We start from the raw sequence: 114,447 nt of genomic DNA on the forward strand, positions 1-114,447 counted from the left end.
GTTGGTTCTTCTTGGTCGTTGAACCCTTTACCGGAGACCTCTCTGCATGTCCGGCTTCGACACGCCGTTGATCAACACTTCGAAACAGGCCCTAGTTGCTTGAGGAAGGTGATGACGGCGGCCCGCATGTCCACCTGGTCCGGGTCGAGCAGCCATTGCGTCCGCAGGCCGTCGACGAGCGCGATGAGCTGCTGGGCGACGGCGTCGGGATCGTGGCCGAGCGGCGGCGTGGCGCGTTCGAACAGGGCGCCGAGCAGCCACGCGGCCTGCCGGCGCAGCCTGCGGTAGCGCTGGACGAAGTAGTCGTGGGCGGGATGGCCGGGGTCGGCCGCCTCGCCGGAGATCTTGACGTACAGACCGACCAGGCCGGGGGCGCTCATGTTCCCGGCCACCTGCGCGACCGCGCGGTCGAGCAGCTCCTGCGGCGAGAGCCCGTCGTCGGGGCCGCCCATCAGCTCGCCGTCGACCTCGTCGCGGCGGCTGAGCACCTGGATGAGCAGGCTCTCCTTGCCGGGAAGTGGTGCAGCAACCCCGCGTGGGTCAGGCCCGCGTGCGCGGCGATGTCGCGCAGCGACACCGCGTGGAAGCCCGAGCGGGAGAACAGCTCTGTGGCGGAGTCGAGGATGCGGGCGCGCGTGCGCTCGCCCTTGCGCCCTCGGCGTCGCGTCGGTTCGGTCACCGGCCGGCCCTTTCTGGGGGGCGGGGGCACGCGGGCCGCGCATGGAACGCCGGGCGGTCGCGGGATCGGCTCGACCAAGAACCTGCCACGTGGTCAGTTCTCGGGCCTGTGCCCGCGGCGGGCCCTACAGCCAGTCGCGGCGCTTGAAGACCATGTAGAGCACCATGCACACCGCCGCCATCAGCAGGATCGCGAACGGATAGCCGAACACCCAGTGGGTCTCGGGCATGAAGTCGAAGTTCATCCCGTAGATGGTGCCGACCAGCGTCGGGGCGAACAGGATGGCCGCCCACGCGGAGATCTTCTTTACCTCCTCGCCCTGCTGGATGCTGGCCTCGGTCATGCGGGCCATCTCCGCGTTCTGGGCCTGGGTCACCAGGGTCGAGTTGACCACCAGGATGTTCTGCAACATCTGGCGGAAGGCCGAGATGCGCTCGGTCACCGTGATCGCGTGGTCGGCGACGTCGCGCAGGTAGCTCTGGAGCTCGTCGTTGACGCCGTACTTGGCGGCGCCGGCGATGAAGCCGTGGATCATGCCCACCAGCGGCGCGATGGCCCGCTGGAACTCGATCACCTCGCCGGACAGCTCGTAGACGCGCCGCGACACCGAGGGGTCGCCGCTGAAGACCTCGACCTCGATCTCCTCGATGTCCTTCTGCAGCCCGGCCACCACCGGCGCGTAGCCGTCGACCACGGCGTCGAGGATCGCGTACAGGACGGCCTGCGGGCCCTGGCGCAGCAGGTCGGGGTCGGACTCCATGCGCTTGCGCACCCCCTGCAGGTCGGGGGCCTCGGCGTGGCGCACGGTGATCACGAAGTTGGGGCCGACGAAGACGTGCAGCTCGCCGAAGGCCACCTCCTCCACGTCGTCGAGGTAGCGGGCGGCGCGCAGCACCACGAACAGCGTGTCGCCGTAGCGGTCGGCCTTGGCCCGCTGGGAGCCGACGATCGCGTCCTCCAGCGCCAGCTCGTGCAGCTCGAACTCCTCGGCGAGCTTGACCAGCTCCCACTCCTTCGGACGGTAGAGACCGATCCAGGCCATGCTGTCCGGCATCTGCTTGAGGCGTTCGAAGGCGTCGGCGAGCGAGCCGGGGTTGTCGACCCGCTCGCCGTTCTGGTAGACGGCGTTGTCGATGACGGTGGGCCGGTAGGGGTGCTCCTCGGCGGCGCGCGGGTCCATCGAGTGCTCCGGCGCCTCCTCGCGGTGGTCACCGCTGCGCCTGAACCCCTTCACCCTGGCCATGCACCCTCCGATCCGGTTGCTCGGGTAAGAACTACTGCGACGACACCAAGCTGTCGAGCTCCTGGGTCGCCCGGTCCCTGATGGTCTTGCGCCACATCGGCGTCCAGCCGAACAGCAGCCCCTGCGGCCTGCCGAGAGCCATTCTGGACCAGCGCCTGAAGTCGAACTCGTCGTGGTGGCGGACGATGAGGTCGTCCTCGAACCTGAACAGCGCGTCGATCTCGTTGACGACCGTGCGGCCGGTGGAGGAGAAGGTGTAACTGGCCGTCCAGTGGGCCGAGCCGCTGAACTCGTCGGCCTGGACGTCGCGGTAGCCGGATCTCAGTCCGTCGCGCACGCCGAGCTGCAACCGCCACATCGCCATCACCCGGTCGCGGCCCTCGACCTCCTGGAAGATGGGGTCGCCGAAACTGATCTCGGGGTGGTAGCAGCGCTCCATGGCCGCGAAGTCCGCGCGGCCCAGAGCGTCGTAGAAGGCGCTGATGAGCGCCACGTGCCGATCGTTCACCTTGCTATCGAATCATGGCCGCACCATTGTCCCAGCACACCGCCCGCAGCCACTGCTCGCCGAGATTCAGGCGGGCGAGTGCGTCGAGCTGGTGCGCGTAGGGGTGCGGGATGGTCGGGAAATCGCTGCCGAGCACCACCTTCCCCGAAAGCCCGAGATCACGCAGAACCGGGCGCAATCGGCTGGGAAACGGCATGCCCCGCTCGGAGAAGTCGGTGAAGGCCATGGTGGTGTCCAGGGCGACCCGCTCATGGCGGACGGCCAGCTCGAAGAACGGCTCGTACTCGGGCATGCCCAGATGCGCGATCACCGCCCGCAGCCGCGGATGGGCGGCCAGCACCGCGCCGATCGGCCCCGGCCCCACGTGGCCGCCGGGCACGGGCACCGAGCTGGCGTGCACGACCATGGGCACGCCCGACTCCGCCAGCAGCCCCCAGACCTCGGTCAGCTCCGGCGCGGTCGGGTCGAAGCCGCCGACCTGGAGGTGCACCTTGAAGATCTGGACGCCGTCCGCCAGCGCCGCGCGCACGTAGTCGGCGACGCCGGGCTCGGGGTAGAACGTCGCCGACGGCAGGCAGTCGGGGTTGCGGCGGGCGAAGTCGAGCGTCCAGGCGTTGAGGTCGCGCGCCATGTCGGGCCGGTGCGCGTACGCCAGGGCGGGGAAGCGCCGTACGCCCATCTCGCGCAGCCTCGCCAGCCGCTCGTCGACCGGGCGTTCGTACTCGATCTTCCAGCCGGCGCCTATCAGCGGGCCGCCGTGGTTGAAGTGATGCCAGACCCGGCGTTCCATTCGTTCGGGCAGGAAGTGCACATGCAGGTCGATCAGGCCCGTCAGCCCGAGGTCGCGCCACCACGCCGGAACGTCCGCGTCAGAATGCAGTTCTGCTGCCACAGCCGGGACTTTACCCGGCTAGTGTTTCTCCTCGATGGACATGCTCTGGGCCCACCTGATCAAGGTTCAGCCTGACCCCGACCCCTGGGTCGTGCTGGTCTCGGCTCTGGCCGCGCTCGCGGTCGTCGCGTTCCGCACCCCCTGGCAGGTGTCCAGGGGCCTGATCACGATCGCCCACGAGGGCGGCCACGCGGTCATGGCGCTGCTCACCCGGCGCAAGCTCGAAGGCATCCGGCTCCACTCCGACACCTCCGGCGTCACGCTGACCCGGGGCCGCCCCAACGGCCCCGGCATGGTGCTGACCGCCCTCGCCGGCTACCTGGCCCCCTCGCTACTGGGGCTGGCCGCCGCCTGGCTCACCGAGCAGGGCCGCATCACGCTGCTGATCTGGAGCGTGCTGCTCTTCCTGGTGTGCATGCTGCTGCTGATCCGCAACCTCTACGGCGCGCTGATCCTGCTGGTCACCGGCGGCGCGGTGTTCGCCCTGTCCATGTACGCCCCCGCCGAGGTCCAGCAGATCGTGGCCATGGTGGCGACCTGGTTCCTGCTGTTCGGCGGCGTCCGGCCGATCGTCGAGCTGCAGCGCAAGCGGCGCAGGCGGCAGGCCAGAGACTCCGACGCCGACCAGCTCGCCCGCCTGACGTTCCTGCCCGGCGGCTTCTACGTCTTCTTCTTCCTGGTCGTGGCCGCCGTGTCGGTGGTGTTCGGCGCGTATCTGATGAACCCGTTGACCCCTTGAAAGCCGAAATTTCACATTAAACTCACCGGCAACAGGGGGGAGTGCCGTGTTGCCAGCCGAGGACGCGCCCGGCTACCGGGTGCTCGATCAGGCGGGCCAGGGCGGTTTCGCCGTCGTCTACCGCGCCTACCAGGAGCGCCTGGACCGGGTCGTGGCGCTGAAGGTCCTGTCGGTCGACCGGGTCGACCAGCGCACCATGCGCCGCTTCCAGCGCGAGCTGCGGCTCACCGGCCGGCTGACCGGCCATCCCAACGTCGTGACCGTCTTCGACACCGGCGTGACGCGTTCGGGCAAGCCGTACATCGCGATGGACTTCTTCGAGAACGGCTCGCTGCGCGACAAGGTCCGCAAGGAGGGGCCGCTCGGGGTGCCCGACGTGCTGCGCGCGGGCGTCAAGCTGGCCGGCGCGCTGGCCGCCGTGCACGAGGCCGGGGTGCTGCACGGCGACATCAAGCCGCAGAACATCCTCGTCTCCCGCTACGGCGAGCCCGCCATCGCCGACTTCGGCGTGGCCCGGGTGGTGGACTCCGCGGAGATCTCGGCCACCTCCCAGGCGTTCACCCCGCTGCACGCCGCGCCGGAGGTGCTCACCGGGCAGCCGCACTCGGCCTCCGGCGACATCTACTCCCTGGGCTCGACGCTCTACCACCTGCTGGCCGGGCAGCCCGCCTTCCACAACCCGGCCGACCCGTCGATCGCGCCGCTGATGTACCGGGTGCTGAGCCTCGACCCGCCGCCGATCAACCGGCCGGACGTGCCGCCGGCGGTCTTCGGGACGATCCTGCACGCGATGTCCAAGCAGCCGGCGTCGCGGCCCGGCTCGGCCAGGGAGCTGGCGCGGCGGTTGCAGGAGGTGCAGGCCGAGCTGGGCCTGTCGGTGACCGACCTGGTGGGCCAGGATCCGGGGCCGGGGCCGGCGACGTCCACCGTCCCGCGCCGCCCGCGCGGCGGCCCGCAGGCCCCGCCGCACCCCGGCGACAGCTCCCTCCCGGCCACCGGCAGCCGGCTCGCCCACCCCCACGCCCCCGCACCCGTCCCGCCACCGCCCGGCCTGCCGGGGAACGCGGGCGGCGCAAGGCGGGAGGCCCCCATGGGAGGGGCCGTCGGCGGCGTTCGGCGGGAGGCCCCCACGGCGGGGGACATGGGCGGGGCTCGGCGGGAGGCCGTCACGACGCCGCCCGCCGGGGCAGGGGGCCTCGGGAGGCGCCTGCTGATCGGCGGCGCGGTCGCGGCCGTGGCGATCGGCGGCACCGGCCTGGCCGTCTACCTGTCGCTGCGGCCGCCCGCCGGTCCGGGCCCCGCCGACCGCCGCCCCGAGGCCGCGACCCCCGCGGCGACCGCAGCGGCGACCAGTGCCGCCACCCCGCCGCCGATCAGCAAGCGGGACGTCGCCGCGCTCGCCCCCCGCCGGCTCAGGGTCACCGCCGACCGCGGCGCCCTGGTGGAGCTGAGCTGGGCGCTCCCGGCCGACGCCCGCCGCTACCCGGTCGTCCTGCAACGTACGCGGGCGGGCGGGGGCGACGTGACCGTCGTCGCCCTCGGCACGGGCGCCACCAGCGGCCGCGTCGCCGGGCTCGACCCCGACACCGGCTACTGCTTCCTGGTGGGCGTGCCGCTGCGCATCTCGGCGGCTACCACCGTCGCCTGGTCGAAGCCCGCCTGCGTCAGAGGGGCGCGCTCAGCCCAGTAGCTTGCGCGCCGCCTGCTCGATCTCCTCCTCCGACAGCAGCACGTGGTTGGCCGCGTCGCCCAGCGGGATGAAGCTGTCGGCCGAGGTCACCCGGGCCACCTGCCCCGTGAACCCGGCGTCGATCAGCTCGGTCGTCACGCCCTCGGACACGCCCCCGGAGTGGCGGGTCTCGTCGGCGATCAGCACCTTGCCGGTCAGCTCGGCCGCCCGCAGCAGGTCGTCGACCGGCAGCGGGGCCAGCCAGCGCAGGTCGAGGACGCGGCAGCCGTAGCCCTCCTGGGTGAGCCGGACCGCGGCGCGCAGGCTCATCCGCAGCCCGTTGCCGAACGTCACGATCGTCAGGTCGCGGCCCTCGCCGTACGAGCGGGCCCGGCCGACGGGCACGTGCGTCTCGCGCCAGCGCCCCGGCGGCGTGTACGGCGCCAGCCAGCCGCCGTCGCCCTCCTCGAACAGGTCACGCGTGTGGTAGAGCGCGATCGGCTCCAGGAACACGCAGACCGACCCGGCCGTACGGGCGGCGGCCAGGCAGGTGCGCAACATGGCGGCGGCGTCGTCGGGACGCGCGGGCGAGGCGAGGACCAGGCCCGGGATGTCACGCAGCGCGGCCACCGCGTTGTCGTTGTGGAAGTGGCCGCCGAAGCCCTTCTGGTAGGCGTAGCCGGCGACCCGGACGACCATGCCGTTGGTGTAGGCGCCGCGCGAGAAGAACGACAGGGTGGCGCCCTCGCCGCGGATCTGGTCGAGCGCGTTGTGCAGGTAGGCCAGGTATTGGATCTCCGGCACCGGGAGCTGGTTGGACACCGCCGAGCCGAGCGCGAGGCCGAGGATGGCCTGCTCGTCGAGGAGCGTGTCGAACACCCGCGAGCCGCCGAACCGCTTCTGCAGCCCCCGGGTGACGCCGTAGACGCCGCCCTTCCTGGCGACGTCCTCGCCGAAGACCGTCATCTCGGGGTAGACCACCAGCGCGTCGGCGAGCGTGCGGTTGATGGTCTGCGACAACGTCAGCGGCTTCTCGGTCTCGGGCAGCGTGCCGGCGAACGCCTTCTCCCTGATCGGGCCCTCGCCCGAGGTCGGGCTGATGTTGGCGATGAGGTCGGGACGGCGCGGCGCGATCGGCTCCATGACCTCCGCGGCCGAGCCGAGCCGCGGGGCGCGGGTGGTCTCCAGGGCGATGCGCAGGATGTGCTCGCGCGCCGACTCGTACGTCTTGAGCAGCTCCTCCGGCGTCTCCAGCCCGGCCTCCACCAGCATCCGCGCGGTGCGGACGAGCGGGTCGCGCTCCATGTCGGCCCGCAGCTCCCGCTGGGTGCGGTAGGCCGACTCGACGTCGGACCCGGCGTGCCCCATCAGCCGCACGGTGGACAGGTGCAGGAACGCGGGGGAGCGGTTGGCGCGGACGTGCTGGACGGCGAGCGTGGCGGCGTCGTAGGCGTCGGCCAGGTCGCAGCCGTCGGCGGCGAAGTAGGCGATGCCCGGCCGCCGCGCCGCCGCCTCCACCCACCCCTTGGGGGTGCGGACGCTGATGCCGATGCCGTTGTCCTCGCACACGAACAGGATGGGCAGCGGCTGCCCCTGGAAGGTGGCGTAGGAGGCGGTGTTGAGCCCGGTCAGGGCGCTGGCGTGGTTGATCGAGGCGTCGCCGAAGCTGCACACGGCGATGGCGTCGGGCGGCCAGGCCGACCGGTCGCCGAGCGCGGCGGCCCGTTCGATGGCGAAGGCCACGCCCACGGCGCGCGGCAGGTGGCTGGCGATCGTCGAGGTCTGCGGGATGACGGCCAGGTGGGGGTGGCCGAAGACCTTGTGCCGGCCGCCGGCGATCGGCTCGTCGGCCGCCGCGGTGAGACCCATCAGCACGTCGCGAAGGCCCTGCTCGGGCAGGCGGCCGGCCTGCTCGGAGCGGGTCAGGTAGAAGGCGCCGGACCGGTAGTGGAGCAGCGCCGGGTCGCTCGCCCTGGCCGCGGCGGCGACGGCCGCGTTGCCCTCGTGGCCGGCCGACCCGATCGTGTAGAAGCCCTCGTTCTGCTCGCGGAGCCAGCGGGCGGCGATGTCGAGCAGGCGGCTGTCGAGCTGGCGCTGGAACAGGGTCCGGCACCGGTCGCCGGTGAGCGACGTGCCCTCGCGCACCGGGCCGCCGGGATCTCGGGCGGGGCCTGACTTCAGCGCCTCAACGGATTGGATGAAATGTGTCTCAACAGTGTCGCGCGCCACACCCTGATTATGTCCGTCAACGCCGCCGCCGTCTGCCGGAGTGCATGACAGATTGTGGTCCGGTCCGTTTAACCCTGATCCATGGCAGTTTGCAGAGGTCTACGGCGTTTCGGGGGTTTTCGTACGGGCTGAAGCGTCGCCGATCAGTTAGTGATTGTTAACGCTGGCCTCGATCGCGGCGCGGGCCATCGTGTGCAGCAGGGGACGCATGTCGTGCGGGGGCAGCTCGCCCGCGCTGTGGGGCGTCGAGTTGAGCAGGCCGAAGACCGCGTGCGTCGCCGCGCGCAGCCGGGCCGGCGGGCACGCCGGGTGCAGCTCGGCCAGCACGGTCACCCACTCCTCGACGTAGAGGCGCTGCAGCCGCCTGATCCTGCGCCGCTCCGGCTCGGGCACGTTGCCCAGCTCGCGGTCGTGCACGGTGATCAGCGCCGGCTGGTCGAGCGCGAACGTGATCTGCACGTTGAGCAGCGCGTCGAGCGTCTCGGCCGGGCCGCCTGCGGAGGTGGCCACCGCCACCGCCGACTCCCGCAGCCGCGAGCTGACGTCGAGCAGCATCTCGGCGAGCAGCGCGTCCTTGCCGCTGAAGTGCCGGTAGAGCGCGGGGCCCGAGACGCCGACCGCGCCCCCGATGTCCTCGATGGAGACCCCGTGGAAACCGCGGGCGGCGAACAGCCGGGCGGCCGCCGCGAGGATCTCCATGCGCCTTCTGCCGCGCTCGCGGGTAGGTGTGGAGGCAGTGGTCACATCTCACATGCTAGACGATTACGTTAATGATGACTAACATCTCGGCCATGACGAGAGGGGACTCATGAGCGACTGGCCGGTGCTGAAGTCGGCCGTGGAGCCCGGGAGCGAGGCGTACAAACGCAACGCCGAGCTCAACGAGCGGCTGGCCGCCGAGCTGCTCGAACGGCTGGCCGCGGCGGCGCTCGGCGGTCCAGAGCGGTCGCGGCAGCGCCACGTCGAGCGGGGCAAGCTGCTGCCGCGCGACCGCGTCGACGGGCTGCTCGACCCGGGTTCCCGCTTCCTGGAGCTGTCGCCGCTGGCGGCCGGCGGCCTCTACGACGACCAGGCGCCCGCCGCCGGGATCATCACCGGCGTCGGCAGGGTGGCCGGGCGCGAGTGCGTGGTCGTGGCCAACGACGCGACCGTCAAGGGCGGCACGTACTACCCGATGACCGTCAAGAAGCACCTGCGCGCGCAGGAGGTGGCCCTGCACAACCACCTGCCCTGCGTCTACCTGGTCGACTCCGGCGGCGCGTTCCTCCCCAGGCAGGACGAGGTCTTCCCCGACCGGGAGCACTTCGGGCGCATCTTCTACAACCAGGCCACGATGTCGGCCCGCGGCATCCCGCAGATCGCCGCCGTGCTCGGCTCGTGCACCGCCGGCGGCGCGTACGTGCCGGCCATGAGCGACGAGGCGGTCATCGTCCGCGGCCAGGGCACGATCTTCCTGGGCGGTCCGCCGCTGGTGAAGGCGGCCACCGGCGAGGAGGTCACGGCCGAGGAGCTGGGCGGCGGCGACCTGCACTCGCGGGTCAGCGGCGTCACCGACCACCTGGCCGAGGACGACGCCCACGCCCTGGCCATCGTCCGCGACATCGTCTCGACGCTGGCCCCCCGGGCACCCCGTCCCTGGGACACGGTCGCCCCCGAGGAGCCGCGGCACGACCCGCGCGACCTCTACGGCCTCGTCCCGGCCGACACCCGCCAGCCCTACGACGTGCGCGAGGTCATCGCCCGCCTGGTGGACGGCTCGCGCTTCCTGGAGTTCAAGGCCGAGTACGGCTCCACCCTCGTCACCGGCTTCGCCCACCTGCACGGCCACCCGGTGGGCATCGTGGCCAACAACGGCATCCTGTTCAGCGAGTCGGCGATGAAGGGCGCGCACTTCATCGAGCTGTGCGACCAGCGCCGCATCCCGCTGGTGTTCCTGCAGAACATCAGCGGGTTCATGGTCGGCAAGGCGTACGAGGCGGGCGGCATCGCCAAGCACGGCGCCAAGATGGTCACGGCCGTGTCGTGCGCGCGGGTGCCCAAGTTCACGGTGGTGATCGGCGGCTCGTTCGGGGCGGGCAACTACGCCATGGCCGGACGGGCGTACTCGCCCCGGTTCCTGTGGATGTGGCCCAACGCCCGCATCTCCGTCATGGGCGGCGAGCAGGCGGCGAACGTGCTGACCACGGTCGGCAACGCCGACCCCGACGCCATCCGCGCCCAGTACGAGCACCAGGGCAACCCCTACTACTCCACCGCCCGGCTCTGGGACGACGGCGTGATCGACCCGCTCGACACCCGCACCGTCCTCGGCCTGGCCCTGTCCGCGGCGGCCAACGCGCCGCTCGAACCCGCCGGTTACGGCGTATTCCGGATGTGATCATGCTCTTCGACCGTGTTCTCATCGCCAACCGGGGCGAGATCGCCGTCCGGGTCGTCCGGACGCTGCGCGCGCTCGGCATCGAGTCGGTGGCGGTGTTCACCCCGCCCGACGCGGGCGCCAGGCACGCCCGCGAAGCAGATATCGCCCTCGAAGTCTCGAAATATCTGGACATCGAGGCGATCGTTGGGGCGGCGCTCGCCTCCGGCGCGCAGGCCGTCCATCCCGGCTACGGCTTCCTGGCCGAGAACGCCGCGTTCGCGCGGCGCTGCGCCGAGGCCGGGCTCGTCTTCGTCGGCCCGTCCCCCGAGGCCATCGACGCCATGGGTGACAAGATCCGCGCCAAGGCCACCGTGTCGGCGGCCGGGGTGCCGGTCGTCCCCGGCGGGGCCGAGCCGGGCGACGACCTGGCCCGGTGGGCCGAGTTCCCGGCGCTGATCAAGCCGTCCGCGGGCGGCGGCGGCAAGGGCATGGTGCTGGTGCGCTCGGCGGCCGAGCTGCCCGACGCGCTGGAGTCGGCCCGCCGTACGGCGCGGGCGGCGTTCGGCGACGGCACCCTGCTCATCGAGCGCTACGTCGAGAACCCCCGGCACATCGAGATCCAGGTCATGGCCGACGCCCACGGCAACGTCGTGCACCTGGGCGAGCGCGAGTGCAGCCTCCAGCGCCGGCACCAGAAGATCATCGAAGAGGCTCCGTCGCCCTTCGTGACCCCCGGCATGCGCGCCGACATGGGCGCCGCGGCCGTCGAGGCCGCCCGCTCGGTCGGGTACGTCGGCGCGGGCACGGTCGAGTTCATCGTCGACGGCAGCACCGGCTCCTACCACTTCATGGAGATGAACACCCGGCTCCAGGTCGAGCACCCGGTCACCGAGCTGGTCACCGGCCTGGACCTGGTGGAGCTGCAACTGCGCGTCGCGGCCGGCGAGCCGCTGCCGTTCGGCCAGGAGCAGGTGCGCCTCGACGGCCACGCCGTCGAGGCGCGCGTCTACGCCGAGGACCCGGCGCGCGGCTTCCTGCCCAGCGGCGGGCGCGTGCTGGCCCGGCGCGAGCCCGGCGACGACGGCCCGGGACGGGTGCGGGTCGACTCCGGCCTGGCCGAGGGCGGCGTCGTCGGCAGCGACTACGACCCCATGCTGTCCAAGGTGATCGCCTGGGCGCCGGACCGCGAGGCGGCGCTCAGGGCGCTGGACCGGGCGCTCGCCCGTACCGCGGTGCTGGGCGTGGTCACCAACGTGCCGTTCCTGCGCGGGCTGGCCCGCCACCCCGCGGTCGTGGCGGGCGAACTGGACACCGGCCTGGTCGAACGCGTGCTGCCCGAGCTGCTGCCGGAGTCCGGCGTGCCGCGCGAGGTGGCCGCGGCGGCGGCGCTGATCTTCCACACGCTGCCGCAGGGCCCCGACCCCTGGCAGGTCACCGACGGCTGGCGGGTCGGCGAGCCCGCCTGGACGACCTGGCGGCTGGAGTCGCGCGACGGCGTGCACGCGGTGCCCGTCCGCGGCCTGCCCGGCCGGTCGGCCGAGGTGCTGCTGGACGGCGAGGCCGTGCCCGCCCGGATCACGACCGGCGGCGGCGCGGCGGCCGTCACGCTCGGCGGCCGGACCGCCCGCTACCTGACCGCCCGCCACGGCGACACGCTCTGGCTCGGCAAGGACGGCGAGTCGTGGGCGTTCACCCGCCACCTCATCGGCGACCCGGGCGACCGGCCCGGCGCCGCGGGGGCGGGCGACGGCGTGGTGCGCAGCCCCATGCCCGGCACCGTCCTGCTGGTCAAGGTGCAGCCCGGCGACCGGGTGAGCGAGGGGCAGCCGCTGGTCGTCGTCGAGGCCATGAAGATGGAGCACACGGTCACCGCCCCCTGTGACGGCGTGGTCGCCGAGCTGCCCGTCCAGCCGGGCAAGCCGGTCGACATGGACGCCGTGCTGGCCGTGGTCACCGACGAGGAGGCGTGATGCCGTACCGCATGCGAGGGCTTCCCGAGCGGGTCACGGTCTACGAGGTGGGCCCGCGCGACGGCCTGCAGAACGAGTCGGCGATCGTGCCGGTCGAGGTCAAGGCCGAGTTCATCGACCGGCTGGCCGACGCCGGCCACCGGGTCGTCGAGGCGACCAGCTTCGTGCACCCCAAGTGGGTGCCGCAGCTCGCCGACGCCGGTGAGCTGCTCGGCCGCCTCGACCGCAGGCCCGGCGTGCGCTACCCGGTGCTGGTGCCCAACGAGCGCGGGCTCGACCGGGCGCTGGAGCTGGGCGTCACCGAGATCGCGATCTTCGCCAGCGCCACCGAGACCTTCGCCGCCAAGAACCTCAACCGCACGCTGGAGAGCCAGTTCGACATGTTCGAGCCGGTCGTGGCCAGGGCGCTGGAGCACGGGCTGCGGGTGCGCGCGTACGTGTCGATGTGCTTCGGCGACCCCTGGGAGGGGCCCACGCCGGTCGGGCAGGTCGTCGCGGTCGGCGAGCGGCTGCTCGGGCTCGGCTGCTACGAGCTGTCGCTCGGCGACACGATCGGCGTCGGCACGCCGGGCCACGTCACCGAGCTGATCGGCGCGTTCGGCGGCCCCGAGCGGCTCGCCGTGCACTTCCACGACACCTACGGGCAGGCGCTCGGCAACACGCTCGCCGCCCTGCAGGCGGGCGTGACCACCGTCGACGCCTCCACCGGCGGCATCGGCGGCTGCCCGTACGCCGAGTCCGCCACCGGCAACCTGGCCACCGAAGACCTCGTGTGGATGTTGTCGGGGCTCGGCATCGAGACCGGGCTCGACCTGGACAAACTCGTGTCCACCAGCACCTGGCTGGCCGAGCGGCTGGGCCGGCCCAGCCCCTCGCGCGTCGTCCAGGCCCTCGCGAAAGGCTGATCATGCTGAACGACGAATACCAAGAGTTGCGCAAGACCGTCGAGGCGTTCGCCCGTGACGTGGTGGCGCCCGTGATCGGCGACTACTACGAGCGCGAGGAGTTCCCCTACGACATCGTGCGCAAGATGGCCGACATGGGGCTGTTCGGCCTGCCGTTCCCGGAGGAGTACGGCGGCATGGGCGGCGACTACTTCGCGCTGTGCCTGGCCCTGGAGGAGCTGGCCCGCGCCGACTCCAGCGTGGCGATCACCCTGGAGGCCGCGGTCTCGCTGGGCGCGATGCCGATCTACCGGTTCGGCACCGACGAGCAGCGCCAGGAGTGGCTGCCCCGGCTGGCCTCCGGCGAGATGCTGGGCGCGTTCGGGCTGACCGAGCCCGGCGGCGGCTCCGACGTGCCGGGCGGCATGCGGACGACCGCCGTGCTCGACGGCGGCGAATGGGTGATCAACGGGACGAAGGCGTTCATCACCAACTCCGGCACCGACATCACCGGCGTGATCGGCGTGGCCGCGCTCACCGGCGAGCGGGAGATCTCCACGATCCTGGTGCCGAGCGGCACGCCGGGGTTCACCGTCTCCAAGAAGTACTCCAAGGTCGGCTGGAACGCCTCCGACACCCGCGAGCTGTCCTTCTCCGACTGCCGGGTGCCCGCCGCCAACCTGCTCGGCGAGCGCGGACGCGGCTACGCGCAGTTCCTGCAGACCCTCGACGAGGGCCGCATCGCCATCGCCGCCCTCAGCGTGGGCCTGGCCCAGGGGTGCGTGGACGAATGCCTCAAGTACGTCAGGGACCGCAAGGCGTTCGGCCACCCGATCGGCCACTACCAGGCCATCCAGTTCAAGATCGCCGACATGGAGGTGCGCGCGCACACCGCCCGTCTGGCCTACTACCACGCGGCCGAGAAGATGCTGGCCGGGGTGCCGTTCAAGAAGGAGGCGGCGATCGCCAAGCTGGTGTCCTCGAACGCGGCCATGGACAACTCCCGCGACGCCACCCAGGTGTTCGGCGGGTACGGCTTCATGAACGAGTTCCCGGTCGGCCGCTTCTACCGCGACGCCAAGATCCTGGAGATCGGCGAGGGCACCAGCGAGGTGCAGCGCATGCTCATCGCCCGCCAGCTCGGCCTCGGCGACCTCTGACCGGACGCCATGTCAGGCGCCGTACCGGACGTCACGGCACACTCCCGTGGCACGATGGACGAAAGGGCACAGAGGTTCTAGTGTCGTACCTCATGACAGCGGACGATCTTCTCATCAGGAGGGCGGAGAAGGCGGACGCGGACGAGGTGTTCGCGTTGGCGCGGGAGTTCGGGCTGACCTTCCGGCCGGAGCGCGCGGCCTTCGACGCCGCGCTCCCGCAGCTCCTGCGCAACGAGGACGCCCTGCTGCTCACGGCCGTGGTGGGCGGGCGCGTCCACGGGTACCTGCTGGGGTTCGTGCACCTGACGCTGTTCGCCAACGGGCCGGTCGCCTGGGTCGAGGAGGCGATGGTCCAGCCGGGCTCGCGCCGGCAGGGGATCGGCCGCCGGCTGCTGGAGGAGTTCGAGGCGTGGGCCCGTACCCGGCAGGCGGGGTACGTGGCGATGGCCACCCGGCGGGCGCCGGAGTTCTACCACGCCCTGGGCTACGAGGCGTCGGCCACCTTCTTCCGCAAGGTTTTGCGCTGACAGACGACGGGCCGGAGTTTCGGTCCGTTTTGTCGGTGTTTGATGGCATCCTTGGGGCGTGAGCATTCACACCGTCAGCCCCCTGTTCGTCGGGCGCTCCCGCGAGCTGCACGCTCTGGGCGACGCCCTGGCCAGAGCACGTGCGGGCGCGTCGTCCACCGTGCTCGTGGGCGGCGAGGCGGGGGTCGGCAAGACCCGCCTGATCAGCGAGTTCATCGACCGGGCGGGCGAGGCGCGGGTGCTCGTCGGCGGCTGCCTGGAGCTGGGCACCGAGGGCCTGCCGTTCGCGCCGTTCACGGCCGTGCTGCGCGGGCTCGTGCGCGAGCTGGGGCGCGACGGCGTGGCGGCGCTGGTGCCCGGGGGCACGACGCGCGGGCTGGCCCGGCTGCTGCCCGAGTTCGGCGAGCCGGACAAGGACGGCGCCGAGGCGCGGGCCCGGCTGTTCGAGCAGGTGCTCGGGCTGCTGGAGCGGCTGGCCGAGGAGCGTCCGGTGCTGCTGGTGGTCGAGGACGCCCACTGGGCCGACCGCTCCACCCGCGACCTGCTGTCGTTCCTGGTCCGCTACCAGCGCACCGCGGCCCGGCTGATGATCGTGGTCACCTACCGCACCGACGAGCTGCACCGCACCCATCCGCTGCGGCCGATGCTGGCCGAGCTGGGCCGCATCGAGTGGGTGAGCCGGGTCGAGCTGCGCAGGCTCACCCGCAGGGAGGCCGTCGCGCAGGCGGCCAGCATCCTGCGGCGCGAGCCGTCGGCCGCCGCGATGGACCTCATCTACGCCCGCAGCGAGGGCAACCCGCTGTTCGTCGAGGCGCTGCTGAGCGAGGCCGACGGCGGCGACATGCTGCCCGAGTCCCTGCGCGACCTGCTGCTGGCCAGCGTCGAGCGGCTGCCCGACGAGACCCAGGAGCTGCTGCGCGTGGCCAGCGCGGGCGGCCAGCGCATCGAGCACGACCTGCTGAGCGCGGTGGCCGGGCTCGACGACACCGCCCTGTCGCGGGCGCTGCGTCCCGCCGTGGCGGGCAACGTGCTGGTGGTCGACGGCGAGGGCTACGGCTTCCGGCACGCGCTCATCCGCGAGGCGCTCCACGACGACCTGCTGCCCGGCGAGCACACCCGCCTGCACACCCGCTATGCCCAGGCACTCGAACGCGACCTGTCGATCCTGCCCGCCCCGCGCGGCGCGATCGAGCTGGCCCACCACTGGCACTCCGCCCACGACTCCACCTGGGCATTGGTCAGCGCCTGGCGCGCGGCCGCCGCGGCCCGCAAGTCCACCGCCTACGACGAGCAGCTCAGGATGCTCTCGCGGGTGCTGGAGCTGTGGGACCAGGTGCCCGACGCCGCCGAGCGCATCGGCTGCGGCCGCCTCGACGTGCTCAGGCAGACCTCCACGGTCGCCCACCTCGCCGGCGAGTACGAACGCAGCCTGGCCATGGCCGGCGCCGCGCTCGCCGAGGTCGACCTCGACGCCGACCCGATCACCGCGGCCACCCTGCTGCGCCAGCGCGGCCTGACCCGCTACGACCTGGGCCGCGCCGGTTACCTCGACGACCTGCGCCAGGCGGCCGAGCTGGTGCCCGCCGAGCCGCCGAGCAAGCTGCGCGGCCAGGTCCTGGAGACGCTGGCGCGCATGCTGCACCGTCCGGAGGACTGGCCCGAGAAGCTGGCGACGGCGCAGCTCGCCATGGAGATCGGCCACCAGGTGGGCGACGCCAACGTCGAGGCCCACGCGCTCATCAGCATCGCCTGGGCGCGCTCGCGCTTCTCCGACATCGAGGCCCAGCTCGGGCAGTTCGCCGAGGCGCGCCGGGTCGCCCGCGCCCACGGCGCCTACAACGCGCTGATGCGCTGCGCGATCTCCGAGTCCGACGCGCTGGAGGGCGCCGGACGGCACGAGCGGGCCGCCCAGGTCGCCCGCGAGGGCGTGCAGGAGGCCGGGCACTACGGCCTGGCACGCACGTCCGGCACCTTCCTGGCGATCAACCTGACCGAGCCGCTGCTCTCGCTGGGCCGCTGGGACGAGGCGCTCCAGGTGGTCGAGCAGGCGCTCGACCTCGCGCCGCCGGCCCCCTACCGGGCCAGCCTCCAGGGCTTCCTGGCGGACATCGCGCTCGCGCGGGGGCAGATCGACCGGGCCGACAAGCTGCTGTCGTCCTCCGCCAGCGTGTTCGCCCGCGGCACCTACCGGGACCAGACCGTGCTGCCGCAGCTGCGCAGGCAGGTCCTGCTGCTGCGGGCGCAGGGGCGGCTCGGCGAGGCGCTGGAGGCCGTGTCCCGGGGGCTGGCGAACCAGGACCTCTTGCCCTCGCCGCGCTACGCCTGGCCGCTGCTGGTGACGTTCGCGCAGGTCGCCCGGCCCGCGCTCGGCGAGGGCGGCGCGTCGTACGCGGGGGTCGCGGCGGCCGTCGTGGCGCGGCTGCGCGAGGTGGCGCGGGAGCTGGCCGTGGACGGTGACCTCCAGGAGGCGCAGCGGCTGACGTTCGCGGCGCTGACCGGGCCGGAGGAGGGGCTCGGCGGGGCGGCCCAGCTCAAGGCGTGGGAGTCGGCGGTGGCGGCCTGGGCGGGGTTGCGGCAGCCGTACGCGGAGGCGCAGTGCCTGGTGGGGGCCGCCCAGGCGGCGCTGGCCGAGGGCGACCGGCGCGCCGCGGCCGGGATGGTGACGCGGGCGCGGGAGCTGGCCGCGCAACTGGGCGCCACGCCGCTGCTCGAACAGCTCGACGTGCTCGGACGGCGGGCCCGCGTCGGCGGCGCCGACGAGCCGGACGGGCCGCCGCTGGGGCTGACCGCGCGCGAGCTGGAGGTGCTGCGCGAGGTGAGCAACGGGCGCAGCAACCGGGAGATCGCCGCGGCGCTGTTCATCTCGGTGAAGACGGTCAGCGTGCACGTCTCCAACATCCTGGCCAAGCTGGGCGTCGGAACCCGCGGCGAGGCGGCGGCCACGGCCCACCGGCTGGGCCTGTTCGGGTGACCGCGGGCGGGCGGGGGCCTGCGGGCGGGTGACCGGGGGCGGGCGTCAGCCGGTGAGCTGGGCTTCCAGGCGGTAGCCGTCCACCGTGACGTAGACCTGGTCGCCGGGGCGGGCGTTCAGGCGCATGAGCACCGGCTGCAGCGAGTCGAAGACCGGCTGGTGGCCCTGCCAGACCAGCACGATCGCGTTGTCGCCGGGGCCGGTCACCGACAGCAGGGTGCCCGGACGCATGCCGAGCTGGGCCGCGTAGCCCTCCGGCACCGGCACCGGGCCGCCCCTGAGGTGCTCCGGGGTGACCTCGATGCGCTGCCAGCGGCGCGGGTCCGACGACGGGCTCGGCAGCGGCGGCGGCGGCGTGGACGGCGTTCCGGCCAGGCTGCCGGGCAGCATGCCCGACCGGCCGCCGGACAGCGCCGACAACGTGGCCAGGGCCGCCGAGGGGTCGATCGAGTTCGCGCCCGCCGTCGGGATGGGCTGACCGCCCCGGTGGTGGTGGCCGTTGGCGCCCGGCGTACGGCGGGGGAGGGGCTGGGCGGGCTGCGGGGAGGCGTCCGCCGGGCCGGGGGCCGACTCCGAGGGCAGGGCGTCGAGCCACGCCTTGGCGGAGTGGGCGCGGATGCCCAGCTCGGAGAGCAGCTCCACGACGTCGGTGTCCGGCGGGGCGGCGGCCAGGAGCTGCCGCGTACGGGCCTGGAGGCCGTGGATGTCGCCGACGACCAGCCAGCCGTCCTGGAGGCGGCGGTCGGGCATGAGCGTCACCAGGACGCGCCACAGGGGCGTGCGCAGCGACGGGACCATCGCCGGGTGGGCCGGGTCGGCGCCGATGAGCTGCTCCTCGGTGGCCGCCGCGCCGAGCCATTCGGTGAGCCGGAACATGTGGCCGGTGACCGGCGCCGACTCCGACGAGCGCAGCCAGTGCAGGACGCGCTCCTCGGCGGTGCGCTGGGCCTGGGAGAGCACGTCGCGGTCCACCAGCAGCTTGTGTGCCAGGGTGCGCAGGCTGACCGGGTCCTCGGCGAACAGCCGGTGCACGGCGACGGCCAGCTCCAGCTTGTCCAGGCTGCGGAACAGGCCGTCCACGACGCGGACCATCGCGTGGTCGGGGTCGGCGGGGACCTGGCCGGGAACGGCCGTCCCGCCGGGGACGGGGGCGGCGTACGGGGGGCCGTCGGCGCCGGCCTGCGGGCCGCCGTCCGGACGCCCGGCGGTGGGCCGCTGCGGCAGCCGCGCACCACCCTGCGCCGGGAAGGACCCGGTCTGAGGCCCGTTGGCGGGCTGGGCAGGGAAAGAGCCGGTCTGAGGCCCGCTGGCGGGCTGGGCCGGGAACGAACCGGTCTGACGGCCGCCTTCGGGCTGGGCCGGGAACGAACCGGTCTGGCGGGTGGCGTCGGGCTGGGCGGTGAAGGAGCCGGTCTGGTGTCCCTGGGCGTTCTCCGGCGGCGGAGGGAACGGGCCGGGCTGCTGGGCGGCGGGCCGGGCCGCGGCCGGGCGCTGCGGCAGGCCGCCCTCACCGGCCGGTGCCGGGCGCGGGGCGCCCTCGGGCTGGGCCGGGAAGGCGTCGCTGTGCGGGGTGAAGGCGGCGGGCGGGCGCTGGGGGCCGCTGCCGGGCTGGGCGGCGTACGCGCCGGGTTCGGCCACCGGGACGGCTGGGAAGGACCCCGTCGCGCCGCGCGCGAGCGGACGGGTGACGTCCGGCGAGCCGGACTGCTGGGCGGGCACCGCCTCCCGCTGCGCCGGGATGCGCCCGAGCACCTCGCGCAGGACCGAGCCGACCACCACCTCGGGCGTCGCCGACGGGGTGCCGAGATCGCCGGGGGACAGGCGGCGCAGCCGCTGCCAGCCGCCGAGCCCCGTGATCGCCGTACGGGTGGCCTCCGGCCAGCCGGGCAGCGCCGGATCGACCTGATGGACGGCGAGCGCGGGAAGCAGGTCCACCAGCGGCAGATGGTCCCAGCGGGAGGAGATCAGCCGGGCGAGCCGTTCGCAGACCCAGTCGAGACCCGCCGTGCCGAGCGCCCTGGACACCGCGAGCGAGGACCACCACCCCGCCGGCAGCCGCGGATCACCCAGCACCTCGGCCACCTGCTGAGGGCGGCTCCAGCGCAGAGCAGGGACGAGGTCGCTCAGGCAGATCGATGACTCGACTTCCATCGGCGGACCTTATCCTCCCCAGTGGGCCGCGTGGGCAACCCGGTACGCATGTGGCTAATGGTGCAGCCTACGCGGCAAGCTATCAATCAGTGTGAATAGGGTAAAGACGGTTCAGATCCAAACCGTACCGTGGACGGCCGCCCACCTGGGCCACACATTGGGCACCGGCACGGCAACCCGCCTCCAGCGCGAGCGCGGCGCCCGCCCCCTGGAGGGTGGCGGCGAGATACCCGGCCGCGAAGGCGTCACCGGCGCCCGTGGAGTCCACGACCTCGGCGGACACGCCCGCGCACGTCGCCGTGATCTTGCCGTCCACGGCCACCAGCGCGCCCTCGGCGCCCAGTTTCACGACCGCTGTGCCGTACGTCTCACTCAGCAGCACGGCGGCCCGCTCCGGCGCCGTGACGCCGGTCAGGACCAGCGCCTCGTCCAGGTTCGGGATGATCAGGTCGGCCGCGGACGTCTCCCGCATGAAACGCTCGACGCCGAAGTCCCGCAGCGGGCCCGTCGAGGCCGGGTCGACGCTGACCGGCACCCCGGCGGCGACGGCGTCCCGGACGGCGGCCCTGACCAGGCGCAGGCCGGGCGCGGCGAACAGCGTGTAGCCCGACAGGTGCAGCCGCCCGACCCCGTCCAGCAGGGACGGGTCCCAGTCGGCGTCGGAGATCAGGCCGCCCGCGCCGCGGTTGGTGAGCATGGACCGTTCGCCGGTCTTGTCCACCATGGCGATGACGACCGCCGTGGGGTGCTCCCGGTCCACCAGCACGTGGGGCCGGACCCCCGTCCTGACCAGCTCGGTCGTGTGCCACTCGCTGCTGTCGTAGCCGAGCTTGGCCAGCAGCCGCGAGTCGGCCCCCAGGTGGGCGGCCCAGGCGGCGGTGTTCGCGCCCGAGCCGCCGGGCCGCAGCACGATCTCCGCGGCGGTGTCGGTGCCCGCCATGACCGGGGAGCCGTGCAGCGCCACCACGTCGGTGACGACGTCACCGATCACCAGGAGGCCGGTGTCGCTCACGCCCGCGACCAGGCCACGGCGATCTCGGCGGCCAGGGCGGTGTTCCCGCGCACGGCGGCCAGGTTGGCCTCCAGCGACGCGCCGCCGGTGCCGTTGACGAGGTAGCTGAGCAGGAACGGCGTGATCGCCTGCCCCTTGACGCCCTCGCGCTCGGCGGCGGCCAGCGCCTCGGCCAGCACGCGGTCGTGCAGCGCCGGGTCGAGCTGCTGGTCGCGCGGCACCGGGTTGGCCACGATGAACGCGGTCTCCGGGCCGGCCAGCGCGTCCTGGCCGCGCATGACGGCGGCGGCGTCCTCGGGCGACTCGATGCGCCAGTCGATCGGCTGGCCGGAGGAGTTGAGGTAGAAGCCGGGGAAGGTGTCGGTGCGGTAGCCGGCCACGGTCACGCCGCGCGTCTCCAGCCGCTGCAGCGTGGCCGGCACGTCGAGGATCGACTTCACGCCCGCGCAGACGACCGTGATGCGGGTGCGGGCCAGGGTGTCGAGGTCGGCGGACTCGTCCTGGTCCTCGGTCCAGCCGCGGTGCACGCCGCCCAGACCGCCGGTCGCGAAGATCCGGACGCCGGCGCGGGCGGCCAGGAACGACGTGGCCGACACGGTGGTCGCCCCGCTCGCCTTCAGCGCGGCGGCCAGCGGCAGGTCGCGCTGGCCCAGCTTGCGCAGCCCGGACTCGGTGGCGATGCGCTCCAGCTCCAGCTCGTTCAGGCCGATCCTGGCCACGCCGTCGAGGACGGCGATCGTCGCCGGGACCGCGCCCGCCGCGCGGACCACGCCCTCCAGCTCGCGGGCCACCTCCAGGTTGCGCGGCTGCGGCAGGCCGTGGGAGATGATCGTGGACTCCAGGGCCACGACGGGCGCGCCGCCCGCCAGGGCCTCGGCGACCTCGTCGGACGGCTGGAGAAGGGGATCGGTGGCGCTGCGCATGACGGGTTTCAAGCTCCTTGAGTGGTCCTGGCCGGTTCAGGGAGAACGGCGTGCCTGACGGAATTTGTTCCGAACAGAGCAGCGTACGGTGGCCTGGCCAGGACGTCCACTCAGGCGGCCTCACAGCAGCACGGCGACCCCGGTGAGCGACACGGCGGCGATGATCCCCGTGGCGATGCCGCCGAGCAGCACGGCTCGCCCGCCCTTGACGAGTTTGCGCACGTCGATCCCGGTGCCCAGGCCGAACAGGGCGGCGGCCATGAGCACGTTGGTGACCTGCGGGACCGCCCGCGTGACCACGTCCGGCACCCAGCCGGTGCTGCGTACCGCCACCATGACGAGGAACGCCGCCACGAACAGCGGCATGACGGGCGTCCTGCGCCCCTCCCGCCGGCCCGCCGCGGGCGCACCGGCCGCCGAGCGGCGGGCACGGAACGACGTCAGGGCGACGAGCGGGGCCAGCAGGACGACGCGGGCCAGCTTGACCGTCACCGCGGCGGCCAGGACGCCCGACGCCGCGCCGATCGCGGCCACCTGCGCCACCTCGTGCACGGCCGCGCCGGTCCAGACGCCGAGCTGGGCCGGCGACAGCCCGAGCAGCGCCGCCAGCGCCGGGACGGCCACGATGGCCGCGCTGCCGTAGAGCACGACCACGCTCAGCGCGGCGGCCGCGTCGTCGTCGTCGGCGTCCTCCGCGCTCTCGCGCATGGCCGCGACCGCCGCCGCCCCGCAGATCGACACCCCGGTCGCCACCAGCAGCGACGTGCCGGACGACAGGCCCAGGCGGCGGCCGATCAGCGGCGTCACCGTGAACGTCACGCCGGTCGCCGTCACCACGATCACCAGCGTCTGCCAGCCGAGCGCGAGCACCTGCGGCAGCGCGATCTGGAGCCCGAGCAGCGCGATCGCCACCCGCAGCACCCGCCGGGCCACGAACGCCAGCCCCGGCCTGAACCGCTCCCAGACGGCCCCCGCCCCGGCCCCCCGCGCGGACGTCGCCGCCCAGGCCGCGAGGTTGGCCAGGACCGCCCCGGACAGCACCGCGATCACCGCCGGGCTGAACGCCGGGACGTACCGGTTCGCCACCATGGCCGCCACCACGGCGACGGCCGCCAGCCCGATGCCGGGCCACACCGACGCCGCCCGGACGCCCTGGCCGCCTTGGGGATCGGGGGCCGGCCGGGGCGCGGTGAGCGGGGGGATCCGCTGGTCGGGGAGAGGCATGATCCCAGTCTTCGGGGCCTTCGTACCGGCCGGTAGACACGCGTTGGGTGGGAGGCCATAGCCTGTGGCTATGAGTGCGCTGCCGGATCTCGACTCGCTGAAGCTGCTGGTCGACGTGGGCGAGCTGGGCAGCCTGGGCCAGGCGGCCAAGGCGGCGGGCATGGCCCAGCCATCGGCCAGCAAGCGGGTGGCCATGCTGGAGCGCCGCCTCGGCGTCCCGCTGCTGGAGCGCACGCCGCGCGGGTCCACGCTCACCGCCGAGGGCCGGATGGTGGCCGGGTGGGCGGCCCAGGTGCTGGCCGCGGCCGAGGAGCTGATGCGGGCCGTGGAGGCCGTGCGGCACAGCGAGGCGGCCCACCTGCGGGTGGCCGCCAGCATGACGGTGGCCGAGTACCTGGTGCCGCGCTGGCTCGGCGAGCTGCAGAACCGCGAGCCCGAGGTCCAGGTGGGGCTGGACGTGGTGAACTCCGCCGACGTCGCGGCCAGGGTGCTGGGCGAGGAGGTGGAGCTCGGGTTCGTCGAGGGGCCGACCGTGCCCGAGGGGCTGGACAGCCGGGTGGTCGGCACCGACCGGCTGGTGGTCGTGGTGGCCCCCGGCCATCCCTGGGCGCGCCGCCGGACGGCCCTGCGCGGGGCCGAGCTGGCCGCCACGCCGCTGGTGGTACGCGAGCCGGGCTCAGGTACCCGCGAGACCCTGGACGTGGCGTTCAAGAGCCTCCACCGGGCCAGCCCGCGCCTGGAGCTGGGGTCGAACTCGGCGGTCAAGGGGGCGGCGCAGGCGGGGGCCGCGCCCGCGGTGCTCAGCGGCTACGCGGTCGAGGCGGACGTCGCGACCGGCCGCCTGGTGGAGGTGCCCCTCGCCGGGCTCACCCTGGTCCGGAACCTGCGCGCGGTGTGGCGGCGCGGGCGTTCGCTCACCGCCCCGGCCGCCACGCTCCTGGCCATCGCCAGCCGTCCGTGAGCGCGTCGCCCGAAGGTGGCCGTTGACGCCGCCTGGAGCACGATCTAGCTTTCCCTTAGGAAAGTTTCCTAAAAGTAAGAGCGCGTTCACCCCCCGAACCTCAGGAGACTCCGCATGAGCCTTCGTCGTCCTCTCGTCGCCCTGGCCGGATCGGCGGTGATGTGCCTCGCCGCGGCGGGCCTGGCGCCGTCGCCCGCGCTGGCCGCGCCCACCGACTGCACCGCCTGGGTCAGCGGCGGCTACGCCTACAGCAGCTGCGCCTCCGGCACCGGCCAGCACGCCGTCGGGGTGGAGCAGTCGCACCCGTACGCCGGTCCCATCGTCCTGACCGGCGGCTGGACGGCCGTCGGCGGGGTCTCCTCGGTACGGCTCACGCCGTGGCCGGTCAAGCGCGTCTGGGTGAACAGGACGGGCTGACGGATCCGGCCCGGCCGGGAGTGGACCCGGCCGGGCCGACCCGCGAGCGGCCCGCACCATATCCGCGCGAACCGTTGACTAAGGGCACAGGTCGGGTCATAAGGTGCGGGGATGGGTGCGTATGACGTCGTCGTGGCAGGTGGCGGGCACAACGGGCTGGTCGCGGCCGCCTACCTCGCCGGAGCCGGCCGCCGGGTGCTGGTGCTGGAGCGCCTCGGGCACGTCGGCGGCCTGGCGATCTCCACGCGGGCCTTCCCCGGCGTGGACGTCCGCCTGTCCCGCTACTCCTACCTGGTGAGCCTGCTGCCCGCCCAGATCGTCCGCGACCTCGGTCTCGACCTCGACCTGCGCCGCCGCCGGTACGCCTCCTACACCCCCGTGGGCGACACCGGCCTGCTCGTCGACAACGAGGACGAGGCCCGCACCGCCGCCTCCTTCCGCGCCGTCACCGGCGGCGAGCGCGACCACCGCGCCTGGCGCGACTTCTACGCCATGACGGCGGACGTGGCCCGCGCCCTGGCCCCCACGCTGCTCGAACCCCTGCGCGCCCCCGCCGAGATCGAGCGCCTGGTCGGCCCGCAGGCCTGGCGCGACCTGTTCGCCCGGCCGATCGGGCAGACCGTGGACGAGCGGTTCGCCGACGACACCGTGCGCGGCGTCGTGCTCACCGACGCGCTGATCGGCACGTTCGCCGACCCGTCCGCCGACCTGCTGGCCAACAGGTGTTTCCTCTACCACGTGATCGGCGACGGCACCGGCGAGTGGAACGTCCCGGTGGGCGGCATGGGCGCGGTCTCCGGCGCGCTGGAGCGGGCGGCCAGGCGGGCCGGGGCCGAGATCAGGACCGGCGCGGAGATCGTCGGCATCTCGCCGTCGGGCGAGGTCACCTACGTCGCCGAGGACGGCGAGCACACCGTGGACGGCCGCCACGTGCTGGTCAACCTGCCCCCAGCGGTGCTGGACCGGGTGCTCGGCCGGCCCGCGACCGTGCCGGAGGGCGCGCAGCTCAAGGTCAACATGGTGCTCGCCCGGCTGCCCCGGCTGAAGGACCGCTCGGCCGACCCCCGGGCCGCCTTCAGCGGCACGTTCCACATCAACGAGGGGCGCGACCAGCTCGCGAAGGCGTACGAGCAGGCGGCGCGCGGGGAGATCCCGGAATCGCCGCCGGCGGAGGTCTACTGCCATTCCCTGACGGACCCGTCCATCCTGGGGCCGGAACTGCGGGGGAAGGCCGAGACGATGACCCTGTTCGGCCTCCACATGCCCGCCCGACTTTTCCGGAAAAATCCAGAAAAAGCGCGGGAAGAGGCGTTGCGGGCCACGTTCGCCTCCATGAACGCGGTGCTCGCCGAGCCCATCGAGGACTGCCTGCTGCGCGCCCCCGACGGCACCCCGTGCGTCGAGGTCAAAACCCCCGTCGACCTGGAGCGGGACGCCGGACTGCCGGGCGGCCACATCTTCCACGCCGACCTGAGCTGGCCGTACGCGGAAGAGGGGGGCTGGGGCGTCGAGACCGGGCACGAACGCATTCTGCTGTGCGGCGCCGCGGCCCGCAGGGGCGGCGGCGTGAGCGGGATCGGCGGCCACAACGCGGCCATGGCGCTGCTGCGCCCGTGAATCAGGCGGGAATCACCGGGAAATCAGTTTCGTGGCCACCGTGAGCGCCACGCCCGTGCGTTCGGCGTCGGGCAGTTGCAGGTCGAAGAGGACGGGGACGCTCCCCAGGATCACCGCGATCACCGCGAGCCTGGCCTCGAATTGCTGAACGGGGTCGTCCTCCGGCGAGCTCAGCACCGACAGCATGGAGACGAGGCCCTCCTGCATCCGCGAGCCGGACGGCAGGTCCCCCATCACCCCCTGGTTCACCTGCGCGAACCTGAACAGCGGCCGCCACCTGTCCTCCAGCAGCCCGGAGATGCGGCGCAGGATCTCCTGCCTGGCCTCCGGCGTGCGCGGCTGCTCTCTCGCCCACGCCACCAGCTCGTCGATCGAGACCACCAGGTGGTCGACGACGCCGGCCAGGATCGCCTCCTTGGTGCGGAAGTGGTAGTAGAGCGCGGGCCTGGTGATCTCCAGGCGCTCGGCGACCTCCTGGAGGGTCGTCTTGTCGTAGCCGCGCTCGGCGAACAACTCCAGCGCCACCCGCTGGATCCGCTCACGAGTGTCCGTCCGCCGCCCTGCCATCGTGCTCCCATCCCTTGACGGCCGGCCCTCGCATTGCTTACTTTCACGTAAGTAAGCAATGCGGTCCGGCTTGTAGGGAGCAGACTATGGCTCAGCACTTCCCTGTCCAGCGCACGTGCCCGTTCGCCCCGCCTGCCGAGTACGCCCGCCTGCGCGAGCAGGGCCCCCTCGTGAGGGCGGCGCTCCCCGGCGGCGAGGCATGGCTCGTCACCCGGCACGCCGAGGCCCAGCGGGTGCTGTCGGGCGAGGGCATCAGCACCAACCCGGCCACGCCCGGCCACCCCAACGCGCTCCTCAGCCCCGAGCCGCCCTCGCCCGATCAGGCGGAGACGCTGCGCCAGTTCGCGATCGGGAACTTCATCGACCTCGACCCGCCCGAGCACACCCGCTTCCGCAGGCTGCTCATCCCCGAGTTCACCGTCCGGCGGGTCAGGGAGCTGCGGCCGTCCATCCAGCGGCTGGTGGACGAGCTCATCGACGACATGCTGGCCAAGGGGACGGAGGCGGAGCTGGTCGAGGCGTTCGGGCTGGCGCTGCCGTCCCTGGTGATCTGCCGGCTGCTGGGCGTCCCGTACGCCGAGCGCGAGTTCTTCCAGTCGCGTACCCGCATGATCGTCTCCGCCGTCGATGACCCCGCGGCGGGCTACACGGCCGTCACGGAGATCAGGGGGTTCCTGGACGACCTGGTCACCGCCGCCGCACGCGCACCCGAGGACGACCTGCTCGGCCGCCTGATCACCGGCGGGCAGCTCACTCACCAGGAGCTCGTCGGCGTGCTCTTCCTGCTGCTCGTCGCCGGCCACGAGACCACGGCCAACATGATCCCGCTCGGCGTGCTCACGCTGCTGCGCCACCCCGCCCAGCTCGCCGCCCTGCGCGCCGACCCCTCGGGCTGGCCGATGGCGGTGGAGGAACTGCTGCGCTACCACTCGATCGTCGACTGGGTGGCCTTCGACCGGGTGTCCACGCGGGATCAGGAGATCGGCGGGCAGCGGGTCGGGAAGGGCGAGGGCATCTTCGTCCTCGGCGCCTCCGCCAACAGGGACGAGCGCGTCTTCGACCGTCCGGACGAGTTCGACGTCGCCCGCGGCGCCCGCCACCACGTGGCCTTCGGCTACGGCGTGCACCAGTGCCTCGGCCAGAACCTGGCCAGGGCCGAGCTGGAGATCGCGCTGCGCACCCTCTTCGAGCGCGTCCCCGGCCTGCGCGTCACGGTCGCCGACGAGGACGTGCCCGCCAAGTACGACGGCGTCATCTTCGGGCTCAAGGCCCTGCCCGTGGCGTGGTGATTCTCAGAGGACGCCGGTGAACCCGTTCATCGTGTTCTCATAGTGGGCTCATATCTTGTGACACATGACTGAGCCCGCACGGTTGCTGGTGGTGGACGACGAGCCCGCGTTGCGCGAGGCGCTGCAGTCGAGCCTGGAGTTCGAGGGCTACCGGGTCGGCACCGCCAACGACGGCCAGGCGGCGCTGGAGGCGCTGGCGGCGGGGTCGTACGAGGCGGTGCTGCTCGACGTGATGATGCCGCGGCTCGACGGGCTCACCACCTGCCGGCGGCTGCGGGCCCAGGGCAACCACATCCCCGTCCTCATGCTCACCGCCCGCGACGCCGTCGGCGACCGGGTGTCCGGGCTCGACGCGGGGGCCGACGACTACCTGGTCAAGCCGTTCGAGCTGGACGAGCTGCTGGCCCGGGTGCGCGCGCTGCTGCGCCGCGGCGCGCTCAACGCCGCCTCCGCAGACGGCGGCACGCTCTCCTACGGCGACCTGCGCATGGACCCGGCCACCAGGGAGGTCACCCGCGGCGCCCGCGCGCTCGACCTGACCAGGACCGAGTACCTGCTGATGGAGCTGTTCCTGGCCCACCCCCGCCAGGTCCTGACCCGCGACCAGATACTCAACGAGGTGTGGGGCTTCGACTTCGAGCCGACCTCCAACTCCCTCGACGTGTACGTCATGTACCTGCGCCGCAAGACCGAGGCCGGGGGAGAGCCCCGGGTGATCCACACGGTCCGCGGGGTGGGGTACGTCCTGCGGGCCGCGCCGTGATCCGCAGCAGCCTGCGCACCCGGCTGACGCTGCTGGTCGCGGCGGCGGTCGCGATCGCGATCGCGGTGTGCGCCGGGCTGTCCTGGTTCATCGTGCAGAACCAGGTCATCAGGCAGCTCGACCAGACCATCCTGGAACCGGAGCTCGAGGGGGACAAGCGGTTCCTGCAGGAGAGGTGCAGGCCGGAGGGCGCCCTCGTCTACCACGACCTGGTGACGCTGCTGTACGCCGACGGCAGGACCTGCTCGCTCGGCTCGCCGATCGTGCCGGTGGAAGAGGACAAGAAGGCGATACCCGGACACGACGAGCCGGTCTACCGCAACGGCGTGACGCGCGACGGCAAGGAGGTGCGCGTCGTGGCCATCAACTTCGCGCCCGGCGTGGCCGTCCTGGAGGCCAGGCCGCTCTACCACATCAAGATCACCCTGCGGAACACCGCGCTCGCGCTCGCCGCCATCGCGGCCGTGGGGGTGATCGGCGCCGCTCTGGCCGGACGGGCCATCTCCCGTACGGCCCTGCGTCCCGTGGGCCGGCTGACCAGGGCGGCCGAGCACATCGCGGAGACCGAGGACCTCAACACCCGCATCCCCGTCCAGGGCAACGACGAGATCGCCCGGCTCAGCTCCTCCTTCAACGCCATGACCGCCGCCCTGGCCGGCTCCCGCGAACGCCAGCAGCAGCTCGTCGCCGACGCCGGTCACGAGCTGCGCACCCCGCTCACCACCCTGCGCACCAACATCGACCTGCTGCTGCGCAGCGAGCAGACCGGCAGGCAGCTCGACCCGGGCGCCAAGAAACGCCTGCTGGTCAACGTCAAGGCGCAGTTCGCCGAGCTGTCCACGCTGGTCGGCGACCTGCTCCAGCTCGCCAGGGGCGACACCGACCACGAGCCGCACGTCGAGCTGGCCCTGCACGACGTCGTCACGGCCGCCGCCGAACGCGCCCGGCTGCGCGGCGCCGACGTGCGCACCGACCTGCACCCCTGGTACGTCGTCGGCAGCCCCGCCTCGCTCGAACGCGCCGTGCTCAACCTCATCGACAACGCCCGCAAGTTCAGCCCCGAGGGCCAGGTCGAGGTCTCGCTCAAGGACGGCCGGCTGACCGTCCGCGACCACGGCCCCGGCATCCCCGAGGAGGAGCTGCCGCACGTCTTCGAGCGCTTCTGGCGCTCGCCCTCGGCCCGCGGCCTGCCCGGCTCCGGGCTGGGCCTGGCGATCGTGGCGCAGGCCGTGTCGGAGACCGGCGGCAAGGTACGGCTGTCCAACGCGCCCGGCGGCGGCGCGATCGCCACGATCGATCTTCCCGGAACTCTCATTCGTCACTCACAATCGGATAAGTCCTCTCAAAGACCCGAATCGTGAGCTGGCTGCATGGAGACAACAGCGGTAAGGACGCGCCTGGTAGAGGTGGTCGTCCCGGTCCACAACGAGCAGCGGGCGCTGCGTGAGAGCGTCGCCCGGCTGCACGCCTACCTGGCCACCACGTTCCCGTACGGCTTCCGCATCACCATCGCCGACAACGCCAGCACCGACGACACCTGGCGGCTGGCCGCCGACCTGGCCCGCGAGCTGCCGCAGGTGCGGGCCGTGCACCTCGACGAGAAGGGCCGCGGCCGGGCCCTGCGCCAGGTCTGGTCCACCAGCGAGGCCGACGTCGTCAGCTACATGGACGTCGACCTGTCCACCGACCTGGACGCCTTCCTCCCGCTGGTCGCACCCCTGCTGTCGGGCCACAGCGACCTGGCCATCGGCACCCGCCTGGCCAGGGCCTCGCGGGTGGAGCGCGGGCCCAAGCGGGAGTTCATCTCCCGCTCCTACAACCTGCTGCTGCGCTCGGTGATGGGCGCCGGGTTCTCCGACGCGCAGTGCGGGTTCAAGGCCGTGCGGACGGAGATCGCGCAGGCGCTGCTGCCCGCCGTCGAGGACGAGCAGTGGTTCTTCGACACCGAGCTGCTGCTGCTGGCCGAGCGGCACGGCCTGCGCATCCACGAGGTCCCCGTCGACTGGGTGGACGACCCGGACAGCCGCGTGGACCTCCTGCGGACCGCCCTGGACGACCTGCGCGGGCTGGCCAGGGTGGCCCGCAGGACACTGTCGGGCGCGGCGCGCCTGCCGATGCCCGCCCGGGTGCGGCGGGCCGAGCTGCCGAAGGGGATGGCCAGGCAGCTCCCCAGGTTCGCGATCGTGGGCGTGGTCAGCACGCTGGCCTACCTGGCGCTGTTCTCGATGTCGCGTCAGGTCGTCCCGGCGCAGCTCGCCAACGCGGTCGCGCTGCTGGTCACGGCCGTGGCCAACACGGCGGCCAACCGCCGCTTCACGTTCGGGGTCAGGGGCTCGGGCGGGGCGCTGCGCGACCAGTTCGAAGGCCTGATCGCGTTCCTGGTGGGGCTGGCGCTGACGTCGGGGAGCCTCGCGCTGCTGCCCGGCGGGGTCTCGCACGGGGTGGAGCTGGTGGCGGTCGTCGCGGCCAACGCGGCGGCCACCCTCGTCCGGTTCCTGCTGCTGCGCGTGTGGGTGTTCAACCCCCGGCGCAGGAGCGGGCGATGACCGCCGTCGCCGCGCCGGCCCGCGTGCGCGCGCTGACCGGGGCCGCGGGCGACCCGCGCTGGTCGCGGCCCGCGATGTGGACGGTGCTGGCCGCCGCCTTCGCCCTGTACGCCTGGGCGCTCAGCGGGAACGCCAACGAGTACTACGCCGCCGCCGTCCTGTCGGGCACGCGGAGCTGGAAGGCGTTCTTCTTCGGCGCGATCGACGCCGGGTCGTTCATCACGGTGGACAAGCCGCCGCTCGCGCTGTGGGTCATGGGGCTGTCGGCGCGGATCTTCGGCCACGGCACGTACAGCATGCTGATGCCGCAGGTCCTGGCCGGCGTGGGGGCCGTCGGGGCGGTGTACTCGGCGGTCCGCCGGTCCTTCGGGCGCACCCGCCAGGGGCACGTCGCGGCGCTGGTCGCGGCCGTGGTCATGACGCTCACCCCGATCACGGTGGCCATCAACCGGGACAACAACCCCGACACCGTGCTCGTGCTGCTGCTGGTGCTGGCGGCCTGGTTCTGCCTGGAGTCGCTGCGCACGGCCCGGCTGCGGCCGCTGCTGCTCGCCGCGCTGTTCGTGGGGCTCGGGTTCAACGCCAAGATGTTGCAGGCGTACCTGGTGGTGCCGGCGTTCGGGGTGGCGTACCTGGCGTGCGCCCGCCACGGCCTGGCCCGGCGGGTGGGGCACCTGCTGGCCGCCGGGGCCGTGATGGTGGTGTCGAGCGCCTGGTGGATGGTGGTCGTCGACCTGTGGCCCGCCGATTCGCGGCCCTACGTCGGCGGCTCGACCGACAACACGGTCCGGGACCTGGTGATCGGCTACAACGGCCTCGGCCGGATCTTCGGCCAGGACCGGGCCGGTGGCGGCGGGTTCGGCGGCGCGAACTTCGGCGGGCAGGCCGGGGCCGGGCGGCTGTTCAACGACGTCATGGCCGGGCAGATCTCCTGGCTGCTGCCGTTCTGCGCGGTGGCGCTGGCCTTCGCCGTGCTGCTGCGGGTGCGCGGCAGGCCCCTCGACGGGGCCGCCTGGCTGCTGTGGGGCGGCTGGCTGGTCGTGCACCACGCCGTGTTCAGCTTCTCCAGTGGCACGTTCCACCCCTACTACACCACCGCGATGGCGCCCGCCGTGGCCGCGCTGACCGGCACGGGGGCGACCGTGATGTGGCGGGAGTACCGCAGGTCGCGGGGGTGGGCGTGGGCGCTGCCCGTGGCGGTCGCGGTGACCGGCGGGTGGGCGTTCGCGGTGCTGCGCCGTACGCCGGAGTGGCTGCCGTGGCTGGCCTGGGTCGTGCTCGGGGCGACCGCAGTGGCCGTGGCAGGGCTCGTGGCGGGCAGCGGATGGGTGGCGGGCCGGATGACGGGCCGGGTGGTGGGCCGGGTGAGCGTCGTGGCGCTGGCGGCCGCTCTGGTCGCGGGGCTCGCCGGTCCGGCGGCCTACGCCGTCTCACCGCTGGGGGCGCGGGTGAACGGGACCAACCCCACGGCGGGCCCGTCCACGGGGCGTACGGGCGGTCCCGGCGGCTTCGGCGGCCCGCCACCGGGCGGCGAGCTCCCCACCGGCCGGCCGGACGCCCTCCAGGACGGCGAGCCGCCACAGGACCGGCCGCCTGCGGGGCAGCCCGGCGCGAGGGACCGCGGTCTCACGGGCGGGGGCGTGGCCGACTCGACGGTGAAGTACCTGGTCGCGAACCAGGGCCGGGCGACGTGGCTGGTGGCCGTGGGCAGCGCCCAGCAGGCGTCCTCGATCATCCTGTCCACCGGCCGCCCGGTGATCGCCATGGGCGGCTTCACCGGCTCCGATCCCGCCATGACCGTCCCCCGCCTGCGGGAGCTCGTCTCGTCGGGACGGCTCAGGTACGTGCTGCCCGGCGGCCGGGGCGGCCCCGGCGGCGACACCGAGGTGACCGCCTGGGTCACCGCCAACTGCGCGGCCGTGGACGGCCACACCGGCCTGTACGACTGCGCCCACTGAGGAAGCGACGGCGGCCGCGGGGCCCGTTCCCGCGGCGCGCTATAGGCTGATCGGGTGGCGAGTACGACCCGGGCCGATCAGGCCGACCAGCGCAGAGCAGAGCTTCTCGAGGCCACCCGCAAAGTGGTGCTCGAACGCGGCCTGGCCAACACGCGCATCGCCGACATCGCCAAGTCCATCAACGTCAGCGGCGGCCTGATCCACTACCACTTCGCGACCAAGGACGAGCTGATCACCGCCATGCTGCGGGCCACGCTCGACATCGAGAGCGCCCGGCTCAAGGAGCTGGCCGACGGCCCCGGCACGGCGGTGGAGCGCCTCGACCGGGTGCTGCGCTACTACATCCCCGAGTCGCGCTCCGACCAGAGCTGGCTGCTCTGGATCGACGCCTGGAACACCGCGCTGCGCGAGCCCGCGGTCAACGCGATCATGCTGGAGCTGGAGACGGCCTGGCTCGACGCGCTGGCCCAGGTGCTGTCGGCCGGCACCGAGGCCGGGGAGTTCGCCTGCGCCGATCCGGCGGGCGCGGCCGAGCGCATCGACGCCATGCTCGACGGCCTGATCATCCGCTACACCCTGCATCCCAACGTGCTTGACCGGGCGCGGCTGCTGGCCCACGCGCGCACCGCCGCGGCCGGGGAGGCCGGCATCGCGGTGGAGCGGTTCGGCTGAGCCCGGCCTGGGCCGGGCTCGGGTCCGGCCGGCGTCAGGCGGGCAGGGCGGCCAGCAGGAAGGCCAGGCGGGCGGCCGCCGACTCGACGTCCTCGGCGGTGCCGAGGCGGTAGCCCCACGACGTGATGTACGCGCCGTCGTCGGAGCAGGTCACCGTCTCGGCCAGGGTGGCGGAGAACCGGTTGCGCACCGACACGTACGCCGGGTCGCTGGCCAGCGCGACATTCTGCACCGAAAGATCGGCGTGACGGCCCGCGTGCCACGCGAACCGCTCAAGGCAGAGCGCGGTATCAAGCATCATGCGTCACCTCCGCAACGTCTCGCGACAGAATTGCACGATCTTGCTGCGGGTGGCAAGCAATTGCTGAGGTTAATGTGGGGTTTGTTGCAGGTATTCGCGAAGAATACGGATGATGACTTCTCGCCCCGGCTCGCCGAACTCCGCCACCTTGGCGTAGTCGTCGAAGGCCCGCACGTAGAAGGCGATGTCGTCGGGGTCGCGCAGCACGAGGTCCTTGGTCATCGTGGCGACGCCCACCATGGCCTCGTTGTAGATCCAGAACCCGTTGATCGGCGCGGACGGCAGCTCGGTGCCGAACGGGATCACCCCGAACTCCACGTTGGGCAGCGTGCTGACGGCCAGCAGCCGGTCGAGCTGGCCGCGCATGACGTCGGCCGGGGCCAGCGCGCTGCGCAGCGCCGACTCCGGCACCACGAACCGGAACGTGCGCGTGCGGTCGTAGAGGATCTCCTGCCGCTGCATGCGCACGCGGACGGCCGCGTCGATCTGGTCGGCCGCGCTGTAGAGGCGCTTGACCTTGCGGAACACGTGCCGGGCGTACTCGGAGGTCTGCAGCAGGCCGACGACGATGCCGGGCTCGAAGACGCGGAACAGCTTCGTGCGCGCCTCCAGGTCGCGGATGTCCTCCTGGATGGCGGCCAGGCCGCTGCGGTGCCGCTGCTTCCAGTCGTCGTGCCGCTCCAGCAGCGCGATGGCCTGCCTGATGAGCTCGTCGGTCGTGTCGGGCGCGGCCCCGACGGCCTGCGCCCACACGACCACGTCGTCCTCGGTCGCCGTCTGCCTGGCGTTCTCCAGGCGGGAGACCTTGGACGGCTGCCAGCGCAGCCGCTCGGCCAGGTCTTTGCCCGACAGGTGGGCGGCCTCGCGCAACTGGCGAAGCTGGCCGCCGAGGTCGATGCGCGCCTGCTGATAGGACGTCACGCGGCAAGAGGCTAGCTCCGCGGGCACCGATCATGCCAGGCCCAGCCGCGCAATCGTGATCAAGCGGTTGCCGACGGTGTCCCGTCGCTGGTGGGCAGGGCGCCGGCCGGCCCGTCGGTCAGGACCCGGCGGGCGATCTCGGTGAGGAGCTCGCGGGGCACCTCGACGGCGGCCTCGCCGTCGAGCACGTCGCGGAGGTCCGCGAGCGCCTCGGGGTCGGTGACGTGAAGCCCCTGGACGACGATGGTGCCGCGATCGGTCTCGTACAGGGTGGGGCAGGCGCCCGCCTCCGAGGTGGAGCCGAGGAACCGCATGCGCATGACGATCCTTTCCCCGAATGCCAGATGCAATTGCGCGCAATTGTACGCATCTGGGCGTCCGGCGTGATCCTTTTCCCGCATCGGGTTCAGCGCAACAAGCCTTCCATGATGTCGTGGGCGCGGGCGAACAGACCGAGGGTGGTCGCGTGCAGCACGTCGCCGATGTCCCGGGGCGCCTTGCCGGCGAACGCCCGCGCGTGCGTGCCCTCCAGCACGATGCCGAGCTTGAAGCAGGCCAGCACCGCGTACCAGTCGATCGCCGACAGGTCGCGCTCCGACAGCGCCGCGTAGTACGCGACCAGCTCCCGCTCCGACGGCAGCCCCGGCACGTGCCCGTTGTTCACCGGCCAGGTGGCCAGCAGCCAGCCCAGGTCGAGCAGCGGGTCGCCGATCGTGCACATCTCCCAGTCGACGATCGCCGCCACCCGGGGCCCGTCGAGGGCGAACATCAGGTTGGCGAAGTGGTAGTCGCCGTGCATGATCCCCGGGACGAACGCGGCCGGCCGGTGGCGGGTCAGCCAGTCGGCGGTGGCGTCGAGGCCCGGGATGTCGGGGCCGGGGTAGCCGTCGAGCTCGCCGTAGGAGTCGAGCTCCTTCAGCCAGCGCGGCACCTGCCGGTCGAGGAAGCCCTCGGGACGGCCGAAACCGGGCAGCACCGCCGGATCCACCCGGCCCAGCTCGGCCAGCGCGGCGGCGGCCTCCAGGCCCATCCGGTGCCGGATCGCGGCGTCGGAGGCGTGCGGCTCGGGCAGCCCGGTCGAGGGGTTGAACCCGGCCACCGGCTCCATCAGGTAGAACACCGGCTCCCGGGCGGTCTGCGCGGCCACCAGCCGGGGCGCCGGCACCGCCGTGCCGCTCAGCGCCGCCAGCAGCCGCGCCTCGCGCCGCAGCACCTCGTTGCTCCTGGCCCTGGCGTGCAGGGGCGGCCTGCGCAGCACGTACGGCCGGCCGCCGCGTTCGAGGCGGACCATGACGTTCTGGGTGCCGCCGGGGATCGGCGCGACCTCCGTGATCGCCCCGCCCGGCAGCCCCTCGGCATCCATCCACGCGCCGAGGTCGTCGAGGTCGATGGCGCTGACGTCGATGTGGGTGGAGGTCATGGCCGCCCTTTGACAGAACGATATTCTGGAGGCTTCAACCTACGAGAGCCCCGACCCCCGGTCAACCCGGCGCCGGCGGGAACGGCAGGACGGCCCGACGGCTCGCCCTGGCCGCCCTCATCCTTCATTGGGACAATATGGGTGGATGACGTGTGTTGTGGCAGTCGATGTGGGCGGAACAACCCTGAAGGGCGGATTGATCGCCCAGGACGGCGGCATCCTCTACCGGGAACGCCGCCCCACCCCCCGCACCGAGGGGCCCGACCGCGTGATCGCGGCGATCTCCGCCTTCGTCGCCGACCTGAGCGCGCCGCGGACCGTCGCCGGCGTCCCGCTGCGCCCGGCGGCCGTGGGCCTGGCCGTGCCCGGCCTGGTCGCGTCCGGGCGGGCGGTCTTCTCGGCCGCGTTCGGCTGGCGGGACGTGCCCGCCGCGGCCTTCACCGACGGAAGGCTCCCGCTCTCACTCGGCCACGACGTGCGCTCGGCCGGCGAGGCGGAGCTGGCGTACGGATCGGCGGCCCCCGACGCGCTCTACCTGCCCATCGGCACCGGCATCGCCGGAGCGGTCGTCCTGACCGGCTCCCTGTACGGCGGCGCCGCCGGCTGGGCCGGGCAGATCGGGCACATCCCGGTGCGTCCCGGCGGGCTCCCGTGCCCGTGCGGGCAGCGCGGCTGCCTGTCGGCCTACGCCTCGGCCGCCTCCGTCGCCGCCCGCGCCGGCGAGACCTCCGCCGAGGACGTCGTCCGCCGGGCCGCCGCCGGGGACGAGCCGGCCGCCCGGGTCTGGGCCGAGGCCGTGGAGGCGCTGGCGCTGGCGCTGGCCACGTACACGCTGGTGCTGGACCCCGCGGCGATCGTCGTCGGCGGCGGCCTGTCGCTGGCCGGGGACGCCCTGCTGACCCCGCTGCGCGCCCGGCTGGCCGCGCGGCTCGCCTTCCGCCCCGCGCCCGAGGTGCGGGTGTCGGCGCTCGGCGTGGACGCGGGCCTGCTAGGCGCCGGGCTGCTCGGCTTGCGGACGCTGGGGGAGCAGGGCGGCGGGCACGTCGACCACCTGGGCGCGTAGCTCCTCGCCCAGGGCCTTGGCCTGCGGATCCAGGCGCGGGCTGGCCGCCACGCCCCTGCCCAGCAGCCCGTGCACGACGAAGTTGAGCGCCCTGATGTTGGGCAGCTCGTACCGCTCGACGCGGTGGGCGGCCAGCTCCGGCAGCAGGGACGTGAGCCGGTCGGCGGTGAGGGTGGCCGCCAGCCAGGCGTACTGCTCGTCGGTCGCGACCCAGACGCCGAGGTTGGCGTCGCCGCCCTTGTCGCCGGAGCGCGCCCCCGCCACCCGGCCCAGGGGCACGCGCACGGCCGGCCCGCCGGGAGGCGCGGGAAGCGGCGGCGCGGGCGGCTCGGGGACCGGCCCGCCCTGCGGAACGGGAGGCTCCTCCTGGACGGGCAGCTCCACCCCGTCCAGGAAGACCCGCGGGCGCACCTGCGAGGCCGGCACCAGGACCGGCCAGTACACCCCGTACGGGGAGGCGTCGCCGGGCGGGGTGAGGCCGTGGAAGCCCGGGTAGCTGGACAGGCCCGTCTCCACGACGGCCGAGGAGAAGACCCGGCCCGCGGTGCGCCGGTCGGCGTCCATGACGGTGATCCGCAGCAGGCCCGCGTCCGTCAGCGTCACGTCCACCTGGTCGAAGGTCTCGCGCGGCACCCGCGCCCAGACGGCCTCCTCGGCGACCCGCGCCTTGGCCTCGACGTCCAGGCCGGTCAGGACGAGCGTCATCGTGTTGCGGTAGCCGGCCGGGTAGTTGACGGCGACCTTGAGCGTGTCCGGGGGCGGCTCGCCCCGCGTGCCGGAGATCAGCACCCGGTCGGGGCCGTCGTCGGAGAGCGTGATCGTGTCGAACCTGGCCACCACGTCGGGGCCCAGGTAACGCGGGCCGCCCAGCTCGTAGACGAGCTGGGCGGTGACCGTGCCGACCGAGACCAGGCCGCCCGTGCCCGGGTGCTTGGTGATCACCGCCGAGCCGTCGGCGCGCAGCTCGGCGATGGGGAAGCCGCAGTGGGCCAGGTCGGGCACGTCCTGGAAGAAGGCGTAGTTGCCGCCCGTGGCCTGGCAGCCGCACTCGATGACGTGGCCCGCGACGACCGAGCCGGCCAGCGGGTCGAGGTCGCCGGGGCCCCACCCGTACCGCCAGATGCCGGGGCCGGTGACCAGGGCGGCGTCCGTCACGCGGCCGGTCACCACGACGTCCGCGCCCGCCGCCAGCGCGGCGGCGATGGGACGGCCGCCGAGGTAGGCGTTCGCGGTCAGCGGCGCGGCCGGCGCGCGCTCGCCGGTGCCGGCGTGGACCAGGTCGAGCGGACGGCCCATGAGGTCGTCGCCGGTCACGTGGGCGACCTTGGGGGACAGGCCCAGCCGGGCGGCCAGCTCGTGCACGGCCTCGGCGCACCCAGCCGGGTCGAGGCCGCCCGCGTTCGTCACGATCCTGATGCCGCGGTCGAGGCACGGGCCGAGCACGTCCTCAAGCTGGCGCAGGAACGTCGGGGCGTAGCCGGGACGGCCCTTGAGCCGGTTGCCGGCCAGGATGAGCATGGTCAGCTCGGCCAGCCAGTCGCCGGTGAGCACGTCGATCGGGCCGCCCTCGACCATCTCCCTGGCCGCGGAGAGCCGGTCGCCGTAGAAGCCGCTGCAGTTCGCGACGCGCAGCGCCATCACGGCACCCACTTGGGCGGGCGCTTGTCCATGAACGCCGCGATGCCCTCCTGCCCCTCCGCCGAGGTGAACCGCTCGGCCGACAGCTCGCTCATCCGCCGCAGCCCCTCCTCGAACGAGACCGCCGGGACCTCCCGCACCAGCCGCTTGGTGATGGCCAGCGCCTCGGGGCCGCCCCTGGCCAGCATCCCCGCGTAGTGACCGACGGTCGCGTCGAGCTCGTCCTGCGGGACGGCCCTGGTCAGCAGGCCGATGCGGGCCGCCGTGGCGGCGTCGAACACCTCGCCGGTCAGGAAGTACTCGGCCGCCGCGCGCGGGTCGAGCCTGCGCAGCACGGGCACCGAGATCATGGCGGGCACCACCCCGAGCCGCACCTCGGTGAACGCGAACGACGCCGTGTCCGGCGCGATCGCGAAGTCGCACGCGGCGACCAGGCCGAGGCCGCCCGCGCGGGCCGTGCCGTTCAGGCGGCAGATCACCGGCTTCGGGCTCTCCCACAGCAGCGTCATGATCTCCGGGAAGGACGCCGTCACCGGCGCGTCCGCGTCGCCGCGCTGCTCCTTCAGGTCGGCGCCCGAGCAGAACACCGGGCCCGTGCCGGTCAGCACGATCACCCGGGCGTCCGGCTCGGCCAGCGCCCAGCGCAGGTGCTCGGCCAGCTCGGCCAGCAGCCGCCTGGACAACGCGTTGCGGTTGGCCGGCGAGTCGAGCGTGACGGTGGCCACGCCCTCCGCCAGCTCCCTGTGCACCAGGCTCGTCATGTGGTCTCCTCCTGGATGATCGCCAGCACGGCCCCGGCTTCGACCTGCTGGCCCTTCTCGACGCGTACGTCCGACACCACGCCGCCCGCCGGGGCGGCGATGCGATGCTCCATCTTCATCGCCTCCAGCACCAGGACCGGCTGGCCCCGGGCCACCGTGTCGCCCGCGGCCACCTCGACCCGCAGCACGCTGCCCGGCATGGGCGCGAGCAGGGAGCCGGGGGCGACGTGCTCGACCGGCTCGGGCAGGCGCGGCACCGGCGTCAGCACGGCCGCGCCCATGGGGGAGTCGACGTAGACGCGCTCGTCGCCGTCGTACCGGGCGACCTGGAACGTGCGCCGCAGGCCGTCGCGTTCCAGGACCACCTCCTCCGGCCACGCGGAGATCACCGTGACGCCCGCGGGCAGCGGGTCGTAGACGACGTCGGCCTCCTCGAACCGGGCGCGGGCGGGCTGCGAGCGCACGTTGCGCCAGCCGCTGGGCAGCCCGGCCAGGACGGGGGCGTCGCGTCGGTGCGCGGCGGCCATGGCGAGCGCGGCGGCCAGCGCCGGCAGCCCGCCCTCCGGATCGCCGTCGGCGGAGGCGGAGGCGGAGGCCGGGCCGCCGCGTCGCGCGGCGAGCGGGCCGTCCGGGGCGAGGAAGGCGGTGTCGGTCTCGCCGGCCAGGAAGGCCGGACTGGTCACGACGTCCAGCAGCAGGTCGCGGTTGGTGGTCAGGCCGTGCAGCCGGGCCCCGCGCAGGGACGCGGCCAGCTTCCGCGCCGCCTCCGCCCGCGTCCCGCCGTACGCGACGATCTTGGCCAGCATCGCGTCGTAGTGCGGCGACACCTGCGACCCGGACTCGACGCCCGAGTCGACCCGGACGTCACCCGGCACCTCGAACCGGCGCAGCACGCCCGTCTGGGGCACGTAGGAGGCGTCCTCGGCGTACAGCCGCGCCTCGATCGCGTGGCCGCGCGGCGCGGGCGGCCCGGACGGCAGCGCCGCGCCCTCGGCCACCTCCAGCTGCAACCGGACGAGGTCGACGCCGAACACCAGCTCGGTCACCGGATGCTCGACCTGGAGCCGGGTGTTCATCTCCAGGAACGCCACCCGCTCGCCCTTGACCAGGAACTCCACCGTGCCGGCCCCGACGTAGCCGATCCGGCGGGCCGCGCGCACGGCCGCCGCGCACAGCAGCTCGCGGGTGCGCTCAGAGATCCCCGGCGACGGGCACTCCTCGACGACCTTCTGATGCCGGCGCTGGACGCTGCACTCCCGCTCGCCCAGCGCCCACACCGTGCCGTGCGCGTCGGCCAGCACCTGCACCTCGACGTGCCGGGCGGCCTCCAGCAGCGGCTCGGCGAACACGGCGCCGTCGCCGAAGGCCGCCTCGGCCTCCCGCCGCGCCGACTCCACCTCGGCGGCCAGCTCGCCGGCGTGCCGGACGATCCGCATCCCCCGCCCGCCCCCGCCGGCGGACGCCTTCACCAGCAGCGGGAACTCGCCCGGCGCGGCCAGGTCGAGCGAGGGCAGCACCGGCACCCCGGCCTCGGCCATCAGCCGCTTCGCCGCGATCTTCGACCCCATCGCCTCGATCGCCTCGGGCGGCGGCCCCACCCACGTGAGCCCGGCCGCCAGCACGGCCCGCGCGAAGGCGGCGTTCTCCGACAGGAACCCGTAGCCCGGGTGCACCGCGTCGGCGCCGCAGGCCCGGCACGCCTCGATGATCCGGTCCACCGCCAGGTAGGTCTCGGCCGGATGGACCCCAGGCAGGCGGACGGCGAGGTCGGCCTCGCGGGCGTGCGGCGCGCCGGAGTCGGCGTCGGAGAAGACGGCGACCGTGGAGACGCCGAGCGAGCGGCAGGTGCGGAAGACCCGGCGGGCGATCTCGCCCCGGTTGGCCACGAGCAGACGGGTGATCACGGGCGGAACACCCCGAACCCCGCCGCGGGCGGCACCGGCGCGCTGTTGATCGCCGACAGGCACATCCCCAGCACCGTACGGGTGTCGCGGGGGTCGATCACCCCGTCGTCGTAGAGCCGCCCCGACAGGAAGAACGGCAACGACTCCGCCTCGATCTGGGACTCCACCATGGCACGCATCGCCGCGTCGGCCTCCTCGTCGTAGACCTGCCCCCTGGCCTGCGCCGCGGCCCGGCCGACGATCGACAGCACCCCGGCGAGCTGGGCCGGGCCCATCACCGCAGACTTGGCGCTCGGCCAGCTGAACAGGAAGCGGGGGTCGTAGGCGCGCCCGCACATGCCGTAGTTGCCGGCGCCGTAGGAGGCGCCCATGACGACGGTCAGGTGGGGCACGGTCGAGTTCGACACGGCGTTGATCATCATGGCGCCGTGCTTGATGATGCCGCCCTGCTCGTAGTCCTTGCCCACCATGTAGCCGGTGGTGTTCTGCAGGAACAGCAGCGGCGTGCGCGACTGGTTCGCGAGCTGGATGAACTGGGTCGCCTTCTGCGACTCCTGGCTGAACAGCACCCCGCGCGCGTTGGCCAGCACGCCCACCGGGTAACCGTGGACGCGCGCCCAGCCGGTGACCAGCGAGGGGCCGTACAGGGGCTTGAACTCCTCGAACTCGCTGCCGTCCACCACGCGGGCGAGCACCTCGCGCGGGTCGAAGGGGATCTTCAGGTCTTCCGGGACGATCCCCAGCAACTCGTCGGCCGGGTAGGCGGGCTCGCGGGCGGGCAGCGGCGCCACGCCCTGCTTGCGCCAGTTGAGCGAGCGCACGACGGCGCGGCCGATGCGCAGCGCGTCGTGCTCGTCCTCGGCCAGGTAGTCGGCCAGGCCGCTGGTCCTGGCGTGCATCTCGGCGCCGCCCAGCGACTCGTCGTCGGACTCCTCGCCGGTGGCCATCTTCACCAGCGGCGGCCCGCCCAGGAACACCTTGGCGCGGTCGCGGACCATCACCACGTAGTCGCTCATGCCGGGCACGTACGCGCCGCCGGCCGTGGAGTTGCCGAAGACCAGCGCCACCGTCGGGACGCCCGCCGCCGACAGCCGCGTCAGGTCGCGGAAGATCCGGCCGCCCGGGATGAAGATCTCCTTCTGCGTCGGCAGATCGGCGCCGCCGCTCTCCACCAGGTTGACGTACGGCAGCCGGTTGGCCAGCGCGATGTCGGCCGCGCGCAGCGACTTGCGCAGCGTCCACGGGTTGGACGCGCCGCCCCTGACCGTGGGGTCGTTCGCGGTGATCAGGCACTCGACGCCCTCGATCACCCCGATGCCGGTCACCATGCCCGCGCCCACCTGGAACTCGCTGCCCCACGCGGCCAGCGGCGACAGCTCCAGGAACGGCGAATCGGGGTCGATCAGCAGCTCGACGCGCTCCCTGGCCAGCAGCTTGCCGCGCCGGCGGTGGCGCTCGACGTACTTCTCGCCGCCGCCGGCCACCGCCTTGGCGTGCTCGGCGTCGAGCTCGGCCAGCTTGGCGAGCATCGCCGCGCGCCGGGCCAGATGTTCGGCGTCGCGCGGATCGAGCCGGCTCCTGATCACGGGGCCTCCTGTCGGGAAGTCGACGCGGGCGTCAGCCCGATGGCCCGCGCCCACAGCCGGGTCAGGTGGTCGACGGCGTCCTGCTCGCCGGCCCGCTCCCCGAGATCCAGCCACACGTGCGCGAAGTGCTCGACCATGCCGCCCAGCATGACGGCCGTCAGCCGGGGGTCGAGCGAGGGGTCGGCCAGGCCCTGCTCCTGCAGCCGGCGCAGCCCATCGGCGCCGCGCCGGACGAACGCCTCGCGCAGCTCCAGCACCAGCCGCCCGAACCGGGCGTCGGCGTCGGCGGCGTGCTCTACCATGCGGACCAGGCGCGAGTTGGCCGCCCAGGCCCGCAGGTAGAGGCGGTTGGCGGCCTCGATGCGGGCGTACGGGTCGCCGGAGGCGGCGTCGCCGACCGCGCTCGCCGCGAACATCTCGCCGACCACCGTCTGCGCCACCTCGCCGAACAGCGACTCCTTGGAGTCGAAGTAGGTGTAGAAGGTGCCGTGGGAGACCCCGGCCCGCGCGCACACGTCGTCGATCCGCACGGCGTCGTACCCGTGCTCCTCGAACGCCTCGCGCCCGGCGGCGAGCAACGTGGCCCGCGTGCGCTTGCCGCGCAGGGTCAGGGACCTGACGATCACGTCAGTCACCGTAGCGAGCGGGACGCGCGGAAGGAAGGGGTCCCGCCGCGCGCCGTCACGTCAGGTGCAGTGGCTCCAGCCGGACTTCCAGCTCAGCGACTTCCACGAACCGCCCCAGATCACGCACTTCTTCACGGCCGCCAGCCGGACCGGGCCCGCGTACGCGGTGAACGTGCCCGGGTTGCCGCCGCTCGCGCCGCCCTGGACCTGGAGGGTGGCGTTCATGGAGACCTTGCCGGGATAGACCAGCTTCGACATCGTGACGACGCAGTTCTTGCCCGCGGCGGTGTTGTAGAGCAGGTAGATCGTGGCCGAGGTGCCCAGCGCGTGCTTGTCGATCACCTTGTAGCCGGAGCCGCAGACGGTCACCACGTTGTAGGTGTTCGGCTTGGGCGTGGCGGTCGGCTTGACGGTCGGCTTGACGGTCGGCTTGCTCGTCGTCGGCTTCTTGGCCGGGCCCGGGACCGTGGTCGTGGGGCCGGGGGTCGGGGTCGTGGTCGGCTGGTCCTCGCCGTCGATCAGGCCCGTGGGCTTCTTCGTCTTCTTGGGGGTGGGCTTGGGCGTGGGGCTCTTGGCGGCCGGATGGGCCGTCGCCGTCACGGTCGTCACCGGGTTCGGGACGGCGATGACGGGTTCCTTGGTGTGCTTGACCTTCTTGGGCGGCTCGGCCTGGCCGACGTCCAGCGTGGGGACGGGCTCGCCGGTCTCCGCCGTGAGGATCGGGTCCGGGGTCACCTCGGCGACCGGCGGCTCGGGCTGCCCGGCGCCCTGTCCGTCGCCCGAGGGGTTCTGGGAGGCGTTTCCGGTGGCGGTCACGGCGACCTTGTCGCTGTTGGCCTGCACGACGACGGCGCCCGCCACCACCAGCAGCGCGGCGGCGGCCGCGCCGGAGAGCGCGAGCGTCAGCGTCCGCCGCTGGCGGTCCGGCGCCTTGCCGGACGTCTCACCGGACGCCCCGCCCTGCGGCCCGCCGACCCTGGTCGCCCCCGCGTTCCCTGCCTGCGGCCCACCGGGGTGTCCCGCCTGGAGACCGCCGGGGTGTCCCGCCTGGGCGCCGCCGGGGTGTCCCGGCTGAGGGGCGCCCGGCATGCCGCCGTGCGGGTGCCCGTGCGGCACCGCGCCCTGCGCGGCCGGCCCGCCCATGCCACTGGCCTGAGGTCCGCCGGGAACGCCGCTCTGGGGGCCGCCGGGGACGCCGTTCTGAGGTCCGCCGGGAACGCCGTTCTGGGGGCCGCCGGGCGTGCCTCCGTGAGGCGCGCCGGGTGAGCCGGTGGGGGAGCCGCCGTGGGGAGCGCCCGTCTGAGGCCCGCCCGGCGTGTGCGGACCGCCGGGAACACCGGCCTGCGGGACGCCCGGGGCTCCGGCCTGCGGGCCGCCCGGGTGGGGGACGCCCTGGGCGGCGGCGGGCATGGCGCCCGCGTGAGGACCGCCCGGCGCGCCGGGACCGGCCGGGACGCCCTGGGGGCCCGTCGCACCCTGGGGGCCCGGGACGCCCTGAGGACCGCCCGCCGCACCCTGAGGACCTGCCACGCCCTGCGGACCCGCCGCACCCTGGGGGCCCGGCTGCCGGGGCACGGCGTTGGCGCCGGTGGGTTGGGTCCAGGGGCCGGGGTAGGCGTCCTGCGCCGCACCGGAGGGACCGGCGGACCCGTGCGAAGGCCCGGCCTGGTGGGGCACGGCCGGGGTGACGGTCGCCCCGGTGACCGGCTCGACGGCGGCCTTGGGAGCGGGCTGCCCCGTGAGCCGGACGATCAGCTCGTCGGCGCTCGGCCGCTGCGCCGGGTCCTTCGACAGGCACAGGCCCACCAGCGCGGCGAGCTCGCCCTCCATCCCGCCGAGCTGCGGCTCCTCGTTCAGGATGCGGTTCATCACCACGGGGATCGAGTCGGCCCCGAACGCGGGCTTGCCGGTGGCCGCGTACACCATCGTGACGCCCCACGCGAAGACGTCGGCCGCCTCCGACACGGCGGCCCCGCTGAGCTGCTCCGGCGCCAGGTACGACGGCGTCCCCATCGCCATCCCCGTGGCCGTCGCGCCGGGGGAGTCCAGCGCGCGGGCGATGCCGAAGTCGATCACGACCGGCCCCTCGGGGCCCATGAGCACGTTCGCGGGCTTGAGGTCGCGGTGCAGGATCCCGGCCCGGTGGATGGCCGCCAGCGCGGTGGCCGTGCTGATCGCGAGCCGTTCCAGCGCCGCGCCCCGCCGCGGGCCCTCGTTGATGACGAGCTCACGCAGCGAGGGGCCGGGCACGTACTCGCTCACGATGTACGGGCGGCTGCCGTCGAGGTCGGCGTGGAGGACGGGCGCGGTGCAGAACCGGGCGACCCGCTGCGCCACGGCCACCTCGCGCAGGAACCTGGTCCGCGCGTCGGCGTCGGCCACGAGGGCGTTGTGCAGCAGCTTGACGGCGACCTGGTCACCTGAGTCGCTCTTGCCCAGATAGACGACGCCTTGACCACCCTCGCCGAGCCGGGCGACGATGTCGTACGCCCCCAGCCGCCGCGGGTCGTCCGCCGCCAACGGCTGGAACTGATTCACGTCGGACCCCCATGACAACCCAATAGATGGGGCAAAACGCTACCAGCGTGACATGTGGGACGTCTGCCGGACCTGTAAGTAAGTTCCACCTTTTGACCGGACATGTCAGTGTTTCGTCGCAGGTCGTGTCCGCTCCGGAGCCCAAGGTCACGGCTTGGCAAATTCAGATGGCCTTGCCCGGGTTCATGATGCCCAGCGGGTCGAAGACCGCCTTGATGCCCTGCTGCACCTCGGCCGCCACCGGCCCGGACTCCAGCCCCAGCCAGCGCCGCTTGAGCACGCCCACGCCGTGCTCGCCGGTCAGCGTGCCGCCGAGCGAGAGCGCGTGCCGGAACACCTCGTCGGCCGCGGCCCACACCTGGGCGGGCGGCTCGGCCGTGCCGTGCTCGAAGATGAAGACCGGGTGCAGGTTGCCGTCGCCGGCGTGGGCGACCGTGCAGATCCGCACGCCGTGCCGGGCCGCCGCCGCCTCGATCGCGGTGATCATCTCGGGCAGCGCCGAGCGCGGCACGCACACGTCCTCGACCAGGCACGCCCCCAGCCGCTCCTTGGCCTGGTAGGCCATCCTGCGCAGCCCGACCAGCTCCTCGGTCTCCTGCGGGCTGGTGGAGACGGCCACGAACGAGGCGCCGTTGTCCAGGCAGAGCCGTTCCATGCGGGCGGCCACGTCCTGGCCGTCGGTCGCGTCGGACTGGCCGATCAGCATGGCCTGCGTGGCCGGTTCGAGCCCGATGTTGCGCCAGTCGTCGATGGCCTCCAGCGTGGCCCGGTCCAGCAGCTCCATCAGCGAGGGCTGGCAGCCCGCGGCCATGATCGCCGACACGGCCGCGCCCGCCTCGCGCAGCGAGCCGAACTCGGCGGCGAACGTGGCCGGCGGCGCGGCCGGCGCCCGCCGCAGCCGCACGGTGGCCGCGGTGATCACGCCGAGCGTGCCCTCCGAGCCGACGAACAGCCCGGTCAGGTCGTAGCCGGTGACGCCCTTCATCGTGCGCCGGCCGGTGTTCAGGATCCGCCCGTCGGCCAGCACGACCTCAAGGCCGAGCGTGGCGTCCCTGGTGACGCCGTACTTCACGCAGCGCAGGCCGCCGGCGTTGGTGGCCAGGTTCCCGCCGATCGTGGAGATCTCGTACGACGAGGGGTCCGGCGCGTACATGAGCCCGTGCTCGCGGGCCGCGCGGTCGAGGTCGGCGGTGATGACCCCCGGCTCCACCACGGCGATCTCGTCGGCGGGCGAGAGCTCCCTGATGGCCGTCATCCTGGCCAGCGACAACACGATCGTCCCGTCGCCGGCCGTGGCCGCGCCCGCCAGGCCCGTGCCCGCGCCGCGCGGCACGACCGGCACCCGGTGCTCGGTGGCCCACCGCAGGGTCGTCACGACGTCCTCGCGCGAGGCGGCGAGCACCACGCCGAGCGGCTTGCCCGGCTCGACGAACGTGCGGTCGCGGGCGTAGGAGTCGATCACGTCCGGGTCGGTCAGCACGCGAGCTTCGGACAGCGAGTTCACCAGGGCATCAATCGGTCTCACACCTGCACCCTACGGTTTGCGCCGACCGTTCCTTAAGGCCAGACTGCCCTGGGTGGAAGTCAGGTGCCCGGTATGTACGCAGGCTGACCAGCTCGTCGCGGTCCCGGGCGCGGTCGCCGCGGGGACGACATACCGGATCGGCAGGGTCAGGCTGCCCGGCCAGCGGGAGGTCGCCGACCTGCCGACCGCGCCGTCGATGGGCGCGTCGAAGCACGTCATGAGCCGTACGCAGCTCGCGGTGTGGATGTCGTTCCCCAGCCGCCACTACACGCCCTGGGCCAGGAACCAGGGGTGGATCATGCTCGGCGTGGCGGCCCTGGTGCACCTCGTCGTGTCGCTGGTGATCGCGATGGGCAAGGACTCGCAGTGGAGCGAGGTGCTGCTCGCGCCGTTCTGCCTCACCGGGCTGTTCTGGGGGCTCGGGCTGTTCTTCGTGCTCGGCGCGCGCGGCGCCCGCAGGCGCGACCACGCCGAGGCCCCGGCCCGGGAGAAGGCGCTGGCCGTGTGGGAACGGCTGTACTACTGCGCCCGCGACAACGTCGCGTTCGAGCCGGGGGTCGGCGTCTCGTTCCATCCGGGCGAGACGCGCGAGTACATCTTCGGCTTCCGCGGCCGGGCGATCTAGCCGCGCTCCTCCGCCACCAGGCGGACGCAGACGGCCAGGCCCTCGATGGCCTGCTCCAGCTCGTCCAGCTCGGGGAAGGTGGGGGCGATGCGGATCGTGCGGTCGGCCGGGTCCTGGCCGTAGGGGTGGGTGGCGCCGGCCGGGGTGAGCGCGATGCCGGCGGCCTTGGCCCTGGCCACCACCTCGGCGGCGTGCGGCACCTCCAGGCTGATGAAGTAGCCGCCACGCGGGCTCGTCCAGGCGGCCAGGTCGCCCAGGCGCTCGGTCAGCACCTTGTCGACCAGCTCGAACTTCGGGCCGATCAGCTCGGCGTGCCGCCGCATGTGCGCGGCCACGCCCGCGGCGTCGCGCAGGAACTCCACGTGCCGGAGCTGGTTGAGCTTGTCGGGGCCGATGGACTGCTTGGCGGTGTTGGCGAGGAACCACTCCACGTTCGCCGGCGAGGAGCCGAAGAACGACACGCCCGAGCCCGCGTACGTCACCTTCGAGGTGGAGGCGTAGACGAACACGCGGTCGGCGTTGCCGTGCTCGGCCGCCAGCGCGAGCAGGTCGGCCAGCTCGTCCGGGGTGTCGGTGAGGTGGTGGACGGCGTAGGCGTTGTCCCACATGATCCGGAAGTCGGGGGCGGCCGCCGGCATGGCGGCCAGCCTGCGCACGGTCTCGTCGCTGTAGGTGACGCCGGACGGGTTGCTGTACTTCGGCACGCACCAGATGCCCTTGACCGACGGGTCCGCGGCGACCAGGCGCTCCACGACATCCATGTCGGGGCCGTCGGCGGTCATCGGGACGGCCGTCATCTTGATGCCGAGCCGCTCGCAGATGGTGAAATGCCGGTCGTAGCCGGGCACCGGGCACAGGAACGTGATCTCCGGCTCCTCGACCCAGCGGCGCTCGGCCCCCGGGACCTTCGACAGCAGCGCGTGCACGATCGTGTCGTGCATCAGCGTCAGGCTGGAGTTGCCGCCCACGACGAGCTGCCCGGCGGGCACCTGCACCAGCGGCGCGAAGATCTCGCGCAGCTCGGGCAGTCCCTGGAGGTTGCCGTAGTTGCGGCCGTCGGTGCCGTCGGCGGCCTTGACGGAGGTGGGCAGCTTGAGCATGCCGTCGGAGAGATCGAGCTGGCGCGGTGACGGCTTGCCCCGGGTGAGGTCGAGCGAGAGCCCCCGCTGGACGAGGGCGGCGTAGTCACTCTGTGCGGTCACGAGATCTCTCCTCCGAGTCGGTTCGGTCCAAAGGATAGAAGAACTCCCCAAGGGGTCCGGTAATCGCCCGGCATGTGGGACACCGGATCAAAGACGTTCTAAAGAAGCGCTTCCCGTCCGGCGTTCGCCGGAGTGGAATGGAGGACATCGGGGCAGGCACAACTCCGCGAAGGAGGGAGCAGCCGTGACGACTGTTCGGGACACCTCGATCGAGCAGGTCAGGCGCCGCCGTACCGGGACCGTCATCGCCTCCTGGCTGTCGACGACCGACCACAAGGTCATCGGGTACCTCTATCTGATCACCTCCTTCGGCTTCTTCCTCGTCGCGGGCGTCATGGCGATGCTGATCAGGGCCGAGCTGGCGCAGCCCGGCATGCAGGTGGTCACCCAGCAGCAGTACAACCAGCTGTTCACCATCCACGGCACGGTGATGCTGCTGCTGTTCGCCACGCCGCTGTTCGCCGGGTTCGCCAACGTGGTCATGCCGCTCCAGATCGGCGCGCCCGACGTGGCCTTCCCCCGGCTGAACGCGGTGGCGTACTGGCTGTTCCTGTTCGGCGGGCTGATGGTGCTGGCGGGCTTCCTCACCCCGGGCGGGGCCGCCGACTTCGGCTGGTTCGCCTACACGCCGCTGTCGTCGGCCGTCCACTCGCCGCAGGTCGGCGGCGACCTGTGGATCATGGGCCTGGTGATGTCCGGCCTCGGCACGATCCTCGGCGCGGTCAACTTCATCTCCACGATCATCGGCATGCGGGCCCCCGGAATGACCATGTTCCGCCTGCCGATCTTCACCTGGAACGTGCTGCTGACCAGCATGCTCGTGCTGATGGCCTTCCCCGTGCTGGCCGCCGCGCTGCTCGTGCTGGAGGCCGACCGCAAGCTCGGCACGCACGTGTTCGACGGCGCGAACGGCGGGCCGATGCTCTGGCAGCACCTGTTCTGGTTCTTCGGCCATCCCGAGGTCTACATCATCGCGCTGCCGTTCTTCGGGATCGTCACCGAGGTCATCCCGGTGTTCAGCCGCAAGCCGATCTTCGGCTACATGAGCCTGATCGGTGCCACCATCGCCATCGCCGGGCTGTCGATGACCGTGTGGGCGCACCACATGTTCGCGACCGGGCAGGTGCTGCTGCCGTTCTTCTCGTTCATGACGTTCCTCATCGCGGTGCCGACGGGGGTGAAGTTCTTCAACTGGATCGGCACGATGTGGCGCGGCCATCTGTCGTTCGAGACGCCGATGCTGTTCGCGGTCGGGTTCCTGGTCACGTTCCTGCTCGGCGGGCTGACCGGCGTCATCCTGGCCTCGCCGCCGCTGGACTTCCAGATCAGCGACACCTACTTCGTCGTCGCCCATTTCCACTACGTGGTCTTCGGCACGGTCGTGTTCGCCATGTTCGCCGGCTTCTACTTCTGGTGGCCGAAGATGACCGGCAAGATGCTGGACGACCGGCTCGGCAAGGTGCACTTCTGGACGTTGTTCGCCGGTTTCCACACCACGTTCCTCGTCCAGCACTGGCTCGGCCAGCTCGGCATGCCGCGCCGGTACGCCGACTACAGCGCGGCCGACGGCTTCACCGCGCTCAACGAGATCTCCTCGGCCGGGGCGTTCCTGCTCGGCGCCTCGACCCTGCCGTTCCTCTACAACGTGTACCGGACGGCCAGGCACGCGCCCAGGGTCACGCTCGACGACCCCTGGGGCTACGGCAACTCGCTGGAGTGGGCGACCTCCTGCCCGCCGCCGCGGCACAACTTCACCAGCATGCCGCCGATCCGCTCCGAGCGGCCCGCGTTCGACCTGCACTACCCGCACGAGGACGCGACGCCCGCCGTGGAGCCGGACACCGGCCCCGAGCAGCCGCCCCCGGCGCTCGCCGCCGACTGACACGGCGTTTCAAGATCGCGTCGTTCGGTTTATCCGAGGCGATTGCGGGCGACGCCGCCGCGGCAATTCTGTTGGTCAAAATGTCGTGGTTTGATCACGTTTCAACAACGTACTTTACGACCCGTTTATCCACCCTCTAGCGTCCGGCATTGCACACCCTATGGCCATGCGCCCGGCGACCCCGGGCAGAGAGGGTACCTGGTGCCAAGCTCAAAGCGCCTGTTAGTCGCGTTCCCGGCGGTCGCCCTCCTCGGCGCCGCGCTGACCGTCCCGGCGGCCCAGGCCACGTCAGTGGCCAGCTACCAGCCCACGGCGGCGGACTACTACATCAACTACGCTCCCCCGCGGGTCGAGAAGGAGCCGCAGGAACCCGGCCTGAACAAGGGCAAGGCCCGCTCGCTCTCCCCGGCGGAGAAGTTCGACAGGAAGTTCGTCAGCGGCAACCCCGCCGCGGCCCGCGTCCTCGCCGCCCGCGAGAACCAGGCGATCAGGACCGGCCGCAACCCGGCTGAATGGATCTTCAAGAACTCCAAGCAGGTCAAGACCGCCAAGCTCCTCACCGTCCTGGTCGAGTTCAACGAGCAGGCGAACGACGACTTCTCCGGCTTCAACCGGCTGCGCACGACCGACAGCCCGCCGGACGACTGCGTGGTCGAGCCGCCGGGCACGCTCAAGAACGGCCCGCTGCACAACAACATCCCCGACCCGGCGACGCTGCCGCAGAAGGACAACAACTCCTTCTGGCTCAAGGACTTCAGCACCGAGCACTTCAACAAGATGCTCTACAGCGACACGGGCATCACCGAGCGCGTGCGCAAGGACCTCAAGGACCCGCGCGACGGCAAGCCCGGCATCGACATCTCCGGCTTCACGATGAAGAAGATGTACGAGGAGCTGTCCAAGGGCGCCTACTCCGTCACCGGCTCGGCCGTCGGCTGGATCAAGGCCCCCCACTCCGAGGCGTACTACGGCGCCGCGGCCTGTGGCGGCCAGCCGCAGGACATGTCGGGTCACCCCAGCAACCCGACCGGCGCGGGCCAGCTCGCCATCGACACGGTCAACGCCCTGGCCGCGGCCCAGCCGAACTTCCCGTGGGCGGACTACGACCTGGAGGACGTGGCCGACTCCGACGGCGACGGCAACTTCAACGAGCCCGACGGCGTCATCGACCACCTGGTGATGGTGCACGCCGGCAAGGACAAGTCCTCCGACGGCGGCGCCGAGGGCACCTACGCCATCTGGGCGCACTCCAGCGCGGTCGCGGGCGGCTACAAGATCCCCGGCAGCGACAAGAAGATCTCCAACTACATCGTGCAGCCCGAGGACTCCGGCGTCGGCGTCTTCGCCCACGAGTACGGCCACGACCTGGGCCTGCCCGACCTGTACGACACCAGCGGCCAGGCCAGCTCCGCGGTGGACTTCTGGGACCTGATGTCCAGCGGCTCCCACTCCGGCCCCATCTTCCAGTCCATGCCCACGCACATGGGCCTGTGGGACAAGTGGGTGCTCGGCTGGGCCAACCCGAAGACGTTCAACCCGGGTGACGCCGCCAAGCTCGTCACGGTCGGGCAGTCCTCGCGCACGCCCAAGTTCACCGAGGACGGCGTCCGGGTGAACCTGGCCTCCACGCCGCTGAAGATGATCGACCCGCACAGCGGCACGAAGGCCTGGTGGTCCAACCTGGACCAGGACTGGGCCAACCAGACCCTGACCCGCGACGTCCCGGTGCCCGCGGGCTCCGACGTGCGGTTCTGGATGTGGAACAACTACGAGATCGAGCAGGACTGGGACTTCGGCTTCGTGGAGGTCTCCACCGACGGCGGCCAGACCTGGACCCAGCTCAAGGTCTACGACGAGGCCGGCACCGAGGTCAGCACCCCCGACGGCTACCCCGACCCGAACAAGAACCTCAAGACGTTCGGCAACAAGAAGTACGGGCTCACCGGTGACACCGGCGGCCAGTGGCGGCACGACTACGTCAACCTGACGCCGTACGCCGGGCAGTCGATCAAGCTGCGCCTCACCTACAACACCGACGCCGCCTTCGAGCCGCGCGGCTGGCACGCCGACGACTTCTCGCTCACCAACGGCGGCACCGCCGTCTGGAGCGACGACGTCGAGAACGGCGAGAACGGCTGGAAGGCCACCGGCGGCACGTTCACCAACACCAGCGGCCAGGGCTGGACCGTCAACAACGGCTCGCGCGAGATCTCCCGCTTCTACCTCGCCGAGTGGCGCAACTTCGACGGCTTCGACAAGGGCCTGCAGTACGCCTACGACACCAACTACTCCCGCGACGGGGCGTGGAAGGTCGAGAAGGTCAAGTACAACGCGCCCGGCCTGCTGGTCTGGTACCGCGACTCGACCTTCACCAACAACTCGGTGGTCAACAACCTGACCCTGCCGCCGAGCATCGGCTCCAAGGGCAGCCTGCTGGTCGTGGACTCGCACTACGACCCGCTGCGCCGCACCGGCACCGCCGCCGAGAAGGACCCGACCAGGCACAAGAACATGGAAGGCCGTACGCAGTCCTCCAACGCGGCGTTCTCCTTCAACAAGACCTACCCGCTGAAGGAGTGCCTGGAGGCGCCGGACGAGCCGTTCAGCGAGTACTGCACCAACGTCCCCGCGCTCAAGGGCGTGCCGACCTTCACCGACGCCAAGACCTGGGTCCCTGGCTTCGAGCTGCAGAACGGCTCGCTCTACTACCGTGACTTCGACGCCTCCACGGTGGTGCCGAGCAAGGGCGACCAGCCGTACAGCACCCGCGTGGTGCACCTGGACGGCACCCCCGCCACCGAGCTGTACGGGACCGACCTCGGCGACGGCCACGTGGCCGGCTCGGGCAACCCCGGCGACGAGGGCAAGGCGCTGGGCGTGCAGTTCAAGCTGATCAGCCCGCTGCCGGGCAACCTGGGCGCCATCGTCCAGGTCGTCCCGCCGAAGAAGTAACGTGAGGAGGGCCGCCGGGGACCCGGCGGCCCTCGATCCAGCACTGAGCGGCGGACACAGCGCCTACGATTGATGACCATGAGCGAACTGCGCACCAAGATCGAGCACACTGAGGCGATCCGGCGGGATCGCCGGGTGGCGGTGGTGGTGAACACTCGCTCGCGCCGCGGCCGCCGCCACTACTTCGAGGTCATCGAGCAACTGCACAACCTGGGGTTCGAGCCGCTGGCCGAGCTGTCGGTCTACAACCCCAAGCGGCTGCGCGACCTGCTCGACACCGCCCTCGCCACCGACCCCGACCTGCTGATCGTGGGCGGCGGCGACGGCACCCTCTCCTCGGCCGTGCGCCACGTCGCCCACCGCGACGTGGCGCTCGGCGTGTTGCCGCTCGGCACCACCAACAACTTCGCCAGGAGCCTCGGCCTGCCGCTCGACCTGGCCGGCGCCATCCGGGTGTTCGCCACCGGCAAGGTCGCCGACATCGACCTCGGCATGGCCGGCGACCGGCCCTTCGCCAACCTGGCCAGCTTCGGCGTCTCGGTCGAGGTGGCCGGCCGGGTCAAGCCGTGGCTCAAGCGCATCGTGGGCCGTCCGGCCTACCCGATGACCGCGCTGACCGTCCTGCCGGGCCACCGGCCCTTCCGGGCCTACATCACCGTCGAGGGCCGGCGCCACGAGCTGCTCACCCACCAGCTCAACATCGCCAACGGCCGCTTCCACGGCGGCTGGCAGGTGGCCAAGGACATCAGCATCGACAACGGCATGCTGGTGGCCTACCAGCTCGGCTCGGGCAAGAAGCTGCGCCTGCTCGGCGAGACGCTGCTGCGCGCGACCACCGGCCGCTGGCGCAGCCTGGCCGGCGGCCCGTTCGTGGTCGGCCGGGAGATGCTGCTGGAGACCGACCCGCCGATGGCCGCCGACGTCGACGGCGAGGTGCGCCTGCGCACCCCGATCACGCTGCGCGTGGTGCCCAACGGCGTGCGCGTGATGGTCCCCGACTCCTTCGAGGACAACTGACCTCAGCCCTCGCCCAGCGCCCGGTAGGCGGGGGCGAGCGCGTCGGCCAGGCCGGCGGGCGGCGGGAAGACCCGCGGCAGCAGGTCGGGGGCGGCCGCGGCGGGGCGGCGTTCGGGGCGGTGCGCGGTGGCGCCGGGGGCGTAGAAGTCGGCCAGCCGGTCGGCGAACGGCACGTCGGCCACCTCCAGCGGATCGGGCGCGGGCGGGTCGTCGGCCAGCGAGCCGAGCAGCTGCTCGCGGGTGCGGCCGCGCCAGGCCAGCACCAGGAACGGGTCGTCGTCGAACGACTCGGCCAGCAGGTAGAGCACGGCCGACAGGTGCTTGCACGGGAACCCCCAGTCGGGGCACGAGCACTCCATGTCCAGGTCGCGCGGGAACAGGTCGACGCCGTGGGCGGCGAACAGCTCCTCGATCTCGACCGGCATCTCCCCGGCCAGCAGCCTGGCCCGGTGGACGGCCTGCGCCGCGACGGCCTCCTCCAGCCGCGCCCACACGTCCTCGCCGTAGGCGTCGATCCTGACCACGACGTCGTACGGCTTCGGCCGCGACCCCTGCACGGACGCCCTGACCAGCCCCGCCGACAGGTCGATCGAGAGCACCTGGCCCTTGCGGGCGTAGGCGCGGCCGCGGGACAGGCGGCCCTTGTCGCAGACGCGTTCCAGGATGTCGACGAAGCGCCTGGACCACCACGCCGAGCCGATGCTGCCGCGCCGCGACCGGGCCCGCAGGCCGCCCTCGACCTCGACGGGGCCGCCGCCGTCGTACCAGCCGGGCCGCTCGGGCCGCTCGGGTCGTCCGGGCCGCTCGGGTCGCTCGGGTCGCTCGGGCATGGTCAGGACCCTCCCGTGAGGCGGAACACCTCGCGCAGCTCGTCGGTGGACAGGTCGGTCAGCCACTCCTCGCCGGCGCCGACCACCCGCTCGGCCAGCGCCTTCTTGCGCTCGATCATCTGGTCGACGCGCTCTTCGAGGGTGCCCGCGCAGATCAGCTTGCGCACCTGGACGTTTTTGCGCTGGCCGATGCGGAAGGCCCGGTCGGTGGCCTGGTCCTCCACGGCCGGGTTCCACCAGCGGTCGACGTGGACGACGTGGCTGGCCGCCGTCAGGTTGAGACCGACGCCGGCCGCCTTGAGCGACAGCAGGAACAGCATCGGCTCCCGGTCGTGCTGGAAACGCTCGACCAGCCGGTCGCGGGTCTTCTTGGGCAGGCCGCCGTGCAGCCACAGGACCGGGCGGCCGAGCCGCTGGGCGAGGTAGGGCTGGAGCATCGTCCCGAACTCGGCGTACTGCGTGAACAGCAGCGCCTTCTCGCCCTCGGCCAGGACCTCCTCGGCCAGCTGCTCCAGCCGGGCCAGCTTGCCCGAGCGGCCGGCCAGGCGGGAGCCGTCCTTGAGCAGGTGGGCCGGGTGGTTGCAGACCTGCTTGAGCCTGGCCATGGCCGACAGCACCAGGCCGCGCCGCTCGACGCCCTCGCTGTCGTCGATGCGGGCCAGCATGTCGTCGACGACGGCCTGGTAGAGGGTGGCCTGCTCGGGGGTGAGCGGGCACCACTCCTTGATCTCGATCTTCTCCGGCAGGTCGGAGATGACGGACCGGTCGGTCTTGAGGCGGCGCAGGATGAACGGGCCCGTCGCCCGTTTCAGCGCCGCGGCGGCCTGCTCGTCCTGGCGGGCCTCGATGGGCTCCTGGAACCGGGTGCGGAAGCGGGCCCGCGGCCCGAGCAGGCCGGGGTTGGCGAACTCCATGATCGACCAGAGCTCGGCGAGGTGGTTCTCGACCGGCGTGCCGGTCAGGGCCAGCCGGGTGCCGGTGGGGATCGACCGGACGGCGCGGGCCTGGAGCGTGCCGCTGTTCTTGATCGCCTGGGCCTCGTCGCACACCACCCGGCGCCACTCGTGCGCCCGCAGGGCCTCCAGGTCGCGGTGGGCGGTGCCGTACGTGGTGATCACCAGGTCGGCCTCCGCGATGCGGGCGGCGTCCCGGCCGGGGCCGTGGTGGACGTACACGCGCAGGCCCGGGGCGAACCTGGCCGCCTCCCGCTGCCAGTTGCCCACCAGCGACATCGGGCAGACCAGCAGCGTGGGCGCGGCGGCCCGCTCGTGCACGAGCAGCGCCAGCGTGGTGACCGTCTTGCCCAGGCCCATGTCGTCGGCCAGCACCCCGCCGAGGCCCAGCTCCGACAGGAAGCTCAGCCACGCCAGCCCGCGCTCCTGGTAGGGCCGCAGCACGGCGTCGAGGCCCGGCGGGGTGGCGAGCGGGGTGAGCCGCCGCTCGGCCTGGCCCGACAGCAGGTCGCCGAGCACGCCGTCGGCGTCGACCGCCAGCAGCGGCAGCTCGTCGTCGCCCTGGATCACGTGGCGCAGCAGGTCGGCCGCCGCCGCCTCGCCCGCGCGCACCCCCTCCACGGCCCGCAGCGCGGCCTTGAGCTGCCGGTCGTCCAACTCCACCCACTGGCCGCGGACCCGGACCAGCGGCACCTTGAGCCTGGCCAGCTCGGCCAGCTCCGCCTCGCTGATCGTCTCCTCGCCCACCGCCAGGTCGACGCGGAAGTCGACCAGCTCGCGCAGCCCGAAGCCCTGGCTGACGGCCGCCGTCTGCGGCTTGGTCCTGGTGGTGAGCTTGAGCCCGAGCCGCGTACGGCCCGCCCAGCGCGGCAGCAGCACCCCGAACCCGGCCGCCTGGAGCAGCGGCGCGGCCTGGCGCAGGAAGCCGAACGCGCCCGCCGTGTCGAGGGCCAGCTCGCTCGGCTCCGGCACGCGCAGCGCCCGGTCCAGCTCCGGGTAGAGCCGCACGGCCCGGCCGAGCCCGGCCAGCAGCTCGCGCTCCGGCCGGCCGGGCAGGCCCTTCTCGCCGCTCCAGACGCGGGCGGCCGGGACGTACAGGCTGGGGTCGTCGGCGGCCTGCAACGCCAGCTCGACCCGCCAGTCGTCGCCGGCGGCCGGTTCGAGCAGGCGGAAGCAGACGCGGGTGGCGCCCTCGGCCGCCATGACGGCCGCCCGCCAGCGCTCCAGCTCTTCGCGCAGCCCGGGGTCGTCGGGGCAGGCCGGGTCGCCGGTCAGCGCGGCCAGCCACCGTTCGCGCGGCGTCGCCGGGGCGGCGGCAGAGGGGGCGGCCAGGGGAGTGGTGACGGCCTGCCGGACGAGCGCGTCGGTGAACGCCTCCAGCGCCTGGAGCTGCACCCCGGCGGCCGGGCGCTCGGCGGCCCAGGTGCGGCAGGCGGGCGGCATGGCCAGCGCCAGGTCGCGGAACCAGGCGGCGTCGGCCCCGGTCAGCACGGGCCGCCACAGGGCCAGCGCGGCGCCGTCGTCACCGGCCACGGGGACAGGCTCGGGGCCGGGCGCGGGGCCGGAGCCGGGCGCAAGGACGAGCTGGGGGACGACCCGGCCACGGCCCACCAGGTCGCGGGCGAGCGCGGCGACGGCGGCCCAGTGGCGGACGGTGGCGGTGGCGTCGCCCGGAAGGCCGTCCAGCGCTCGAAGGGACTCGGCGGGCGGCAGCACGACCGCGGGCACCCGCCACGGCAGCAGCCGCGGCCTGACCACCTCGGTCAGCAGCCCCGTCTCCGGCGAGGGCAGCGGCCCCTTGGCCGACCCCGGCAGCAGCAGCTCCAGCACCCTGGACGGCGGCCCGCCCACCCCGAGCCCCGGCGCGCCGGCCAGCTCGGCGGGGGACGCGGCGAACGGATGGGCCCGCGCGCCCGCCCCGCGGGGCACGGCGGCGGCCCGGCCGGGAACCTCTGCCCAGAAGGCGAGCCCGTCACCCGCCCACACCCCGTGTACCAGCACCCCGGCAGGTTACCGCCGGGCCGGAGCGGCCGGTCCGCGAGTCTTCTGCGGGCCGGGCCGGAAGTCGTACCATCGAAGGATGAACACTCCCGGATCGTGGTGTGAGCGGCCTGAGCCGCAGGCTCCCTCGTGCGAGCTCCCCTCTCCGTGGAGCAGGCCGAAGCAGCCTGACAACTGGTGCGAGGAGCCCGAGTCGCCGGTGGCGTCCGTCCTCCGGTTCCTGCTGAAGGCCGCCAAGAGGTAATAACAGGCGGTCAGCTGGGTAGTCGCCTTCCTCAGCGGAGGAGGCGACGTCGTGAACGATACCCACAAGCTGGTCAGTGATCTGTCCGACCAGGTCTCCAGGCTCGTCAAGGACGAGCTGTGCCTGGCCAGGCTGGAGCTCGCGGAGAAGGGCAGGCGCGCCGGGTTCGGCGCGGGGCTCTTCGGCGCGGCCGGGATGGCCGCGTTCTTCGGCGGCGCCGCGCTGGTGACCGCCGTCGTCCTGCTCCTCGCTCTGGTCATGCCCGCGTGGGCGGCCGCCGCGATCGTGGGGGCGGTCCTGCTCATCGCCGCCGCCCTGCTCGGCCTGACCGGAAAGAACCAGGTGAAACAGGCCACGCCGCCGGTCCCCGAGGAGACCATCGCGAGCGTCAAGGCCGATATCGACATGGTCAAGGAGAGGGCACGCCGATGAGCGAGACGGACCCCGGATACAGCGAGCAGCACGCCGGTGACGTGGGCGCCCGCAGGGCGACCGTCGGCACGCCGACCGAACGCGAGTCGATCAACGTGCCGCCGACGAGACCGGGGGCTGCGGAGAACGCGAAACGGGCCGAGCTGGCCCGGCAGGAACACGAGACCTTCATCCCCGAGACCCCCGTGCCCGACGACCGGACCGAGGCGGTCGAGAGCCGCGCGGTCGAGGAGGAGTCGCTGGCCGGAGGCCGTGGCGAGGACGACGAGGAAGAGGAAGAGGACGACGTGCGAAAAAGCATCAAGGAGACCAGGAACGAACTGGGCGACACGGTCAGCGCCCTGGCCCACAAGGCCGACCTGAAGGCCCGGGCCAGCGAGGCGGCCGGCACGGCCAAGGGCAAGGTCGCCGAGATGACCGGCGTGGCCAAGGGCAAGGCCGCCGAGGTGACCGGCACGGCCAAGGGCATGGCCGGCGAGGTCGCGGGCAAGGTCCGCGAGGCCACGCCCCACCAGGTCAAGGACGCGGCCACCGGAGCGCGCAAGCGTCCCGTGCTGCTGCTGGCCGCGGCGGCGGCGGTGGCGGCCCTCGTCGTGCGGCGGCTCAGGAAGCGCACCAGGGCGAAGTAGGCGTGCGTTCCCCCGAAAGACCTGCGGAACTGCCGCGCAGGGCCTGGTGGAGCGTGCTCAAACGCACCGTCGTCGAGTTCCGCAACGACGGCGTCCAGGATCTCGCGGCGGCGCTCACCTACTACGCCGTCCTGTCCATCTTCCCCGCGCTGATCGTGCTGGTGTCGGTGTTCGGCCTGCTCGGCAGGCGTGACACCGCCACCCTGGTCGGCAACCTCGTGGTGCTGGCGCCCGACGAGGTGCGCTCCCTGATCGTCACGGGCGTGCGGTCGGTCCAGGAGAACGCGGCCTCGGCCGGGCTGGTCGCGATCGTCGGCCTGCTGGTCGCGCTCTGGTCGGCCTCGGGCTACATCGGCGCGTTCATCCGGGCCGGCAACACCATCTACGACATCGACGAGGGGCGTCCGTTCTGGAAGGTGACCCCGCTCCGGATCGGGCTCACCGTGCTGGCCACGGTGCTGCTGGCGCTCGGCGCGGTCTCCGTCGCGCTGACCGGCGACCTGGCCAGGAGCGTCGGCAGGGCGCTCGGCCTGGGCAGCGCGCTGGTGACCGCCTGGGACATCCTGAAATGGCCGGTCCTCGCGCTCGTCGCGGCCGGGCTGATCATGGTGCTCTACTGGGCCGCGCCGAACGTCCGCCAGCCCGGCGTGCGCTGGATCACCCCCGGCGGGCTGCTCGCGGTGGTGCTCTGGGTCGTGGTCTCCGGCGGCTTCGCCCTGTACGTGTCCCACTTCGGGTCCTACGGCAAGACCTACGGCACGCTGGCGGGCGTCGTGGTGTTCCTGATCTGGCTGTGGTTGTCGAACATGGCCCTGCTGCTGGGCGCCGAGCTGGACGCCGAGCTGATCAGGGAACGCCAGATCGCCGAGGGCGAGCCCGTCGGGCGGGAGCCGTACGTGGAGCCCAGGGACCCGCCGAAGGAGGATAGCCTTCCCGAGTGAAGCGTGGAAGGGCCGTCGTCGCCGCACTCGTCCTGATGGCCTCGGGCCTGGTCGCGGGGTGCGGCGGCGGCTCGGCGGTCAGCGACTTCGGCACCGTCGTCAAGGGTGCCGAGGGCACGACCGTGCGCGCCGAGCTGCGCCCCGGGCAGCGGTTCTCGCTGGCCGTGCCGGACAACCCGTCGGTGGGCGACGACTGGCGGCTGGCGGCGGTGCCCGACGCGAGGGTGGCCTCCTACATCAGCGAGGAGCGCAGGAGCGCGGGCCAGGGCCCCGGCAGCGGCGGCACCGCCTACTTCGTCTTCAACACCAAGAGCCCGGGCAGCGCCCGGATCACGCTGCGCGACTGCCGGCGGTGCGGCCAGGGCTCGACGCCGCCCGACGAGGAGAGCAGGCGGCAGTCGGGCGAGGCGGTCTTCGAGATCACCGTGCGCTGAGCACGGCCCGGCACAACACGTCGAGGGTGGTCGCGGTGATGACCTCGGTCTCGGCGCCGGCGCCGGAGTCGGCGCACGCGGCCAGGCGGCGCCGGCCCTCGCCCAGGATGCTCCACCCCAGGTGGGCCACCAGGTCGGGATGCGGCTCCCCGGCCTCGGCGAGCAGCCCGCGCAGCGGCTCGATCATCGTCTCGTGGAGCTGGTCGAGCCGGTGGCGGCACTCGGCGGGCAGGTCGACCGCGGCCACCGCGCGCAGCAGCGCGTGGTCGGGGCTGGTCACGAACGCCAGCGACACGGCGCCGAAGGCGCGCACCCGCTCCTCCAGGCCGCCGTCGCGGGTGGCCGTGACGAGCCGGGCGGCCCAGCGGGGGATCGCGTCCTCCACGAGCTGGGCCAGGATGTCGGCGGTGGAGGAGAAGTAGCGGTAGACGCTGGAGCGGGCCAGCCCGACCCGGGCGCCCACGGCCGCGGGGGTGAGCCCGGCCGGGCCCTCGGCCGCCAGGATCTCCATGGCCGCCGCCAGCAGGGCCGCGTGCTGGCTGGCCCGATGGTCGGCCACCGTGGCCGCGCTGATCCTCGGCACCGGACTCACTCCTCCTCGCGTCGTCTCCTCCCAGTATCGGGCAGCAGGAACGTCGCCCCGACGCCGCCGAACAGCACGATGCCGGTCACGATCGTGACCCGGCGGGTGGCGTCGGCGCCCGCCGCGACCGCGGCGGCGTGGTCGGCGGGCTCCCTGATCGCCGCGATGGCCGCTCCGGCGCTCTCCCGCACGGCCTGGCCCAGCGCGGGCTTGCCGGGCAGGCGGTCGGCCATCGCCGCGTCCAGGCCGGTGACCAGGACGGCGCCCAGCACCGCGATGCCGACGGCGGCGCCGAGCTGGCGGATCGTGCTCTGGAGCCCGGAGGCCACGCCGGAGCGGCGGGCGGGCACGTCGGCGAGCATCACGTTCGGGAGCTGGGCCGAGGCGAAGCCGACGCCGACGCCGTACAGGACGAGCCACGGCACCAGCGTCCACGGGCCGAGGGAGGGGGAGACGGCCAGGCCGATCGCGATCGCGCCCACGGCCTCCAGGACGAGCCCCAGCCGCACGATGACCCTGGGCGCCAGGTCGAGCCGCGGGACGAGGCCGCCGGCCAGGAACGTGCCCCCGGCCAGCGAGGCGATGATCAGGCCGGTGGCGAACGCGGTGAACCCCATGGCCGCCTGGAGGAACAGCGGCAGCACCAGGATCAGGCCGAACTCGCCGAGACTGATGATCATCGCGGCGGCGCCGCCGTACCTGAAGGAGGGGATGGCGAACAGCGACAGGTCCAGCACGACCGGACGGCCCGACCGTGCCCGCGAGCGCTCGACCAGCAGCAGCGCGGCCAGCGCGAGCGCGGCGAGCGCGAAGGCGAACGGGATCGGCGAGACGCCGCCGAGCGGCCAGGTCCATCCGAACAGGGTGGCCTCGCCGGTCGGCGTGAACCAGCCGTAGCGCTGGCCCTCGATCAGGCCGAACACCAGCGCGGCCGGCCCGACCACCGACAGCAGCACGCCGGGGACGTCCGAGCCGCCCGCCGCCGCGTCCTTCGACTCGGGCACCCGGGCCGTGCCGAGCAGCACGAGCAGGCCGATCGGCAGGTTCACCCAGAACGCCCAGCGCCAGCCGAAGTCGGTCACCACCCAGCCGCCGAGCAGCGGGCCGAGCGCGGCCATGCCGCCGATGATCGAGCCCCAGACGGCGAAGGCGATCGTCCGGCGCGAGCCCGTGTAGAGGGAGTTGATGATCGCCAGCGTCATCGGCACCACCATGGACGCCCCGACCCCCTGGACGACCCGGGCGGCGATGAGCAGCGCGCCGCTCGGCGCGGAGGCGGCCAGCATGCTCGCGGCCAGGAACACCACCAGGCCCACGGCGAACATCCGGCGCCTGCCGTGCACGTCGCCGGTCCGGCCGAGGGGGATGAGCAGGGAGGCGAAGGCCAGGGAGTAGATGGAGTTGACCCATTCGACGTCCGTGGCCGACAGCCCCAGATCGCCCATGATCGCGGGGACGGCGACGTTCACGATCGTCGCGTCGATGATGATCATCGACATTCCGACGCCGAGCACGATCAGCGGGAGCCAGCTCTGCCGGGTCCGCTCATTTAGCGACACCATGTCCCTAAAGATAGCAACATGCTGTCTCGAAGCAAGGGGTAAGCTCCGGATCATGGACTTCATCCGGGTGCGTGCCTCGGCCGACGGCGCCGAGACGATCTCCTACTGGACCGGCGACGTCTACGGCTGGCAGGACGACGACGGCCCCCATCACCTGTTCGGCTTCGAGGGGCTGAACGTGGCGCGGGCGCGCCCGGCCGACGACGGCTGGGAGCTGCTGACCCGGGAGGCGGCGCTCTATCTCGACCCGCGGACCAGGGAACCGATCGACGTGTGGGACAACCCGCTCACCGGGCGGTCCGTCGAGGTGCAGCACGTCTTCAACGACCCGGTCAACCAGCGGCTCGGGGCCTATCCGGTGCCGGTGACGCGGTTGGGGGAGCAGGTCGTCTACAACGCCGACATCCGCCTTTCCTACCCTTCGCCGCTCCCTGTCGCGAAATATCCGGAGAACTCGGCTCGGGACACGTATCGGGCGCTGGAGCTGTTCCAGTTCTTCGCCTCGGCCGCCGACGTCGAGTCCGGCATGCCCGACGTGCCGGCGGTCTTCTCCTGGTGCCGGGTCTCGCCCTGGCTGCCCTGGATGGCCATGGGGCAGCGGCCGGGCGGGCTGGTCTACCACTGCCGGGGCGCCAAGGTCGCCGACGTCCCCGGACGGCTGCGCGAGCGCGTCGGCGAGCACTTCCTGCACGCCCCCGCCGAGTGGAGCGCGCCCAACATGACGAGCTGGACGGCCTTCGCCGATAAGGTCGGGCGGTGAGCACCGACCTGTTCTGCGAGATCATCGCCGGCGCGCGTCCCGCCCACGTGGTGAGCGCCGACGAGGTGGCCGTCTCCTTCCTCGACACCCGTCCGGTCTTCAAGGGGCACGTGCTGGTCGTGCCCCGGCTGCACGTCGAGACGCTGGCCGACCTCGCCGACGTCGGGCCCTTCTTCTCCCGGGTGCAGGCCATGGCCAGGGCCGTGGAGGAGGGGCTGGAGGCGGCCGGCACGTTCGTGGCGATGAACAACCGGGTCAGCCAGAGCGTCCCCCACCTGCACGTGCACGTCGTGCCGCGCAACCGCAAGGACGGGCTGCGCGGCTTCTTCTGGCCGCGCACCACCTACGAGTCCGCGCAGGAGGCCGAGACCTACGCCGCGGCCGTCGCCAAGGCGCTGGCGGCCACCGGGTGAAGGCCGCCCGCCGGGCCGGTGCCGCGGGCGGCGGCGGGCGCTAGGCTCGGGGCGCGTGGAGTACCTGGTCGGCGTCGCCGTCGTGGCCGTGCTGGTGGGCGTGCCCGCGATCGTGCTCTGGCGCGTCATGCGGGGCCGCCGCGAGCTGGGCACCAGCCCGGCCGAGCGGGCCACGTTCGAGACCCTGCACACCGCCTCCATGGCCGGGCCGCCGCTGCGGGCCGGGCTGACCCCCGAGGGCGCCGAGCGCGCCTCCCGCCACCTGCGCGCGCTGCTCGGCTCGGCCGCGCTCGCGATCACCGACCGCGAGCGCCTGCTCGTCTACGACGGCGCCGGCGACCACCACGCCGCCCAGGCGTTCGAGCACGCCGCCGCCACCTTGCAGGACGGCCGCACCCAGGTGCTCACCATCGACTGCGAGCTGCTCGAATGCCCGATCCGGCACGCCGTCGTCGTCCCGCTCACCACCGACGACCGCCTGGTCGGCGCGCTGGCCGCCTACGGGCAGAACGCCTCGGCCGGCCTGGTCAGGGCGGCGCAGGAGGTGGCCGGCTGGGTGAACTCGCAGCTGGAGCTGGCCGAGCTCGACCGCTCGCGCACGCTGCTCATGGAGGCCGAGGTCCGGGCCCTGCGTGCGCAGATCTCGCCGCACTTCATCTACAACTCGCTCACCACGATCGCCTCCTTCGTCCGTACGGACCCCGAACGCGCCCGCGAGCTGCTGCTGGAGTTCGCCGACTTCACCCGCTACTCCTTCCGGCGGCACGGTGAGTTCACCACCCTGGCCGAGGAACTGCACTCGATCGAGCGCTACCTCACCCTCGAACACGCCAGGTTCGGCGACCAGTTGCAGGTCACCCTGCGCATCGCCCCCGAGGTGCTGCCGGTGGCCGTGCCCTTCCTGTGCCTGCAGCCGCTGGTCGAGAACGCCGTCCGGCACGGACTGGAGAGCCGCAACGGCGTCGGCCGCATCACGATCATCGCCGAGGACGCCGGCGCCGAGTGCCGCATCAGCGTCGAGGACGACGGCCTCGGCATGGACCCCGACCGGCTGCGCCGCATCCTGGCCGGCGAGATCGCCCCCACCGGCGGCGTCGGCCTGGCCAACGTCGACGAACGGCTCCGCCAGGTCTACGGCGACGAGTACGGCCTGGTCGTCGAGACCGGCCCCGGCGCGGGCACCAAGGTCAACGTGCGCCTGCCGAAGTACCACCCCGGCGTCTCGGCCCGCTGACCTCCCCCGGTCCGCCCCATGCCTGCCCCCACCTGTGACCCCCACCTGTGACCCCGCCGTGACGGCCTTGACGTTTGGTGCCGGTTTCATCACTGTCTAATGCATTCGAGGTGTGAGGAGTGACGTGTGACCGGGCTGCGCGTCCTGGCGGTGGACGACGAGCTACCCGCGCTGGAGGACCTGTCCTACCTGCTCCGCGCCGACGCCCGCATCGGCGAGGTGGTGACGGCGCGCGACGGGGCGGCCGCGCTGCGCCTGCTGGACCGCGGCATCGCCGAGGGCCGTCCGATCGACGCCGTCTTCCTCGACATCCGCATGCGCGGCCTGGACGGCGTCGTGCTCGGACGGCTGCTGTCGCAGTTCGCCAACCCGCCGCGGGTCGTGTTCGTCACCGCGTACGAGGAGCACGCGGTGGACGCCTTCGAGATCAAGGCCGAGGACTACCTGCTCAAACCGGTACGTCCCGAACGGCTCGCCGAGGCCATCAGGCGCGTGGCGGTCTCGGCCGACGTGCCCGCCGAGACCGGCGAGGGCGACACCATCCCCGTCGAGCTGGGCGGCGTGACCCGGTTCGTCTCCAGCGCCGACGTCCTCTACGTGGAGGCCCAGGGGGACTACGCCCGGCTGCACACCGCGAACGGCAGCCACCTCGTCCGCATCCCGCTGGCCACGCTGGAGGAGCGCTGGGCGCCGGCCGGGTTCGTCCGGGTGCACCGCAGCCATCTGGTCGCCGTCAAGCACATCGAGGAGCTGCACATCGACTCGGGCCGGTGCAGCGTGCGGGTCGGGGACACCGAGCTCCCGGTGAGCCGGCGGCACACCCGGGAGCTGCGCGACCTGCTGGTCCGCCGCGCCAGGAAGGGCAGGACGGAATGACCTCCGACCCCCGGCCCGACCCCCGGCCCGACCCCAGCCAGGATCCGCGGCCTGATCCCCGCCAGGGTCCCCAGCCCGATCCGCGCCAGGGTCCCCGGCCCGACTCCCGGCAGGAACTCCGCCAGGAAACCCGGCAGGGGCGTCCGGTGGGGGCGCCGCGCACCGATCCCGCGGCCCGCCGCACCGACGCCGCCCGCCGCATGGACGCCTTCCGACGCTCCGAGACGCCGCGCCGGATCAGCGTCACCAGCCCGCGCGCCGCCGCCGCCCGCCGCCCCCGCTACCCGGCCACCAGGGAGATCGACGAGCAGACCCGCCTCGGCGAGGTCTACATGCGCTCGCTCCTGCGCACCCAGTTCCGGCTCGCCCTGTTCGTCTGCACCGTGCTGGCCTGCGTGGTCGGCGGCCTGCCGCTGCTGTTCCTGCTCATCCCCGAACTGCGCGAGGTGGACGTCCTCGGCGTCTCCCTGCCGTGGGCGGTGCTGGCCGGGCTCATCTACCCCGCCTTCGTCATCGGCGCCTGGCTGTACGTCCGCCAGGCCGAGCGCAACGAACGCCACTTCGCCGAGCTGGTGGAACGCCGGTGACCGGCGCGAAGGGCCCCTCGTGAGCCTGGCCGCCGTGGTCGTCGTGATGGCGGCGGCCGTGCTCATCGGCGCGTACGGCATCAGGTTCTCCCGCACCACCTCCGACTTCTACGTCGCCTCCCGGACCGTCAGCCCCCTGTGGAACGCCTCCGCCATCGGCGGCGAGTACCTGTCGGCGGCCTCCTTCCTCGGCGTCGCCGGGCTCATCCTGTCCTACGGCGTGGACATGTTGTGGCTGCCCGTCGGATGGACCGGCGGCTACCTGGTGCTGCTGGTGCTGGTGTCGGCGCCGCTGCGGCGCTCGGGGGCGTACACGCTGCCCGACTTCGCCGAGGCCAGGCTGGAGTCGATGACCGTGCGCAGGACCGCCAGCGTGCTCGTCGTCCTGATCGGCTGGCTGTACCTGATGCCGCAGTTCCAGAGCGCCGGGCTGGTGCTGCGCACGATCACCGGCGCGCCGGTGTGGGCGGGCGGGCTGCTGGTCGCGGGCGTGGTGGCGGTGAACGTGCTGTCCGGCGGCATGCGGTCGATCACGTTCGTGCAGGCGTTCCAGTACTGGCTCAAGCTGACCGCGCTGGCCGTGCCGCTGGTGTTCCTGCTGCTGGCCTGGAAGGGCGACGGCGCGCCCGCCCTCAGCGTCCAGGACGCCACCACCTGGCAGATGCCGCTGGCCGGGGCCAAGGAGTACGGGCTGTACTCGACGTACTCGCTGATCCTGGCCACGTTCCTCGGCACGATGGGCCTGCCGCACGTGCTCGTGCGCTTCTACACCAACCCCGACGGCCGGGCCGCCCGCCGTACGACGCTGGTCGTGCTGACCCTGCTCGGCGCGTTCTACCTGCTGCCCGCCCTGTACGGCTGGCTCGGCCGCCTCTACGCCCCCGACCTCGTGCGCACCGACGCGGTCGTGCTCACCCTGCCCAGCCGGATGATCGGCGGCACGCTCGGCGACCTGCTCACCGCCCTCGTGACGGCCGGGGCGTTCGCGGCCTTCCTGTCCACCTCCTCGGGGCTGACCGTGTCCGTCGCCGGGGTGATCGCGCAGGACCTGCTGAAGGGCGGGGTGCGCTCGTTCCGGATCGCCACGCTCATGGCCGTCGCCGTGCCGCTGGCGCTGGCGCTGTGGGCGCGGGCGCTGCCCGTCGCGGACGTGGTGGGGCTGGCGTTCGCGGTGGCCGCCTCGTCGTTCTGCCCGCTGCTGGTGCTGGGCATCTGGTGGCGGCGGCTCACCACCACCGGGGCGCTGGCGGGGCTGTTCGTGGGGGGCGGGCTCGCGTGCTCGGCCGTGCTCGCCACGATCACCGGGGGGCCGTACGAGGGGCTCACGGGGGCGCTGCTGGCCCAGCCGGCGGCCTGGACGGTGCCGATCGCGTTCACGGTGATGGTGTCGGTGTCGTTCCTGACGCCGCACCGCGTACCGCCCGGGGTGGCCCGCACGATGGTCCGCCTCCACACCCCGGAGAACCTCGACCTGGACCGCGGCGACTGGCACCCCCGCTCCCCCTGACCCCACCCCCGCCCCCGGCCCGCACTCTGCCGACCCACACCCGCTCGGCGGTCCCGCACCCGGCTGACCCGCGTCTGCCCGCCGGTCCCGCGCCCGGAGGACGCGCGCCAGCATGCCGACGGACGTCTGCCCGCCCTCCCGCCGTCCTCAGGCGCCGGAGACCTCCCAGCTCACGACCAGCCCGCCGCGACGCCCCCCAACCGCTCCGACGCCACCCCGTCCCCACTGGCCCCCTCGTTCCGCGCCACATCCCCGGCCCCCGCCCTGGCTCCGGCACCCCTTCCTCTCCCGGGGCCGCCTTCGGTGCCAGTGCCTCCCAGGGGGCGGGCACTGCCTGTGACACCGGTACTGCCCTCGGCTCCCCGGGCTCCGGCGGTTCCCGTCGTCTCGGCAGTCCCCGCGCGCTCGCTTCGCGTGGGGCGCGGGATGCCGCGCTGGTCGCCGGGGGGTTCGCTCTGGGGCGATGGGTCCAGGCCGGGGCGGTACGGGCCGGTTGCGCGTGGGGACATCCCGCGGCCGGCCCGCGGCTGATTCGCCCCTTCCCGCGGGACGTCCGGCCGGGCCGCCCCCTCTGGCTCGGTGTCGGCCGGGGCTGCGGTCCGCCCTGGGCGTGGCTGGGCGGTCCCCTGAGGGGGGACGTGCGGACGGGTCCACTCCTGTGGCGTGCTGCCGGGATGCATCGCGGGACGGCCGGACGGCTGCCGCTGCGCTGACCCTTGCGGCGTCTGGACAGGCTGGGCCGACGCCTGTGACCGAGGCCCGGGTTGGGACGGTATCCGGTGGGCGAGGCCGGAGTGGGACGGCTCCTGCGGCGGAGGGTCCAGACCAGGGCGAGGGCCGACGCCGGCGTGCGGGGTCTTGGAACGACCAGGCCCCGGATCCCGGTCGTCGGGTCGGCCCCCGCGGGAACGACTGTCCGCAGGCGACGGCATGACGTCCCGAGCCTGCCGGGAGGGCTCGTGCGGAGCGGCGCTCGCGGTGGGAGGCTCGTGCCGGGTGACGCTCGCGGTGCGTGGCTCGTCCGAGGTGAGCGGTTCGTGCGGGGTGGTGCTGGCGGTGGGTGGTTCGTCGGGGAGGGTTCCTTCGTCGGGGGCGAAGTACGGTCTGGTGGGGGGCGTGGGGTGGGGGGCGTCGCTGTGCCGGGTGGCCTGTTCGGTCATGGGTCTGGCGGCCGTGCCGGCGTGGGTCTCGACGTCGAGCACCTCGTGTCCCGGGACCGTGTGCGGGGCCTCCTCGCGTGGGGCCGCGTGGTGGATGGTGCGTCCGGTGGCGGCTCCCAGGTCGCCCGCGTGCTTGCGCTCCGGTCGCCAGGAGGGGGCGCCGCCCCTCGGCCACCCCCGCCGCATCCCGCCGCCCTCCTCCGGTCGGCCACCCCCGCCCCTGCCTCCCCGCGCCGCCGAAGCGGGCGTCCCGGGCGCTCCGGAGGCGGGCGTTCCCGAGGCGGGCGTCCCGGGAGCGGACGTCCCCGAGGTGGGGGTGTTCATGGAGTTCGGGGTGGTGGGGAAGGCGTGGCGGGGGGTGCGGGGCGGGGGAGTGGCGGTGGTCGAGGGCAGGTGGTCCAGGAGGTGGGGGGCGGCGGTCAGGAGGTGGTCGATGAGGTGCGCCACGTCGTCCAGCCGCACCCGCAGCGTCGCCCGCGCCTGCGCGCCGCCGCCTTGGGCGCCCGGGGTCCGGCCCTCCGGTCCGGCCTCCTCGACCCGCATCTCGGAGATCTCCAGGCAGACCTCAGCGTTCGGACGGGCGGACGCCGAGGCGTCGGAGCCGAGCGCCTGCTCCTCGGGCGTACGGTCATCGCGGTACGGGCTGCTCTCGGCCATGACCTGCGATTACCCCTCACCTATCCCATCAGACCCCGACATATGGGGACTTGGAGGAGGCTTGACCGGAAGGTCAGGCGGGCGGCAACTCCCCGGACCCCCGGACGACCAGCTCCACGGGAACCGTGATCCGCCGCGGCTCGCGGACGGGATCCAGCAGCAGCTCCACCGCGCCGCGCGCCAGCCTGCCGATGTCGTACCGCACCACCGTCACCCCCGGGCTGAACAGGCCGGCCAGCGCGAAGTCGTCGAACCCCACGTACGCCGGCCGCTCGGGACGCCCCCGCAACGCCTGGAGCACGCCGATCGCCGCCCGGTTGTTCGTCGCGAAGAACGCCGTCGGCGGGTCGGGCAGGCCGAGCAGCCGCCCCACCTCGCACGCCACCCGCCCCGGATCGAACACCCCTCGCACCACCAGCGCCTCGTCGGCCGCCGCCCCCGCCTCGCGCAGCGCCGCCCGGTAGCCGCGGGCCCGGTCGTGCACCGAGCTCAGCCCGTCGTCGTCGGAGATCAGCGCGATGCGACGGTGCCCGTGGGCGAGCAGGTGCGCGGTCGCCGTCCGGCCGCCGCGCTCGTCGTCGAGCATGACCACGTCGGCCCGGTCGAGCCCGCGCGGCACGCGGTCGACGAAGACCGTGCGCGGTCCGCCGTGCTCGGCCAGCCAGGAGTGGTCGGCCGGCGAGGGCACGACGATCAGCGCGTCCACGCCCCGCGCGTGCATCGACTCGATCAGCATGCGCTCCTTGTCCGGACGCTCCTCGTACGAACCGAACACCACCAGCGCCTCGTGCTCGGCCGCCGCCGCCTCCACCGCGGCGGCGAGACGGGCGTAGAACTCGTTGGAGATGTTCTCCATCACCAGGCCGAGCGTGAGCATGCTCGCGCCGCGGGCCAGCCGGGCGGCGGCCTCGTTGCGGCGGAAGCCGAGCGCGCTGATCGAGTCGTGCACCCGCTGCTGCAGCGAGGCCCGGACGTGCGGCTCCTGGTTGACCACGCGGGACACCGTCTTCAGGCTGACGCCCGCGTGCCTGGCGACGTCCGCCATGGTGGGCTTACGCGTTGTCATAGTCTGCCCCCATGGAGGATGAGTGGATCTGCGGCCGGATGGGCGAGGACGAGCCGTGGACGCTGGGCGCGGTGAACCCGCCGGTGTTCGAGAACTCGTTGTTCACCTTCGGGACGGCGGCCGAGCTGGGCGCCGCGATCCGGGACGAGGACGAGCGGTACGTCTACGGCCGCGGCACCAACCCGACCGTCGACGTGGCGCAGCGCAAGCTGGCCGCGCTGGAGCGCGGTGAGCGGGCCAAGTGCTTCGGCTCGGGGATGGGCGCCATCTCGGCGACGATCTCCTCGCTCGTCTCCGCCGGTGACCACGTGCTGGTGCTCGGCGCGGTGTACGGGCCGACCACGCAGTTCCTGCGCTACCTGGAGAAGTACGGCGTCACGCATACGCACGTCGACGACCTCGCGGGATGTGACAGCGCTATCAGGGCGAGTACCCGCCTACTCTACTTCGAGTCGCCCTCCTACATGGCGTACGCGATCGTGGACATCGCCGAGGTCGCGGCCTGGGCGCGCGGGCGCGGGCTCGTCACGGTCATGGACAACACCTGGTCCACGCCGCTGTTCCAGAAACCGCTGACGCTGGGCGTGGACCTGGTCGTGCACTCGCTGTCGAAGTACGTCGGCGGGCACAGCGACCTGGTCGGCGGCGTGGTGGTCGGGCCGGCCCGGCTGATCCGGCCGCTGGCGCTGACGGAGTACCAGCTCTACGGCGCGGCCATGTCGCCGCACGACGCGGCCAAGGTGATCAAGGGGCTGCGTACGCTGCCCGTGCGCATGGCCGCCCACCAGGAGCGGGGGCTCGCGGTGGCGGCGTTCCTGGAGGGGCATCCCGCCGTACGGGCGGTGAACCATCCGGGGTTGCCCTCGCATCCGGGCCATGCAATCGCGTTGCGGCAGATGTCCGGCTTCTCCAGCCTGTTCAGCATCGAACTCGCCACGGACGATCGCCAACAGGCCGCACTTTTCCTCGATAAATTGCGACATTTCAGGATCGGGGTGTCCTGGGGTGGCTTCGAGAGCCTGGTCAACGCCCCCGCCCTGACCGTCGAGGAGAGCGTACGGGCCACCATGGGCATCCCCGTCGGCCTGGCCCGCCTGTCGGTCGGCCTGGAGCCCGCCGCGACCCTCGTCGAGGACCTGGATCAGGCGCTGAGCGCACTGCCGGGCCCGCCGCGTCCGATATCGGGGTGAACGGAATACCCGACCGCTCATCGCGCTGAACAGACCTTTCACCGCAGGCCATCCCCAACTGATCGCGGTACGCGAGCGGCTCGCCGAACAGCACCCCCACGCCTCTCCACGACGGGTAGGTTGCGCTCTTACGTTGAGCGTGATCCGCATCACAGTGGAGGTCTCGTGACGACCAGAGAACATGACGCGTCCGTCTATGAACAGGTGCAGGAGAGCAGTGAGTTCCAGGAGTTGAAGCGGCGTTTCCGCCGCTGGACCTTCCCCATGACGGTGGCCTTCCTGGTGTGGTACCTGCTGTACGTGGTGCTGTCCGGCTGGGCCCGCGGCTTCATGGGCATCAAGTTGTTCGGCGACATCAACGTCGGGCTGATCTTCGGGTTGCTGCAGTTCGTCTCGACGTTCCTCATCGCGTGGGCGTACGCGCGGCACGCCGAGAAGAAGCTCGACCCGATCGCCGACAAGCTCCGTCACGAGGTCGAGGAGAAGACGCAGTGAGTTCCACGACGCTGGGGATGATCCTCTTCCTCACCTTCGTCGCCGGCACCCTGGCCATCACTTTCTGGGCCAGCCGCCAGACCAAGACGGCCGCCGACTACTACGCGGGCGGCCGGTCCTTCAGCGGCGTCCAGAACGGCCTGGCGATCGGCGGCGACTACATGTCGGCCGCCTCCTTCCTCGGCATCGCCGGCATCATCGCCGTCTCCGGCTACGACGGGTTCCTGTACTCCATCGGGTTCCTGGTCGCCTGGCTGGTGGCGTTGCTGCTGGTGGCCGAGCTGATGCGGAACTCCGGCAAGTTCACCATGGCCGACGTGCTGGCGTTCCGGATGAGCCCGCGCCCGGTGCGCACGGCGGCGGGCGTGTCCACGATCGTGGTCAGCATCTTCTACCTGCTGGCCCAGATGGTCGGCGCGGGCGCGCTGGTCGGCCTGCTGCTCGGCATCACCAGCGAGGCCGGCAAGGTCTGGACGATCATCGGCGTCGGCGCGCTGATGATCGTCTACGTGGTGTTCGGCGGCATGAAGGGCACCACCTGGGTCCAGATCGTCAAGGCCGTGCTGCTGATGACCGGCGCGGCGCTGGTGACGCTGCTGGTGCTGGGCAAGTTCGGCTTCAACCTCTCGTCCCTGCTCGGCCAGGCCGCCGCCACCAGCGGCCCGAAGGCCAACCCCGGCAACTTCCTCATCCCGGGCCTGAAGTACGGCACCGACGCCCAGGGGCTCGCGGGCAAGATCGACCTGATCAGCCTCGGCCTGGCGCTGGTGCTCGGCACGGCGGGCCTGCCGCACATCCTCATCCGCTTCTACACCGTCCCCACCGCCAAGGACGCCCGCAAGTCGGTCCTGTGGGGCATCGGCATCATCGGCGTGTTCTACCTGCTGACCCTGGTGCTCGGCTTCGGCGCGGCGGCCATCGTCGGCAAGACCGACATCCTCAAGGCCGACAAGGCGGCCAACACCGCCGCCCCGCTGCTCGCCGAGCGCATCGGCGCGCAGATCTTCGGCGAGGTCGGCGGCACGATCCTGCTCGCGCTCATCGGCGCCGTGGCCTTCGCCACGATCCTGGCCGTCGTCGCGGGCCTGACCCTGGCCTCCTCCTCCAGCTTCGCCCACGACCTGTACGCGCACGTCTTCAAGCGCGGCGGCGCCAGCGAACGGCAGGAGGTCGTGGTGGCCCGCGTCTCGGCGCTGGTCATCGGCGCCATCGCGATCGGCCTCGGCATCCTCGCCCAGGGCCAGAACGTGGCGTTCCTGGTCGCCCTGGCCTTCGCCATCGCGGCCTCGGGCAACCTGCCGGCGATCCTCTACAGCCTGTTCTGGAAGAGGTTCAACACGGCGGGCGCGGTCGCGGCCATCTACGGCGGCCTCGGCTCGGCGCTGATCCTGGTGATCTTCTCGCCGGTGGTCTCGGCCCCGCCGCCGCCCGCGGGCGGCGCGGTGACCGCGCTGATCCACGGCGTGGACTTCCACTGGTTCCCGCTGAGCAACCCGGGCATCGTCTCGATCCCGCTCGGCTTCCTGTTCGGCTGGCTGGGCACGATCCTCAGCAAGGAGTACAACGCCGCCAAGTACGCCGAGATCGAGGTGCGCTCGCTGACCGGCGTGGGCGCCGAGAAGGCCACCGAGCACTGACCCCCGCTCTCCCGGACGGACGGGGCCCGGCCTGCCACAGGCCGGGCCCCGTTTACGCGTGCCCGGCGGGGGAAGCGGTCCCGGGCTCTGCCGTCACCTCTGACCGGCGGAGAGAACCCAGTGACGCGAGCGGTCGGCACGATTTCGGCGACACCGGTACGTTCTCCGACAGACGAACACACTGCCCCGCGCCGCCTTGAGAGTGTGGAGGGCGAAACCCCATGAGATCCCCCATCGTCCGCTGGCCGGCGCTCACCCTCTCCCTGGCTCTGGCCCTCGCCGGGTGCGCCAAGGGGACCGGCGGGGGGCCGCCGGCCGCCCAGCAGGCGAGCCGGTACGACCCGGCCGCCACGTTCACGGGCACCCTGACGGTCATGGGGTTCGGCGGCGACGACGAGATCGGCGCCACCCGCCTGGCCAAGGCCAAGGCCGCGCTCGGCGGGGCGGACGTCAAGCTCGTCGAGGGCGACCTCGACATCCAGCAGTTCCTGTCCTCGGTGGCGGCCGGCGACCCGCCCGACCTCGTCTACGCCAACCGCGACCAGATCGGCACCTTCGCCTCCCGCGGCGCGATCGTCCCGCTCACCGCCTGCGTCAAGGGCGAGGGGATCGACACCTCGATGTACGACGAGAACGCCCTGGCGCAGGTGACGTTCGGCGGCGAGGTCTGGGCCGTCCCCGAGTTCAACCAGGTCCAGATCGTCATGGCCGACGCCGGCCTGCTCAGGCAGGCCGGGCTGACCGTCGCCGACGTCAACGGCTCCGACTGGGCGAAGATCACCGAGGCGGCGAAGAAGCTGGTCAAGGCGCCGGGCGGCAAACTCCGGGTGATCGGCTTCGACAGCAAGCTGCCCGAGTTCCTGCCCCTGTGGGCCAAGGCCAACGGCGCCGACCTGCTGTCACCCGACGGCCGCACCGCGCGGCTCAACAGCCCGCAGGTGGTCGAGGCGCTGGAGTTCGCCGTCGGGATCTACGCCGCCCAGGGCGGCTTCGCCAAGGTCAAGGCGGTGCGCGACGCGGCCGACTTCTTCGGCAAGGGCAACCAGTTCGCCGAGCACGAGCTCGGGGCGATGCCCATGGAGCAGTGGTACGTCAACGTGCTCAACGACGTCTCGCCCGAGGCGCCGCTGGCCTTCGACGCCTTCCGCACCCCGCGCGGCGAGCCGCTGGCCTACTCGTCCGGCTCCGCCTGGGCCATCCCCAAGGGGGCCGGGAACGCCGCGGCCGCCTGCCGCTTCGCCAAGACGATGACCCTCGTGGACACCTGGACGGCCGCCGCCCAGGCCCGGCTGGACAAGCGCAAGGGCGAGGGCAAGCCGTTCACCGGCGTGCTGACCGGCAACGTGCGGGCCGACAAGGAGATCCGGAAGATGGTCACCTCGGGCGGCGAACCGTGGGACTCGGGCGTCAAGGCGTTCTACGAGGCCAACGAGCACACCTTCAGCCTTCCGGCGAACCCGGCCGACAAGGAGTTCAAGGACGCCTGGCAGGGCGCGGTGAACCGGGTGCTCAACGGCCAGGACCAGCCCCGGCAGGCGCTCGACAGGGCCCAGCGGGACGCCCAGGCCGCGCTCGACAAGGCGTGGGCCTGGTGGACGAAGCGCACCGGCTGACATGGCCCGCACCCGCTTCCGCACCGCGCGCTTCGTCGAGACCCGGGCGGCGCTGCTGTTCATCAGCCCCTGGCTGGCCGGTTTCCTGATCTTCACCGCCTGGCCGATCGTCAACAGCGCCTACCTGTCGCTGACCGACTACGACGTCATCAACGACCCGGACTTCGTCGGCCTCGACAACTACCGGCAGCTCTTCGCCGACCCGAAGGTCGGCCTCGCGCTGTGGAACACCTTCGTCTACACCGCGCTGTCCGTGCCCGCCCACATCGTCGTCTCGCTCGGGCTCGCCCTGCTGCTCAACACGGCGGCGCGGGCCACCGGCCTCTTCCGCACCGCCTACTTCCTGCCCAAGATGACGCCGCCGGTGGCGGTCGGCATCCTGCTGCTGATGCTGTTCAACGGCCAGAACGGGCTGATCAACGGTGTGCTCGGCCTGTTCGGGATCGACGGCCCCGCCTGGACCACCGATCCCGACTGGGTCAAGCCGGGCCTGGTGCTGATGCACCTGTGGACCGTCGGCTCGTCGATGATCATCCTGCTCGCCGCCCTGCGCGGCGTCCCGCAGGAGTTGCACGACTCCGCACGGGTGGACGGCGCCGGCTGGTGGCGCCGCACGCTGCGCATCACCGTGCCGCTGATCAGCCCGACGCTGTTCTTCCTGTTCGTCGTGAACACCATCAACGCCCTGCAGTCCTTCACCGAGGCGTACACGGCCTTCTTCGGCTCGGGCAACACGACCTACAGCAACGACGCCGCCCTGTTCTACGTGATCTACCTGTTCCAGCAGGCCTTCGAGTTCCTGCACATGGGGTACGCCTCGGCGCTGGCCTGGCTGCTGTTCATCGTGATCATGCTGATCACCGCCGTGCAGATCCTGGTGACCAGACGGTACGTCCACTACGAAGGGGGACAGCCGTGAGACGCCTGCGGCGCGTCGCCGCGTTCACGGCGCTGACCGCGTTCGCCGGCCTGTTCATCTACCCGTTCGTGTGGCTGCTGAGCGCCTCGTTCAAGCCGCGCGGCGAGGTGTTCGACAACCGGCTGCTGCCCGAGACGTTCACCTTCGACAACTACATCAAGGTCTGGCAGGAGGCGCCGCTCGCGCTCTGGATGGCCAACACGCTCCTGGTCACCGTGCTCGCGGCGGTCGCGGTCACGCTCAGCAGCGCCATGGTGGCCTGGGGGTTCGCCTACTTCCGCTTCCCCGGCAGGGGGCCGCTGTTCGGGCTCGTGCTGGCCACGATGATGCTGCCCGGAGCGGTCACCATGATCCCGGTGTTCCTGATCTGGAACTCCCTGGGCATGGTGGGCAGCCTCACGCCCCTGTGGGCCCAGAACCTGTTCGGCAGCGCCTTCTACATCTTCCTGCTGCGGCAGTTCTTCCTCACGCTGCCGCGCGAGCCGTTCGAGGCGGCCAGGATCGACGGGGCGGACAACTGGAAGATCTTCTCCAGGATCGCGCTGCCGCTGTGCCGGCCCGCCGTCGTGGTGACGCTGCTGTTCGAGTTCCAGACGGCCTGGACGGACCTGATGCGGCCGCTGATCTACCTGCGCGACTCCGGCACCTTCACCGTCCCGCGCGGCCTGAAGGCCCTGCTCGACCAGTACGGGTTCGGCGGCGAGTGGCACTGGGAGATCGTCATGGCCGCCGGCGTGCTCACCACGATCCCGATGATCGTGCTGTTCTTCCTCGGCCAGAAGCACTTCGTCAGGGGCATCGCCACCTCCGGCGGCAGATGAGGGGGTCCGGGGGGGGGGGGGGGGGGGGGGGGGGGGGGGGGGGGGGGGGGGGCGGCGCGGGGCGGGGGGGGGGGGGGGGGGGGGGGGGCCCCGGCCCCCCCCCCCGCCCCCCCCCCCCGCCCCCGCGGGGGGGCGCGCGCCCCGCCCCGCCCCCCCCCCCCCCGGGGCGCCCCCCCCCCGCGGGGGGGGGGGGGGGGGGGGGGGGGGGGGGGGGCGGCCCGCCCCCCCCCCCCCCCCCCCCCCCCCCCCGGGGCGGGTCAGCTGCCGACCGGCTCCGCGCGCAGCCGGGCCGAGTGCTTGACCAGGGTGATCAGCACCTCCCGGCTGGAGTCCCGCTTCCGCGCGTCGCACATCACGATCGGGATCGACGGGTTGAGCTGCAGCGCCAGCCGCACCTCGTCCAGCTCGAACGTCGGCGACCCCTCGAAGCAGTTCACCGCCACCACGAACGGCGTCCCGCGCCGCTCGAAGTAGTCGACCGAGGGGAAGCAGTCGGCCAGGCGGCGGGTGTCGGCCAGGATGACGGCCCCCAGGGAGCCCTCGGCCAGCTCGTCCCACACGAACCAGAAGCGTTCCTGCCCGGGGGTGCCGAACAGGTACAGGACGTAGTCGGTGCCCAGGGTGATGCGCCCGAAGTCCATGGCCACCGTGGTGGTGCGCTTGGCCTCCACGGAGGTCAGGTCGTCGACGCCCACGCTGCGGTCGGTCAGCACCTCCTCGGTGCGCAACGGCCGGGTCTCGGACACGGCTCCGACCATCGTCGTCTTGCCCGCCCCGAACCCGCCGGCGATCAGGATCTTGATCGCCGTCGGGAGGCGCGGGCGCTCAGAGCGAGCGAAGACCATCGAGCACCGCCCTGTACATCTTCATGTCATGCATGTCCACCTCGGATTGCGGTTCCTGGGCAGAGACGAGTTCGCGGTCGAACAGGTCGCCGAGCAGCACGCGGATCGTGCCGGCCGGCAGGTTGAGGTGCGCGGCTATCTCGGCGACGGATTTGGGTTCGCGGCAGAGCTGGAGAATGCGCAGGTGTTCTGGGTCCAGCCCGGCGTCGGGCCCCGGCGGCGGACCCACCGCCAGCGCCATGGAGATGAGGTCGAACTTGCCGTGCGCGGGCTGGGTCCGCCCGCGCGTGACGACGTAGGGCCGGATGATCTCCGGATCGATCCAGTGTTCGTCCGTGGACTCCTCCGTGGTGCTCACCGGTCGCTCCTGGCGACGGCCTCGGCGTTGCGCGCGCCGGAGGTGAGGTACTGGCCCACCCGCGCCACCAGCATCGCCATCTCGTACGCGACCAGCCCGATGTCGGCGTTCTGGGCGCACAGCACGGCCAGGCAGGCGCGCTCGCCCGCGGTCGTGACGATCAGGAACTGCGACTTCCACTCCACGACCGTCTGCCGCACCGCGCCGGCGGCGATGTGGTCCGCGACGCCCTTGGCCAGGCTCTGCAGGCCGGAGGCGACGGCCGACAGGTGCTCCCCGTCGGTGCGCTGCAGACCGGCGGAGGAGGCCATGAGCAGGCCGTCGGAGGACAGCACGATGGCGTGCTCGGCTTCCTTGATCCGGCCGATCAGGTCGTCGAGCAGCCAGTTGAGGTCGGTGCCCGCGGTGGGCGTCATGTCGGGCCTCCCGTCGGGAGCCGGGCCGCGGCGGTCATGCCTCGCCTCCCGGCTGCTCTTCCATCAGCCTGGCCGCCTCGGTGCGGCCAAGACGGGTGCCTGACTGCAGGGATCCCATCATGGCGCGGATCTCCTCGGGCGAGCGCTCGTCATCGTCCTCCTCGAAGTCGGGCTGCGTCGGCGTGTCGTCCCGCAGCGCTGGCGCCAGGTTGGCCTGGGGGACTCGGAACGGCAGGCCGGACGGCGTGAACTCGGCCACAGGCTGCTGCTCCGGTTCGGCGGGCGGTTCTGGTTCAGGTGAAGGCGAGGGTGCTGGTGCCGGGAAGGGCGTGGCCACCGCGTGGAGCTGGGCGGGGGCGGGGGTGGACATGGGGGCGGGACGCGGCGGGGTCAGGGTGCGGACGTTCTCGGCGGGCCGCGCGACCGTCGCCAGCGTGGTCCCGGTGCTCGTCCGGCGCGGCAGGCTCGGCCGGGTGTCGCCCTCCGGGTGCCGCGGCGCCGGGTCGAGCTCGACGAGCTCCTGCGGCAGCAGCACCACGACCGTGGTCCCCCCGTACGGGGAGGGCTTCAGCACGACCTGGATGTCGTGCCGCCGGGCGAGCTGGCTGACCACGTAGAGCCCCAGCCGGGCGGTGCCGGAGATGCGGAACTCGGGCGGGTCGGCGATGCGCTCGTTGGCCGCGTCGAGGTCCTCGGGCTTCATGCCGAGCCCGCGGTCCTCGATCTCGATGACGTACCCGTTGGCCACGAGCTGGCCGCTGACCTGGACGTTCGTGTACGGCGGCGAGAACGACACGGCGTTCTCGATCAGCTCGGCCAGCAGGTGGATGACGTCACCGACGGCCCGGCCGACGAGCACGACCTCGCCCATCGGCATGAGCGTGACCCTGGTGTAGTCCTCGACCTCGGCCAGCGCGCCGCGCACCACGTCCACCATGGGGACGGCCCGCCGCCACGTACGGGCGGGCGACGAACCGGACAGGACGATCAGGTTCTCGGCGTTGCGCCGCATCCGGATGGCCAGGTGGTCCAGGCGGAAGAGCTCCTTCAGCTCCTCGGGGTCGGTCTCCCGGCGCTCCATCACGTCGAGGACGGTGAGCTGCCGGTGCACCAGGCCCTGGGTGCGGCGGGCGAGGCTGAGCAGGATGTCGCGGATGCTGCGGCGCAGCTCGGCCTGCTCGGCCGCGACGCTGACGGCGGTGCGCTGCATGGTGTTGAACGCCTGGCCCACCTGGCCGATCTCGTCGTCGCCGAACTCCAGCGCGGGCGCCTCCTTGGCGACGTCCACCTCCTCGCCGTGGCCGATGCGCTCGACGATGCCGGGCAGGCGCTCGTCGGACAGCTCGTGCGCGGCGTCGCGCAGCTTCTGCAGCTGGGCGAGCAGCTGCCTGGTGGTGGTGATGGACAGGATGATCGAGGCGACGACGGCGATCAGGCCGAGGCCGCCGGCCAGGAGGAGCCGGATGACGACGCCGATGGCGACGGGGACGATCCGGTCGAACAGCCGGTCACCGCCCGCGACCACCTGCGCGTGCATGCCGGAGAGCGTCGCGTCGGCCGCCACGCGCCAGCTCTCGCCGCTCACCGGAAGCGGGCCCGTCCCCGGTTCGTACCGGACGAGCTGCGCCTCCATGGTCTGCAGCCGGACGACGGGCTCGCTCTTCAGCCAGGCGTCGAAGGTGGCCCGGTCCTCGTCGGGCAGCCGGTTCAGCGCGTCGGTCAGCGTGTAGTGGAAGACGGCCGACATCCTGAGGAACTCGGCGTGGTCGTCGGCGGTGAACCCGCGCCTGGCGAACACCCCGGACAGCAGCGAGTCCTCGCGGGCCAGGTACTCCCGGGAGCGGTGCAGGTCCGACAGCGCGCGGCCGTCCGCGGCGATGTCCTTGTCGTCGAAGGCGGCCACGGAGTCGTACATGCGGTACATCGCGTCGATCGTGTCGTTGTACTGCTGCGTCGCCCGGGACGGCTCCGTCTCGCCGGCGTCGATCGCCTTGCGCGCGGCCACGAGCTTGTCCAGCTCGGCGTTGACCGCGGCGATGCGCTCGACGAGCGAGTCCTCGGCGGCGAGGTCGACGACGTCGCCCTGGGCCATGGAGGTGAACTCGGCGCGCAGGGAGTCGGTCCTGGCTCGCTGGTCGCGCATGCCCTTGTCCACGACGCGGGATCCGGTGCCGAGGTGGGCGACGGTCAGCCGGCGCTCGCGCTGGAGCTCCACCAGCAGCGGCTCGCTCGGCTCGACGATCCTGCTGTCGACCGTCGCGGCCCCGAGCAGGTTGACGCCTTCGCGCACCGTGACCCAGGCCGCGAACACCCACAACAGCGTGAGCGACACGATAAGCGCCGTGACTTTGGCCCGGACACTGGCATTACGGAAGCGCATGAAGCCCTCCGGAAGAAAAGACCGCGGGGTCAGCAGGCCATGTCAAGGCGGAGAATGGGGCACTCCAGTAATCCGGCACTCGGATCACCTTAGCAACGCGAGAATACTGCCTCAACACGCTAGAGCACCGTAAAGGGTATTATGTCCTATTTTCGTACCTGGAATTTCCTTCGGTGCTACATATCGTGACATGCTGAGCGGCGATGACCGCTGCCCGCACGATGGCTGTCGGCGAGTAAAGCTCCTTGTCATGCCACAACGGTGGATAGTCGGTTAAATTGGCTGTCCGATTCAGGTACTCATAACCGCGCCGCGCCGCCCCTAGGCACCGTTCGTCCGGCTCGGGGCCGGCCAGCAGGAGGGCCTGCATCCCGTACGCCGTCTCCTCCGGCCGGCCCGCCCACCGGCCCCAGGATCCGTCGGCCCGCTGCGTGGACAGAATCCACTCCCGGCCCTTGCGCACGGCCCCGGCGTACCGGGCGCCGCCGAACTCGCCGAGCGCCAGCATGCAGCTCAACGTGGCGTAGTACGGGGAGGCGTGCCACCTGTCGCTCCAGCTCCCGTCGGGCCGCTGCCGCTCGGCCAGCCACCTCGCCACCCGCTCGATCCGTGGCCGGTACGCCTCCCCGGCCGCCGGCCTGACCCGCGCGTACTGGCCCAGCGCGTCCAGCACGTGGGCGTTGACGCTGACGGACGTGCCGTCCTCCCCCTGCCAGGTGCAGAAGTGCGCGCCGGTGTCGAACGCCGCCAGCGACGCGGGCTCGTACGGGACCCCGAGCAGGGCCAGGGCGTAGAGCGCCACGCTGGTGGTGTCGGCGTCGGCGGGCAGACCGGCCCCGGCGGGGGTGCCCGCGGGCCCGATCGTGGCCCACAGGTCGGCCGTCATCTCCGGCGGCACGTCCACGGGGACGCCCGCCCTGAGCAGCCAGCTCAGCACCCAGGCCCGCTCGAAGACGGTGATCGGCAGCCCCACCGGCACCGGGCCGCCGTACCGTCCGGCGACGGCCCGCAGGTGGTGGCGGGCCGGGCCCGCGGCCTCGGCATCGGGCCGGGCCGACAGCCAGGCGGCGGTGGCCGCGGGCGAGGCGCCGACGGTGCCGATCGGCGCCGGCCGTATCGCCCCCGTCACCCCGACGACCTCCAGCACGTGCTGGACCTTCTGCGGCGGCTCGGCGCCGGACGCCAGCAGCCGCCTGACCTTGGTGAGCCGGGTGGTGTCCATGGTGGGAGGCAGCGGCAGCGGGGAGCCCTCCGGGCGGTGGCGGTTCACCAGCTCGACGAGGGCGGGGACGATCAGGTCGATGGCCGGCGTGTCCGGCGGCTCCGACGCCGCGGCCAGCATGGGACGCAACGCCTCCAGCCCGGCCTCGGCGGCCGGGAGCAGGACGCCGTCGTCGCCGTCGCCGCGCGCGATCGCCGTGAGCAGGGCCTCCGTGGCGCTCAGCGTGGGCACCAGCCCGTAGCCGTCCGGGGCGCCCCAGGCGCCGTCGCCGTGCTGCTCGGCCAGCAGGTATGCCACCCGCTCCCGGTGCCCGGCCAGGCCGGGGGCGAGCGTGACCAGGCGGCCGGTCTCGTAGACCGACGGCGACACCTGGCCCCACGGCTTGGCCATCAGCTCGTTGACCAGGAGACAGGCCTGTTCGGAGAGGTTCACGTCGTCGCCCAGAAGTCGGACAGGCCGTAGAAGCCCGCGCTGTAGTCGATCTGCCATGCCAGGTAGCCGGCCGGGCGCGGATGGTCGCCGCGCAGCGGTTCGATCAGCGCGTGCGCCTCGCGGGCCAGCACGGCCATCCGCTCGGTCACCTCGTCGTGGGTCAGGCCGAGGGCGAACGCGTTGAGGTCGCCGTACGCCCGTTCCCGGTGGTGCGTGGCCAGGTCGTTGAGCAGCCGCAGGTAGCGCTGCACCGCCTCGCCCGCCGGGCGCAGGACCTCCAGGTCACCCGGCGCGCCCACCTGGCCGGTGGCGATCCAGTGCGAGACGGCCACGAAGGAGGCGCCGCAGCTGTCGGCGTTGGCCAGGTACTCCTCGACGGCGGGCGGCTCGTCCGCGCGGCTCCACTCCCATTCGCGGGCCATGGCCGTGAGCATGCGCGCGAGCCGGTCACGCCAGGCCGACGCGAGCTCCGGCGTGGTGCCCAGCTCCGCCCGCAGGTCGGCGGCGAACGCGCCGGCCGGCCCGGCGGGGAACTCCGACAGGCAGTCGCCGACCAGCGCCGCGACCTCCTCGCGCGTGCCGGCCTCGTGGTCGATCAGCCGGTCCACCGCGAACACCAGCAGCGAGGCCCGGTTGACGGCCCGCAGCTCGGCGGCGGTCGCCGACGGCGAGCCGAAGGCGCCGGCGAGGCCCAGGGACAGGTGCAGCCCGGCGTCGAAGGCGCCGGCGGGGAACAGGTCGCCGAAGCGCGCGGCGTGCGCGGCCAGTTCCCGGCCGCCGGCCACGGCCAGCGCGCAGGTGCGGCCGATGTCGAAGGGGTTCACCGTCGCTTCTCCAATGTCATGGTCAATCCGTGCGGCGGGCGCAGCGTGGAGGCCAGGCGCGGCACGATCGGCCGGTCCAGGTGCACGTGGGGGCGGTACCTGCGCAGGATGCCGGCGATGAGCAGCGGCGCCTTCAACGCGAACAGGTGCTGTCCCAGGCACACGTGCGGCCCGGCGGCGAAGGGCCAGTAGGCGTAGCGGTGCCGCCGCGCGTCCCCGCCGGGGGCGAAGCGTCCGGGGTCGAACGCGGCGGGGCGGTCCCAGAACTCCGGCAGCCGGTGCGTCAGGTAGGGGCTGAGGATCACAGTGGAGCCGGCCTCGACGCCGACCCCGCCCACCACGTCGGCCTCGACGGTCCTGCGGGGCAGGAGCCAGCCGGGCGGGTAGACCCGCAGCAGCTCGCTGACGAACATCTTCAGGTACCGCAGGTGCGGCAGGTGGGCGATGCCGACCGGCTCGTCGCCCACCACGCGGTCCACCTCTTCGTACACCTTCGCGGCGATCTCCGGATGCGCCTGGAGCGTCGGCCAGACCCAGGACATCGCGGTGGACGTGGTCTCGGTGGAGGCGCCGTGCATGGCGACGAGGTCGTCCCTGATGCGCCGGTCGCCGTCGTCCGCCCTCGCTCTGACCAGGCGCGAGATCACGTCGTCGCCCTCCTCGTGGCGGGCCCGCGCGATGCAGGGGTAGACGACCTCGTCGATGGTCCTGATCGCTCGCCTGAACGCCCGGTCGCCCGGCAGCGGCACCCGGTGCGGCACGAACGGCAGCACCAGGCGCAGCGCCTTGGCGGTGACGGCGACGTCATAGGCCGGCGCCAGCCGGTCGATGTCCGCCATGGAGATCTTCGCCCCGAAGAACAGCCGCACGATCACCGGGTGCACCAGGGCCCCCATGCCTTCGGTCACGTCGAACGGCCGCCCGGGGACGACGGTCGTCTCGATCAGCTCGTCCATGATCCGGGCCATGTTCTCCGCCATGGCGTTGACGTGCCGGGCGGTGAACAGCGGCTGGAGGATCCGGCGGCTGTCGGCCCAGGTCTCGCCGTCGGACAGGATGCTCTCGCCGAGCAGGGGCGCGAGCGGGTCCCAGAACATGCCCGCGCGCACGTAGTTGGGCTGGCGGACCGTGAGCACGTGCTCGACGTGGTCGGGGTGGGTAACGAGGTAGGGACGGAAGGGCCCCATGTCGAGCCGCACGACCCGGCCGTCGGCCTCGGCGCCGGCCTCTTCCAGCGCGTGCACCGGGACACGGTGGTGTCTGCTGAGCCTGCCGAGGAAAGGGACAGTCCTGGGGGCAGTGGCATTGTCCGCCACGGGCGTGTCTCCTCTGCGCCCGTCTTACATAACGGACATTTAATGACGAAAGTTAAACTCAGGCTGGAGTATCACATGGCCGTACATAGACATTCAAGATCGAAGTCTGACAGGAACCTCTTGTGAACCTCAGCCGCACCGGAACGTCCCTGCCGGACACCGACGTGATCGCGCGCTGCCGCCGCCTGGTGGAGCCCGCCATGCGCGCCGCCGTCTCCCGCCTCCACCCGCGCGGAGCCGACATGGTCTCCTACACCCTGGGCTGGTCGGACGCCGCGGGGCGCCCGTACGAGGGTGCGGGCGGCAAGAGCGTGCGACCGGCCATCGCCCTCCTCAGCGCCGAGGCCGCCGGCGGCACCGCCGAGTCCGCGCTGCCGGGGGCCGTCGCGGTCGAGCTGGTGCACGCCTTCTCCCTCGTGCACGACGACATCATCGACCAGGACGAAAGACGCAGGCACCGGGACGCCCTGTGGAAGGCGTACGGGGTGGGGCCGGCCCTCCTGGCGGGCGACGCGCTGCTGGCCCTGGCCGTGGCCCGGCTCGCCGACCGTCCGGAGGCGATGGGCTACCTGTCGCGAGCCCTCGTCGAGCTGGTCCACGGCCAGACGGCCGACATGGCGTTCGAGAGCCGTCCCTGGCGCGGGCCCGGCGAGGTGAGCATGGCCGAGTACACCGAGATGGCGGCGGGCAAGACCGGCGCGCTGCTGGGGGCGGCCGCCGCGACGGGGGTCGCGCTGGGGGGCCGGCCCGAACTGTCCGAGCGCATGTGGGCCATGGGGGTGGAGCTCGGCGTGGCCTTCCAGATCACCGACGACGTGCTGGGGATCTGGGGGGATCCGCAGGTCACCGGCAAGCCGGTGCACAGTGACCTGCGATCGCGCAAGAAGACCGTCCCGATCCTGGCCGCGCTGGCCTCGGGGGAGCCCGCCGCCGGCCGCCTGGCCGACGCGCTCGCCGGCGAGACCGACGACGCGGCCCTGACCCTGACCGCCTGCCTGATCGAGGAGGCGGGCGGCCGGGACGCCGCCGACCGGCTGGCCGCCCGGCACCTGACCGCGGCGCTGGACGTGCTGGACGAATGCCTGCCGGCCGCCGCCGAGCTCAAGGAGCTCTGCCTCTCCCTGGCCGGCCGCATGCACTGACCTGCCGGCCCGGGGCCGCCCGCCACGCTGGTCCGTGGCGTCAGGGGCGGGAGGCCTCGTCGAGGAGGGCCAGCTCCTCCTCGCTCAGCTCCAGCTCCGCCGCCGCCAGCAGCGGCTTGAGCTGGCGGGGGTCGCGCGCGCTGGCGATCGGCGCGGTGACCGTGGGCTGGGCGGCCAGCCAGGCCAGCGCCACGGAGGCGGGCTCGGCGCCGCGCTCTGCCGCCACCTTCAGCAGCCCTTCGAGCGTCCTGCGCCCGTGCTCGGTGTCCAGGTACTCGGCCGCCTTCCCGGCCCGCGGGCTGTCGACCGTGACGCCCGGCTGGTACTTGCCGGTCAGGAAGCCGCGGGCCAGCCCGAAGTACGGCGTGCTCGACAGGCCGGCCGCGGCCACCACGTCCCGCAGCTCGCCCTCGTAGCCCCGGTCGACCAGGTTGTAGGGCTGCTGGAGCGCGACGTAGGCGGCCAGCCCCTCGTCCCGGGAGATCCGCAGGGCCTCGGCCAGCCGGGCCGGCCCGTAGTTGGACGCGCCGATCTGGCGCACCTTGCCCTCCTTGACCAGGGCGTCGAAGGCGGCCAGCGACTCCACCAGGGGCGTGTCGCGGTCGTCCACGTGCGCCCAGTACAGGTCGATGTAGTCGGTGCGCAGGCGGCGCAGCGAGTCCTCGACGGCCGTCCGGATCGTGGCGGGGGCCAGCCCTTCGAGCCCCTCCAGCATGCCGACCTTGGTGGCCACTACCACCGAGTCCCGGTTCCCGCGGTCGGCCATCCACTCGCCGATGATCAGCTCGGACGTGGACTCGCCGGTCACCCAGTGGGGGTAGACGTCGGCCGTGTCGATGAAGTTGCCGCCGCCCTCGACATAGGCGTCGAGCACCGCGAACGAGGTCTCCTTGTCCGCGGTCCAGCCGAAGACGTTGGTGCCGAGCGATATCGGGAAAACGGACAGGTCCGTCGTGCCTATTGATCTCATGCGGCCATTATCCGTGCCCCCCGCGAACAGGCACGGACGGCGCCCCGGTCACGTCCGTGCCTGGTGGGAGACGTCCGGTCAGTGCTCCACGGAGGCCAGGTCGAGGTCGCGCGGGGTGAGCAGCCAGACCACCAGCGCCCCGGCCAGCATCAGCGCCGCCCCCGCCCCCGACGTCAGCGCCAGCGAGTCGGTGAAGGCCGCCCTGGCCGTCTCCACCAGCCGCGCGGCCTGCGCCCCGGCCTCGGCGGCCACGTCGAGCGCGCCGCCCAGCGACTCGCGCGCCGCCTCCGCGCCGGGGCCCGCGTAGTCCAGCGCGTTGCGATAGACCGCGGCGGCCACGCTGCCCAGCACGGCCACGCCGAGCGCCGCGCCCACCTCGTAGCTGGTCTCCTCGATGGCCGCCGCGCTGCCCGACTTCTCCGGCGGCGAACCGGCCATGATCACCGCGGAGGCGATGGCCAGCGCGCCGTTGCCCGCGCCGATCAGCGCCAGCGCGGCGGCGACCGGCCAGTAGCCCAGCGGCTGCGGCGCCAGGCACACCAGCAGGAACCCCAGCCCCGTCACCGCGAGCCCGCCCGTCAGCACCACCCGGGCGCCGACGCGTTCGGCCAGGACCGGCGCGAGCGGCGAGGCGATCAGCGCGGCCAGCGCGGCCGGCAGCAGCCGCACGCCCGTCTCCAGCGGCGCGTACCCCTGGACGAGCTGCATCCACTGCGCGAGCAGCAGCAGCACGGCGGCCATCGCGATCGACGTGGTCAGCGCCGTCACCACGCCCGCCGAGAACGGCGCGCTGCGGAACAGCCTGATCTCCAGCAGCGGATCGGGCCGGCGCGCGCACCGCACCACGAACCAGCCCAGCGCGACCGCCGCGACGACGGTGGCGGCCAGGGCGGCGGGCGAGGTCAGGCCGTCCTTGCCGAACGTCTTGACCGCGTACAGCAGCGCGGCCATGCCCGCCATCGACAGGACGGTCCCCAGCGCGTCCCACCGGCCCGGCCTGGGGTTGCGCGTCTCGGGCAGCAGGAGCAGCCCGGCGACGACGGCCGCCGCCATGACGGGCACGTTCACCAGGAACGCCGACTGCCAGGAGAAGTGCTCCAGCAGGAACCCGCCCAGGATCGGGCCGAGCGCCGCGCCCATCGCCGCCATCGCCGACCAGACGCCGAGCGCCCTGGCCCGCTCGCCCGGATCGGTGAACAGGTTCCGGATCATCGACAACGTGGACGGCATGATCATCGCGCCGCCCACGCCGAGCAGCGCCCGTACGGCGATCACCTCGGCGGCCGAGTCGGCCAGCAGCACCGCCGTCGAGGCCACCCCGAACACCGCGAACCCGGCCAGCAGCATGCGCTTGCGCCCCCACCGGTCGCCGAGCGCGCTGGCCGTGACCAGCAGCCCGGACAGCACCAGCGAGTAGGCGTCCACCATCCACAGCAGCTCGACCGAGGTCGGCCGCAGGTCCTCGGTGATCGCGGGCAGGGCGACGTTGAGCACGGTCATGTCCATGACCACGAGCAGCACGCTGGCCGACAGCACGGCCAGGCCCGCCCACCGGCGGCGCGCCGAGATGCCGGTGACCGTCATCACGACCACCCCCCGGCGCCCGCGCCGGTCAGGAACGTCTCCCGCAGCAGCCTGGCGACGTCCCGGCGGGCGACGTCGCCGCGGCGCAGGCTCTCCCGGACGGCCACGAGCAGGCCGTAGACCGTGTTGCTGATCCAGCGGGCGGGCAGGTCGGCGCGCAGCAGGCCGGCCCGCTGGGCGGCGGCGAAGAGCGCGATCTCGCGCTCCTCCAGCTCGTCCGCGCGGCGCAGCAGCTCCGGGTGCACGGCCATCGCGTAGTCGGTGAGGCCGAAGCCGTACTCGTCGGCCATCTCGATCCACCCCTCCAGCAGGATCTCCAGGGCCCGGCGGAGCTCGCCGGGGTCGTCGGAGGCGGCGGCGGCCACCACGTCCGCGCGCGCCTGGAGGTCGTGCCACCGGTCGTGCGCGCGGTGACCGAGCGCCGTCATCAGCTCCTCGCGGCTGCTGAACTGCCGGTGGAGCGTGGCCCTGCTGATCCCCACCGCCTCGGCGAGCTGGGCCATCGAGGCGGCCGGATGCTCGTTGAGGTGCTGGATCGCCGCGGTCATGATCTGCTCCCGGCTCACCACCATGAGACAACTCCGTCAAATATGAGACATTTACGTCTCAAGTCTACATCCCGGCGGAAGGGCAGCAGGCTCTCGCCCCGGCGGGATGGCGATGAAGTCGCAGGTGGCGCTAGGGTGCGAGCTGTGTCGATCGGTGACGCGCGCACGCGCATCCTGGACGCGGCCGAGGAACTGTTCGCGGGCAGCGGCTACGAGGCCACGCCGACCGCGGTGATCGCCCGGCTCGCGAGAGTCCCCAAGGGCCTGATCTTCCACTACTTCCCGCGGAAGATCGACGTGCTCGTCGCGCTCGTCGACGAGCGCACCCTGGTCGAGGAGGGCCGCGAGGTCGACGCCGTGCCCGGCGACCCGGCCGGCACGCTGGCCCGGCTGGCGCGTGGGCTGCCGCTGCGGGCCTCACCGGCGATGCGGCGCATCCTGTTCCGCGAGGCCGACACGCACGGCTCGGTCAAGGAGCGGCTCGGCAGGCTCAACGGCGAGCTGATCAGCAGGGCCAGGTTCGCCCTGGAGCTGGCGCTGCCCGGCACCCGCGGCGACGCGGCCCGCCTGGAGGTGGCCGCGGCGACGTTCGCCGCCGTGCTGCTCTACCAGGAGAACCTCTGCCAGCTAACCGGTCACCAGATCGACCCCGACGCCGTCGCCGAACTCATCGCCCACGCCCTCGGCTAGCAGCTCGTCGAGGGCGTCGCGCAGGTGGGCGAGCAGGCCCCACACGTCGTCCACGCGCTCGGGGCAGGCCACGATGCCGAAGTCGAGCATGCCGTCGTAGGAGAAGCAGGTGATGTTCACGCCGCCGGACAGGTCGGTCAGCACCGACAGCGGATAGTAGGCCAGCACCCGGCCGCCGCACATGTAGAGCGGGAACTGCGGGCCAGGCACGTTGCTGATGATCAGGTTGATCGGCGGGAACGCCGTCCCGGCCAGCCGGAAGATCGCCGGGGTGGCCAGGCTGGTGACCGGCGCGGGCAGCAGCGAGCACAGCTCGCCGAGCCAGCTCGCCGGCGCCAGGGCGAAGCGCCGCTTGGCCCTGCTCATGGTCTCGCCGACCGCCCGCAGCCGTTCCCCGGCGTCGGGGACGTTCGTCGGCATCGGCGCCACCATGGCCGAGATCTGGTTCCCGACCACGTCCGTGGCCCCGCCCGTACGCACCGACACCGGCACGGCCACCACCAGCGGCTCGGCGGGCAGCGCGTCCCGTTCGTCCAGCCATGACCGCAGCGCCGAGGTGCACAGTGCCATCACCACGTCGTTGACGCTGATGCCGTTGGCCTTGGCGACCTTCTTGACCTCCTTCAGCGGCACCGACCCGAACGACAGCTCGCGCCGCGCGCTGATCGGCCCGTTGAACGGCGTGCGCGGCGCGGTCAGCCCCGGCAGCTCGGGGCGCTGCTTCTGGTCGCCGGTCACCAGCCGGGCGGCCCTGGCGATCGCCTGCGCGCCGGGCAGCGCGCCGGCCAGCGGGATCGCGTCGAGGTCGCCCGCGGCCCTGACCACCGAGCGGGCGGCGCGCACCGGATGGGTGAGCGAGCGCACAGCGGCCCCGGCCAGCATCTCCATCAGGCCCGGCGGGTCCTGCCGCGGCGGCGCCGGGCGCGGCCCGCGGTCCCGGACGCCCTCCGGCGTCAGGTCGAGCAGGGTCGCCAGGGTCTCCGCGCCCGACACGCCGTCGATGGCCGCGTGGTGCACCTTCGTGTAGACCGCGACCCGGCCGCCCGCCAGCCCCTTGATCAGGTGCATCTCCCACAGCGGACGCGACCGGTCGAGCCGGCGCTCGTGGATCGCGGCCACCGCCCCGGCCAGCGCGGCGTCGTCGCCGGGCGCCGGCAGCGTCGTCTCGAACAGGTGGTTGGCCAGGTCGAAGTCCGGGTCGGCGCACCAGTAGGGACGGTCGAGCCCGAACGGCACCTCGACCAGGCGCAGGCTGAGCGCGGGGGAGAGGTGGACGCGGTCCAGCAGCAGCTCGGCCAGCGCGTCCCGGTCCACCGCGCCGCCGGCCGGGTCGAGGACCGCCAGCCCGGCGACGTGCGCCGCGGTGGTCTCGGACTCGACATGGAGGAACTGGGCGTCCAACGGGGTCAGCTGGCGCATCTGCTCTCCCTTCTTCGTTGCGTTCTTCGACGAAAGCTTCGATGACTGCTTCGTCTTGTGCGAAAGCCTCGCACGGTGTCATTTCCGTAACGTTTCCGCGAGAGTCTTTCAGATGAAATGCACACCTCCGAACCACCTTCTGATGAACGGCCAGCTCAGCCGTGTTCGTGACACTTACCTATCCGTTGACCACCTGCACCGGATGCCGCACGACCGCGTCGAAGGAGTAGCCGAAGGGGTGCTTGGGCGTGCGCAGCGGCTGGGTGGCGCCCGTCTCGTCGGTGGCCCTGGCCATCAGCACGGCGGGCCCGGTGTGCTTCGGCGCCCACTGGACGTGCCACGGCAACCACGCCCCGACCAGGTGCGGGCCGTGGTGCTCGGCCGGGTGCCAGGACTGCCCGCCGTCGAAGCTGACCTCGACCGCGACGATCCGCCCGCGCCCCGACCACGACCGGCCGCGCAGCACGTGCGGCCCCGGACGGCCGCGCCAGGCGTGCGGGCCGCGGAGCGGCAGCCGGGCGTCCCAGGGCAGCTCGAAGGCGCTCTTCACGGGCTGCGCCGCGACGTCCCGGTAGAAGACGGTGTTCCACGGCGTGAACAGCTTGGCGGTCGACACCTCGATGTCCCCCAGCCACTTGATGGAGGCGATCCCCACCCACCCCGGCACCACCAGCCGGGCCGGGAACCCGTGGTCAGGCGGCAGCGGCCGGCCGTTCATCTCGTACGCCACGAGCACGTCGCGCACCGCCTTGGCGACGGGCAGCGGGCGGCGGACGTGGCCGTGGTCCTCGAAGGGCGCGTCGAGGCCGGTGGGCAGCACGTCCACGGCCTCGGGACGCAGGCCCGCCTCGGCGAGCAGGTGGCGCAGCGGCACGCCGCGCCACCGCGCCACGCCGACGGCCCCCAGGCCCCACTGGGTGCCGGGCGCGGGGTCGCCCTGCTGGGTGCCGTAGAACGCGCGGCCGTTGCCGGCGCACTCGATGGCCACGTCGTGGGTGCGCGAGGGCATCGACAGCAGCTCGTCGTAGGTGAAGGCGCGCGGCCCGCGCAGCCCGGCGCCGTGCAGGTGGAGCTGCCAGCCGGCGGCGTCGATCAGCGGGGTGGAGGTGTGGTTCCTGACGAAGAAGCGGTCGTTCGGCGTGTGGTAGCCGACCCCGGACATCGCCTCCCACCGCATCTCCGCGTTCCCGTCGTGGACCCGGAACAGGTGGTCGGGCAGCGGTTTGACGATCGTCGCCGCGACTTGCTTCATGGGAGCCACCTCTCGCAAGACGTATTTCCTACCTGGAAACCATTTAATCTCCTCGCGCTGTCTCCGCGTGCGCGTGCTTGCCGAATGCTGTCCCGATCCTGGGACCGTTCCAGCCGTACGAAGACCTACCCAGCGGCACGGGTGCGGCAACCGTGCCTTTCGGGGTGGTTCGTCAGCGCGTCCGGACGAGTGCGGAGAAGGGCTCGCCGGCGTTCAACCTGGCCACCAGGGCGAGCAGGCCGGCACGGCCGCCGTTCCCGTCCAGCCAGCGGCTCACCTGGCAGGCCGATTTGGCGTACGTGGCGGGGTCGGCGCTCGCCGTGCGCAGCCACTCCTCCAACGTCACCGGCAACGGCCCGGACGGCGCCACCAGACAACGGTCCTGCACTGAGCCGGGGGCCGGAGGGCGGTCCTGCGTGGACTCGGGGGTCGGGTGGCGGTCCTGTTGTGTGGGCTCGGGGGTCGGGTGGCGGTCAGGCGTGGACGCCGGGGCCGGGTGGTGGTTGGGCGCGGGCTCGGGGGCCAGGTAGCGCGGGTCGCCGGAGACCACCACCGCGAGCCCCTCGTCGAACCACTGCGGCACCTCGGCGGAGGAGGCCAGCCTGGCGTGCAGCTCGACGTGGGACATCTCATGGGAGGCGATCACCGGGTCGAGGCCGCGCGGCGAGAGCATGACCGACCGGTTGAGCACCGCGACGCCGCGCTCCTGGCCGCCGCCGATGCGCCGGTAGCACGCCTCGGTGAGGCAGACCAGCAGGCCGGGGGAGCTCAGGCGGCCGCCGTAGAAAGCGGTGACCCGGCGGGCGGCCTGGTCGGCCACCTCGCGAACGCGCTCACGCTGGGCGGGGGTCAGGCCGTCCTCGACGTACACTCCCGGGCTCAGCTCGGTCAGGCCGTAGCAGCCGGGGCAGGTGGTGGCGGCCAGCGAAGGGTAGGCCAGCGCCACCCCGCCGACGGCGGCGATCACCAGCCCGGCCAGCGCGACCACGACGACCTTCCACACGCGCCGCGCCCGACGCCCCGTCGTTGAGCGCGAAGCGGGCGCCCCGACGGGACCCACCGGCGACGCGGCCTCGGTGGGACCGACCGGCGACCCGGCGGTGGTGGGATCGGCAGGCGACGTGGCGCCGGTGGGGCCGACCGGCGCCCCGGCGGCGGTGAGAGTGGCAGGCGACCCGGCGGTGGTGGGATCGACGGACGCCCCGGCAGCGTTAGGGCCGACCGGCGTCTCGGCGGGAGTGGGATCGGCAGGCAACTTAGTGGCGGGATCGTTGCTGAAACAACCGGCGGTCGCGGTAGGGCCAGCCGGATCGCGCGGTGGCCCGGCGGAGTCGGCGGGCCGAGGCGCAGAGGCCGGGTCCGGGGCTGCGGGGGGCGGGGGCTGGTTGTCCTCCATCGCCGTCCAAGCTAGCGAAGCAACAGAATCCCCGCGCACCCCACCACCACCGAACCCGCCCTGCCACCCGCCGCCACCGGACGGGCCCTGGTCAGCGGCCATCGGACCTGCCCGGCCACGGGACCCGCCGTGGCGTCGGTGGGCATCGGGGCGGGACCTGGTGCCCGCCGCCATCGAATGGGCCCTGGCGCCGGCGGCCATTGGGCGGCCCCTGGCGCTCCCGTCATCGGACCCGCCCTGGCGTCGGCGGGCATCGGACGGGTGCTGACGCCCGCCCTCACAGGACGGGCGCTGGCGCCTGTTCGCCGGGCCGAGTGCTGTGCACGCCATTGGGCAGCCCCTGACACGCAGAGAGGTCTTCCGTGTGTCGTCCGCAGGAGGGGCCGATGGCCACGCCGACGGAGGGCTATGCGTACGCCGCGTGTCAGGAGTCCCGGCGCATGCCGCCCGCAGGGGAAGCTGGGCGGACGCCGCCCGGGGGACGGACGCTGTCCCGGAAGTGGGGCTGTGCGTGTGCCGTTTTCGGGTGACGTCGTGCGTACGTCGCTGGAAGGGCGTGCGTGCGCCGGATGCCGGAGGGGCCGTGCGAGCGCTGCCCATGGGGAGGTGTGCGGGTGTATGTGTCCCGCGTGCCGGACGGGGGCTGCGTGCGTGCCCGCAGGGGCCGTGGCTTCGTCATCCGTCAGAGCCACTGTGTGCGCCGTCCGTAAAGGGGGCTTTGCGTGCTGCTCGCCGGGCGTTGCGCGGGCGGACGCGGCCCATGTCGAGGTGGGTGGCGCCCATGTCGGCATGCGGATCGGCGCGCCCTGCGTCGGGGCGCCGGTCGGGCGCGGCCCGCACCCAGCGCAGGCCGCACCCGAGCCTCGACGGGGGGCATCCGCCGCAGATGGTCGCACCCCTTCTTCAGGAACGGGCATCCACCAGAATTCTGCTCTCAGCATCCGGACTTAACACCATAAATCGGTACATTTGCCGCAACCTTGGAGCACGCTCTCCCCTGGATCGCGGGCCCACACCCACCCCGTGCGGCCCCGCGCCGGGACGGGTGCCGTCCGCACTGGGCGTGCCCAAGGAAGGCCGCCCACACCCCAACGCGACCCACCCCCAACGCGACCCACACCCCAGCGCGGACAGCGCCCGCCCCCGCCGGGGACGGGTGGCGGTCAGCGGCCGAGGAAGGCGAGGAGGCGGGGGAGGGGCCAGGTGTTGATGACGTCGTCGGTCGTCAGCCAGGCGCGCTGCGCGATCCCGACCCCGAACCGCTGGTGGGCCAGGTGGGGGATCGCGTGCGAGTCGCTGTCGATGGAGAACTTCACCCCGTGGTGCTTGGCCAGCCGCACCAGGTCGGACGGCAGGTCGGAGCGGTCGGGATAAGAGTCGATCTCCATCGCGGTGCCCGTACGGGCGGCCGCGCGGAAGACGGTGTCCCAGTCGGCGTCGACCGGCGGGCGCTTGCCGATCTTCCGGGTGGTCGGATGGCCGATGATGTCCACGTACGGGTTCTCGCAGGCGGCGATGAACCGGCGGGTCATCTCCTCCCGGGACATGCCGAAGTGCGAGTGGACCGAGGCCACGCACACGTCGAACTCCCGCAGCACCTCGCCCGGCCAGTCGACCGACCCGTCGGGCGCGATGTTGAGCTCCGACCCGTGCAGGATGCGCATGTGCGGATACTTCTTCTGCAGCTCGGCCACCCGCCCGCGCTGCTCCAGCGCCTTGTCCAGGGTCATGCGCTGCATGGCCAGGTCGGGCGCGTGGTCGGTGACCGCGTAGTAGGAGTAGCCGCGCGCGGCGCCGGCGGCCACCATGTCCTCCAGGGAGGCGATGCCGTCGGTGAGGTCGGTGTGGGTGTGCAGGTCGCCCTTGAGGTCGGCCAGCTCCACCGGCACCGGCAGCTCGCCGCGCAGCGCCGCCTTGACCTCGCCGCCGTCCTCGCGCATGGGCGGCGGCACGAACTGCATGCCGAGCGCCTCGTAGATGTCCTCCTCGGACTCGGCGGCGATCACCCGCTCGCCCTCGAACAGCCCGTACTCGGACAGCTTCCAGCCCTTCTTCACCGCCATCTCTCTGATGGCCACGTTGTGCTCCTTGGAGCCGGTGAAGTACTGCATCGCCGCGCCCCATGACCCGGCCGGGATCAGGCGCAGGTCGACCTGGACGCCGGAGGTGGTGCGGATCGAGGTCTTCTTCTCGCCCGCGGCGATCACGTCGGCGACGTAGGGCTGCGCGCGGAAGTCGGCCATGATCGACTCGGGCGCCACCGCCAGGATGTCGATGTCGCCGATCGTGTCCTTCATCCGCCGCAGCGACCCCGCGTACGCGACCCGCTCGGCCTTGAGCGAGCCGATGACCTGCTCGGCCAGCGCCATGGCGACGCCGATGTGCACCCGGCGGCCCGACTGCTCAAGCTGCTCGATGCCCTTGAGCAGGTTGGCCAGGGTCTTGGGGCCGAGGCCCTTGACGCCGTCGAGCCGGCCGGAGGTGATGGCCTCGCCCAGCGCCACCGTGGAGTCGATGCCGTAGTCCTCGAACAGCATGATGGCTGTTTTGGGGCCGAGCGTGGGCACCCGGGTGAGCCGCCGCACGCCCTCGGGCACGCGGCCCCGCAGGTCGTCGAGCTGCCGGAAGCTGCCGCGCTGGAGGAACTCCTCCATCTTCTTGGCGATGGCCTCCCCGACGCCGGGGACGCCGCGCACGTCGACCTCCGAGATGTCCTCGGGGAACCCGGCGATCGCCTTGGCCGCCTTCTGGTAGCTCCGCACCCGGAAGGCGTCGCCGCCGCTCAGCGCGAACAGCTCCGCGTATTCCTGCAGCGCCGCCGCCGCCTCCTCATTTGCCCGCATGCCCCTACCATAGGATCTCCGACCGACAGGATCTCCGGCCGGCGATCCCGGGGCTCAGAACTTGACCTCCCGCGGCCGGTACGGCTCGGCCAGGAACGCCAGCTCCTTGTCCGACAGCTCCACCCCGACGGCCGCCACGGCGTCGTCCACGTGCCCGTCCTTGGTGGCCCCGACGATCGGCGCGGTGACGCCGGGCTGGTGCAGCAGCCAGGCCAGGGCGATCTGGGCCGGCGGCAGCTCCCGCTCGGCGGCGAGCTGGGCGACCCGGTCGAGGATGCGCCGGTCGTTGTCGGGGTCGTACAGGAAGTCGATGCGCGCGTCGGAGCCGGTCCTGGCGGTCGCCGAGGCCGCCGGGCCGGCCGCGCCCGCCCTGGCCAGCACGCCGCGCGCGAGCGGGCTCCACGGGATCACGCCCACGCCCTGGTCGGCGCAGAGGGGCAGCATCTCGCGCTCCTCCTCGCGGTAGAGCAGGTTGTAGTGGTTCTGCATCGAGACGAACCGCGTCCAGCCGTTGGCCTCGGCGACGTGCTGGGCCTTGGCGAACTGCCAGGCCCACATCGTGGACGCGCCGATGTAGCGGGCCCGGCCCGACCTGACCACCTCGTGCAGCGCCTCCATGGTCTCCTCGATGGGCGTCTCGTCGTCCCACCGGTGGATCTGGTACAGGTCCACGTAATCGGTGCCGAGCCGGGCGAGCGAGGCGTCGACGGCCGCGAGGATGTGCTTGCGCGACAGGCCGCCGTCGTTGGCGCCCCTGCCCATCGGGAAATAGACCTTGGTGGCCAGCACGTAGTCCTCGCGGCGGGGGAAGATCCGGCGCAGCACGGCGCCGGTGACGACCTCGCTTTGGCCGCGGCTGTAGATGTCGGCGGTGTCGAAGAACGTCACGCCCGCGTCGGCGGCCCGCCGGATGATCGGCTCGGCCTGCTCCTCCGGCAACGCCCATTCCTGACGGGCCGGATCGCCGTAGCTCATCATCCCCAAACAGATGCGAGAAACTTTCATACCCGTGGTGCCAAGTCGCATGTAATCCATACCGACACCCTATGACTGATATGAACTGCCTAACCCCTTGTGGGGTGGGAAGTCAGCGTGTCCGGAAGCGGCCTCGGTCTTTACATAAGGTCGCGGTGTCAGGTCGATTAGAGGAACGAGGGAGCGGTGAGCGCACTCGCCACGCGTACTGTCCCGTCACGTCAACCGCACACCGGGGGTGAGGTGGACGCCACACACCGTGGCCCGGCGCCTCGATTACGTTCCAAGGCGCGCGTCCTGGCCTCGCCCGGCTGGGCCGGCGGGCTCGGCCTGGTGGCCGGGGGCGTCGGGCTGGTGATCCCGGTGCAGGCCGGGCTGGCCGGTGCGGGGCTGGTGGTCGAGGGGTCGGTGGCGCTGGCCGTCCTGCTCACGCTGCACGTCAGGTTCGTGCTGGAGGAGCCCGCGCGCCGCGCCGGATCGTGGTGGCTGGTGGCCGTCCAGGCGTGGCTCACGTACGTGCCGCTCGCGGTGCTCGGGCCGGCCTGGACGCCGGTGTGCGGGCTGCTGGCCGGCGCGCTGCTCGTGGTCGCGTCCCGGATCAGGTCGGTCGTGCTGGTGGCGCTGGCGCTGTCGTGCGGGCCGGTGCTGCTGGCCGCGCCGGGCTCCTGGCAGGTGGAGCCGGTGTGGGCGCTGGTCACCCCGCTGATCGGCGTCGTGGAGTTCGCGCTGCTGAGCCTGCTGGCCCGGGTGCGCCGGCTGTCGGGGGCCCGTACCGACGTCATGCGCCAGGCCGTGACGCTGGAGCGCCGCCGCTTCACCCGCGACCTGCACGACCTGGTCGGGCACCGGCTGACCGTCCTGACGCTGAAGGCGCAGCTCATCCAGCGCCTGGTGGCCGAGGGCGACGAGAAGGCCCGGCAGGAGGTGGGCGAGACGCTCGAACTGCTGCGCGACCTGTCGGCCGACGTCAGGGCCGTCGCGCACGGCCGCCTGCGCAGCTCCTCGCTGGCGGCCGAGCTGGGCTCGGCGCGGGCGCTGCTGGAGTCGGCGCGGGTGCGCTGCCAGATCAGGGTCGCCTGCCGTGACCTGCACCCCGACGTGGAGGAGGCGCTCACGCACGCGCTGCGCGAGGGGGTGACGAACGTGCTGCGGCACGCCGAGGCCGGGCAGTGCTGGATCCAGCTCATGGAACGCGACAATGTGGTCCGCCTGTCCATCAGGAACGACGGCGTACGCCCGCCGCGCCGGCCGGGGGACGCCGGTCAGGGCCTGCTCAACCTGGCCGAACGCGTCTCGGCGCTGGGCGGCTGGCTGGAGGCGTCCACCTCGCGCAGCGGGGAATTCTCGTTCAGCGTTTATGCCCCGCGCAGATAATTACCTTTTGTGAAAAACGCATCAAAGCACATTCCATAGCCATATATGGCGCATGTTGCGTGTTACTAGTCCGACCCGGCGCGGGTGCGGCAGGCTCTAACCACACCGCCTCGGAGGGCCGCGCCAAATGGACAAGTACGAGCTCTACTGCCTTGTGGACCAGTGTTTCTACGACACTCCCGACCACAGCACGGCGGCGGACGTCGACTTCGCCCAGCTGCGCCGGCCCGTCCCCGACGGCTGGGCCCACGACCTCAGCGACACCTGGGCGTACTACATGCCCACCGGCGAGGCGCCCCTGCCGACCCAGGGCTGGAAGATCCACGTGTCGGCCCGCGTCGAGGACGCCGAGAAGGTCGTCGACACCGTGTGGGACTACTGCGTGCCCCGCGGGGTCGCCTTCAAGTTCCTGCGCGGCCCGGCGGTGCTGGTCATGGTCAACTCCAAGGCCGCCTCCCGGGCCTCCAGCGGCAAGCTGGTCACCATCTACCCCCGGGACGAGGGGCAGCTCGAACTCGTGCTCAAGGAGCTCGACGAGCTGCTGCGCGGCGTCGAGGGGCCGTACATCCTGAGCGACCTGCGCTACGGCGATGGGCCGATGTTCGTCCGGTACGGCGGGTTCGCCGAGCGGCACTGCCTGTCCCCGTCCGGGGAGCGGGTGCTGGCCGTCGAGGACGGCGACGGCAAGCTGATCCCCGACGTGCGCGGCGCGACCTTCTCGGTGCCGCCCTGGACGACGCTGCCCGAGTTCCTCGAACCCCACCTGGCCGCGCGCAACGCGGTGACCATGGAGGGGCTGCCGTACCGGATCGAGAGCGTGCTGCACTTCTCCAACGGCGGCGGCGTCTACCTGGCCCGCGACACCCGCACCGACGAACGGGTGGTGCTCAAGGAGGCCAGGCCGCACGCCGGCCTCGACGTGGCCGGCCGGGACGCGGTCGCCAGGCTCGAACACGAGCGCGACATGCTGCGCCGCCTGGCCGGCCTGCCCGCCGCCCCCGAGCTGCGCGACTACTTCAGCATCGGCGGCCACCACTTCCTCGTCCAGGAGTTCGTGGACGGCACCCCGCTCCAGCGGCGGCTGGTGCGCCGCTTCCCGCTGACCCGCGCCACCTGCGACGAGCAGGATCTCGCCGACTACACCGCCTGGGCCACCACGACCCTGCACAGCGTCGAGGAGGCCGTCGAGTCGCTGCACGGACGCGGTGTCGTCTTCGGCGACCTGCACCCCGACAACATCCTGCTCACCCAGGACGGCCGGGTCGTGCTCATCGACTACGAGGTCGCCACCCTGGCCGCGGACCGGGCCAGGGCCGCGCTGGCCCATCCCGCCTTCGCCGCCCCGCGCGACCGCCACGGCGTCGAGGTCGACCGGTACGCGCTGGCCTGCCTGCGCTTCGCCCTGTTCGCCCCGCAGTGCACGATCATGCTGCCGATCCACCGGCCGAAGATCGTCCATCTCGCGCGGATCGTCAAGGAGACCTTCCCCGTCCCCGGTGCCTTCATGGACGCCGCCGCCGCGACCATCGCGGGTGACCAGGCCGTGGAGACCCCCGTGCCGATGCCGGGGACGGCCACCTGGGCCGAGCTGCGGGAGGCGATGTGCCGGGCCATCCGGGCCGCCGCGACCCCCGAGCGCGACGACCGCCTCTTCCCCGGCGACGTCGCCCAGTTCAAGCCCGGCGGCGGCCTCAACGTGGCGACCGGCGCGGCCGGCGTGCTGCTCGCCCTGTCGGCCACCGGCCTCGGGCCCTTCCCGGAGTACGAGACCTGGCTGCGCGAGCGCGCCCTGCGCCCCGCCCCCGGCTCCGGCATCGGCCTGTACGACGGCCTGCACGGCATCGCCCACGTCCTCGACCGGCTCGGGCACCGCCAGGACGCGCTCGACGTCGTCGACATCGCCCTGCGCGAGCAGTGGGAACGCATGGAGACGGCCCTGCACTCCGGATTGTCCGGCATCGGCCTGAACCTCCTGCGCCTCGGCCGGACCGAGCCCGCCCTGACCGGGCACGCCATGCGCGCGGTGGACATCTGCGCCGACCGCCTCGGCGGCCCCGAGGACGTGCCCGAGATCAGCGGCGGCGACAACCCCAGAGCCGGCCTCATGTACGGCTCGTCCGGCTCCGCCCTGCTCTTCCTGCACGCCTACGAGCACACCGGCGACCGGGCGCTGCTCGACCTGGCCGAGATCGCGCTCAGGCAGGACCTGCGGCGCTGCCGGGCCTCGGAGGACGGCTCGCTCCAGGTGAACCAGGGCTGGCGGATGCTGCCCTACCTGGACGAGGGCTCCGTGGGCATCGCCATGGTGCTCCGACGCTATCTCGCGCACCGCGACGACGACGAACTCGCCGCCGAGCTGGACCGGCTCAAGCTGGTCGCCCGCTCCGGGTTCTTCGTCCAGCCGGGGCTGTTCACCGGCCGCGCGGGCATCATCGCGGCGCTCGCCGGAGATCCGGTGGCCCGCGAGCTGATCAAGGGGTTGACCTGGCACGCCATCCCGTACGGCGGCGGCCTGGCCTTCCCCGGCGACGGGCTGTTGCGCCTGTCCATGGATTTCGCGACCGGTACGGCCGGCGTGCTGTTCGCCCTCGGGGCGGTGCTGGGAGACCAGCCGGCACGCCTGCCGTTCCTGGAGGCCGCACCAGAGCGGCCTGCGCATGATCAACCGCGGAAGGAGGTGTAGAACATGGTTCTTCTCGACCTGCAGGGTCTGGAGGCTCCCGCGGCCAGCGACGTGGCCAGCGGCGGCAGCTCGCTCACTGCTCTCACGTGTCACTCGGGTCACCCGAGCAACCTCAGTGTCGCTCTCTGCCACTGATAGCTGACAGGGTCCCCGCGCCGTTTCGTGGTGGCGCGGGGACCTCTCGAGTCCGAAGGAGGCCGGCAGGTGGGACCGGGAGACCGCCTGGTGACGGACGCCGTACGGCGCTGCGGCCCGTGGCCCGCCGTGCTGGCGCTCACCGCCGTCGCCGGCGCGGCCGGTGAGCTGGCCGTCCCGTTCCTCGTCGGCCGCACGCTCGACCTGCTCCTCGCCCGCTCGCCGGCGGCCGTCACCGCCCTGGCGCTGTGCGCGGGCGTGGTCGCCGTGGTGGTGCTCTGCGAGAGCCTCGGCGGCTGGGCCAGAGGGGCGAGCAGCGCGTACGCGGCCGCCCGGCTGCGGCTCGGCGTGCTGCGGCACGTGCTCGGCGTCGGCCGGGCCGCCACCCGCCGCTTCCCCGAGGGCGACCTCGTCACCCGGGCCGGGCTGAACGCCGAGGAGGCCGGACGCGCCCCCGAGACGGTCACCGGCGCCCTGGCCCTGCTGGTGCCGACCGTCGGCGCCCTGGTCGCGCTCACCCTCATCGATCCGCTGCTGACCCTCACCCTCGCCGCCGGCATCGTCCTCATCGTGTTCGTCCTGCGCGCCTTCCTGCGCGCCACGACCGTCATCTCCGGCGGCTACCAGGAGGTCCAGGGCGAGATCGCGGCCCGCCTCGTGGACGCCCTCGACGGCGCCCGCACCATCGCCGCCGCCGGGACCGCCGGCCAGGAGGCCCGGCGCGTGCTGGCGCCCCTGCCCCGGCTGCGCGAGCACGGCATGGCCCTGTGGCGCGCGAACGCCTCCGCCGGGGTCCGGTCGGGGCTGATGATCCCGCTGCTGGAGGTCGCCGTGCTGGCCGCCGGGGGGTTCATGCTGGCCGCCGGGCGGCTCACCGTCGGCGACCTGTACGCCGCCGCCCGCTACGCCGCCCTCGGGGCCGCGCTCAGCACCTCGCTCGGTTACGTCGGCGGCCTGGCCAGGGCGCGGGCCGCCGCCGCCCGCGTCGCCGACGTCCTCACCCTGCCCCCGGTCCGCCACGGATCGCGCGCGCTGCCGCCCGGCCCCGGCACGGTCGAGTTCCGCGACGTCGCCGCGGACGGGCTCACCGTGGGCGACCTGACGATCCCCGGCGGCACGGTCACCGCCGTCGTGGGACGGTCGGGCTCCGGCAAGTCCCTGCTGGCCGCGCTCGCCGGCCGCCTGGCCGACCCCGCGCGCGGGGACGTGCTGCTCGACGGCGTCCCGCTGCGGGAGCTGACCCGCGACGGCCTGCGCTCGGCCATCGGCTACGCCTTCGAGCGGCCGGTGCTGGTCGGCGACACCGTCGGCGAGGCGATCGGCGCCGTCCCCGGCTCCCAGGAGGGACGGGAGGCCGCCCTGGCGGCGCGCGCCGACGGGTTCGTCCGCCGGCTGCCCGCCGGTTACGACACGCCGCTGGCCGAGACGCCCATGTCCGGCGGCGAACGGCAGCGGCTCGGCCTGGCCAGGGCGTTCGCCCGCGGGGATCGGCTGCTGGTGCTCGACGACGCCACCTCCAGCCTGGACACCGTCACCGAACGCGAGGTCAGCCGGGCGCTCACCGGCGACCCCCGGGGCCGCACCCGCCTGATCACCGCCCACCGCCTGGCCACCGCCGCCCGCGCCGACCAGGTCGTCTGGCTGGAGGAGGGCCGGGTGCGCGCCGCCGGCCCGCACGAGGTGCTGTGGCGCGACCCCGCCTACCGGGCCGTCTTCCAGGAGGCCCGCCCATGACCCCCGGCTCCGGCGTCCCCGCGGCTCCCGGCGTCCCCACGGTCCCCGACTCCGGCGTCCTCGCGGCTCCCGGCGTCCCCGCGGTCCCCGGCGCGGCGGCCGGGTTCCGGCGGGCGCTCGTCCGCGACCCGCGGCGGCTGGTCGCCATCCTGCTCTGGTCGGTGCTGGAGGCCGCGCCCGCCTTCCTGGTCGGGCACGCCGTCGCCCGCGCCATCGAGGACGGCTTCGCCCGCGCCCGGCCGCTGACCGGGCTGGCCTGGCTGGCGGCGCTCGGCGTGGCGTGGCTGGTCTCGGCCGTCGGCGCCCGCCAGGTGGTGCTGGCCGTGGCCGCCGTGGCCGAGCCGTTCCGCGACGACCTCCTGACGCGGGTGGTGCAGGGAGCGCTGCGCCGCCCGCTCGACGAGCGGCCCGACAGCGCGGCCACCGCGCGGGCCGGGCTCCAGGTCGAGCTGGCCAGGGACGCCTTCGCCGCCGTGGTCACGACGGTCAGGGGGTTCGCGTTCACGCTGGTCAGCGTGGTGCTGGGGCTGCTGACGCTGGCGCCGGGCACGCTCGTGCTGGTGCTGCCGCCGTTCGCGGCCGGGCTGGCGTTCTTCCTGGCCTCGCTGCCCGCGCTGGCCCGGCGGCAGCGCGCGTTCCTGCTGGCCGACGAGGAGCTGGCCCGGTCGATGACCGCGACGGCCGCCGGGCTGCGCGACATCGAGGCGTGCGGCCTGCAGGACCGCGAGGACGCGCGGCTGGCCCGCCAGGTCGGCGCGCAGCGCGACGCCGCCCGCGCCCTGGCCAGGGTGACCGCGGTGCGCACCGCCGCGCTGGCCGTCGGCGGCTGGCTGCCCGTCGTCCTGCTGCTCGCCGGGACGCCCTGGCTGCTCGACGGCGGCGCCCGGCCCGGCGTGATCGTCGGCGCGCTGGCCTACGTCACCCAGTCGCTGGCCCCCGCGCTCGGCGGGCTCGTCCAGGGGCTCGGGGTGAGCGGCGTGCGGCTCGTGGCCACGCTGCGCCGCATCGCCGCCGCCGCGCCGCCGCAGCCGCCGTCCCCGCCCAAGGTCCGTCCGTCCGGCGGCGGCGTCACGCTGCGGTCGGTCACCTTCGCCTACGGCCCGCACTCGGCGCCGGTCCTGGACCGCCTCGACCTCACCGTCCCCGAGGGCGACCACCTGGCCGTCGTCGGCCCGAGCGGCGCGGGCAAGTCGACGCTCGCCGCCCTGCTCAGCGGCATCCTTCGGCCCGGCGAGGGGGAGGTGCTGATCGGCGGCGTGCCCGCCGACCGCGCCGACCCCGCCGCCCGCGTGCTCATCCCCCAGGAGGCGTACGTCTTCCGCGGCACGCTGCGCGACAACCTCGCCTACCTCGCGCCCGGGTCCGGCCGCCTGGACGAGGCCGTGGCCGCCCTGGGCGCCACCGAGCTGGTCGAGAGCCTGGGCGGGTACGACGCCACGCTGGACCCGGCGGCGCTGTCGGCCGGGCAGCGCCAGCTCCTCGCCCTCGTCCGCGCCCACCTGACCCAGGCCCCGCTGATCATCCTGGACGAGGCCACCTGTCACCTCGATCCCGCCGCCGAAGCCCTGGCCGAGAACGCCTTCGCGGCCAGAGGCGGCACGCTCGTCGTGGTCGCGCACCGCCTCACCTCCGCGCTGCGCGCCCGCCGCGTCCTGCTCATGGACGGACCCCGGATCACGATCGGCACGCACGACGAGCTGATCCGGGTCTCGCCCCTGTACGCCGACCTGGCCGGCCACTGGCAACCGGAGCCCGTGTCATGACATTTGCAGACGAATACCCGCCCGCCGAACGTCAACCGGTCACCGACCGCCTCCACGGGCGCGACATCCCCGACCCGTACCGCTGGCTGGAGGACCCCCTCGACCCGCGGACCGGGGAATGGCTGGCCGCGCAGGACCGGCTGTGGCGGGAGGCCGCCGCGCGCCTGCCCGACCGCGAGCGCTTCCTGACTCGGCTCACCGAGCTGAGCGTCACGGGCCTGGTCACCCCGCCCGTGTGGCGCGGCGGCCGGCGCTTCCACCTGCGGCAGACCGGCTGCCAGGAGCACCCGGTCCTGTACTGCGACGACCGGCCCTTCCTGAACCCGGCCGACCGCGACCCCACCGGCCTGACCACCCTGGACGACTGGCAGCCCGACCCGCAGGGCCGCCTGGTCGCCTACCAGCTCTCGCGCAGCGGCGACGAGAAGGCCGACCTGTACGTCGAGGACGTCGACACCGGCAAGCTCGTGGACGGCCCCATCGGCGGCTGCCGCTACTCCCCGGTCGCCTGGCTGCCCGGCGGCGAGGGCTTCTACTACGTGCGCTTCCACGAGGGCGTGCACCTGCACCGGCTCGGCGTCCCCGACGACGTCCCCGTCCTGACCGGCGGGCCGGTCTCCTACGGCGTGCAGCTCAGCGCGGACGGCCGCTGGCTGACGATCTCCGCGGGCGGCACGGCCGGCAACTCTCTCTGGCTGGCGGACCTGGCCGGCGGCGACCCGGCCCGGCCGCAGCTGCGGGTCGTCCAGGAGGGGGCGCACGTCCGCACGGCGGGCGCGGTGGCCTCCGACGGCCGCCTGTACCTGCTCACCGACCGCAACGCCCCCCGGCGCCGGCTGTGCGTGGCCGACCCGGCCGAGCCCGAGGTGTGGCGCGAGCTGGTCCCCGAGGACCCCCGGGCGGTGCTCGGCGCGTTCACCCTGCTGGACGGCGACCGCCTGCTGGTCTCCAGGACCCGCCACGCGGTCGGCGAGATCGCCGTGCACGACGCCAGGACGGGGGAGCGGCTGGGCGAGGTGCCCCTGCCCGGCAGCGGCTCGATCGCCTCGCTCAGCTCCCGCCCCGAGGGCGGCCACGAGGCCTGGTTCACCTACACCGACGCCGTCACCCCCGCCGAGATCTGGCGCTACGACGCCCGCACCGGCGCCGCCACCCTGTGGGCCGCCCCGCCCGGCCGCGTCGCGCTGCCCGACGTGCAGAGCCACCACGTCGAGTACACCTCGGCCGACGGCACCCCCGTGCGCATGGTCGTGGTCGCGCTCTCCTCCGGCTCCGGCCCCCGCCCGGCGATACTCAACGGCTACGGCGGCTTCGGCATCCCCCTCATGCCCGGCTACGCGGCCGACTCGCTGGCCTGGGTGGAGTCGGGCGGCGTGCTGGCCATCGCGAACCTGCGCGGCGGCGGCGAGGAGGGCGAGTCCTGGCACCGCGACGGCATGCTGGAACGCAAGCAGAACGTCTTCGACGACTTCGTCGCCGCGGCCGAGAAACTGATCGCCGACGGCTGGACGACCCCGCAGCAGCTCGGCATCTGGGGCGAGTCGAACGGCGGCCTGCTCGTCGGCGCGGCCCTCACCCAGCGCCCCGACCTGTTCGCCGCCGCCGTCTGCTCGGCCGGGCTGCTGGACATGGCCCGCTACCACCTCAGCGGCCTCGGCCCGTCCTGGACCGGCGAGTACGGCGACCCCGCCGCCCCCGACCACCTGGCCTGGCTGATGGCGTACTCGCCCTACCACCACGTCCGGCCGGGCGCCGGCTACCCGGCGACGCTGTTCACCGTCTCGGCCGCCGACACCCGGGTGGACCCGATGCACGCCCGCAAGATGTGCGCGGCCATGCAGTGGGCCCAGGGGGGCCAGGGGGCTCAGGGAGCCCAGCGGGCCGGTTCCCGTCCCGTCCTGCTGCGTCACGAGCGCGACGTCGGCCACGGTGCCCGCGCCGTCAGCCGGTCCATCGCGCTCGCCGCCGACGTCCTGGCCTTCCTGGCCGCCCACACCCGTCCCTGAGCGGGCGGGCGGTGACAACGGAGGGAGGTCAGATCCAGCCGGACTCGCGGGCGATGCGGATGGCGTCGATGCGGCTGCGCGCGCCGAGCTTGGCCGTCGTCCGGCACAGGTAGTTCCGGACCGTTCCCTCGGCCAGGAACAGCGACGCGGCGATCTCCCCGATGGAGGCGCCGTCGGCCGCCGCGCCGATCACGTCCAGCTCGCGGGGGGTGAGCGGCGGCTCCGGCGGGCGCATGGCCGCGATGGCCAGCTCCGAGTCGATGACCCGCTCGCCGTCGGCGACCCGGCGGATGGCGTCGGCCAGCCGCTCCGGCGGCGCGTCCTTGGCCATGAACCCCCGTACGTGCACCTCCAGCGCCTGCTTCAGCAGCCCGGGGGTGCCGACGCCGGTCAGGATCAGCACGCCGCAGTCGGGCAGCTTGTCGTGCAGCTCGCCGGCGGCGGCGAGCCCGTCCATGCCCGGCAGGGCGATGTCGAGCACCGCCACGTCCGGACGGCACGACTGGGCGGCGGCCAGGATGCGGTCGCCCCGCTCGACTTCGGCGACGACCTCGATGTCCTCCTCATAGGCCAGCAGCGCCACGAGCGCCCCTCGTACCAGGTTCATGTCCTCAGCGAGCAACGTTCGAATCACCATGGGGTCCTTGCGGTCGACCAGGCTTGCAACGTCCTGCGGGCCACTCAATCCTGACGTAAAGCCCGCACTGTGGAAAGTCCTCCTAAGTGACGGTAAAGCCGCCGCCGCACAAGTGGACGCTCATTTTGGGGAATGCTCATGGCCATGAAGCCTCGAGTGAAGCCCCTGCCTCCTGCGGAATGGGACGACTTTCAGCAGGCGAACCCCCAGAACGTGTTCACGACGCTGGGCCGGCACCCCGCGCTCTACGAAGGCTGGCTGCGCTTCGGCGGCGCGCTGCTCAACGGCGCGCTGCCGGCCCGCGACCGCGAGCTGGCCATCCTGCGCACCGCCTTCCACAGCGGCAGCGCCTACGAATGGGCCCACCACGCCCGCATCGCCCGCGAGGTCGGCCTGACCGACGTGGAGATCGAGTCGGTCCGCCAGCTCGACGCCCTCTGGCCGGTCGAGGACCGCCTGGTGTTACAGGTGGCCGACGACCTCCACTACGCGGGCGACCTCACCGACGCCACCTGGGCGGCCCTGTGCGACCGCTACGACGAGGTGTGCAGGATCGAGCTGGTCGTCCTCGTCGCGCACTACGCCATGCTGGCGCTGGTGCTCAGGACGTTCGGCGTGCAACTGGAGGAATGAGCTCTCACCCGCCCGTACGCGCCCCGGCTCTCACGCGCCCGCCCGCGGCAGGATCATCGTCACGCCCGGGACCGAGCCGATCGAGGCCAGCGCCTTGCCCGCGTCGGCCAGGCCGATCGTCCGGGTGACGAGCTGGTCGGGGTGCAGGATCCCGGCCCTGATCAGCTCCAGCATGGGCGGGTAGGCGTGCGCGGCCATGCCGTGGCTGCCGAGCAGCCGCAGCTCGTGGCCGATCACGCGGTCCATCGGCACCGGCGTCGCGCCGCCCGGCAGCAGGCCGACCTGGACGTGCCGCCCCCGCCTGCGCAGGCTCTCGACCGAGGCCGCGCACGTGCGGGGGCTGCCCAGCGCGTCGAGCGAGACGTGCGCGCCGCCCCTGGTCAGCTCCCTGACCTGGGCCGCCGCGTCGCCGGCCGAGCCGTTGACGAAGTGCGTGGCCCCGGCCAGCTCGGCCAGTTCCAGCGCGTCGCCGCTGATGTCCACGGCCACCACCCGCGCCCCGGACGCCGCCGCGATCATCACCGCCGACAGCCCGACCCCGCCGCAGCCGTGCACCGCCACCCACTCGCCCGGACGCACCTCGCCCACCTGGACGACCGCCCGGAAGGCGGTGGCGAAGCGGCAGCCGAGCCCGGCGGCGGTGGCGTAGGCCATCTCCTCGGGGATCGGGACGAGGTTGACGTCGGCGTGGTCGACGGCCACGTACTCGGCGAAGGAGCCCCAGTGGGTGAAGCCCGGCTGGGTCTGCCGCTCGCACACCTGCTGCTCGCCCGTCGCACAGGCCGCGCAGGCGCCGCAGGCGCAGACGAACGGCACGGTGACCCGCGCCCCCGGCAGCCAGCCGCGCACGTCGGGGCCCACGGCCTCGATCACGCCCGCCAGCTCGTGGCCGGGCACGTGGGGGAAGACCTTGATGTCGGGGTCGTGCCCCTGCCAGCCGTGCCAGTCGGAGCGGCACAACCCGGTCGCCTCGACCCGGATCACCGCCCCGCCGGGCGCGGGGGTGGGATCGGGCAGCTCGCGCAGGTCGAGCTCCCCACCGAAGACGTCAAAGGCAACCGCTCGCATCTCATGAGCTTAGAGTGAGTCGCCGCAGGTCGCGCAAGGCCCGGTGGGAGGGCGAGCCGGGTTCGGTGGTGTAGAGCACCAGCCGCAGGTCGTCGCGGTCGGGCACCGCGAGCACCTGGCAGATGGCGCGGCCACGCGCAGGTCGGCGACCGAGGCGCGGGCGAAGCGGCTCTTCTCCTCGTCGGACAGGTGCTCGGCGATGCCGGGCGACCTGAACACCCAGCGGATCACGTTGCGCCCGTCGGGCGGCAGGGAGTCCAGGTCGCCCATGAGCATGTTGGCGAGCGGGCTCCAGGCGCGCAGGTCGTAGCGGGCGTCCAGGACGTAGGCGGGGACGTCCTCCAGGAAGGCCAGCAGGTGCAGGATGCCCGCGGGCACGTCCTCCCTGATCCGGGGCGTCTCCAGCACCTGGCCGGCCAGCCGGAACAGGTGGGCGCGCTCGTCCTGGTCCAGCATGAGCGCCCGGCCGAGCGCGCCGAGCACCTGCCGACGGGTGCGGGCCCCGGCCCTGCTGAGTACGGCTGGCTCGACATCCTGGTCAACAACGCGGGCGTCGCCGGCGGGCTGGACGGGGGCCTCCCGAGCGCCGTCACCGCGCGGGAGCTGCGGGAGGTCTACGAGACGAACGTGTTCGGCGTGGTCACCGTGACCAACGCCATGCTGCCGCTGCTGCGCAGGTCGCCGGCCGGCCGGATCGTGAACATGTCCAGCGAGCTGGGCTCGATCAGCCTGGCCCGCACCCCGGTCAGCCCGTTCTGGGACCTCAACTTCGCCGCCTACGCCCACACCGGCTTCCGCACCGCCGAGCAGGGCGCGGCCATCGCCGTACGGCTGGCCACCCTGGACGCCGACGGCCCGACCGGCGCCTACCTGGAGGACGGCGGGCCGATCGGCTGGTGAGGTGTGGACACTTGCGTACTGGACAGAAGGGGGCGATGGGACGAGATCTGGACAAAGAGCGGTTCTCCGAGGCGGAGTACGCGCGCTTCGGAGAACGCATCCGGCAGCAGCTCGGCACTCTTCGCGAGCTGCTCGAAACCCCTGGCTTCGGCCAGGGGCCGGCCACCATCGGGGCCGAGCTGGAGCTGTTCCTCATTGACGAGCAAGGACGGCCGCTGCCGCGCAACGACGAGGTGCGGGACAAGCTCGGCGACCCGCGCGTCGTGCTCGAACTGGGCCGCTTCAACATCGAGGTCAACCTCACCCCGATGCCGCTGGCCGGCGCGCCCTTCGAGCGCATGGGGGCCGAGATCCAGGAGACGGTGACCAAGGTGGACGCCGCCGTCGAGGACGGCGGCGCCCTGCCGATCGGCATCCTGCCGACGCTGGCCGCCGAGGACTTCACCATCGGCGCGATGAGCGACCAGAACCGCTACCGGGCCATGAGCAGGGGCATCAGGCGGCTGCGGCTGGAGCCGTTCCTCGTCAAGATCGAGGATCTGGAGCTGTCGGTGGAGGACGTGATCCTCGAAAGCGCCAACACCTCCTGGCAGGTGCACATCCGCACGCCGCCCGACCGCTTCGCCCGGCTGTTCAACGCCGCCCAGCTCGCCATCGGGCCGGTGCTGGCCGCGTGCGGCAACTCGCCGTTCTTCCTGGGCAGGCAGTTGTGGGCCGAGACGCGGATCGCGCTGATGGAGGAGGCGGCCGACGACCGCGACGTGGAGCGGCGCGGGCGCAGGGACGGGCGGGTCACGTTCGGCTCGGACTGGGTGCGGGAGGGCGCGCACGAGCTGTTCGAGCGGTACGTCCAGGACTACGAGCCGATCGTGCCCGACCTGTCCGACGACGCCGAGCCGCACGAGGTGCCCGAGCTGCGGCTGCACCAGGGCACGATCTGGCAGTGGAACCGGCCCGTCTACGACCCGGCCGACGGCGGCCACCTGCGGGTCGAGATGCGCGCGCTGCCCGCCGGGCCCTCGTGCGCGGACATGACCGCGAACACCGCGTTCCTGCTGGGGCTGACGTTGTCGCAGGCCGAGCGGGACCTGACCGGCTACCGGTTCGCCGAGGCGTACCAGAACTTCTACCGCGCCGCCCAGGACGGGCTGGAGGCCAAGCTGACCTGGCCGGGGCTGGACGGCGAGTTCGAGGCCGCCGACCTGGTGCTCAGGCTGCTGCCCGAGGCGCGGGCCGCGCTGCTGGCGGCCGGGGTGACCCCGCACGACGCCGACACCGCGCTGGACGTCATCGCCCAGCGCACCCGGCTGCGGCGCACCGGCGCGGTCTGGCAGCGCGAGGCGCTGGCGCGCTTCGGCGGCGACCGGGAACGGCTCGTGCGCCGCTACCGCGAGCTGGCCCTGTCGGGCCTGCCGGTGCACCTGTGGGACTGAACGCCAACAAATGCCGCCGCGCGTCCGTCAAACT

General features: G+C 73.0%; 96 protein-coding genes. 49 read left to right on the forward strand and 47 right to left on the reverse strand.

Annotated features, from left to right (window positions below; translation table 11 throughout):
• Positions 1-71: 71 nt before the first annotated feature.
• The 5 genes from ACIBST_RS24640 to ACIBST_RS24660 all read right to left on the reverse strand — a co-directional run bounded on the left by ACIBST_RS24640 (position 72) and on the right by ACIBST_RS24660 (position 3,322).
• Positions 72-488: a TetR family transcriptional regulator C-terminal domain-containing protein gene (locus ACIBST_RS24640; RefSeq protein ID WP_397174879.1), complete on the reverse strand. Its 417-nt coding sequence runs from the start codon at positions 486-488 to the stop codon at positions 72-74.
• Entirely contained in the window at positions 452-679 is a 228-nt protein-coding gene (locus tag ACIBST_RS24645) for a TetR/AcrR family transcriptional regulator (RefSeq protein WP_397174881.1), read from the reverse strand. Before ACIBST_RS24645 ends, ACIBST_RS24640 begins: the two co-directional genes overlap by 37 nt.
• Before the next feature lie 124 nt (positions 680-803).
• The gene (locus ACIBST_RS24650) at positions 804-1,922 is read right to left on the reverse strand and encodes a magnesium and cobalt transport protein CorA (RefSeq protein WP_397174882.1); all 1,119 of its coding nucleotides are present in this window, start codon (positions 1,920-1,922) and stop codon (positions 804-806) included.
• A gap of 31 nt (positions 1,923-1,953) precedes the next feature.
• Entirely contained in the window at positions 1,954-2,430 is a 477-nt protein-coding gene (locus tag ACIBST_RS24655; protein WP_352357058.1) for a nuclear transport factor 2 family protein, read from the reverse strand.
• Between the two features lie 4 nt (positions 2,431-2,434).
• Positions 2,435-3,322, reverse strand: a complete 888-nt coding sequence (locus ACIBST_RS24660; protein ID WP_397174884.1) for an amidohydrolase family protein — start codon at positions 3,320-3,322, stop codon at positions 2,435-2,437.
• Between the two features lie 34 nt (positions 3,323-3,356).
• Between ACIBST_RS24660 and ACIBST_RS24665 the strand changes: the two genes are divergently transcribed.
• Complete coding sequence (locus ACIBST_RS24665) at positions 3,357-4,061, forward strand: M50 family metallopeptidase (protein ID WP_397174886.1); 705 nt, start codon at positions 3,357-3,359, stop codon at positions 4,059-4,061.
• A 46-nt stretch (positions 4,062-4,107) separates the two neighbouring features.
• Complete coding sequence (locus ACIBST_RS24670) at positions 4,108-5,751, forward strand: protein kinase (RefSeq protein WP_397174888.1); 1,644 nt, start codon at positions 4,108-4,110, stop codon at positions 5,749-5,751.
• Here ACIBST_RS24670 and ACIBST_RS24675 read toward each other — a convergent pair.
• Positions 5,740-7,875 (reverse strand): thiamine pyrophosphate-dependent enzyme, encoded by a 2,136-nt coding sequence (locus ACIBST_RS24675; RefSeq protein ID WP_397174890.1) that lies wholly within the window; start codon positions 7,873-7,875, stop codon positions 5,740-5,742. The two genes, ACIBST_RS24670 and ACIBST_RS24675, sit on opposite strands and share 12 nt — an antisense overlap.
• A 231-nt stretch (positions 7,876-8,106) precedes the next feature.
• The gene (locus ACIBST_RS24680) at positions 8,107-8,658 is read right to left on the reverse strand and encodes a TetR/AcrR family transcriptional regulator (RefSeq protein ID WP_397175446.1); all 552 of its coding nucleotides are present in this window, start codon (positions 8,656-8,658) and stop codon (positions 8,107-8,109) included.
• A gap of 109 nt (positions 8,659-8,767) precedes the next feature.
• On the opposite strand from ACIBST_RS24680, the gene ACIBST_RS24685 reads away from it, so the two are divergent.
• The 6 genes from ACIBST_RS24685 to ACIBST_RS24710 all read left to right on the forward strand — a co-directional run bounded on the left by ACIBST_RS24685 (position 8,768) and on the right by ACIBST_RS24710 (position 17,830).
• Complete coding sequence (locus ACIBST_RS24685; RefSeq protein ID WP_387664371.1) at positions 8,768-10,336, forward strand: carboxyl transferase domain-containing protein; 1,569 nt, start codon at positions 8,768-8,770, stop codon at positions 10,334-10,336.
• Between the two features lie 2 nt (positions 10,337-10,338).
• Positions 10,339-12,288 (forward strand): acetyl/propionyl/methylcrotonyl-CoA carboxylase subunit alpha, encoded by a 1,950-nt coding sequence (locus ACIBST_RS24690; protein ID WP_397174892.1) that lies wholly within the window; start codon positions 10,339-10,341, stop codon positions 12,286-12,288.
• Entirely contained in the window at positions 12,288-13,193 is a 906-nt protein-coding gene (locus tag ACIBST_RS24695; RefSeq protein WP_397174893.1) for a hydroxymethylglutaryl-CoA lyase, read from the forward strand. The genes ACIBST_RS24690 and ACIBST_RS24695 overlap by 1 nt, the downstream gene beginning before the upstream one ends.
• Positions 13,194-13,195: 2 nt before the next feature.
• A complete protein-coding gene (locus ACIBST_RS24700) occupies positions 13,196-14,332 on the forward strand; it encodes an acyl-CoA dehydrogenase family protein (protein WP_352357043.1) in 1,137 nt (378 codons plus the stop codon).
• A gap of 92 nt (positions 14,333-14,424) precedes the next feature.
• Entirely contained in the window at positions 14,425-14,859 is a 435-nt protein-coding gene (locus ACIBST_RS24705) for a GNAT family N-acetyltransferase (protein ID WP_364337917.1), read from the forward strand.
• Between the two features lie 58 nt (positions 14,860-14,917).
• The gene (locus ACIBST_RS24710) at positions 14,918-17,830 is read left to right on the forward strand and encodes an AAA family ATPase (RefSeq protein WP_397174895.1); all 2,913 of its coding nucleotides are present in this window, start codon (positions 14,918-14,920) and stop codon (positions 17,828-17,830) included.
• Between the two features lie 45 nt (positions 17,831-17,875).
• Here the strand turns inward: ACIBST_RS24710 and ACIBST_RS24715 are convergent, their stop codons facing one another.
• The 4 genes from ACIBST_RS24715 to ACIBST_RS24730 all read right to left on the reverse strand — a co-directional run bounded on the left by ACIBST_RS24715 (position 17,876) and on the right by ACIBST_RS24730 (position 23,140).
• Positions 17,876-19,981: a hypothetical protein gene (locus ACIBST_RS24715; protein ID WP_397174897.1), complete on the reverse strand. Its 2,106-nt coding sequence runs from the start codon at positions 19,979-19,981 to the stop codon at positions 17,876-17,878.
• Positions 19,982-20,063: 82 nt separating this feature from the next.
• A complete protein-coding gene (locus tag ACIBST_RS24720) occupies positions 20,064-20,993 on the reverse strand; it encodes a carbohydrate kinase family protein (RefSeq protein WP_397174899.1) in 930 nt (309 codons plus the stop codon).
• The gene (locus ACIBST_RS24725; RefSeq protein ID WP_358285202.1) at positions 20,990-21,916 is read right to left on the reverse strand and encodes a pseudouridine-5'-phosphate glycosidase; all 927 of its coding nucleotides are present in this window, start codon (positions 21,914-21,916) and stop codon (positions 20,990-20,992) included. The genes ACIBST_RS24720 and ACIBST_RS24725 overlap by 4 nt, the downstream gene beginning before the upstream one ends.
• A 120-nt stretch (positions 21,917-22,036) precedes the next feature.
• Positions 22,037-23,140 carry a YeiH family protein gene (locus ACIBST_RS24730; RefSeq protein ID WP_397174901.1) on the reverse strand — a complete coding sequence of 368 codons (1,104 nt, stop codon included), beginning with the start codon at positions 23,138-23,140 and terminating at the stop codon, positions 22,037-22,039.
• Between the two features lie 70 nt (positions 23,141-23,210).
• Here ACIBST_RS24730 and ACIBST_RS24735 point away from each other — a divergent pair, with 70 nt between their 5' ends.
• The 3 genes from ACIBST_RS24735 (at position 23,211) to ACIBST_RS24745 (ending at position 26,135) form a co-directional block, all read left to right on the forward strand.
• The gene (locus tag ACIBST_RS24735) at positions 23,211-24,101 is read left to right on the forward strand and encodes a LysR substrate-binding domain-containing protein (RefSeq protein ID WP_397174903.1); all 891 of its coding nucleotides are present in this window, start codon (positions 23,211-23,213) and stop codon (positions 24,099-24,101) included.
• A 114-nt stretch (positions 24,102-24,215) separates the two neighbouring features.
• Positions 24,216-24,518 carry a hypothetical protein gene (locus ACIBST_RS24740; protein ID WP_352320270.1) on the forward strand — a complete coding sequence of 101 codons (303 nt, stop codon included), beginning with the start codon at positions 24,216-24,218 and terminating at the stop codon, positions 24,516-24,518.
• A 111-nt stretch (positions 24,519-24,629) separates the two neighbouring features.
• Entirely contained in the window at positions 24,630-26,135 is a 1,506-nt protein-coding gene (locus ACIBST_RS24745) for a phytoene desaturase family protein (RefSeq protein WP_397174905.1), read from the forward strand.
• 12 nt (positions 26,136-26,147) lie between these two features.
• Here ACIBST_RS24745 and ACIBST_RS24750 read toward each other — a convergent pair whose 3' ends face one another.
• Positions 26,148-26,702 (reverse strand): TetR/AcrR family transcriptional regulator, encoded by a 555-nt coding sequence (locus ACIBST_RS24750; RefSeq protein ID WP_397174907.1) that lies wholly within the window; start codon positions 26,700-26,702, stop codon positions 26,148-26,150.
• 86 nt (positions 26,703-26,788) lie between these two features.
• Between ACIBST_RS24750 and ACIBST_RS24755 the strand changes: the two genes are divergently transcribed.
• The 6 genes from ACIBST_RS24755 (at position 26,789) to ACIBST_RS24780 (ending at position 33,930) form a co-directional block, all read left to right on the forward strand.
• Positions 26,789-27,991, forward strand: coding sequence for a cytochrome P450 (locus ACIBST_RS24755; protein WP_397174909.1), 1,203 nt, complete (start codon positions 26,789-26,791; stop codon positions 27,989-27,991).
• Positions 27,992-28,055: 64 nt separating this feature from the next.
• Positions 28,056-28,754, forward strand: a complete 699-nt coding sequence (locus ACIBST_RS24760) for a response regulator transcription factor (protein ID WP_397174911.1) — start codon at positions 28,056-28,058, stop codon at positions 28,752-28,754.
• A complete protein-coding gene (locus ACIBST_RS24765) occupies positions 28,751-30,115 on the forward strand; it encodes a sensor histidine kinase (protein ID WP_397174912.1) in 1,365 nt (454 codons plus the stop codon). Before ACIBST_RS24760 ends, ACIBST_RS24765 begins: the two co-directional genes overlap by 4 nt.
• Positions 30,116-30,124: 9 nt before the next feature.
• Positions 30,125-31,300 (forward strand): glycosyltransferase, encoded by a 1,176-nt coding sequence (locus tag ACIBST_RS24770; RefSeq protein WP_397174914.1) that lies wholly within the window; start codon positions 30,125-30,127, stop codon positions 31,298-31,300.
• Positions 31,297-33,258, forward strand: a complete 1,962-nt coding sequence (locus ACIBST_RS24775; RefSeq protein WP_397174916.1) for a glycosyltransferase family 39 protein — start codon at positions 31,297-31,299, stop codon at positions 33,256-33,258. The genes ACIBST_RS24770 and ACIBST_RS24775 overlap by 4 nt, the downstream gene beginning before the upstream one ends.
• A gap of 54 nt (positions 33,259-33,312) precedes the next feature.
• Positions 33,313-33,930, forward strand: a complete 618-nt coding sequence (locus tag ACIBST_RS24780; RefSeq protein WP_387664398.1) for a TetR/AcrR family transcriptional regulator — start codon at positions 33,313-33,315, stop codon at positions 33,928-33,930.
• Positions 33,931-33,964: 34 nt separating this feature from the next.
• Here the strand turns inward: ACIBST_RS24780 and ACIBST_RS24785 are convergent, their stop codons facing one another.
• From ACIBST_RS24785 to ACIBST_RS24800, 4 genes are all read right to left on the reverse strand, one after another.
• Positions 33,965-34,231: a hypothetical protein gene (locus ACIBST_RS24785; RefSeq protein ID WP_352320256.1), complete on the reverse strand. Its 267-nt coding sequence runs from the start codon at positions 34,229-34,231 to the stop codon at positions 33,965-33,967.
• Between the two features lie 69 nt (positions 34,232-34,300).
• A complete protein-coding gene (locus ACIBST_RS24790; RefSeq protein ID WP_357964569.1) occupies positions 34,301-35,152 on the reverse strand; it encodes a helix-turn-helix transcriptional regulator in 852 nt (283 codons plus the stop codon).
• A gap of 59 nt (positions 35,153-35,211) precedes the next feature.
• Complete coding sequence (locus tag ACIBST_RS24795; protein ID WP_397174918.1) at positions 35,212-35,472, reverse strand: hypothetical protein; 261 nt, start codon at positions 35,470-35,472, stop codon at positions 35,212-35,214.
• Positions 35,473-35,558: 86 nt separating this feature from the next.
• Positions 35,559-36,572, reverse strand: a complete 1,014-nt coding sequence (locus ACIBST_RS24800; RefSeq protein ID WP_397174920.1) for a phosphotransferase family protein — start codon at positions 36,570-36,572, stop codon at positions 35,559-35,561.
• A gap of 169 nt (positions 36,573-36,741) precedes the next feature.
• On the opposite strand from ACIBST_RS24800, the gene ACIBST_RS24805 reads away from it, so the two are divergent.
• Entirely contained in the window at positions 36,742-37,635 is an 894-nt protein-coding gene (locus ACIBST_RS24805) for an ROK family protein (protein WP_397174922.1), read from the forward strand.
• Here ACIBST_RS24805 and ACIBST_RS24810 read toward each other — a convergent pair.
• The 7 genes from ACIBST_RS24810 to ACIBST_RS24840 all read right to left on the reverse strand — a co-directional run bounded on the left by ACIBST_RS24810 (position 37,561) and on the right by ACIBST_RS24840 (position 48,213).
• Positions 37,561-39,273, reverse strand: coding sequence for an acyclic terpene utilization AtuA family protein (locus tag ACIBST_RS24810; protein ID WP_397174923.1), 1,713 nt, complete (start codon positions 39,271-39,273; stop codon positions 37,561-37,563). The genes ACIBST_RS24805 and ACIBST_RS24810 overlap by 75 nt on opposite strands.
• On the reverse strand, positions 39,273-40,034 hold the full coding sequence (locus tag ACIBST_RS24815; protein WP_397174925.1) for an enoyl-CoA hydratase-related protein: 762 nt from the start codon (positions 40,032-40,034) through the stop codon (positions 39,273-39,275). Before ACIBST_RS24815 ends, ACIBST_RS24810 begins: the two co-directional genes overlap by 1 nt.
• The gene (locus tag ACIBST_RS24820; RefSeq protein ID WP_397174927.1) at positions 40,031-41,938 is read right to left on the reverse strand and encodes a biotin carboxylase N-terminal domain-containing protein; all 1,908 of its coding nucleotides are present in this window, start codon (positions 41,936-41,938) and stop codon (positions 40,031-40,033) included. The genes ACIBST_RS24815 and ACIBST_RS24820 overlap by 4 nt, the downstream gene beginning before the upstream one ends.
• Complete coding sequence (locus ACIBST_RS24825; protein WP_397175448.1) at positions 41,935-43,467, reverse strand: acyl-CoA carboxylase subunit beta; 1,533 nt, start codon at positions 43,465-43,467, stop codon at positions 41,935-41,937. The genes ACIBST_RS24820 and ACIBST_RS24825 overlap by 4 nt, the downstream gene beginning before the upstream one ends.
• Positions 43,468-43,520: 53 nt before the next feature.
• Positions 43,521-44,150, reverse strand: coding sequence for a TetR/AcrR family transcriptional regulator (locus tag ACIBST_RS24830; RefSeq protein ID WP_357964558.1), 630 nt, complete (start codon positions 44,148-44,150; stop codon positions 43,521-43,523).
• A 60-nt stretch (positions 44,151-44,210) separates the two neighbouring features.
• Complete coding sequence (locus ACIBST_RS24835) at positions 44,211-46,688, reverse strand: protein kinase (protein WP_397174929.1); 2,478 nt, start codon at positions 46,686-46,688, stop codon at positions 44,211-44,213.
• A 163-nt stretch (positions 46,689-46,851) separates the two neighbouring features.
• Complete coding sequence (locus ACIBST_RS24840; RefSeq protein ID WP_397174931.1) at positions 46,852-48,213, reverse strand: FAD-binding oxidoreductase; 1,362 nt, start codon at positions 48,211-48,213, stop codon at positions 46,852-46,854.
• Between the two features lie 52 nt (positions 48,214-48,265).
• Between ACIBST_RS24840 and ACIBST_RS24845 the strand changes: the two genes are divergently transcribed.
• Positions 48,266-48,838, forward strand: coding sequence for a hypothetical protein (locus tag ACIBST_RS24845; RefSeq protein WP_397174932.1), 573 nt, complete (start codon positions 48,266-48,268; stop codon positions 48,836-48,838).
• Here the strand turns inward: ACIBST_RS24845 and ACIBST_RS24850 are convergent.
• A complete protein-coding gene (locus ACIBST_RS24850) occupies positions 48,835-50,040 on the reverse strand; it encodes an aminotransferase class I/II-fold pyridoxal phosphate-dependent enzyme (RefSeq protein WP_397174934.1) in 1,206 nt (401 codons plus the stop codon). The two genes, ACIBST_RS24845 and ACIBST_RS24850, sit on opposite strands and share 4 nt — an antisense overlap.
• Before the next feature lie 184 nt (positions 50,041-50,224).
• Between ACIBST_RS24850 and ctaD the strand changes: the two genes are divergently transcribed.
• The 3 genes from ctaD (at position 50,225) to ACIBST_RS24865 (ending at position 55,891) form a co-directional block, all read left to right on the forward strand.
• Complete coding sequence (gene ctaD / locus ACIBST_RS24855) at positions 50,225-51,922, forward strand: cytochrome c oxidase subunit I (RefSeq protein ID WP_397174936.1); 1,698 nt, start codon at positions 50,225-50,227, stop codon at positions 51,920-51,922.
• A 201-nt stretch (positions 51,923-52,123) separates the two neighbouring features.
• Positions 52,124-54,874, forward strand: coding sequence for an immune inhibitor A domain-containing protein (locus ACIBST_RS24860; RefSeq protein WP_397174938.1), 2,751 nt, complete (start codon positions 52,124-52,126; stop codon positions 54,872-54,874).
• Positions 54,875-54,952: 78 nt separating this feature from the next.
• Positions 54,953-55,891, forward strand: a complete 939-nt coding sequence (locus ACIBST_RS24865) for a diacylglycerol/lipid kinase family protein (RefSeq protein ID WP_397174940.1) — start codon at positions 54,953-54,955, stop codon at positions 55,889-55,891.
• Positions 55,892-55,893: 2 nt separating this feature from the next.
• Here ACIBST_RS24865 and ACIBST_RS24870 read toward each other — a convergent pair whose 3' ends face one another.
• A complete protein-coding gene (locus tag ACIBST_RS24870) occupies positions 55,894-56,721 on the reverse strand; it encodes an SWIM zinc finger family protein (protein ID WP_397174942.1) in 828 nt (275 codons plus the stop codon).
• A gap of 2 nt (positions 56,722-56,723) precedes the next feature.
• Positions 56,724-59,675: an SNF2-related protein gene (locus ACIBST_RS24875; protein WP_397174944.1), complete on the reverse strand. Its 2,952-nt coding sequence runs from the start codon at positions 59,673-59,675 to the stop codon at positions 56,724-56,726.
• Positions 59,676-59,970: 295 nt separating this feature from the next.
• Here ACIBST_RS24875 and ACIBST_RS24880 point away from each other — a divergent pair, with 295 nt between their 5' ends.
• The 4 genes from ACIBST_RS24880 to ACIBST_RS24895 are packed head-to-tail and all read left to right on the forward strand — an operon-like array spanning position 59,971 to position 62,355.
• Complete coding sequence (locus ACIBST_RS24880; protein ID WP_397174946.1) at positions 59,971-60,351, forward strand: phage holin family protein; 381 nt, start codon at positions 59,971-59,973, stop codon at positions 60,349-60,351.
• Positions 60,348-60,980 (forward strand): DUF3618 domain-containing protein, encoded by a 633-nt coding sequence (locus ACIBST_RS24885; RefSeq protein ID WP_397174947.1) that lies wholly within the window; start codon positions 60,348-60,350, stop codon positions 60,978-60,980. The genes ACIBST_RS24880 and ACIBST_RS24885 overlap by 4 nt, the downstream gene beginning before the upstream one ends.
• A 2-nt stretch (positions 60,981-60,982) precedes the next feature.
• Complete coding sequence (locus tag ACIBST_RS24890) at positions 60,983-61,921, forward strand: YihY/virulence factor BrkB family protein (RefSeq protein ID WP_397174949.1); 939 nt, start codon at positions 60,983-60,985, stop codon at positions 61,919-61,921.
• Positions 61,918-62,355 carry a protease inhibitor I42 family protein gene (locus ACIBST_RS24895; RefSeq protein WP_397174951.1) on the forward strand — a complete coding sequence of 146 codons (438 nt, stop codon included), beginning with the start codon at positions 61,918-61,920 and terminating at the stop codon, positions 62,353-62,355. Before ACIBST_RS24890 ends, ACIBST_RS24895 begins: the two co-directional genes overlap by 4 nt.
• Here the strand turns inward: ACIBST_RS24895 and ACIBST_RS24900 are convergent.
• Both ACIBST_RS24900 and ACIBST_RS24905 read right to left on the reverse strand, forming a co-directional pair.
• On the reverse strand, positions 62,342-62,938 hold the full coding sequence (locus ACIBST_RS24900) for a TetR/AcrR family transcriptional regulator (RefSeq protein ID WP_397174953.1): 597 nt from the start codon (positions 62,936-62,938) through the stop codon (positions 62,342-62,344). The genes ACIBST_RS24895 and ACIBST_RS24900 overlap by 14 nt on opposite strands.
• A 5-nt stretch (positions 62,939-62,943) precedes the next feature.
• On the reverse strand, positions 62,944-64,500 hold the full coding sequence (locus ACIBST_RS24905; RefSeq protein WP_397174954.1) for an MFS transporter: 1,557 nt from the start codon (positions 64,498-64,500) through the stop codon (positions 62,944-62,946).
• Positions 64,501-64,552: 52 nt separating this feature from the next.
• Between ACIBST_RS24905 and ACIBST_RS24910 the strand changes: the two genes are divergently transcribed.
• The 6 genes from ACIBST_RS24910 to ACIBST_RS24935 all read left to right on the forward strand — a co-directional run bounded on the left by ACIBST_RS24910 (position 64,553) and on the right by ACIBST_RS24935 (position 69,877).
• The gene (locus tag ACIBST_RS24910; RefSeq protein WP_397174956.1) at positions 64,553-65,260 is read left to right on the forward strand and encodes a DUF1838 family protein; all 708 of its coding nucleotides are present in this window, start codon (positions 64,553-64,555) and stop codon (positions 65,258-65,260) included.
• Entirely contained in the window at positions 65,257-65,673 is a 417-nt protein-coding gene (locus ACIBST_RS24915) for an HIT family protein (protein WP_397174957.1), read from the forward strand. The genes ACIBST_RS24910 and ACIBST_RS24915 overlap by 4 nt, the downstream gene beginning before the upstream one ends.
• Before the next feature lie 55 nt (positions 65,674-65,728).
• Positions 65,729-66,907, forward strand: a complete 1,179-nt coding sequence (locus ACIBST_RS24920) for a sensor histidine kinase (RefSeq protein WP_397174959.1) — start codon at positions 65,729-65,731, stop codon at positions 66,905-66,907.
• Positions 66,908-67,033: 126 nt separating this feature from the next.
• Complete coding sequence (locus tag ACIBST_RS24925; protein ID WP_397174961.1) at positions 67,034-67,783, forward strand: LytR/AlgR family response regulator transcription factor; 750 nt, start codon at positions 67,034-67,036, stop codon at positions 67,781-67,783.
• A 146-nt stretch (positions 67,784-67,929) separates the two neighbouring features.
• Positions 67,930-68,370: a hypothetical protein gene (locus ACIBST_RS24930; RefSeq protein ID WP_397174963.1), complete on the forward strand. Its 441-nt coding sequence runs from the start codon at positions 67,930-67,932 to the stop codon at positions 68,368-68,370.
• Between the two features lie 46 nt (positions 68,371-68,416).
• Complete coding sequence (locus ACIBST_RS24935; protein ID WP_387665299.1) at positions 68,417-69,877, forward strand: cation acetate symporter; 1,461 nt, start codon at positions 68,417-68,419, stop codon at positions 69,875-69,877.
• 1,890 nt (positions 69,878-71,767) lie between these two features.
• Here the strand turns inward: ACIBST_RS24935 and ACIBST_RS24940 are convergent.
• Complete coding sequence (locus tag ACIBST_RS24940) at positions 71,768-72,760, reverse strand: LacI family DNA-binding transcriptional regulator (RefSeq protein ID WP_397174965.1); 993 nt, start codon at positions 72,758-72,760, stop codon at positions 71,768-71,770.
• 11 nt (positions 72,761-72,771) lie between these two features.
• On the opposite strand from ACIBST_RS24940, the gene ACIBST_RS24945 reads away from it, so the two are divergent.
• The 6 genes from ACIBST_RS24945 to ACIBST_RS24970 all read left to right on the forward strand — a co-directional run bounded on the left by ACIBST_RS24945 (position 72,772) and on the right by ACIBST_RS24970 (position 79,435).
• Entirely contained in the window at positions 72,772-73,950 is a 1,179-nt protein-coding gene (locus ACIBST_RS24945; protein ID WP_397174967.1) for a trans-sulfuration enzyme family protein, read from the forward strand.
• A 165-nt stretch (positions 73,951-74,115) separates the two neighbouring features.
• Positions 74,116-74,445 (forward strand): DUF485 domain-containing protein, encoded by a 330-nt coding sequence (locus tag ACIBST_RS24950; RefSeq protein WP_352324458.1) that lies wholly within the window; start codon positions 74,116-74,118, stop codon positions 74,443-74,445.
• 17 nt (positions 74,446-74,462) lie between these two features.
• Complete coding sequence (locus ACIBST_RS24955) at positions 74,463-76,082, forward strand: cation acetate symporter (RefSeq protein WP_397175450.1); 1,620 nt, start codon at positions 74,463-74,465, stop codon at positions 76,080-76,082.
• A gap of 221 nt (positions 76,083-76,303) precedes the next feature.
• A complete protein-coding gene (locus ACIBST_RS24960; protein WP_397174969.1) occupies positions 76,304-77,695 on the forward strand; it encodes an ABC transporter substrate-binding protein in 1,392 nt (463 codons plus the stop codon).
• Position 77,696: 1 nt separating this feature from the next.
• Positions 77,697-78,614, forward strand: a complete 918-nt coding sequence (locus ACIBST_RS24965) for a carbohydrate ABC transporter permease (RefSeq protein ID WP_397174971.1) — start codon at positions 77,697-77,699, stop codon at positions 78,612-78,614.
• The gene (locus tag ACIBST_RS24970; protein ID WP_397174973.1) at positions 78,611-79,435 is read left to right on the forward strand and encodes a carbohydrate ABC transporter permease; all 825 of its coding nucleotides are present in this window, start codon (positions 78,611-78,613) and stop codon (positions 79,433-79,435) included. The genes ACIBST_RS24965 and ACIBST_RS24970 overlap by 4 nt, the downstream gene beginning before the upstream one ends.
• 257 nt (positions 79,436-79,692) lie before the next feature.
• On the opposite strand, the gene ACIBST_RS24975 is transcribed toward ACIBST_RS24970, so the two are convergent.
• From ACIBST_RS24975 to ACIBST_RS25005, 7 genes are all read right to left on the reverse strand, one after another.
• Entirely contained in the window at positions 79,693-80,280 is a 588-nt protein-coding gene (locus ACIBST_RS24975) for an ATP/GTP-binding protein (protein ID WP_352324453.1), read from the reverse strand.
• Positions 80,261-80,638: a DUF742 domain-containing protein gene (locus tag ACIBST_RS24980; RefSeq protein ID WP_352356948.1), complete on the reverse strand. Its 378-nt coding sequence runs from the start codon at positions 80,636-80,638 to the stop codon at positions 80,261-80,263. Before ACIBST_RS24980 ends, ACIBST_RS24975 begins: the two co-directional genes overlap by 20 nt.
• On the reverse strand, positions 80,635-81,054 hold the full coding sequence (locus ACIBST_RS24985; RefSeq protein ID WP_352324451.1) for a roadblock/LC7 domain-containing protein: 420 nt from the start codon (positions 81,052-81,054) through the stop codon (positions 80,635-80,637). Before ACIBST_RS24985 ends, ACIBST_RS24980 begins: the two co-directional genes overlap by 4 nt.
• A gap of 34 nt (positions 81,055-81,088) precedes the next feature.
• Positions 81,089-83,386 (reverse strand): nitrate- and nitrite sensing domain-containing protein, encoded by a 2,298-nt coding sequence (locus tag ACIBST_RS24990; RefSeq protein WP_397174974.1) that lies wholly within the window; start codon positions 83,384-83,386, stop codon positions 81,089-81,091.
• 187 nt (positions 83,387-83,573) lie between these two features.
• A complete protein-coding gene (locus ACIBST_RS24995; RefSeq protein ID WP_397174975.1) occupies positions 83,574-85,088 on the reverse strand; it encodes a prenyltransferase/squalene oxidase repeat-containing protein in 1,515 nt (504 codons plus the stop codon).
• Positions 85,085-85,912, reverse strand: a complete 828-nt coding sequence (locus tag ACIBST_RS25000; protein WP_397174976.1) for a hypothetical protein — start codon at positions 85,910-85,912, stop codon at positions 85,085-85,087. The genes ACIBST_RS24995 and ACIBST_RS25000 overlap by 4 nt, the downstream gene beginning before the upstream one ends.
• The gene (locus ACIBST_RS25005; protein WP_397174977.1) at positions 85,909-87,228 is read right to left on the reverse strand and encodes a cytochrome P450; all 1,320 of its coding nucleotides are present in this window, start codon (positions 87,226-87,228) and stop codon (positions 85,909-85,911) included. The genes ACIBST_RS25000 and ACIBST_RS25005 overlap by 4 nt, the downstream gene beginning before the upstream one ends.
• 122 nt (positions 87,229-87,350) lie before the next feature.
• Between ACIBST_RS25005 and ACIBST_RS25010 the strand changes: the two genes are divergently transcribed.
• Positions 87,351-88,370: a polyprenyl synthetase family protein gene (locus ACIBST_RS25010; RefSeq protein ID WP_397174979.1), complete on the forward strand. Its 1,020-nt coding sequence runs from the start codon at positions 87,351-87,353 to the stop codon at positions 88,368-88,370.
• A gap of 40 nt (positions 88,371-88,410) precedes the next feature.
• On the opposite strand, the gene ACIBST_RS25015 is transcribed toward ACIBST_RS25010, so the two are convergent.
• The 3 genes from ACIBST_RS25015 to ACIBST_RS25025 form a co-directional block, all read right to left on the reverse strand.
• Positions 88,411-89,340 carry an aldo/keto reductase gene (locus ACIBST_RS25015; protein WP_397174980.1) on the reverse strand — a complete coding sequence of 310 codons (930 nt, stop codon included), beginning with the start codon at positions 89,338-89,340 and terminating at the stop codon, positions 88,411-88,413.
• Positions 89,341-89,418: 78 nt separating this feature from the next.
• Positions 89,419-90,924, reverse strand: coding sequence for an MFS transporter (locus tag ACIBST_RS25020; protein WP_397174982.1), 1,506 nt, complete (start codon positions 90,922-90,924; stop codon positions 89,419-89,421).
• A complete protein-coding gene (locus tag ACIBST_RS25025; protein WP_397174984.1) occupies positions 90,924-91,496 on the reverse strand; it encodes a TetR/AcrR family transcriptional regulator in 573 nt (190 codons plus the stop codon). Before ACIBST_RS25025 ends, ACIBST_RS25020 begins: the two co-directional genes overlap by 1 nt.
• A gap of 120 nt (positions 91,497-91,616) precedes the next feature.
• Here ACIBST_RS25025 and ACIBST_RS25030 point away from each other — a divergent pair, with 120 nt between their 5' ends.
• Positions 91,617-92,162 (forward strand): TetR/AcrR family transcriptional regulator, encoded by a 546-nt coding sequence (locus ACIBST_RS25030; RefSeq protein WP_397163891.1) that lies wholly within the window; start codon positions 91,617-91,619, stop codon positions 92,160-92,162.
• Here the strand turns inward: ACIBST_RS25030 and ACIBST_RS25035 are convergent.
• The 5 genes from ACIBST_RS25035 to ACIBST_RS25055 form a co-directional block, all read right to left on the reverse strand.
• Entirely contained in the window at positions 92,100-93,581 is a 1,482-nt protein-coding gene (locus ACIBST_RS25035) for a wax ester/triacylglycerol synthase family O-acyltransferase (protein ID WP_397174986.1), read from the reverse strand. The two genes, ACIBST_RS25030 and ACIBST_RS25035, sit on opposite strands and share 63 nt — an antisense overlap.
• Positions 93,582-93,759: 178 nt before the next feature.
• Positions 93,760-94,833: a sulfite oxidase gene (locus ACIBST_RS25040; protein ID WP_397174988.1), complete on the reverse strand. Its 1,074-nt coding sequence runs from the start codon at positions 94,831-94,833 to the stop codon at positions 93,760-93,762.
• 172 nt (positions 94,834-95,005) lie between these two features.
• Positions 95,006-95,836 (reverse strand): hypothetical protein, encoded by an 831-nt coding sequence (locus ACIBST_RS25045; protein ID WP_397174989.1) that lies wholly within the window; start codon positions 95,834-95,836, stop codon positions 95,006-95,008.
• A 1,556-nt stretch (positions 95,837-97,392) separates the two neighbouring features.
• Complete coding sequence (gene polX, locus ACIBST_RS25050; protein WP_397174991.1) at positions 97,393-99,072, reverse strand: DNA polymerase/3'-5' exonuclease PolX; 1,680 nt, start codon at positions 99,070-99,072, stop codon at positions 97,393-97,395.
• A 54-nt stretch (positions 99,073-99,126) separates the two neighbouring features.
• Complete coding sequence (locus ACIBST_RS25055; RefSeq protein WP_387650221.1) at positions 99,127-100,107, reverse strand: aldo/keto reductase; 981 nt, start codon at positions 100,105-100,107, stop codon at positions 99,127-99,129.
• Between the two features lie 183 nt (positions 100,108-100,290).
• On the opposite strand from ACIBST_RS25055, the gene ACIBST_RS25060 reads away from it, so the two are divergent.
• From ACIBST_RS25060 to ACIBST_RS25085, 6 genes are all read left to right on the forward strand, one after another.
• Positions 100,291-101,421 (forward strand): sensor histidine kinase, encoded by a 1,131-nt coding sequence (locus ACIBST_RS25060; protein ID WP_397174993.1) that lies wholly within the window; start codon positions 100,291-100,293, stop codon positions 101,419-101,421.
• Between the two features lie 127 nt (positions 101,422-101,548).
• Positions 101,549-104,104, forward strand: a complete 2,556-nt coding sequence (gene lanKC, locus ACIBST_RS25065) for a class III lanthionine synthetase LanKC (protein ID WP_397174995.1) — start codon at positions 101,549-101,551, stop codon at positions 104,102-104,104.
• 3 nt (positions 104,105-104,107) lie between these two features.
• Entirely contained in the window at positions 104,108-104,239 is a 132-nt protein-coding gene (locus ACIBST_RS25070; RefSeq protein ID WP_352327332.1) for a SapB/AmfS family lanthipeptide, read from the forward strand.
• Positions 104,240-104,308: 69 nt separating this feature from the next.
• Positions 104,309-105,973, forward strand: coding sequence for an ABC transporter ATP-binding protein (locus ACIBST_RS25075; RefSeq protein WP_397174996.1), 1,665 nt, complete (start codon positions 104,309-104,311; stop codon positions 105,971-105,973).
• On the forward strand, positions 105,970-107,736 hold the full coding sequence (locus ACIBST_RS25080; RefSeq protein ID WP_397174998.1) for an ABC transporter ATP-binding protein: 1,767 nt from the start codon (positions 105,970-105,972) through the stop codon (positions 107,734-107,736). Before ACIBST_RS25075 ends, ACIBST_RS25080 begins: the two co-directional genes overlap by 4 nt.
• Complete coding sequence (locus ACIBST_RS25085) at positions 107,733-109,742, forward strand: prolyl oligopeptidase family protein (RefSeq protein WP_397175000.1); 2,010 nt, start codon at positions 107,733-107,735, stop codon at positions 109,740-109,742. Before ACIBST_RS25080 ends, ACIBST_RS25085 begins: the two co-directional genes overlap by 4 nt.
• 28 nt (positions 109,743-109,770) lie before the next feature.
• Here ACIBST_RS25085 and ACIBST_RS25090 read toward each other — a convergent pair whose 3' ends face one another.
• Entirely contained in the window at positions 109,771-110,379 is a 609-nt protein-coding gene (locus ACIBST_RS25090) for a response regulator (protein ID WP_397175002.1), read from the reverse strand.
• Positions 110,380-110,523: 144 nt separating this feature from the next.
• Between ACIBST_RS25090 and ACIBST_RS25095 the strand changes: the two genes are divergently transcribed.
• Entirely contained in the window at positions 110,524-111,012 is a 489-nt protein-coding gene (locus ACIBST_RS25095) for a carboxymuconolactone decarboxylase family protein (protein ID WP_397175003.1), read from the forward strand.
• A 30-nt stretch (positions 111,013-111,042) separates the two neighbouring features.
• Here ACIBST_RS25095 and ACIBST_RS25100 read toward each other — a convergent pair whose 3' ends face one another.
• On the reverse strand, positions 111,043-112,080 hold the full coding sequence (locus ACIBST_RS25100) for a zinc-dependent alcohol dehydrogenase family protein (RefSeq protein WP_397175005.1): 1,038 nt from the start codon (positions 112,078-112,080) through the stop codon (positions 111,043-111,045).
• Positions 112,081-112,089: 9 nt separating this feature from the next.
• Complete coding sequence (locus tag ACIBST_RS25105; RefSeq protein ID WP_397175007.1) at positions 112,090-112,536, reverse strand: hypothetical protein; 447 nt, start codon at positions 112,534-112,536, stop codon at positions 112,090-112,092.
• Here ACIBST_RS25105 and ACIBST_RS25110 point away from each other — a divergent pair.
• Both ACIBST_RS25110 and ACIBST_RS25115 read left to right on the forward strand, forming a co-directional pair.
• On the forward strand, positions 112,510-112,980 hold the full coding sequence (locus ACIBST_RS25110) for an SDR family NAD(P)-dependent oxidoreductase (RefSeq protein WP_397175008.1): 471 nt from the start codon (positions 112,510-112,512) through the stop codon (positions 112,978-112,980). The two genes, ACIBST_RS25105 and ACIBST_RS25110, sit on opposite strands and share 27 nt — an antisense overlap.
• A 35-nt stretch (positions 112,981-113,015) precedes the next feature.
• Complete coding sequence (locus ACIBST_RS25115) at positions 113,016-114,413, forward strand: glutamate--cysteine ligase (RefSeq protein ID WP_397175010.1); 1,398 nt, start codon at positions 113,016-113,018, stop codon at positions 114,411-114,413.
• The last annotated feature ends 34 nt before the right edge of the window (positions 114,414-114,447 follow it).

The organism is Nonomuraea sp. NPDC049684 (assembly GCF_044465345.1).
Taxonomy (GTDB): Bacteria; Actinomycetota; Actinomycetes; order Streptosporangiales; family Streptosporangiaceae; genus Nonomuraea.

What these genes read in the sequence shown, in the direction of transcription:
- ACIBST_RS25105 (WP_397175007.1), bottom strand. Translation starts at nt 112,536, where the DNA reads ATGCTGGACCAGGACGAGCGCGCCCACCTGTTCCGGCTGGCCGGCCAG.
- ACIBST_RS24750 (WP_397174907.1), bottom strand. Translation starts at nt 26,702, where the DNA reads ATGGCAGGGCGGCGGACGGACACTCGTGAGCGGATCCAGCGGGTGGCG.
- ACIBST_RS24985 (WP_352324451.1), bottom strand. Translation starts at nt 81,054, where the DNA reads ATGACGCCCACCGCGGGCACCGACCTCAACTGGCTGCTCGACGACCTG.
- ACIBST_RS24755 (WP_397174909.1), top strand. Translation starts at nt 26,789, where the DNA reads ATGGCTCAGCACTTCCCTGTCCAGCGCACGTGCCCGTTCGCCCCGCCT.
- ACIBST_RS24650 (WP_397174882.1), bottom strand. Translation starts at nt 1,922, where the DNA reads ATGGCCAGGGTGAAGGGGTTCAGGCGCAGCGGTGACCACCGCGAGGAG.
- ACIBST_RS25055 (WP_387650221.1), bottom strand. Translation starts at nt 100,107, where the DNA reads ATGGATTACATGCGACTTGGCACCACGGGTATGAAAGTTTCTCGCATC.
- ACIBST_RS24665 (WP_397174886.1), top strand. Translation starts at nt 3,357, where the DNA reads ATGGACATGCTCTGGGCCCACCTGATCAAGGTTCAGCCTGACCCCGAC.
- ACIBST_RS24745 (WP_397174905.1), top strand. Translation starts at nt 24,630, where the DNA reads ATGGGTGCGTATGACGTCGTCGTGGCAGGTGGCGGGCACAACGGGCTG.
- ACIBST_RS24865 (WP_397174940.1), top strand. Translation starts at nt 54,953, where the DNA reads ATGAGCGAACTGCGCACCAAGATCGAGCACACTGAGGCGATCCGGCGG.
- ACIBST_RS24705 (WP_364337917.1), top strand. Translation starts at nt 14,425, where the DNA reads ATGACAGCGGACGATCTTCTCATCAGGAGGGCGGAGAAGGCGGACGCG.
- ACIBST_RS24960 (WP_397174969.1), top strand. Translation starts at nt 76,304, where the DNA reads ATGAGATCCCCCATCGTCCGCTGGCCGGCGCTCACCCTCTCCCTGGCT.
- ACIBST_RS24700 (WP_352357043.1), top strand. Translation starts at nt 13,196, where the DNA reads ATGCTGAACGACGAATACCAAGAGTTGCGCAAGACCGTCGAGGCGTTC.
- lanKC (WP_397174995.1), top strand. Translation starts at nt 101,549, where the DNA reads ATGGACAAGTACGAGCTCTACTGCCTTGTGGACCAGTGTTTCTACGAC.
- ACIBST_RS24905 (WP_397174954.1), bottom strand. Translation starts at nt 64,500, where the DNA reads ATGGTGTCGCTAAATGAGCGGACCCGGCAGAGCTGGCTCCCGCTGATC.
- ACIBST_RS25015 (WP_397174980.1), bottom strand. Translation starts at nt 89,340, where the DNA reads ATGAGATCAATAGGCACGACGGACCTGTCCGTTTTCCCGATATCGCTC.
- ACIBST_RS25040 (WP_397174988.1), bottom strand. Translation starts at nt 94,833, where the DNA reads ATGAAGCAAGTCGCGGCGACGATCGTCAAACCGCTGCCCGACCACCTG.
- ACIBST_RS24770 (WP_397174914.1), top strand. Translation starts at nt 30,125, where the DNA reads ATGGAGACAACAGCGGTAAGGACGCGCCTGGTAGAGGTGGTCGTCCCG.
- ACIBST_RS25035 (WP_397174986.1), bottom strand. Translation starts at nt 93,581, where the DNA reads ATGCGCCAGCTGACCCCGTTGGACGCCCAGTTCCTCCATGTCGAGTCC.
- ACIBST_RS24965 (WP_397174971.1), top strand. Translation starts at nt 77,697, where the DNA reads ATGGCCCGCACCCGCTTCCGCACCGCGCGCTTCGTCGAGACCCGGGCG.
- ACIBST_RS25020 (WP_397174982.1), bottom strand. Translation starts at nt 90,924, where the DNA reads ATGACGGTCACCGGCATCTCGGCGCGCCGCCGGTGGGCGGGCCTGGCC.
- ACIBST_RS24815 (WP_397174925.1), bottom strand. Translation starts at nt 40,034, where the DNA reads ATGACGAGCCTGGTGCACAGGGAGCTGGCGGAGGGCGTGGCCACCGTC.
- ACIBST_RS24800 (WP_397174920.1), bottom strand. Translation starts at nt 36,572, where the DNA reads ATGACCTCCACCCACATCGACGTCAGCGCCATCGACCTCGACGACCTC.
- ACIBST_RS24775 (WP_397174916.1), top strand. Translation starts at nt 31,297, where the DNA reads ATGACCGCCGTCGCCGCGCCGGCCCGCGTGCGCGCGCTGACCGGGGCC.
- ACIBST_RS25115 (WP_397175010.1), top strand. Translation starts at nt 113,016, where the DNA reads ATGGGACGAGATCTGGACAAAGAGCGGTTCTCCGAGGCGGAGTACGCG.
- ACIBST_RS24940 (WP_397174965.1), bottom strand. Translation starts at nt 72,760, where the DNA reads ATGACAACGCGTAAGCCCACCATGGCGGACGTCGCCAGGCACGCGGGC.
- ACIBST_RS24725 (WP_358285202.1), bottom strand. Translation starts at nt 21,916, where the DNA reads ATGCGCAGCGCCACCGATCCCCTTCTCCAGCCGTCCGACGAGGTCGCC.
- ACIBST_RS25080 (WP_397174998.1), top strand. Translation starts at nt 105,970, where the DNA reads ATGACCCCCGGCTCCGGCGTCCCCGCGGCTCCCGGCGTCCCCACGGTC.
- ACIBST_RS24910 (WP_397174956.1), top strand. Translation starts at nt 64,553, where the DNA reads ATGGACTTCATCCGGGTGCGTGCCTCGGCCGACGGCGCCGAGACGATC.
- ACIBST_RS24680 (WP_397175446.1), bottom strand. Translation starts at nt 8,658, where the DNA reads ATGGAGATCCTCGCGGCGGCCGCCCGGCTGTTCGCCGCCCGCGGTTTC.
- ACIBST_RS25070 (WP_352327332.1), top strand. Translation starts at nt 104,108, where the DNA reads ATGGTTCTTCTCGACCTGCAGGGTCTGGAGGCTCCCGCGGCCAGCGAC.
- ACIBST_RS24695 (WP_397174893.1), top strand. Translation starts at nt 12,288, where the DNA reads ATGCCGTACCGCATGCGAGGGCTTCCCGAGCGGGTCACGGTCTACGAG.
- ACIBST_RS24935 (WP_387665299.1), top strand. Translation starts at nt 68,417, where the DNA reads ATGGCGGCGGCCGTGCTCATCGGCGCGTACGGCATCAGGTTCTCCCGC.
- ACIBST_RS24685 (WP_387664371.1), top strand. Translation starts at nt 8,768, where the DNA reads ATGAGCGACTGGCCGGTGCTGAAGTCGGCCGTGGAGCCCGGGAGCGAG.
- ACIBST_RS24825 (WP_397175448.1), bottom strand. Translation starts at nt 43,467, where the DNA reads ATGCTCGCCAAGCTGGCCGAGCTCGACGCCGAGCACGCCAAGGCGGTG.
- ACIBST_RS24715 (WP_397174897.1), bottom strand. Translation starts at nt 19,981, where the DNA reads ATGGAAGTCGAGTCATCGATCTGCCTGAGCGACCTCGTCCCTGCTCTG.
- ACIBST_RS24945 (WP_397174967.1), top strand. Translation starts at nt 72,772, where the DNA reads ATGGAGGATGAGTGGATCTGCGGCCGGATGGGCGAGGACGAGCCGTGG.
- ACIBST_RS24730 (WP_397174901.1), bottom strand. Translation starts at nt 23,140, where the DNA reads ATGCCTCTCCCCGACCAGCGGATCCCCCCGCTCACCGCGCCCCGGCCG.
- ACIBST_RS24735 (WP_397174903.1), top strand. Translation starts at nt 23,211, where the DNA reads ATGAGTGCGCTGCCGGATCTCGACTCGCTGAAGCTGCTGGTCGACGTG.
- ACIBST_RS24810 (WP_397174923.1), bottom strand. Translation starts at nt 39,273, where the DNA reads ATGGCGCTGCGCGTCGCGAACTGCAGCGGCTTCTACGGCGACCGGCTC.
- ACIBST_RS24955 (WP_397175450.1), top strand. Translation starts at nt 74,463, where the DNA reads ATGATCCTCTTCCTCACCTTCGTCGCCGGCACCCTGGCCATCACTTTC.
- ACIBST_RS24885 (WP_397174947.1), top strand. Translation starts at nt 60,348, where the DNA reads ATGAGCGAGACGGACCCCGGATACAGCGAGCAGCACGCCGGTGACGTG.
- ACIBST_RS25095 (WP_397175003.1), top strand. Translation starts at nt 110,524, where the DNA reads ATGAAGCCTCGAGTGAAGCCCCTGCCTCCTGCGGAATGGGACGACTTT.
- ACIBST_RS24740 (WP_352320270.1), top strand. Translation starts at nt 24,216, where the DNA reads ATGAGCCTTCGTCGTCCTCTCGTCGCCCTGGCCGGATCGGCGGTGATG.
- ACIBST_RS25100 (WP_397175005.1), bottom strand. Translation starts at nt 112,080, where the DNA reads ATGCGAGCGGTTGCCTTTGACGTCTTCGGTGGGGAGCTCGACCTGCGC.
- ACIBST_RS24785 (WP_352320256.1), bottom strand. Translation starts at nt 34,231, where the DNA reads ATGATGCTTGATACCGCGCTCTGCCTTGAGCGGTTCGCGTGGCACGCG.
- ACIBST_RS24975 (WP_352324453.1), bottom strand. Translation starts at nt 80,280, where the DNA reads ATGGTCTTCGCTCGCTCTGAGCGCCCGCGCCTCCCGACGGCGATCAAG.
- ACIBST_RS25085 (WP_397175000.1), top strand. Translation starts at nt 107,733, where the DNA reads ATGACATTTGCAGACGAATACCCGCCCGCCGAACGTCAACCGGTCACC.
- ACIBST_RS24795 (WP_397174918.1), bottom strand. Translation starts at nt 35,472, where the DNA reads ATGCGCATGCGGTTCCTCGGCTCCACCTCGGAGGCGGGCGCCTGCCCC.
- ACIBST_RS24690 (WP_397174892.1), top strand. Translation starts at nt 10,339, where the DNA reads ATGCTCTTCGACCGTGTTCTCATCGCCAACCGGGGCGAGATCGCCGTC.
- ACIBST_RS25025 (WP_397174984.1), bottom strand. Translation starts at nt 91,496, where the DNA reads ATGGTGGTGAGCCGGGAGCAGATCATGACCGCGGCGATCCAGCACCTC.
- ACIBST_RS25090 (WP_397175002.1), bottom strand. Translation starts at nt 110,379, where the DNA reads ATGGTGATTCGAACGTTGCTCGCTGAGGACATGAACCTGGTACGAGGG.
- polX (WP_397174991.1), bottom strand. Translation starts at nt 99,072, where the DNA reads ATGCGGGCAAATGAGGAGGCGGCGGCGGCGCTGCAGGAATACGCGGAG.
- ACIBST_RS24870 (WP_397174942.1), bottom strand. Translation starts at nt 56,721, where the DNA reads ATGCCCGAGCGACCCGAGCGACCCGAGCGGCCCGGACGACCCGAGCGG.
- ACIBST_RS24760 (WP_397174911.1), top strand. Translation starts at nt 28,056, where the DNA reads ATGACTGAGCCCGCACGGTTGCTGGTGGTGGACGACGAGCCCGCGTTG.